112 protein-coding genes, 2 tRNA genes and 1 pseudogene (2 of these 115 only partly in view) are annotated in these 112539 nt (G+C 56.8%); 66 read left to right on the top strand and 49 right to left on the bottom strand.

Annotation, left to right across the window (positions count from 1 at the left end; translation table 11 throughout):
• Positions 1–103, bottom strand: the 5' end (the start) of a protein-coding gene (locus MED193_RS08300) for a homoserine dehydrogenase (protein WP_009809246.1). Its footprint begins 1184 nt before the window's first position; the window shows 103 of its 1287 coding nt (coding positions 1–103); the start codon lies at positions 101–103; its stop codon lies beyond the left edge, outside the window.
• Between the two features lie 267 nt (positions 104–370).
• The gene (locus MED193_RS08295) at positions 371–634 is read right to left on the bottom strand and encodes a hypothetical protein (protein ID WP_157041315.1); all 264 of its coding nucleotides are present in this window, start codon (positions 632–634) and stop codon (positions 371–373) included.
• A 175-nt stretch (positions 635–809) separates the two neighbouring features.
• Here MED193_RS08295 and MED193_RS08290 point away from each other — a divergent pair, with 175 nt between their 5' ends.
• Entirely contained in the window at positions 810–1397 is a 588-nt protein-coding gene (locus MED193_RS08290) for a TetR/AcrR family transcriptional regulator (RefSeq protein ID WP_009809244.1), read from the top strand.
• Positions 1398–1634: 237 nt separating this feature from the next.
• Here the strand turns inward: MED193_RS08290 and MED193_RS08285 are convergent, their stop codons facing one another.
• Together MED193_RS08285 and MED193_RS08280 are read right to left on the bottom strand one after the other, a co-directional pair.
• The gene (locus MED193_RS08285; protein WP_009809243.1) at positions 1635–2561 is read right to left on the bottom strand and encodes a pirin family protein; all 927 of its coding nucleotides are present in this window, start codon (positions 2559–2561) and stop codon (positions 1635–1637) included.
• 146 nt (positions 2562–2707) lie between these two features.
• Positions 2708–3895, bottom strand: coding sequence for a reductive dehalogenase domain-containing protein (locus MED193_RS08280; protein ID WP_009809242.1), 1188 nt, complete (start codon positions 3893–3895; stop codon positions 2708–2710).
• A 165-nt stretch (positions 3896–4060) separates the two neighbouring features.
• Between MED193_RS08280 and MED193_RS08275 the strand changes: the two genes are divergently transcribed.
• Positions 4061–4534: a hypothetical protein gene (locus MED193_RS08275; RefSeq protein WP_009809241.1), complete on the top strand. Its 474-nt coding sequence runs from the start codon at positions 4061–4063 to the stop codon at positions 4532–4534.
• 132 nt (positions 4535–4666) lie between these two features.
• Here MED193_RS08275 and MED193_RS08270 read toward each other — a convergent pair whose 3' ends face one another.
• Genes MED193_RS08270 through MED193_RS08260 form a run of 3 tightly spaced genes read right to left on the bottom strand, consistent with a single transcriptional unit; the run spans position 4667 to position 7467 of the window.
• Positions 4667–5290, bottom strand: a complete 624-nt coding sequence (locus tag MED193_RS08270; RefSeq protein ID WP_009809240.1) for a TadE/TadG family type IV pilus assembly protein — start codon at positions 5288–5290, stop codon at positions 4667–4669.
• A 3-nt stretch (positions 5291–5293) separates the two neighbouring features.
• The gene (locus MED193_RS08265) at positions 5294–5839 is read right to left on the bottom strand and encodes a TadE/TadG family type IV pilus assembly protein (RefSeq protein ID WP_009809239.1); all 546 of its coding nucleotides are present in this window, start codon (positions 5837–5839) and stop codon (positions 5294–5296) included.
• Positions 5836–7467, bottom strand: coding sequence for a TadE/TadG family type IV pilus assembly protein (locus MED193_RS08260; protein ID WP_009809238.1), 1632 nt, complete (start codon positions 7465–7467; stop codon positions 5836–5838). Before MED193_RS08260 ends, MED193_RS08265 begins: the two co-directional genes overlap by 4 nt.
• Before the next feature lie 344 nt (positions 7468–7811).
• On the opposite strand from MED193_RS08260, the gene MED193_RS08255 reads away from it, so the two are divergent.
• From MED193_RS08255 to ribD, 18 genes are all read left to right on the top strand, one after another.
• Positions 7812–9242, top strand: coding sequence for a Glu/Leu/Phe/Val dehydrogenase (locus MED193_RS08255; protein WP_009809237.1), 1431 nt, complete (start codon positions 7812–7814; stop codon positions 9240–9242).
• Positions 9243–9657: 415 nt separating this feature from the next.
• Positions 9658–10911 carry a sarcosine oxidase subunit beta family protein gene (locus MED193_RS08250; protein ID WP_009809235.1) on the top strand — a complete coding sequence of 418 codons (1254 nt, stop codon included), beginning with the start codon at positions 9658–9660 and terminating at the stop codon, positions 10909–10911.
• 90 nt (positions 10912–11001) lie between these two features.
• Positions 11002–11271 carry a sarcosine oxidase subunit delta gene (locus MED193_RS08245; protein WP_009809234.1) on the top strand — a complete coding sequence of 90 codons (270 nt, stop codon included), beginning with the start codon at positions 11002–11004 and terminating at the stop codon, positions 11269–11271.
• Positions 11268–14213 carry a sarcosine oxidase subunit alpha family protein gene (locus MED193_RS08240; protein WP_009809233.1) on the top strand — a complete coding sequence of 982 codons (2946 nt, stop codon included), beginning with the start codon at positions 11268–11270 and terminating at the stop codon, positions 14211–14213. Before MED193_RS08245 ends, MED193_RS08240 begins: the two co-directional genes overlap by 4 nt.
• Positions 14206–14754 (top strand): sarcosine oxidase subunit gamma, encoded by a 549-nt coding sequence (locus MED193_RS08235; RefSeq protein ID WP_009809232.1) that lies wholly within the window; start codon positions 14206–14208, stop codon positions 14752–14754. The genes MED193_RS08240 and MED193_RS08235 overlap by 8 nt, the downstream gene beginning before the upstream one ends.
• Positions 14755–14790: 36 nt before the next feature.
• Positions 14791–15129: a hypothetical protein gene (locus tag MED193_RS08230; protein ID WP_009809231.1), complete on the top strand. Its 339-nt coding sequence runs from the start codon at positions 14791–14793 to the stop codon at positions 15127–15129.
• Position 15130: 1 nt separating this feature from the next.
• Complete coding sequence (gene dnaG, locus MED193_RS08225) at positions 15131–17161, top strand: DNA primase (protein ID WP_009809230.1); 2031 nt, start codon at positions 15131–15133, stop codon at positions 17159–17161.
• A gap of 126 nt (positions 17162–17287) precedes the next feature.
• Positions 17288–19279 carry an RNA polymerase sigma factor RpoD gene (gene rpoD, locus MED193_RS08220; protein WP_009809229.1) on the top strand — a complete coding sequence of 664 codons (1992 nt, stop codon included), beginning with the start codon at positions 17288–17290 and terminating at the stop codon, positions 19277–19279.
• Positions 19280–19329: 50 nt separating this feature from the next.
• Positions 19330–19917 carry a hypothetical protein gene (locus MED193_RS08215; protein ID WP_009809228.1) on the top strand — a complete coding sequence of 196 codons (588 nt, stop codon included), beginning with the start codon at positions 19330–19332 and terminating at the stop codon, positions 19915–19917.
• Positions 19918–19954: 37 nt separating this feature from the next.
• On the top strand, positions 19955–20413 hold the full coding sequence (locus tag MED193_RS08210; protein WP_009809227.1) for a thiol-disulfide oxidoreductase DCC family protein: 459 nt from the start codon (positions 19955–19957) through the stop codon (positions 20411–20413).
• Entirely contained in the window at positions 20410–20946 is a 537-nt protein-coding gene (locus MED193_RS08205; protein ID WP_009809226.1) for a DUF4166 domain-containing protein, read from the top strand. The genes MED193_RS08210 and MED193_RS08205 overlap by 4 nt, the downstream gene beginning before the upstream one ends.
• 103 nt (positions 20947–21049) lie before the next feature.
• Positions 21050–21358, top strand: a complete 309-nt coding sequence (locus MED193_RS08200) for a hypothetical protein (protein WP_009809225.1) — start codon at positions 21050–21052, stop codon at positions 21356–21358.
• Positions 21359–21502: 144 nt separating this feature from the next.
• A complete protein-coding gene (locus MED193_RS08195; protein WP_009809224.1) occupies positions 21503–21913 on the top strand; it encodes a hypothetical protein in 411 nt (136 codons plus the stop codon).
• A gap of 176 nt (positions 21914–22089) precedes the next feature.
• A complete protein-coding gene (locus tag MED193_RS08190) occupies positions 22090–22500 on the top strand; it encodes a hypothetical protein (RefSeq protein WP_039966026.1) in 411 nt (136 codons plus the stop codon).
• Between the two features lie 86 nt (positions 22501–22586).
• The gene (locus tag MED193_RS08185) at positions 22587–23030 is read left to right on the top strand and encodes a hypothetical protein (protein WP_009809222.1); all 444 of its coding nucleotides are present in this window, start codon (positions 22587–22589) and stop codon (positions 23028–23030) included.
• 85 nt (positions 23031–23115) lie between these two features.
• Positions 23116–23535, top strand: a complete 420-nt coding sequence (locus tag MED193_RS08180; protein ID WP_009809221.1) for a secondary thiamine-phosphate synthase enzyme YjbQ — start codon at positions 23116–23118, stop codon at positions 23533–23535.
• Between the two features lie 120 nt (positions 23536–23655).
• Complete coding sequence (gene nrdR / locus MED193_RS08175) at positions 23656–24123, top strand: transcriptional regulator NrdR (RefSeq protein WP_009809220.1); 468 nt, start codon at positions 23656–23658, stop codon at positions 24121–24123.
• Positions 24124–24247: 124 nt separating this feature from the next.
• Positions 24248–25345, top strand: a complete 1098-nt coding sequence (ribD, locus tag MED193_RS08170; protein WP_302621667.1) for a bifunctional diaminohydroxyphosphoribosylaminopyrimidine deaminase/5-amino-6-(5-phosphoribosylamino)uracil reductase RibD — start codon at positions 24248–24250, stop codon at positions 25343–25345.
• Positions 25346–25356: 11 nt separating this feature from the next.
• On the opposite strand, the pseudogene MED193_RS08165 reads toward ribD, so the two are convergent.
• The 3 genes and pseudogenes from MED193_RS08165 to MED193_RS08150 form a co-directional block, all read right to left on the bottom strand.
• Positions 25357–27397, bottom strand: a pseudogene (locus MED193_RS08165) (capsular polysaccharide biosynthesis protein).
• 4 nt (positions 27398–27401) lie between these two features.
• The gene (locus MED193_RS08155) at positions 27402–28535 is read right to left on the bottom strand and encodes a polysaccharide biosynthesis/export family protein (protein WP_009809216.1); all 1134 of its coding nucleotides are present in this window, start codon (positions 28533–28535) and stop codon (positions 27402–27404) included.
• A gap of 95 nt (positions 28536–28630) precedes the next feature.
• Entirely contained in the window at positions 28631–29923 is a 1293-nt protein-coding gene (locus tag MED193_RS08150; RefSeq protein WP_009809215.1) for a capsule biosynthesis protein, read from the bottom strand.
• Between the two features lie 307 nt (positions 29924–30230).
• Between MED193_RS08150 and MED193_RS08145 the strand changes: the two genes are divergently transcribed.
• Positions 30231–30818, top strand: coding sequence for a riboflavin synthase (locus MED193_RS08145; protein ID WP_009809214.1), 588 nt, complete (start codon positions 30231–30233; stop codon positions 30816–30818).
• A gap of 133 nt (positions 30819–30951) precedes the next feature.
• Here MED193_RS08145 and MED193_RS08140 read toward each other — a convergent pair whose 3' ends face one another.
• Complete coding sequence (locus tag MED193_RS08140; protein WP_009809213.1) at positions 30952–32004, bottom strand: proline racemase family protein; 1053 nt, start codon at positions 32002–32004, stop codon at positions 30952–30954.
• A gap of 186 nt (positions 32005–32190) precedes the next feature.
• On the opposite strand from MED193_RS08140, the gene ribB reads away from it, so the two are divergent.
• The 5 genes from ribB (at position 32191) to MED193_RS08115 (ending at position 35763) form a co-directional block, all read left to right on the top strand.
• Positions 32191–33312, top strand: a complete 1122-nt coding sequence (gene ribB / locus MED193_RS08135) for a 3,4-dihydroxy-2-butanone-4-phosphate synthase (RefSeq protein WP_009809212.1) — start codon at positions 32191–32193, stop codon at positions 33310–33312.
• A 1-nt stretch (position 33313) separates the two neighbouring features.
• A complete protein-coding gene (locus tag MED193_RS08130; protein WP_009809211.1) occupies positions 33314–33865 on the top strand; it encodes a 6,7-dimethyl-8-ribityllumazine synthase in 552 nt (183 codons plus the stop codon).
• Positions 33862–34344, top strand: a complete 483-nt coding sequence (gene nusB, locus MED193_RS08125; protein WP_009809210.1) for a transcription antitermination factor NusB — start codon at positions 33862–33864, stop codon at positions 34342–34344. The genes MED193_RS08130 and nusB overlap by 4 nt, the downstream gene beginning before the upstream one ends.
• A gap of 185 nt (positions 34345–34529) precedes the next feature.
• Positions 34530–34859: a hypothetical protein gene (locus tag MED193_RS08120; RefSeq protein ID WP_039966021.1), complete on the top strand. Its 330-nt coding sequence runs from the start codon at positions 34530–34532 to the stop codon at positions 34857–34859.
• 400 nt (positions 34860–35259) lie between these two features.
• A complete protein-coding gene (locus tag MED193_RS08115) occupies positions 35260–35763 on the top strand; it encodes an MmcB family DNA repair protein (RefSeq protein ID WP_009809208.1) in 504 nt (167 codons plus the stop codon).
• A gap of 20 nt (positions 35764–35783) precedes the next feature.
• Here MED193_RS08115 and MED193_RS08110 read toward each other — a convergent pair whose 3' ends face one another.
• Positions 35784–35972 (bottom strand): DUF6324 family protein, encoded by a 189-nt coding sequence (locus MED193_RS08110; protein WP_009809207.1) that lies wholly within the window; start codon positions 35970–35972, stop codon positions 35784–35786.
• 88 nt (positions 35973–36060) lie between these two features.
• On the opposite strand from MED193_RS08110, the gene MED193_RS08105 reads away from it, so the two are divergent.
• The 4 genes from MED193_RS08105 to MED193_RS23395 all read left to right on the top strand — a co-directional run bounded on the left by MED193_RS08105 (position 36061) and on the right by MED193_RS23395 (position 38337).
• Complete coding sequence (locus MED193_RS08105) at positions 36061–36543, top strand: GNAT family N-acetyltransferase (RefSeq protein WP_009809206.1); 483 nt, start codon at positions 36061–36063, stop codon at positions 36541–36543.
• 43 nt (positions 36544–36586) lie between these two features.
• A tRNA-His gene (locus MED193_RS08100) sits at positions 36587–36663 on the top strand.
• A gap of 388 nt (positions 36664–37051) precedes the next feature.
• On the top strand, positions 37052–37705 hold the full coding sequence (locus MED193_RS08090; protein ID WP_009809204.1) for a hypothetical protein: 654 nt from the start codon (positions 37052–37054) through the stop codon (positions 37703–37705).
• A 110-nt stretch (positions 37706–37815) separates the two neighbouring features.
• Positions 37816–38337: a hypothetical protein gene (locus tag MED193_RS23395; RefSeq protein WP_368072269.1), complete on the top strand. Its 522-nt coding sequence runs from the start codon at positions 37816–37818 to the stop codon at positions 38335–38337.
• Between the two features lie 628 nt (positions 38338–38965).
• Here the strand turns inward: MED193_RS23395 and MED193_RS08075 are convergent.
• On the bottom strand, positions 38966–39268 hold the full coding sequence (locus MED193_RS08075) for a DUF6476 family protein (protein WP_009809202.1): 303 nt from the start codon (positions 39266–39268) through the stop codon (positions 38966–38968).
• Here MED193_RS08075 and MED193_RS08070 point away from each other — a divergent pair.
• Complete coding sequence (locus tag MED193_RS08070) at positions 39267–40307, top strand: RluA family pseudouridine synthase (RefSeq protein WP_009809201.1); 1041 nt, start codon at positions 39267–39269, stop codon at positions 40305–40307. The two genes, MED193_RS08075 and MED193_RS08070, sit on opposite strands and share 2 nt — an antisense overlap.
• A gap of 526 nt (positions 40308–40833) precedes the next feature.
• The gene (gene rpoH, locus MED193_RS08065; RefSeq protein WP_009809200.1) at positions 40834–41730 is read left to right on the top strand and encodes an RNA polymerase sigma factor RpoH; all 897 of its coding nucleotides are present in this window, start codon (positions 40834–40836) and stop codon (positions 41728–41730) included.
• A gap of 143 nt (positions 41731–41873) precedes the next feature.
• On the opposite strand, the gene MED193_RS08060 is transcribed toward rpoH, so the two are convergent.
• The 6 genes from MED193_RS08060 to MED193_RS08035 form a co-directional block, all read right to left on the bottom strand.
• A complete protein-coding gene (locus tag MED193_RS08060; RefSeq protein WP_009809199.1) occupies positions 41874–42797 on the bottom strand; it encodes a 2-dehydro-3-deoxygalactonokinase in 924 nt (307 codons plus the stop codon).
• 601 nt (positions 42798–43398) lie between these two features.
• Entirely contained in the window at positions 43399–44247 is an 849-nt protein-coding gene (locus tag MED193_RS22285; protein ID WP_009809198.1) for an aminoglycoside phosphotransferase family protein, read from the bottom strand.
• A 26-nt stretch (positions 44248–44273) separates the two neighbouring features.
• A complete protein-coding gene (locus MED193_RS08050) occupies positions 44274–44780 on the bottom strand; it encodes a GNAT family N-acetyltransferase (RefSeq protein WP_009809197.1) in 507 nt (168 codons plus the stop codon).
• Entirely contained in the window at positions 44777–46600 is a 1824-nt protein-coding gene (locus MED193_RS08045; protein WP_009809196.1) for a M3 family oligoendopeptidase, read from the bottom strand. Before MED193_RS08045 ends, MED193_RS08050 begins: the two co-directional genes overlap by 4 nt.
• Positions 46601–46772: 172 nt before the next feature.
• Positions 46773–47738, bottom strand: coding sequence for an alpha/beta fold hydrolase (locus MED193_RS08040; protein ID WP_009809195.1), 966 nt, complete (start codon positions 47736–47738; stop codon positions 46773–46775).
• Positions 47738–48028 carry an SCP2 sterol-binding domain-containing protein gene (locus MED193_RS08035; RefSeq protein ID WP_009809194.1) on the bottom strand — a complete coding sequence of 97 codons (291 nt, stop codon included), beginning with the start codon at positions 48026–48028 and terminating at the stop codon, positions 47738–47740. Before MED193_RS08035 ends, MED193_RS08040 begins: the two co-directional genes overlap by 1 nt.
• Before the next feature lie 144 nt (positions 48029–48172).
• On the opposite strand from MED193_RS08035, the gene MED193_RS08030 reads away from it, so the two are divergent.
• From MED193_RS08030 to MED193_RS08010, 5 genes are all read left to right on the top strand, one after another.
• Entirely contained in the window at positions 48173–48742 is a 570-nt protein-coding gene (locus MED193_RS08030; protein ID WP_009809193.1) for a tetratricopeptide repeat protein, read from the top strand.
• A 65-nt stretch (positions 48743–48807) separates the two neighbouring features.
• Complete coding sequence (locus MED193_RS08025; protein WP_009809192.1) at positions 48808–51750, top strand: helicase-related protein; 2943 nt, start codon at positions 48808–48810, stop codon at positions 51748–51750.
• Between the two features lie 6 nt (positions 51751–51756).
• Positions 51757–52131 carry an RNA-binding S4 domain-containing protein gene (locus MED193_RS08020; protein WP_009809191.1) on the top strand — a complete coding sequence of 125 codons (375 nt, stop codon included), beginning with the start codon at positions 51757–51759 and terminating at the stop codon, positions 52129–52131.
• Between the two features lie 64 nt (positions 52132–52195).
• Positions 52196–52534: a ferredoxin FdxA gene (gene fdxA, locus MED193_RS08015; RefSeq protein ID WP_009809190.1), complete on the top strand. Its 339-nt coding sequence runs from the start codon at positions 52196–52198 to the stop codon at positions 52532–52534.
• Between the two features lie 345 nt (positions 52535–52879).
• Positions 52880–53392 carry a CarD family transcriptional regulator gene (locus tag MED193_RS08010; RefSeq protein WP_009809189.1) on the top strand — a complete coding sequence of 171 codons (513 nt, stop codon included), beginning with the start codon at positions 52880–52882 and terminating at the stop codon, positions 53390–53392.
• Positions 53393–53475: 83 nt separating this feature from the next.
• On the opposite strand, the gene MED193_RS08005 is transcribed toward MED193_RS08010, so the two are convergent.
• Positions 53476–54234: an adenosylcobinamide-GDP ribazoletransferase gene (locus tag MED193_RS08005; protein ID WP_009809188.1), complete on the bottom strand. Its 759-nt coding sequence runs from the start codon at positions 54232–54234 to the stop codon at positions 53476–53478.
• Between the two features lie 100 nt (positions 54235–54334).
• Between MED193_RS08005 and cobT the strand changes: the two genes are divergently transcribed.
• Positions 54335–55351 (top strand): nicotinate-nucleotide--dimethylbenzimidazole phosphoribosyltransferase, encoded by a 1017-nt coding sequence (cobT, locus tag MED193_RS08000; RefSeq protein ID WP_009809187.1) that lies wholly within the window; start codon positions 54335–54337, stop codon positions 55349–55351.
• 99 nt (positions 55352–55450) lie between these two features.
• Here cobT and MED193_RS07995 read toward each other — a convergent pair whose 3' ends face one another.
• From MED193_RS07995 to MED193_RS07985, 3 genes are all read right to left on the bottom strand, one after another.
• The gene (locus MED193_RS07995; RefSeq protein ID WP_009809186.1) at positions 55451–57328 is read right to left on the bottom strand and encodes a cation:proton antiporter; all 1878 of its coding nucleotides are present in this window, start codon (positions 57326–57328) and stop codon (positions 55451–55453) included.
• 199 nt (positions 57329–57527) lie between these two features.
• Positions 57528–58748: a PAS domain-containing protein gene (locus MED193_RS07990; RefSeq protein WP_009809185.1), complete on the bottom strand. Its 1221-nt coding sequence runs from the start codon at positions 58746–58748 to the stop codon at positions 57528–57530.
• Between the two features lie 62 nt (positions 58749–58810).
• Positions 58811–59266 (bottom strand): Lrp/AsnC family transcriptional regulator, encoded by a 456-nt coding sequence (locus tag MED193_RS07985; RefSeq protein WP_009809184.1) that lies wholly within the window; start codon positions 59264–59266, stop codon positions 58811–58813.
• A 158-nt stretch (positions 59267–59424) separates the two neighbouring features.
• On the opposite strand from MED193_RS07985, the gene hppD reads away from it, so the two are divergent.
• A complete protein-coding gene (gene hppD, locus MED193_RS07980) occupies positions 59425–60525 on the top strand; it encodes a 4-hydroxyphenylpyruvate dioxygenase (protein WP_039966015.1) in 1101 nt (366 codons plus the stop codon).
• A 160-nt stretch (positions 60526–60685) separates the two neighbouring features.
• Here hppD and MED193_RS07975 read toward each other — a convergent pair whose 3' ends face one another.
• A complete protein-coding gene (locus tag MED193_RS07975) occupies positions 60686–63316 on the bottom strand; it encodes a hypothetical protein (protein ID WP_009809182.1) in 2631 nt (876 codons plus the stop codon).
• 173 nt (positions 63317–63489) lie between these two features.
• Between MED193_RS07975 and MED193_RS07970 the strand changes: the two genes are divergently transcribed.
• Positions 63490–64209, top strand: a complete 720-nt coding sequence (locus MED193_RS07970) for an SIMPL domain-containing protein (protein WP_009809181.1) — start codon at positions 63490–63492, stop codon at positions 64207–64209.
• A gap of 62 nt (positions 64210–64271) precedes the next feature.
• On the opposite strand, the gene MED193_RS22280 is transcribed toward MED193_RS07970, so the two are convergent.
• The 3 genes from MED193_RS22280 to MED193_RS07955 all read right to left on the bottom strand — a co-directional run bounded on the left by MED193_RS22280 (position 64272) and on the right by MED193_RS07955 (position 67424).
• Complete coding sequence (locus MED193_RS22280) at positions 64272–64796, bottom strand: DUF922 domain-containing protein (RefSeq protein WP_009809180.1); 525 nt, start codon at positions 64794–64796, stop codon at positions 64272–64274.
• 158 nt (positions 64797–64954) lie between these two features.
• Positions 64955–66247 carry an O-acetylhomoserine aminocarboxypropyltransferase/cysteine synthase family protein gene (locus tag MED193_RS07960; RefSeq protein ID WP_009809179.1) on the bottom strand — a complete coding sequence of 431 codons (1293 nt, stop codon included), beginning with the start codon at positions 66245–66247 and terminating at the stop codon, positions 64955–64957.
• 187 nt (positions 66248–66434) lie between these two features.
• Complete coding sequence (locus MED193_RS07955) at positions 66435–67424, bottom strand: hypothetical protein (RefSeq protein WP_009809178.1); 990 nt, start codon at positions 67422–67424, stop codon at positions 66435–66437.
• A 157-nt stretch (positions 67425–67581) separates the two neighbouring features.
• On the opposite strand from MED193_RS07955, the gene MED193_RS07950 reads away from it, so the two are divergent.
• The 3 genes from MED193_RS07950 (at position 67582) to MED193_RS22560 (ending at position 69897) form a co-directional block, all read left to right on the top strand.
• Positions 67582–68001 (top strand): hypothetical protein, encoded by a 420-nt coding sequence (locus MED193_RS07950; protein WP_254655442.1) that lies wholly within the window; start codon positions 67582–67584, stop codon positions 67999–68001.
• Between the two features lie 370 nt (positions 68002–68371).
• Positions 68372–68447 (top strand) — tRNA-Thr (locus tag MED193_RS07945).
• Between the two features lie 91 nt (positions 68448–68538).
• Positions 68539–69897 carry a tyrosine-type recombinase/integrase gene (locus MED193_RS22560; RefSeq protein ID WP_083790468.1) on the top strand — a complete coding sequence of 453 codons (1359 nt, stop codon included), beginning with the start codon at positions 68539–68541 and terminating at the stop codon, positions 69895–69897.
• On the opposite strand, the gene MED193_RS07935 is transcribed toward MED193_RS22560, so the two are convergent.
• The 8 genes from MED193_RS07935 to MED193_RS23390 all read right to left on the bottom strand — a co-directional run bounded on the left by MED193_RS07935 (position 69858) and on the right by MED193_RS23390 (position 75511).
• Complete coding sequence (locus tag MED193_RS07935) at positions 69858–70310, bottom strand: BRO family protein (protein ID WP_009809175.1); 453 nt, start codon at positions 70308–70310, stop codon at positions 69858–69860. The genes MED193_RS22560 and MED193_RS07935 overlap by 40 nt on opposite strands.
• Positions 70307–70567, bottom strand: a complete 261-nt coding sequence (locus MED193_RS07930) for a hypothetical protein (RefSeq protein ID WP_009809174.1) — start codon at positions 70565–70567, stop codon at positions 70307–70309. The genes MED193_RS07935 and MED193_RS07930 overlap by 4 nt, the downstream gene beginning before the upstream one ends.
• A gap of 87 nt (positions 70568–70654) precedes the next feature.
• Positions 70655–71641: a hypothetical protein gene (locus MED193_RS07925; RefSeq protein ID WP_009809173.1), complete on the bottom strand. Its 987-nt coding sequence runs from the start codon at positions 71639–71641 to the stop codon at positions 70655–70657.
• 34 nt (positions 71642–71675) lie between these two features.
• Positions 71676–72074 carry a hypothetical protein gene (locus tag MED193_RS07920; RefSeq protein ID WP_009809172.1) on the bottom strand — a complete coding sequence of 133 codons (399 nt, stop codon included), beginning with the start codon at positions 72072–72074 and terminating at the stop codon, positions 71676–71678.
• Positions 72075–72589: 515 nt separating this feature from the next.
• Positions 72590–73369, bottom strand: coding sequence for a hypothetical protein (locus MED193_RS07915; RefSeq protein WP_009809170.1), 780 nt, complete (start codon positions 73367–73369; stop codon positions 72590–72592).
• A gap of 358 nt (positions 73370–73727) precedes the next feature.
• The gene (locus MED193_RS07910) at positions 73728–74288 is read right to left on the bottom strand and encodes a recombinase family protein (protein ID WP_009809169.1); all 561 of its coding nucleotides are present in this window, start codon (positions 74286–74288) and stop codon (positions 73728–73730) included.
• Positions 74289–74422: 134 nt separating this feature from the next.
• Entirely contained in the window at positions 74423–74581 is a 159-nt protein-coding gene (locus tag MED193_RS22910; protein WP_009809168.1) for a hypothetical protein, read from the bottom strand.
• 423 nt (positions 74582–75004) lie between these two features.
• The gene (locus tag MED193_RS23390; protein WP_039966013.1) at positions 75005–75511 is read right to left on the bottom strand and encodes a DUF3102 domain-containing protein; all 507 of its coding nucleotides are present in this window, start codon (positions 75509–75511) and stop codon (positions 75005–75007) included.
• 216 nt (positions 75512–75727) lie between these two features.
• Between MED193_RS23390 and MED193_RS07900 the strand changes: the two genes are divergently transcribed.
• Both MED193_RS07900 and MED193_RS07895 read left to right on the top strand, forming a co-directional pair.
• A complete protein-coding gene (locus MED193_RS07900; RefSeq protein WP_039966012.1) occupies positions 75728–75949 on the top strand; it encodes a nucleotide-binding domain containing protein in 222 nt (73 codons plus the stop codon).
• A complete protein-coding gene (locus tag MED193_RS07895) occupies positions 75946–77226 on the top strand; it encodes a ribulose-bisphosphate carboxylase large subunit family protein (RefSeq protein ID WP_009809165.1) in 1281 nt (426 codons plus the stop codon). Before MED193_RS07900 ends, MED193_RS07895 begins: the two co-directional genes overlap by 4 nt.
• Here MED193_RS07895 and MED193_RS07890 read toward each other — a convergent pair.
• Entirely contained in the window at positions 77216–78142 is a 927-nt protein-coding gene (locus MED193_RS07890; RefSeq protein WP_009809164.1) for a LysR substrate-binding domain-containing protein, read from the bottom strand. The two genes, MED193_RS07895 and MED193_RS07890, sit on opposite strands and share 11 nt — an antisense overlap.
• 108 nt (positions 78143–78250) lie before the next feature.
• Here MED193_RS07890 and MED193_RS07885 point away from each other — a divergent pair, with 108 nt between their 5' ends.
• On the top strand, positions 78251–79861 hold the full coding sequence (locus MED193_RS07885; protein ID WP_157041313.1) for a GMC family oxidoreductase: 1611 nt from the start codon (positions 78251–78253) through the stop codon (positions 79859–79861).
• A 1-nt stretch (position 79862) separates the two neighbouring features.
• Positions 79863–80969, top strand: coding sequence for a mandelate racemase/muconate lactonizing enzyme family protein (locus tag MED193_RS07880; protein ID WP_009809162.1), 1107 nt, complete (start codon positions 79863–79865; stop codon positions 80967–80969).
• Between the two features lie 305 nt (positions 80970–81274).
• On the opposite strand, the gene MED193_RS22275 is transcribed toward MED193_RS07880, so the two are convergent.
• From MED193_RS22275 to MED193_RS07835, 9 genes are all read right to left on the bottom strand, one after another.
• Positions 81275–83245 (bottom strand): ATP-binding protein, encoded by a 1971-nt coding sequence (locus MED193_RS22275; protein ID WP_009809160.1) that lies wholly within the window; start codon positions 83243–83245, stop codon positions 81275–81277.
• On the bottom strand, positions 83230–84102 hold the full coding sequence (locus MED193_RS07870; protein ID WP_009809159.1) for a phosphate/phosphite/phosphonate ABC transporter substrate-binding protein: 873 nt from the start codon (positions 84100–84102) through the stop codon (positions 83230–83232). Before MED193_RS07870 ends, MED193_RS22275 begins: the two co-directional genes overlap by 16 nt.
• On the bottom strand, positions 84099–84629 hold the full coding sequence (locus tag MED193_RS07865; protein ID WP_039966011.1) for a response regulator: 531 nt from the start codon (positions 84627–84629) through the stop codon (positions 84099–84101). The genes MED193_RS07870 and MED193_RS07865 overlap by 4 nt, the downstream gene beginning before the upstream one ends.
• Positions 84630–84790: 161 nt before the next feature.
• The gene (locus MED193_RS07860; protein ID WP_009809157.1) at positions 84791–85144 is read right to left on the bottom strand and encodes a response regulator; all 354 of its coding nucleotides are present in this window, start codon (positions 85142–85144) and stop codon (positions 84791–84793) included.
• Positions 85145–85391: 247 nt separating this feature from the next.
• Positions 85392–86120: an SDR family oxidoreductase gene (locus MED193_RS07855; RefSeq protein ID WP_009809156.1), complete on the bottom strand. Its 729-nt coding sequence runs from the start codon at positions 86118–86120 to the stop codon at positions 85392–85394.
• 32 nt (positions 86121–86152) lie between these two features.
• A complete protein-coding gene (locus MED193_RS07850; protein ID WP_009809155.1) occupies positions 86153–86884 on the bottom strand; it encodes an SDR family oxidoreductase in 732 nt (243 codons plus the stop codon).
• Complete coding sequence (locus tag MED193_RS07845; RefSeq protein WP_009809154.1) at positions 86881–88182, bottom strand: D-tagatose-bisphosphate aldolase, class II, non-catalytic subunit; 1302 nt, start codon at positions 88180–88182, stop codon at positions 86881–86883. The genes MED193_RS07850 and MED193_RS07845 overlap by 4 nt, the downstream gene beginning before the upstream one ends.
• Positions 88170–89159 (bottom strand): sugar kinase, encoded by a 990-nt coding sequence (locus tag MED193_RS07840; protein WP_009809153.1) that lies wholly within the window; start codon positions 89157–89159, stop codon positions 88170–88172. Before MED193_RS07840 ends, MED193_RS07845 begins: the two co-directional genes overlap by 13 nt.
• 10 nt (positions 89160–89169) lie before the next feature.
• Positions 89170–90150 (bottom strand): sugar-binding transcriptional regulator, encoded by a 981-nt coding sequence (locus MED193_RS07835; protein WP_039966759.1) that lies wholly within the window; start codon positions 90148–90150, stop codon positions 89170–89172.
• Between the two features lie 215 nt (positions 90151–90365).
• Here MED193_RS07835 and MED193_RS07830 point away from each other — a divergent pair, with 215 nt between their 5' ends.
• From MED193_RS07830 to MED193_RS07775, 12 genes are all read left to right on the top strand, one after another.
• Positions 90366–91805 carry an extracellular solute-binding protein gene (locus tag MED193_RS07830; protein ID WP_009809151.1) on the top strand — a complete coding sequence of 480 codons (1440 nt, stop codon included), beginning with the start codon at positions 90366–90368 and terminating at the stop codon, positions 91803–91805.
• A gap of 130 nt (positions 91806–91935) precedes the next feature.
• Positions 91936–92811, top strand: coding sequence for a carbohydrate ABC transporter permease (locus MED193_RS07825; protein ID WP_009809150.1), 876 nt, complete (start codon positions 91936–91938; stop codon positions 92809–92811).
• Positions 92812–92815: 4 nt separating this feature from the next.
• Positions 92816–93652: a carbohydrate ABC transporter permease gene (locus MED193_RS07820; protein ID WP_009809149.1), complete on the top strand. Its 837-nt coding sequence runs from the start codon at positions 92816–92818 to the stop codon at positions 93650–93652.
• 3 nt (positions 93653–93655) lie between these two features.
• Positions 93656–93907 (top strand): DUF2160 family membrane protein, encoded by a 252-nt coding sequence (locus MED193_RS07815; RefSeq protein ID WP_009809148.1) that lies wholly within the window; start codon positions 93656–93658, stop codon positions 93905–93907.
• A gap of 3 nt (positions 93908–93910) precedes the next feature.
• Positions 93911–94963, top strand: coding sequence for an NAD(P)-dependent alcohol dehydrogenase (locus MED193_RS07810; RefSeq protein WP_009809147.1), 1053 nt, complete (start codon positions 93911–93913; stop codon positions 94961–94963).
• Positions 94964–94975: 12 nt separating this feature from the next.
• Complete coding sequence (locus MED193_RS07805) at positions 94976–96037, top strand: ABC transporter ATP-binding protein (protein ID WP_009809146.1); 1062 nt, start codon at positions 94976–94978, stop codon at positions 96035–96037.
• Positions 96037–96738, top strand: a complete 702-nt coding sequence (locus tag MED193_RS07800) for an HAD family phosphatase (RefSeq protein WP_009809145.1) — start codon at positions 96037–96039, stop codon at positions 96736–96738. Before MED193_RS07805 ends, MED193_RS07800 begins: the two co-directional genes overlap by 1 nt.
• 17 nt (positions 96739–96755) lie before the next feature.
• Positions 96756–98207 (top strand): mannitol dehydrogenase family protein, encoded by a 1452-nt coding sequence (locus tag MED193_RS07795; RefSeq protein ID WP_254655441.1) that lies wholly within the window; start codon positions 96756–96758, stop codon positions 98205–98207.
• On the top strand, positions 98208–99659 hold the full coding sequence (gene xylB, locus MED193_RS07790; RefSeq protein WP_009809143.1) for a xylulokinase: 1452 nt from the start codon (positions 98208–98210) through the stop codon (positions 99657–99659). It begins immediately after the preceding gene.
• A gap of 228 nt (positions 99660–99887) precedes the next feature.
• The gene (locus tag MED193_RS07785) at positions 99888–100517 is read left to right on the top strand and encodes a sigma-70 family RNA polymerase sigma factor (protein WP_039966756.1); all 630 of its coding nucleotides are present in this window, start codon (positions 99888–99890) and stop codon (positions 100515–100517) included.
• On the top strand, positions 100518–101153 hold the full coding sequence (locus tag MED193_RS07780; protein WP_009809141.1) for a ChrR family anti-sigma-E factor: 636 nt from the start codon (positions 100518–100520) through the stop codon (positions 101151–101153).
• Between the two features lie 174 nt (positions 101154–101327).
• Positions 101328–101843, top strand: a complete 516-nt coding sequence (locus tag MED193_RS07775; RefSeq protein WP_009809140.1) for a fasciclin domain-containing protein — start codon at positions 101328–101330, stop codon at positions 101841–101843.
• A 36-nt stretch (positions 101844–101879) separates the two neighbouring features.
• Here the strand turns inward: MED193_RS07775 and MED193_RS07770 are convergent, their stop codons facing one another.
• Together MED193_RS07770 and MED193_RS07765 are read right to left on the bottom strand one after the other, a co-directional pair.
• Positions 101880–102605 (bottom strand): SDR family oxidoreductase, encoded by a 726-nt coding sequence (locus tag MED193_RS07770; protein ID WP_009809139.1) that lies wholly within the window; start codon positions 102603–102605, stop codon positions 101880–101882.
• Positions 102602–103369 (bottom strand): DUF1365 domain-containing protein, encoded by a 768-nt coding sequence (locus MED193_RS07765; protein WP_009809138.1) that lies wholly within the window; start codon positions 103367–103369, stop codon positions 102602–102604. The genes MED193_RS07770 and MED193_RS07765 overlap by 4 nt, the downstream gene beginning before the upstream one ends.
• 122 nt (positions 103370–103491) lie before the next feature.
• Here MED193_RS07765 and MED193_RS07760 point away from each other — a divergent pair, with 122 nt between their 5' ends.
• From MED193_RS07760 to MED193_RS07735, 6 genes are all read left to right on the top strand, one after another.
• On the top strand, positions 103492–104841 hold the full coding sequence (locus MED193_RS07760; protein ID WP_009809137.1) for an NAD(P)/FAD-dependent oxidoreductase: 1350 nt from the start codon (positions 103492–103494) through the stop codon (positions 104839–104841).
• Entirely contained in the window at positions 104780–105937 is a 1158-nt protein-coding gene (locus tag MED193_RS07755; RefSeq protein ID WP_039966007.1) for a cyclopropane-fatty-acyl-phospholipid synthase family protein, read from the top strand. The genes MED193_RS07760 and MED193_RS07755 overlap by 62 nt, the downstream gene beginning before the upstream one ends.
• Positions 105930–106424, top strand: a complete 495-nt coding sequence (locus tag MED193_RS07750) for a hypothetical protein (protein WP_009809135.1) — start codon at positions 105930–105932, stop codon at positions 106422–106424. Before MED193_RS07755 ends, MED193_RS07750 begins: the two co-directional genes overlap by 8 nt.
• The gene (locus tag MED193_RS07745; protein ID WP_009809134.1) at positions 106421–107647 is read left to right on the top strand and encodes an MFS transporter; all 1227 of its coding nucleotides are present in this window, start codon (positions 106421–106423) and stop codon (positions 107645–107647) included. The genes MED193_RS07750 and MED193_RS07745 overlap by 4 nt, the downstream gene beginning before the upstream one ends.
• On the top strand, positions 107647–108192 hold the full coding sequence (locus MED193_RS07740) for a DUF3833 domain-containing protein (RefSeq protein WP_009809133.1): 546 nt from the start codon (positions 107647–107649) through the stop codon (positions 108190–108192). Before MED193_RS07745 ends, MED193_RS07740 begins: the two co-directional genes overlap by 1 nt.
• 136 nt (positions 108193–108328) lie before the next feature.
• Positions 108329–109204: a hypothetical protein gene (locus tag MED193_RS07735; RefSeq protein WP_009809132.1), complete on the top strand. Its 876-nt coding sequence runs from the start codon at positions 108329–108331 to the stop codon at positions 109202–109204.
• Between the two features lie 94 nt (positions 109205–109298).
• Here MED193_RS07735 and MED193_RS07730 read toward each other — a convergent pair whose 3' ends face one another.
• Both MED193_RS07730 and MED193_RS07725 read right to left on the bottom strand, forming a co-directional pair.
• Positions 109299–109901 carry an acyl-homoserine-lactone synthase gene (locus tag MED193_RS07730; RefSeq protein WP_009809131.1) on the bottom strand — a complete coding sequence of 201 codons (603 nt, stop codon included), beginning with the start codon at positions 109899–109901 and terminating at the stop codon, positions 109299–109301.
• A 130-nt stretch (positions 109902–110031) separates the two neighbouring features.
• A complete protein-coding gene (locus MED193_RS07725; protein ID WP_009809130.1) occupies positions 110032–111831 on the bottom strand; it encodes an ATP-binding protein in 1800 nt (599 codons plus the stop codon).
• Between the two features lie 437 nt (positions 111832–112268).
• Here MED193_RS07725 and MED193_RS07720 point away from each other — a divergent pair, with 437 nt between their 5' ends.
• On the top strand, positions 112269–112539 hold the 5' end (the start) of the coding sequence (locus MED193_RS07720) for a TonB-dependent siderophore receptor (RefSeq protein ID WP_009809129.1). 1700 nt of this gene lie beyond the right edge of the window; the window shows 271 of its 1971 coding nt (coding positions 1–271); the start codon lies at positions 112269–112271; the stop codon falls past the right edge of the window.

Here is a 112539-nt window from a genome sequence, read left to right as displayed (position 1 = left end):
CCGTGCGCATCTCCAGCATTTCAGCCTGACGGCGGATGATCTTTACCACCCCGACGCCAACTGTGCCCAAACCTGCGATCCCAAGACGAAGCGGTTTTGTCATGGCTGGAGTTCCTTTTTGTTTCATCTGTGTTGCCTCGCCTTAGCGGGTTCAAGGAAAGGGTGCAACGGCACTGGCAAATGGGAGGCGAGAAACCGGGCTATAATATCCCTGTTTGTATCTGTTTTAATCAACAGGAAGTCGGACCCACTCAGGCAGGTTCAGTAAGGTCAGGTCCGGCGGTGGTGTGATATCTAAGCAGAGACCGTGCTGGTCAGGAGGCTGGCCCAGCGATGGACAAAAAGGCCGGATGCAGGGGAGCCTTTGAGCTTAATGTGCCGCGCGGCGCAGGGCATCAGCCCGGCGCTGTAGGCTGTTGGCGCGCGCATCTAGGACATTTTCCAAACGCGTACTCTCCTCTGCGGGCGCTGGCAGCAAGGGAGCCAAATCCTCTACTGGCAACAATGTCGGATAGTCTGCATTGCGCAGTTCAGGTGTGAGTTGGTTTTTCAACTCCGGATCATTGCTGCATCCTGCAAGAGCCGTAAGGCTGAGACTGGCGCACAGTAGGGTCATAGGCAGGGAGTGGGACATTTGTTTTTCCTTTGGCCTCCCCCTTGATGCACAATCACCGCCCAGGGTACAAGGCAACTCAGCCCATTGCGGGTAGAAATTCGATCTGCTTCATTTTTTGGCCAGCAGGGGTTTTGGGGAATGTATCTTTCAGCTGGGTCTTTTTTCTGAACGAATGTTCAGTTAGCCTGAGCTCATGGCACGTACCCAAGGTTCACATTCTGACATCACCGGCCCGCGCATCCGTAGTGCGGCTCTCAAACTGTTTGCGCAGCAAGGCTATGCAGCGGTTTCAGTGCGCCAGATCGCCAAAGAGGTTGGGGTTCAGGCTGGGGCTTTGTACAATTACATCCCGGATAAGCAAAGCTTGCTGCTGTCCCTGATGGAGGGGCATATGCGAGAGGTGCTGGCAGCCTGGGAGGCCCTGGAAAAGCCTGATGATGCTATGGGTTTGCTGGAAAGTTTTGTGCGGTTTCACATTCGCTTTCACATGCAGAGATCTGACGAGGTTTTCATCGCTTATATGGAACTCCGGAACCTGAGCGATGAGAATTTTGCAACCATCGAGGCCCTGCGGCGGGCCTATGAGGACGCACTGGAAACGGTATTGAAACAGGGTGTAGAGGCCGGACAGTTTACTCTGCCGGATACCAAGATCGCCACGCTGGCTGTGATTGCGATGTTGAATGGGGTGATGACCTGGTATCGTAGCGGCGGACGATTGTCGCTGGATGAAGTGGAAACTGTCTATTGGGACATGGTGCGTAAATCTGTGACCACCTAAACCACTGTTATGGCCTAGCCCAAAGAGGCGCTTGCGCAAGCATCTTGTCAAAATCGTTGAAAGTGACGGTCACTGCCAATCTGGGTAAATGCTGCCAAGGCCAAATGGCGCTGAGATGGCTTTTATTTGGTCGGGTCTATCCCTGCCCAAATAAAAGCTGAGTTTCAGTGTTCTATGGCAGGCGCGCCAAGGAAAGCCGCCCTATGGGCTAGGCCTCCCTGACCCACGATAGGGGCGTCAATGTGCCGGTGCGATGAAGGTGCCATTGCGCAGATCCTTAAAGGCCTGTTGCAGCTCTGCTTTGGTGTTCATGACGATTGGTCCGTGCCAGGCAACAGGTTCCTGGATTGGAGCGCCAGACACCAGCAGGAACCGCAGCCCCTCGGGGCCTGCTTGGACGGTGATCTCATCCCCTGTGCCAAAGCGCACCAAGGTGCGATTGCCAGAGAGATCGCGGATATTGACCTCTTGGCCTGCCACCTCTTTTTCCAACAAGACCCCTTGAGGCGCAGAAGCGTCGACAAAGGCTCCCGCGCCCTCGAAGATATAGGCAAAGGCGCGCCTGTAGGTGTCGATCTTGAAGCGCTTGGTCACTCCGGCAGGGACAGAGATATCCAGATATTGTGGGTCCGCTGCAATGCCATCCACGGGGCCGCGTTTCCCCCAGAACTCGCCGGTGATAACACGGACATGGGTGCCATCATCATCGGTGACTTCCGGGATTTCGCGGGCTGCGACATCCTGATACCGGGGCGCGCACATCTTTTGGTCCGCAGGCAGATTGCCCCAGAGCTGGAAGCCGTGCATCTGACCGGCCGCATTGCCGCGGGGCATCTCTTGATGCAAGATTCCAGAGCCCGCCGTCATCCATTGCACATCCCCAGCGCCAAGGCTGCCTGTGTTGCCAAGGGAATCGCTGTGCTCGACCTCGCCGGAAAGAACATAGGTGATGGTCTCGATTCCGCGGTGGGGGTGCCAGGGAAAGCCCTGAAGGTAATCGGCAGGGATCTCATTGCGAAAATCATCGAACAGCAGGAAGGGGTCTAGCTCGCTGGGATCTTGAAACCCAAAGGCGCGATGCAATTTGACGCCTGCCCCCTCCAACGTGGGGCGGGCCTTGCGGGTTTCCAAGATGGATCGGGGCGTAGAGGGGCTGAGTGACATGCGGCTATTCCTGTGAGCGGTGGCTATACACTACAGCTAGAGGGCAATCCGGTTTGGCAAAACACCTAAGAGATCACCGCTTTTGTGCGCATTTGCACAGTAAGCCCCCTGTCCTTTGGGGCCTTACGCGCCTGTCCCTTGGGGCCTTAGGGTGAGCTTTGATCGTCTTGGTCCCACCAGACACCCGGTTTTATGCGGGCGCCGTGGTCCTTGCTTAGGCCCAGGGCCAGTTTGCGGAAACGAGAAAGCGCTAGGCGCAGCCAGAGGCGGTGTCGAGGTTTGGAATAGTCACGGTTAAAGGGGCACACCCGCATGCAGATGGCGCAATCAGAAGCCATTTTTGCCCAGAACGAAAAACACTTTTCCGCGTCCGAGGTCCATTTGCGTACGCCCTTGATGGCCGAGATATTGCTGCCGCCCTCTTTGGGCGGGCCAAAAGGAAGAGCCTTTACCGGGCAGGCATCGGCGCATTTGGTGCAGATGTCACAAAAGGCACGCACCCCTTTGGGTTTGGGCGCATCATGAGTCAGTGGCAAGTTTGTGAAGATCTTGGAAAACCGCAGGCGCGGGCCAAATTCGGGCGTGATCACCATTTGGTTGCGGGCATATTCACCCAAGCCGGCCTTCACGGCATAGGGGATGACCAGTGCGGTGTCATTCATTGAGGGCACTGCCTCGTAGCCGAGGTTGCGGATATAGGCAGCGAGTTGCATCACCACCGCAGCCTCGTGACTATATTCGCGCCCAGTAGCCGCTCCGGCCAGTGCAGAGGGGTAGGTGGCGACCAGATCCGCCTCCATCTCATGCCCCAGAACTATGACACTGTTCAGCCCATCGGGGAGGTCATGCGGTGCTTCGGAAAAATCGCGGGTATCCACACGCGCGCTGTAGAGCCAGCGCTCATCCAGGTCGGTAATGCCGCAAAGATCCGCGCCAAAGAACTGTGAGATCCGCTTTATCTCTGCGCTCATCCGCGTGGGGTCGTTGATTTCAACGGGGTCGGGCGCCACGGGGGTATCGCAGTCTATGGCCGCCTGAAATCCCTCGCGGATCCCGTCGCTGCCTCGGCGGTTGGAGATCACATCCGAGATCAACCAAGCGGCGTTGCGCAGGGCAAAATCGCGTTGAGTGAAGCCATCCCCACGGCGGGGGGCCGCCTCCATGCGGTAGGAGGCAAAGAACTTATCTGTGTGCTTGGATTTGACCTTTGGGTCCCAGAAGGCGCGGGTGAAAATATCGTTACGCTGGGTGAAACGTTCAAAAGCGTCGCTGATCTCGATCCCAGCTGCGGCATCGTCATCCTGGCGGGGTGGGGTGTTTTGGGGCCAACTCATTGCGTGACGGTACTGGCCCCTAGGCGCTTGGGCAAGGGGCCTGCATGGAGAGCTCTCCTGCGCGCCGGATGTGACAGCTAGGGCTGTTCGTTGCGCCAAAATCAGGCTATGTCCCAGCGCAACACAGGCTTCTAGCAGGGGGCAGGGATGGCAGGAGAGCGACAGATGGCAGACGAAGTCTTGGTAACGGTTGAGGCCTCGGGTCTGCGGCGTGTCATGGGGGTCACCATGTTGGCCGTGATTGGTGTGACCCTGCTCTATGTGGCGATGTCTAACCCGCCATCCTTTGCCTGGCTGGTGTTTTTGCTGATCATCGGGGTCGGGGCGCTGTGGCTTTCTGTCCGCATGTGGCAAGCGACCAGCCACAGGATCGAACTGACAGAAGAGCTGCTGCGCTGCAGCGATGGCACTGTCATTGCTCGGGTTTCAGACATCGAGGCAATTGATCGCGGCTTCTTTGCGTTTAAGCCCTCTAACGGTTTTTTGATCCGAACAGCGACACCGGGCGCGCGGATCTGGATGCCTGGGCTTTGGTGGCGCGCTGGGCGGCGCATTGGTATTGGCGGTGTCACACCAGGATCGCAAAGCAAAACGATGTCAGAGATTCTCGCCGCGATGATTGCGAAACGGAGGCTGTAAAGACAGTCTCCGTCAGACCACCGGAGTTGCTGGGACACAGGGGCATTTTGTCAACGCGGCCTCTGCTGTGCACCGCTTCCTTTTCGAGGGGGCAGTGCTGGACCAACCTAGAAAGCGGGCATGCTTTCGGGCTCAGATGCCGGGATCCAGGTCCTCGATTTCCTGTCCCGATGGATTGTCATTGTGACTGCCATCACTGTTCACGCCCCCCTCAAAAGGGACCAAGGGCGCAAAGCGGGGACGGGTGAAAACAAAGTTATTGATGTCCAGATCAGGAAGGCCGACTCTGAAGGCCGGGACCATTTCATTGCGCGTTTCTACCAGAATGACGCGCTCTTGATCTGGCATGGCGGGGAGGTCGTCGTTGATCGCGGTAATTGTCGCATTGGTCCATTCCGGCAGCGAGGGGCCTCGGACACGGGACCAGTCGATATAGTAGCGATTGTCGTCTTCTTCCCAGCGCACAACGCTGATCCGCAAGGTGATATCTGAATCGCCCCGGATCAGCAGCTTGGCCATTTTATGCATACTGTCGATATAGGTTTCATTCAGCGTTGTCGTCTCGCGGGAGATAAGGTCAGAAATTGTATAGGCCGCCTTAAGGTTGACGGTCTCCTGGCGGAAGGCGTCAAACCAGGTGTAAATGGCCACAAACAGCCACAACAGTAGGGGCGAATAGATCGCAAATTCGACCGTTACCGTGCCCTCGGTACTGCGGGCAAAAGCCTTTAGGCGTTTGATCAGGGGTTTAAACATGACTTACCTCGGTTCCTGCACAAAGGCGGAGGTGGCGACAAGGCTGACCAGCCCTTCAGGGTCGGCAGTGGAAAGACTCTCGCCAAATCCCCAGTCAGAGAAAATGGGCTTAAAGCGCATGCAGGCGCGGATCAGCATCAGGTCGTTGGATTCCCCGTCATTCGAAAAGCCGCGCACCGGCAGGATCTCTTCGGGTTTGCTGATGCAGTCAGGCTGTTCGTTTACCGGCACCCAGGCAAAGGGGTCTAGTTGTATCATCTCAAGCCGCAGCGAAGAGGAGCAATTGTCGATAAAGCCGGAGATCTCGCAGATCTGGTCTCGTACAATATCGTGCTGCGGTGCTGCGCCTGTGGTCAGGCGGATCTCGCGCACCGCAATATCCAGCGCGCGTTCCAGTTGGGATTGGCGCAGGATCAACATGCCCAGCTCGACCGTCGAAAACAGGAACATCAAAAAGAGCGGCATGAGGATGGCAAACTCAACGGTTACAGTCGCATCCGTATCTTTACGAAACCGCCGCAGAGGTCGGAGTGAAGCTGGCAAGATCATTGGGTCAACCTCAGCTGGCGAATTGAGGTCGCGATGGAGGCAAAGGCGTCCTTGATCTCGAGCCCGTCAACGTCGAAGTAATGTGCGTCGCTGCTGGCACAATCACGCAGAACCGCAACCCCGTTGCTGGGGGCTTCAAAACCAATGGTGTAGACTACAATCCCCTTGGCCTTGGCAGCTTCACAAACGCTGCGCGTGCGGGCGTTCTTGGTCGAGTTGCCGTGGCTTGAGTAGATGCCATAGTACCAGTCATCGCGGGCATCGTAAAAGTTCATCCATTCATAAAAGATGTAGCGATAGATGTATTTCAGCGAAGTTCTGGCAAACAGTTCCGCATAGTTCAGTTCTACGGCGGTTCCAGATTGACCGCTGCCGTTGCCATAGGGCTCATTGTACCAGTTGTTATTGTAGTGGAAAAAGTACCTGCCGCCATAGCGCGAGTCGTATGTCGAATATGACTTATAATGAGAGTTGTACCAGACCCCAGAAGGACCATCACGGTGGTCATCATCAACGTAGTACTGTGAGGTGTTTTGTCCGTCGGTCATCAAGACGATGATCTTGATGGTGTCCGAATCTGAGTATTCGGCCGGCCGGTCGCTGAAATCACCGGGCACCGAGGCACCGATGCCGGTCGAGATCGCAGAAATCGCCGGGCGCGCTGAAGGATCCAGCAGTGCCGTGCCCCATTTCATGCCCACATCAATGGATGTGTTGCCGCCGGCTGATAGGTTTTGGATGAAATTCTTGAGCGTGGTTGCATCCTTTTGCAGCGGCAATACTTCACGCGATGCGCGCTCGTCACAGACGGGGCTTCTGACCAGCCGCGGAGAGCTGTAATAGGTTCGCATATCGCGGTTGCTGTAACCCCATGGTGTGAAATGCATCGACCGCTCCAGCGTATCAAGGGTGGAGAGTGATGCGCTGTTATACTCTGCGGCTTCAAAATTGATGCAGTTGGAGTAGGGGTTCTCACCAACGGTGGTATACTGATCAATCAGGTCATCTGGCAGGGAAACCTGGGTGGCATAGGGCACCACCGAAATCGACATCTTGCCGTCGGTGGTATTGGCCACCATCGTGTCGATGAAATCCTTCGCTGCCACCTTGAGGTTGGAGAGGCGGCTGTTGGAATTCATCGAGCCGGATACGTCCAGAACCAAGGATATCTCTAGGCCGTCGATGCTCTCTTCGGCCTTTGAGGTGGCGAAGACCGGCAAGTCGTTGCCGTTAGAAAACCGCAGAAGATGCGCTTCAAATGTGGCGTCAATGGTTGCCTGAACCCGCTTGTAGCCCAGCCCGGACTCGACAATCGGCTCTTGGTAGTACTCTCCCAGGCCAGCCTTGTTGAGGTAGTCCTGTACTACAACGGCGGGGGGCTGGGTTTGGTCCAGATCGGCCGCCGCCAGAACTGCACGGTCCAGGGTATACTGCAAGACCGTCCGGTCCCGCTCCATCCGCATCAGATCGACGCCAATGCCGCCCACCGCCAACATGGCCAAGAAAAAGGCGACTGTTGGATAGGCCATGACGCCGCTGTCGTCGCGGCGAAAGGCGCGCAGACTTTGGGCGCCTCGGCGCAGGGCGTAGAGGGGGAGAGCCGTGGCGGTCTTGGATCTCAGGGTCATGAACAACAGCCTCTTCGGCCCCAACTATTGGGGCATAGGAGTGGAACGGGTTTTCATCTCATTCATATTTGGTTTGGGAAGATGGCGGAAATGGGGCAGCTCCAAGTCCATTTAGTTTCAATTTTCTTAACCTAGTGACCAATCCTCTCCTGAAACGGGGATCGTTTACGAATTCTCAGCAAAGCGTCCCAGGCGTAGATTTTGTCTTGTCGAATCGATCAGGGCGCACGTTTTGAAAAATCTGTGAAAAGGAATGGTCAAAAAGGTCGCACTTTTTAAACTTCCGTGCATAGAGTTGCCGTAACGATAGGAATCAGTCGTTGTAAGAGTACGGAGAACCGCCAATGAGCAGCCCGCAAGAACCAAGCTTCCGCGAGAGCGTTGATCTGATGTTCAATAGGGCTGTTGCCCTGATGGACCTGCCGCCGGGGTTGGAAGAGAAAATCCGCGTTTGCAATGCCACATATACAGTGCGGTTTGGCGTGCGCCTGCGCGGGGAGATGGTGACTTTCACGGGCTATCGTTCGGTGCATTCCGAACATATGGAGCCGGTCAAGGGCGGTATCCGCTATGCCATCAACGTGCACCAGGATGAGGTTGAAGCGCTTGCCGCGCTGATGACTTACAAATGTGCCCTTGTGGAAGCGCCTTTTGGGGGCTCAAAGGGTGGATTGTGCATTGACCCACGCAAATATGAGGAACATGAGCTGGAGCTAATTACGCGCCGGTTTGCCTATGAATTGGCCAAACGCGACCTCATCAATCCCAGCCAGAACGTGCCAGCCCCCGATATGGGCACAGGCGAGCGCGAAATGGCCTGGATCGCGGACCAATACCAGCGCATGAATACCACCGATATCAATGCCAAGGCCTGTGTGACGGGCAAGCCGTTGAATGCCGGTGGTATCGCCGGGCGGGTCGAGGCGACCGGGCGCGGTGTGCAATATGCCCTGCGTGAGTTCTTCCGCCATCCCGAAGACGTGGCCAAGGCTGGTCTGGATGGCAAGCTGAAGGGCAAGCGCGTCATCGTGCAAGGGCTTGGCAATGTGGGCTACCATGCGGCCAAATTCCTCAGCCAAGAAGATGGCTCGCTGATCACCGGTATCATTGAACGCGATGGGGCGCTGTTCCGGGAGGAAGGGCTAGATGTTGAGGCCGTTCGCAATTGGATCGTCAAGCATGGCGGCATTTCGGGCTACCCGGATGCAACCTTGCTGGAGGACGGTGCTGAGCTGCTGGAGAAAGAATGCGATATTCTGATCCCTGCGGCTTTGGAGGGAGTGATCAACCTGACCAATGCCGACCGCGTCAAGGCGCCGCTGATTATTGAGGCCGCCAATGGCCCGGTCACTGCTGGAGCGGATGAGATCCTGCGCGAGAAGGGCACGGTGATCATTCCAGATATGTATGCCAATGCCGGTGGTGTTACGGTTTCTTACTTTGAATGGGTTAAGAATCTGAGCCACATCCGCTTTGGTCGGATGCAGCGCCGTCAGGAAGAGGCGCGTCACCAATTGGTGGTGGATGAGCTGGAAGGCCTGTCGGAAAGCATGGGGAAAACCTGGACCTTGAATGAGGATTTCAAAGAAAAGTACCTGCGCGGCGCCGATGAGCTTGAACTGGTACGGTCGGGCCTCGATGACACCATGCGCATCGCCTACCAGTCCATGCGGGAAGTCTGGCACAGTCGGGATGATGTCACAGATCTGCGTACTGCAGCCTATCTGGTCTCCATCAGCAAGGTGGCCGCAAGCTACCGGGCCAAGGGGCTTTGAGACGCTTCAAAATCTGAGAGGTTTCAAAACATAAGTCAGTTTTCTGATTTCGATGGCGGGTCTTGTGCCCGCCATTTTTCATTCTGTTGTTGCTGCATGGAGGCCTGTTGCGCGACTGGTCTGAGGTATGCGCCAGGGGGCTGCTCAGGGTGCGCATCAATCTCTGCTGGCGTCTGACAAAGACGGCTGAATTGCCTGGGAAAACGCGCCAGTGGCCCTGAAGCGGCAGGGAAGGTCGCTCTTTGATCTAGACATCTCTGTCCAATTCCTGTGCAAAGATCAGCAAGAGCATGCCGGTTGCGGAAAATTCGACCTCTGGGGCTAGGCGATCTGCGGCAAAGCCGCTAGCAATATCAATGGGTTTATCATCTCCCAATTGAGGGTGTTGAGCCAGATGTAAAGCGGGAGGGCTGTGATGCGGTTTTCAGGATGGCGGGTGCTCAAAGAAGGGCTGACCGGCAACAAGGGCTGGGGCCCGCATTGGCGCGATCCAGAGCCCAAGCGCGAATATGATGTGGTGATCATTGGCGGCGGTGGCCATGGGCTGGCAACAGCTTACTATTTGGCCGCTGAACATGGGATGACCAATATTGCGGTTCTGGAAAAGGGTTATCTCGGCGGCGGCAATGTAGGGCGCAATACCACAATCGTGCGGGCCAATTATTATCTGCCAGGCAACTCTGAGTTCTACTCGCATTCGCTGCGCCTCTGGGAAAGCCTGGAGCAGGAGCTGAACTATAATGCAATGATGTCGCAGCGTGGTATCTTGAACCTCTATCACAATGACGGTCAGAGGGATGCGGCGGTGCGCCGGGGCAACTCGATCATCAATCAGGGGGACGATGCGGAGCTGTTGGACCGCGAGGGGGTGCGCAGACTGGCACCCTATCTGAACTTTGACAACAATCGCTTCCCGATCATGGGTGCGCTGCTACAGCGTCGGGCTGGAACGGCACGCCACGATGCGGTGGCCTGGGGCTTTGCCCGTGGCGCAGATATGCGCGGCGTGGATCTGATCCAGAACTGCGAAGTCACCGGAATTGATATTGAAGGCGGTAAGGTCGCGGGGGTGCAAACAGCACGCGGCCCGATCCGTGCCAAAAAGGTGGCGCTTGCCGCCGCTGGACGCAGCGGGCAAGTGGCGGCTATGGCGGGTTTGACCCTTCCGATCGAAAGCCATGTACTGCAGGCCTTTGTCTCTGAAGGGGTAAAGCCTCTGATTGATCAGGTGATCACCTTTGCCGAGGGGCATCTGTATATCAGCCAATCCGACAAGGGCGGCCTCGTCTTTGGCAGTTACTTGGATTTTTACAGCTCTTATGCGGCGCGGGGTAATTTGCCGATGGTGGAACATACCATGGAGACCTGCGTGGCCATGGTGCCCGCGGTCAGCAAGGCGCGGCTGTTGCGCAGTTGGGGCGGGATCATGGATATGACGCCGGATGGATCGCCCATTATCGATCACGCGCCTATCGAAGGCCTCTATCTCAATTGCGGCTGGTGCTATGGAGGTTTCAAGGCGACGCCAGGATCGGGCAATGCCTATGCGCATCTGATCGCAACGGATCGACCGCATGGGGCGGCCACCAGGTTCAAGCTGGATCGGTTCCGCACGGGCTATGGGTTGATGGATGAGGAGGGGACCGGTGCGCAACACAATCTGCATTGATCACGTCATGGGTTTGGCAGGAGGCGCTGCCCCCTCGGCCTTGCGGCCTCACCCCCGGAATATTTTAGGAAAGATGAAGGAGCGCCGGTCATGAGGATCACCTGTCCGCTCTGCGGTGAGAGGGACCGCCGCGAGTTCAATGTCAAAGGCGCGGCATTGGACCGCCCGGGTGAAGGTGCTGACCAGGACGCCTGGCATAGCTATGTGAACCTGCGTCAGAACCCGGCCGGGGTGTTGGCGGAACTATGGTATCACGAGATGGGCTGTGGCAGCTGGCTGACGGTAACGCGCAATACGGTGACCCATGAGGTTTTGAAGGTTGAGCTGGCCTCGGAAACGACGCTGGGAGGTGCGGCATGAGGATCTCAGGTCGCGGGCGCCTCGCGGGGGCAAAAACCGTCAACTTCAGCTTTAATGGGCGGCATCTGATGGGGGTAGAAGGGGATACGCTCGCCTCAGCCCTTTTGGCCAATGATATTCATCTTGTGGGGCGGTCGTTCAAGTATCACCGGCCCCGGGGGATTCTAACCGCTGGCAGCGAAGAGCCCAATGCGCTTGTTACTCTGGGGCAGGGCGGGCAGCAGGATCCCAATATACGCGCCACCACGCAGGAGCTTTATGAGGGGCTTGAGGCGCGCAGTCAGAACTGTTGGCCTTCGGTGGAGCATGACATTCTGGCGGTCAACAATCTGGCGGCACCCTTCTTTGGGGCCGGGTTCTATTATAAGACCTTCATGTGGCCTGCGGCCTTCTGGGAAAAGCTATATGAGCCGATGATCCGCCGAGCGGCGGGACTTGGTGCGCTGTCTGGAAAAGCGGATGCGGATTGCTATGAAAAAGCTTTTGCATTTTGCGACCTTCTGGTCGTGGGCTCTGGTCCGGCAGGATTGATGGCGGCTCTGACAGCGGGGCGCGCCGGGGCAGATGTTTTGCTGCTGGAGGAGGACAGCCAGCTGGGTGGGCGGCTTTTGGTTGAGCAGGAAGAGATTGATGGCAAGCCAGCTGCTCTCTGGCTCCAGACGGCTTTGGCGGAGTTGCAGGCCCTCGATAACGTCCGGCTTATGACGCGAACTGCGGTGACGGGCGCTTATGATCAAGGCACCTATGGGGCTTTGGAGCGGGTGGGTCACCATGAGATGCGGCGGTATTCCTTAAAGGGGAGCCATCGCCCGCGTGAGTGTTTCTGGCGCATCGCGGCCAAGCACTGCATTTTGGCCGCAGGTGCGATAGAGCGCCCAGTGGCCTTTCGCAATAATGACCGGCCAGGGGTGATGATGGCCAGTGCGGTGCGCGCCTACCTAAACCGGTGGGGGGTCGCGCCGGGCGAGCGGGTGACGCTTTTTGCCAATAATGATGATGCCCATCGCACGGCGCGTGATTTGGTCCAGGCCGGGGTGCATCTGGCTGCGGTGGTCGATAGCCGCCATGATGCGCCAGACAGTGATCTCTACACAGTAATGAGAGGTGCACAGGTCTGCGATACCAGCGGTGGTAAGCGGCTTGAGAGCATCACGGTGCGCTCGGTGAGGGGGGAAGAGAAAATCCAGACGGATTGTCTGGCAATGTCGGGGGGGTGGAACCCTTCGGTGCATTTGACTTGCCACTTGAACGCGCGCCCCGTCTGGCGGCGTGAGGTGCTGGCCTTTGTGCCAGCAGCAGGTGCGGTGCCGGGTATGCAGGCTGTTGGGGCCTGCAATGGGACCTTTTCGACCCAAGGCGCGTTGAACGAGGGCGCCATGGCTGCGGATGTGGTGCTTGATGCGTTGGGTCTGCAGCGGGCAGAAGCTGCGGTTCCCGTGGCCCAGGATGCTCCCTATCAAATCGCGCCGCTTTGGGCGGTTCCGGGCAAGGGGCGCGCCTGGCTTGATTTTCAGAATGATGTGACTGTTAAAGATGTCACCCAGGCGGCCACAGAGAATTTCAGCTCAGTCGAGCATATGAAGCGCTATACCACCCAGGGCATGGCGACGGACCAAGGCAAAAATTCTAACGTGGCGGCCTTGGCGGTATTGGCCGATGTTACCGGGCGCTCTATTCCAGAAACCGGGACCACCACTTTCCGGCCACCTTTTGTGCCGGTGTCGATTGGGGCCATGGGGGCGGGCGCTGTTGATCACGGGTTTAAACCGCAGCGCTTTCTTACCTCGCATGGGGCCTCCGAGGAGCGCGGGGCCAGCCAGCTGGAGGTTGGGCTCTGGTACCGCGCCGCCTATTTCCCCAAACCTGGGGAAACCAACTGGCGCCAATCCTGCGACCGCGAGGTCATGTGGGTGCGACGGGCCGTTGGGGTCTGCGATGTCTCTACGCTAGGCAAAATCGACATTCAGGGCCCGGATGCGGCCAAGCTGCTGGACTTTGTCTATACCAATACCTTTAGCACCCTGAAGCAGGGCCGCGTGCGCTATGGGCTGATGTTGCGCGAGGATGGCTTTGTCATGGATGATGGCACCTGCGCGCGGCTCGGCGAGAGCCACTATGTGCTGACGACCACAACAGCGGCGGCAGGAGAGGTGATGGCGCATCTGGAGTTTGTAGCCCAGGTGCTGCGCCCTGAATGGGATGTGCGCTTTACCTCCGTGACAGAACACTGGGCGCAATTTGCGATTGCAGGACCTCAGTCGCGCGCGCTGTTGAATGGCCTGCTGGATGCTCCAATTGACAGTGAAAACTGGCCCTTTATGGCCTGCGGCGAAGTCTCGGTTATGGGGGTCAAAGGTCGACTGTTCCGGATCTCTTTCTCGGGTGAAGAAGCCTATGAGTTGGCTCTACCAGCCGATTATGGCGATAGTTTATTCCGAACCCTGCTGTCTCGTGCCGAAGCTATGGGCGGCGGAGCCTACGGAATGGAAGCGCTGAATGTCTTGCGGATCGAGAAGGGCTTTATCACCCATGCCGAAATCAATGGCACAGTGACGGCGCATGATTTGGGGCTGGCGAGGATGTTGCCGAAGAAAAAAGACTTCATCGGCAAGGCCATGGCTCATCGACCTGGTTTAATGGATGCGGACCGTATGCAAATGATCGGGTTGAAGCCCATTGGGGCAGTCAAAGAACTGAGTGCCGGCGCGCATCTCTTCTCGCCAGAAGATCCGGTCGAGCGGGTGCATGACCAGGGCTATGTGACATCTGTTGGTTTCTCGCCGGAGCTGGGGCATATGATTGCTTTGGGCTTCTTGAAGCGGGGATCGAAACGGATCGGAGATGAGATCCGCCTGGTGGACCATATGCGCGGCATTGATACGCTGTGCGAGGTGGTGGAGCCGGTGTTTTATGATCCAGAGGGGGAGCGGACTCGTGGCTGATTTAGGTGTCAAAACTGCTTGGGACGGCCTTGAGGCACTCAAGATTGGGGCGGTGACTTTGGCGGAGAGTGCGCCTCAGTCACTGACGACGCTGGCGCCCTTTCGTGGACAGGAAGCGGCCTTGAGTAAGGCTATGACGGTGGCCCATGGGCTGGCATTTCCTCCGGTTCAGGGGTCAACAACGGGCAAAAAGAGCGCACGCTCCATCTGGTTTGGTCGTGATATGGCGCTACTGATTGGCCCAGATCCTGATGCCAGCTTGGCGAAATATGCCGCCCTGACCGACCAAAGCGCGGGCTGGGCGGTCGTGGAGTTGGCAGGCCTGGGGGCCGAAGATGTACTGGCCCGGCTTTGTCCTGTGGATCTGCGACTGGCGCAATTTGACATTGGGGCCTCTTTGCGCACTGAGCTCAAACATATGATGGCTTCGATCTGTCGGCTGGATAAAGATCGCTTTCAGATCATGGTGTTCCGATCAATGGCCCGGACATTGTATCATGATCTCAAAACAGCGATGGAAGCTCAGGCGGCGCGGAGGTAATCTGCCCGGATCATCAACTGATTCCGGGAGCGATCCATGATCCGCATCACCCTTGCCACCGTTCTTTTGGCGTCACCTGCCTATGCCGCTGATAACAAAGAAGACAGCTGCAAATACCAGGGCCAGGTTATGGCCGCCGTTCAGGCGGCCCGACTGGATCGCGTCAGTAAGGCAGATGTGGAACAGTCCATTTTGGACAGCGCGCCCGAGTGGCCTGAGCAGTATTCCAAAGCCATTCCACAGCTGGCTGAACACATCTATGCCATGAAGCGTCGAGATCTAAAGGCGACTGAGTTCGGTCCCCTGCTGGAGCAGCAGTGCCTGGAAAACTGGGATCAGATCCAAGAAATGAAACGACAGCTGAAATCAAACTGATATGTCTTTGACGCCTGGGTTCATGGATGAATTGCGTAGCCGGATCAGTATTTCTGATGTTGTCGGGCGCAAAGTCATGTGGGACCAGCGTAAATCCAATGTGGGCAAGGGTGACCTCTGGGCACCTTGCCCCTTCCACCATGAGAAAAGCGCCTCTTTTCACGTGGATGACCGCAAGGGCTACTACTATTGCTTTGGCTGCCAGGCCAAGGGCGACGCCTTGAAGTTTGTCCAGGAGACCGAAAATGTCGGCTTTATGGAGGCGGTGGAGATCCTCGCACGGGAGGCGGGGATGGAGATGCCAGCCCGCGATCCCAAGGCGCAGCAGAAACAGGACCGTCGCACGCAGCTGATCGAAGTGATGGAACAGGCGGTGCAGTTCTTCCGCCTGCAATTGAAGACCAACAACGCGTCCATGGCGCGCAGCTATTTGCAGAAGCGTGGCCTGACCCCACCGGCGTTGGAGCGTTGGGAAATTGGCCTTGCGCCCGATGGCTGGCAGAACCTCTGGGACCATTTGCGTGGCAAGAATGTCCCTGAAGAGTTGATCATGGCGGCGGGGCTGGCCAAGCCTTCAACCAAGGGCGGTCGCGCCTATGATACCTTCCGCAACCGGATCATGTTCCCAATCCGCGACGCCCGTGGTCGCGCCATTGCCTTTGGCGGTCGGGCTATGGATCCCAATGACAATGCCAAATACCTGAACTCACCTGAGACCGAGCTCTTCGACAAAGGCCGCAGCCTTTACAACCACGCGCCTGCGCGCGCGGCAGCAGGGCGTGGAACGCCGCTGATCGTGGCCGAAGGCTATATGGATGTGATCGCTCTGTCTGAAGGGGGCTTTCCCTCTTCGGTGGCGCCCCTGGGTACGGCGGTGACGGAGACCCAGTTGCAACTGATGTGGCGTATGGCAGATGAGCCAATTATCGCGCTGGATGGCGACACCGCCGGGCTGCGGGCTGCCATGCGGGTGATTGATCTGGCCCTGCCGCTGCTGCAGGCAGGAAAATCTCTGCGTTTTGCCATCATGCCGGATGGGCAGGATCCGGATGATCTGATCAAGTCCAAGGGGCCAGAGGCGGTGCAGGCGGTACTGGATCAGGCTATGCCAATGGTTAAACTGCTGTGGCAGCGTGAAACAGAAGGCAAGGTCTTTGACAGCCCCGAACGCAAGGCGGCTTTGGACAAAGCGCTACGGGAAAAGATCAAACTCATCCGCGATCCCTCTATCCGCAAGCACTACGGCGAGGACATCAAGGACCTGCGCTGGGAGTTGTTTCGCGGCAGCCGACCCGAAGGTCGGGATCGCGACTTTGACACTGGCGGCTCTGGCGAAGGGTGGAAAGGTGGCAATTCTTGGAAGCAAGGCCGCAAAAGCGGCTTTGGCGATGGTGGCCGCAAACCCTGGAAGGGGCAAAACATTTCGCCCGCCCCCCTGGCCAGTACCCGCAGTTCGTTGGTCGCCGCTGCGGACGATGCTGAGATCGCCCGGACACGCGAAGCTGTTGTGCTGGCCGTGGCCATTTCCACCCCTGATATGATTGCGGAGTTCGAGGGAAATCTCGAAAGGATGCAGTGCGCTGATGCGGAATTGGGCAGGTTGCGGGATCAAGTGTTGCGATTTGGCATCGATACACCGTCGGATCTGAAAACCCGCCTTCGTGAAAATCTCGGAGCTCAGGCTCTTGAAAACCTCATGGCGCTTCGCCATGTGGCTATCATCCCCTGCCTGCGCAGACCCAGTGATACCGAAGCGGCCCGACAGACCCTGGCCGAAGAATTTGCCAAACTGGAAGCAATGCAGGGCTTGGATGCAGAGTTGGCTGAGGCCGAAGAAGACCTGATAGGGTTGGCCGATGAGGCCCTGACCTGGCGTTTGAAACAGGCGGCAGAAGCCCGAAATCGCGCTGTGCGCAGTGAGAATGAGGATAAAGCCAACTTTGATGTGGGTGAGAATGGAGCGCGGCTCGATCGCGAGGAGCTCGACGCTTTTGGCGCCCTTTTGGACAGGATTGGCTTCTCTCAAAAGTGATTCGTGTGGCACATGAGTCGTTTTGCTAAGGAAGAGCCAAAGAAAATTCGCTAAACCGGGTGACGAATCACAAGATCGCGCTAATGATTCGGCATCCGAATCGCCCAGCCTCTTAGGGAGCATTGAATGGCCGCCAAAGATAACGACGACCGTAAACCTGACGATCAGGACGCTGAAATTTCTCTGGACATGAGCCAGGCCGCGGTCAAGAAAATGATCGCCGAAGCCCGTGAAAAGGGCTACATCACCTATGATCAGCTCAACCAAGTGCTGCCACCTGATCAGGTCAGCTCGGAGCAGATCGAAGATGTGATGTCGATGCTGTCAGAGATGGGCATCAATATTATCGAAGACGAGGAAGTCGAAGAGGAAGAGCAAAAGGGCTCTACCGAACTGGTTTCTGCCGATAGCCCGCGTGAGGTCGCCGTTGCAGGCGCTGCTTCTGAGAAGCTGGATCGGACCGATGATCCGGTACGCATGTACCTGCGCGAGATGGGCACGGTTGAGCTGCTGAGCCGTGAGGGCGAGATCGCCATCGCCAAGCGGATCGAAGCTGGCCGCAACACCATGATTGCCGGGCTTTGCGAAAGCCCCCTGACCTTTCAGGCGATCACCATCTGGCATGACGAACTTTTGTCTGAGGACATTTTGCTGCGCGACGTGATCGACCTGGAGGCCACCTTTGGCAACCAGCTGGACGAAGACGGCGAAGCGGAAGATCCTGTGGTCCCGGTGGTTCCAGGCGCCGCTCCGGCTGCTCCGGCTGCCAAGGAACAGACCCAAGAGCTGGACGCGGACGGCAACCCCATTGCCTCGGATGATGACGACGACGAGGACGAACAGGCCAATATGTCGCTTGCAGCGATGGAAGCGGCCCTGAAGGATCGTGTCCTGACCACGCTGGAGCGGATCTCGACCGACTTCTCCCAGCTCTCTGAGATGCAGGATAGCCGGATTTCCGCTACGCTGAACGAGGATGGTTCTTTCAGCAAAAAGGATGAGGCCACCTATCAGTCTCTGCGGTCTGAAATTGTTGAGCTGGTGAATGGTTTGCACCTGCATAACAACCGTATCGACGCGCTGATTGACCAGCTCTATGGCATCAACCGCCGTGTGATGCAGATCGACAGCTCAATGGTGAAACTGGCTGACCAGGCTCGCATCAACCGTCGTGAATTTGTCGAGGCCTACCGGGGACGTGAGCTTGACCCCAACTGGCTGTCCGACATGGGCGAAAAGCCCGGCCGGGGCTGGCAGATGTTCATTGAGCGCTCAACCGACAAAGTAGAAGAGCTGCGCGCCGATATGGCCCAGGTCGGTCAATATGTGGGTCTGGATATCTCTGAATTCCGCCGCATTGTGCAGCAGGTGCAAAAGGGCGAGAAAGAAGCCCGTCAGGCGAAAAAGGAAATGGTCGAGGCCAACCTGCGTCTGGTGATCTCGATTGCCAAGAAATACACCAATCGCGGTCTGCAGTTCCTGGATCTCATTCAGGAAGGCAATATCGGCCTGATGAAGGCGGTAGACAAGTTCGAATACCGCCGGGGCTATAAATTCTCGACCTATGCGACCTGGTGGATCCGTCAGGCCATCACCCGCTCGATCGCAGATCAGGCGCGCACCATCCGGATTCCTGTCCATATGATCGAGACCATCAACAAGCTGGTCCGCACCGGTCGCCAGATGCTGCATGAGATTGGCCGCGAGCCCACGCCGGAAGAACTGGCTGAAAAGCTGCAGATGCCGCTGGAGAAGGTCCGCAAGGTGATGAAGATCGCCAAGGAGCCGATCTCCCTTGAGACGCCAATTGGCGATGAGGAAGACAGCCAGCTGGGCGATTTCATTGAGGACAAGAATGCCGTGCTGCCGCTGGACAGCGCCATTCAGGAAAACCTCAAGGAAACCACCACACGGGTTCTCGCCTCGCTTACCCCGCGTGAAGAACGGGTTTTGCGGATGCGTTTTGGTATCGGCATGAACACCGACCACACGCTGGAAGAAGTCGGCCAGCAGTTCTCGGTTACACGGGAACGGATCCGCCAGATCGAGGCAAAGGCGCTCAGGAAACTGAAGCACCCCAGCCGCAGCCGCAAGCTGCGCAGCTTCCTGGATCAGTGAGCGGGCGCAACAGGCTTCGCGACAACTTTGAGCGAAACAAGAGGGATGCCATGAAAAGGGCATCCCAAACTCAAAGGATTGTTCAGAATTTTCTTCGGATTCGAAATTGGTTTTTGGGTGCTATAGTTGCGGTTATTGGCTTTGTTCTTCTAATTCCCGACAAAATATCTAACTTTGTGGAGGACGCGCTCCGTCTCAAAGAGGTTTGCATTGAGTTTTACATTTCCAATTGGGTGAAGCCGCAACGATGGGAAGCACTATATTCTTCCTATCCTGAGGGCTATGTGAATTTGAAAGAGATGAACCTTCTGAAAGAACCGAGTGTATTCCTTTCTTTGCACTATGAACCAGAATATATGAAATTTGACGGAGAGCTGATTTCATTGGGTTTCTGCGAAATAGGTTTGCCATACAAAAACATTCTTATTCGTGGTTACCCAAGTTTGTGGTTCAGAAATCAAATGAAACTTGTAGCCTATGACGTCATTGAAGGTGAAACTGTTGAGTTTGGAACAATCTCTGCCGTACTTGAGACGCCAGTAATTGAACTTGAAGGTTGGATTTTTCACCCAAGAGTCCGGCTTGCAATTGATAGCTTCCAAGACCGAGATCAATTGGGGACTCTTTGTGTAAACTGATGGGTTGAACGAGAAGATGCTTGGTAGGAACTCATTTGTGGAAAGCAGGCCGCAAACGCAAGATTCTGAGATCAATAACCTCATCGTCTTTGACGGCGAATGTGTGCTGTGTTCGCATTTCTTCCAGTTCATGCTGCGCCATGACACGGAACAACGCTTTTCCTTTGCCACAGCGCAGTCCGCCCTGGGGCAGCGGCTTTTCAGGGAGCGGGGGCTGCCCACTGATGACTTTAAGACCCTCCTCGTCTTTGTCGAAGGGCGCTGCTTTCAACGGATGGATGCCATCGCCGCCGCCATGCGGGCGCTGCCGGGGCTTTGGCCGGTTCTGGGGTTGTGCCGGTTTTTACCTGGCTTTCTGAAGGACCCGATGTATCACGCGCTTGCCCGCAATCGGTACCGTCTCTTTGGTCGCACAGAGACCTGCCTGGTGCCAGGTTCCGACATCCGAGCACGGTTTTTGGATTGGAAGCCCAAGCAGGATAAGACTGCCCCATGAGCGATGCCTTTGGTCAGATAATTGCCGATAAGGGTCTTAACGTGCCCGCCGTGGTGTCGCGGTTTCACTCTGCCTCATCCGGACGCTACCACGGTCGGGCCAGGGTTGAGGGCGGAAATTTTGCGGCCCGGTTCCTGACCCGGTTGGCCGGGTTTCCGGCCCCTGGTGAGGAGGTCGAGTTTCAGATCACAACCCAACCGCAGGGGAGCGGGCAGCTCTGGTCTCGTCAGTTTGGGCGCAGTTCGACTACCTCGCATCTCAGTTATGACAGGGTAAGGGGCTGCGCGGTTGAACGCTTTGGTCCTCTTCAGATCCAATTGGGCGTGCGGATGCAGGGGGCGGTCTTGGCCGTCGATGTCTTGCGCGTAAGCTTGTTGGGCGTGCCTTTGCCAAAGTGGTTAACGCCGAAATCGGCGTCACGCGAGTTTGAAACCCCTAGTGGCGCCTTTGGCTTTGATATCTCTGCGACGCTGCCCGCGATTGGCCTGCTGATCCGCTACCAGGGTGTATTTGAGGTTCCTCCCGCGCGTTAACCATTGCTTAACACCATGGCTTGCAGCGTGGCGCTGCCCCCCTGTAGACTAGTGCTATCTCTCTCGCTGCCTAATCATAAGCACAATGCTAATTGGGGGACCGATGTCTGCAAATCAAAACCTGACCACGGCCTTGGCCGAGCTGCAAGATCAACTCGAAGCGCTGAAATCCCTATCGGATGCCAATGAATTCATGGTCACTGCTCTGAAAGAGCAGGGCGATGCCCTTAAGGCTATGGAGGCAGAGCCGGCGCGCGAGATGCTGCGGCAACAAGCCCGCGCACAGTTCAGCCCCGATCAAGGGATCACGCCTGATGAGGCTGTTTTGAATATATTAGAGAAAAGCCTCGGCAAAGGTCTTGGCGCAGAGATCATCCCCTTCCCCGGTGCATCTGTGGGCAAGGCGGACTAGGGTGTCGTAGATGGTAGCAGGCCGTCCAGCACCTTGAGCCTGTGCCAAATCTTTACTTGTCATCCTGTCATGGTTTTCAGAGCTTTCCCCTTGGAACCCCGCAGTGCCTCCCCTATCTAGGGCAAAACCCTGGGAGCGCATCTGATGAAAAAAACACTTCTCGCTTTTGGCTTGGCTGCAACGCTTTTGGGGCCTGTGGCGGCCGAGGCCTTCACAACCCCAAACGGCGCAAAGGTCAATTCGATTGACGATTTGATCTTTGAGGTCATCCCCAAAACTTCGGGATCATATGATGAATTCTGGTGTGGCGCTGCGGAGTATGCCCGTCGTGTCAAGGGCGCAGGATGGCGGGACCTCATCTATGTCGTGCGGGGACGCGGGACGAGTGTGACAACCGGACGTCGTTCTGCTGTGCAGTTCACGCTGTCGCCAGAGGAGGTCGGTGTGGCCCCTCCGCCGCAGGGGTGGTTGGCTTTGGGTGTCAAGCCCGGAGACAGAATGTCAGTGCAGCAGGCGCGCAGATATTGTGATCGTTCCCCTGTTCGCTCTAATTGATGTGTATGGCTGGGGCAAAACCATCCGGCTGGCTTCTTCCCAGTACACAGTTGCGTGTCGCACATTGACGTGATTGGCCTTGGAGCTGCGCGTGCACCTATCCTACGGTTAAGCCTACATGCGGCGTGTTCTGTTGTGGGCCTCTGAATATCCGATATGAAATGGGTAGGTCCGATATGAAAAATCTCTCTCTCGCAACAATTGCCGCTTGTTTATTGGGGCTGACTGTCTCCGATGCCAGTGCATTTACCTCTCGCGACGGAAGTCGGGTGAACCCCGTCTCCGATGCGGTGTTTGAAGTGATCCCCAAGACGGGCGGTTCAGGGCGCAACTATTGGTGTGCGGCAGGCGACTATGCCCAACGGGCGTTAAAGGCACGCTGGGAGGCACGGCTCTATATCGCGCGATCTCGTGGTACGAGTGAAACAACAAACCGACGCTCTGCGGTTCAGTTTACCCTGCAATCCATCCCGACGGCTTCATCTGAACAAGCGCGTAACGCAGCTGTGAATACTTTGACGCGCGGGGATACTATGCGGGTGCGCGATGCCTTTAATCTCTGCCAACAGCTGCCTGTTGGCTTCTGATTTTGCGTCATCTTGGCGGTGTTGTTGATGTCTGGTAGAATTTTTGCAACCAGACGTGTAGATCTCAGGTGAGGGGCGGCCCTTTGATGCGATGGATTGTGGAAAATGCCGGGATCAAACACGGACTTGCCTCCGTGCTCCTTAGCTGTCTGATTTGCATGCCAGTAACGGCCTTCGCCTGGCGGGCCTGGAACCATCACGAGGTTCTGCCGGTTTCCGAAGGTGTTTGGGAGGTCGTAAACCGGGTTGGTTCGGGGGCGCAGGACTATTGGTGTGGTATCGGCGATTTCGCTATTCGCGCGCTGCGCACGCAGGCGACACAGCGGATCTACATTTGGAAGGAAATTGGCCCCTCCGTTAATCGCCCAGGGCGTAAGTCGGTGCAGTTTTCTCTGACGCCGCCGCCGGGAAGCGATACCAGCACACGCTACTCCCTGAGCGTCAAAGTGCGGGGCGACAACATCAACGCGGCGACAGCGCGGAATTATTGCTATGATCGGCGAGACGATTTTTTCTTTCCATTCAATTGAACCAGCGGTTTGCCTGTGGTGTCCAGACTGGCCTGGCGCCAAAGAGCCCCTTGCACAAAAGACTGGCCTATAGCAGAGCTATAGCGTGCAGAAACAGTTTTACATCCCAACCCGTGGTCCGGGTCTTTATGAATTCACCCCAGAGCTGCGACACTGGCTGGCTGAGGTCGGCAATGCGCGGGGCATGCTCACGCTGTTTGTGCGCCACACGTCCTGCTCGCTGTTGATACAAGAAAATGCCGACCCAGAGGTGCAGGAGGATCTGCAGGCCTTCTTTTCCCGCTTGGTGCCGCCCTCAAACCATCCCGCCATGAGCTATCTGCGCCACACCTATGAGGGACCGGATGATATGCCAGCCCATATCAAGGCAGCCCTGTTGCCTGTCAGTCTCTCGATCCCTCTGACGGGGGAGGGCCTGGGTTTGGGAACCTGGCAGGGGGTTTACCTGTTTGAACATCGCGATGCGCCACACCGGCGCCAGATCCTGGCCCATATCAGCGGTTAACCTGCTTGATCTAGCGGTTGAATTTCCCCTCTACCCAATTCCTAGCGGCTGGCCTATAGTTGTGGATAACTGTGCAAGGTTTAGCACAAATGGCAGGTATTAGGAAAAGGGGATCCGTAGATGCGCTGTCCGTTTTGCGGGAATATCGATACTCAGGTGAAGGATTCACGCCCTGCCGAGGATCACGTATCCATCCGTCGACGTCGTTTCTGCCCTGCATGTGGGGGACGTTTTACCACCTACGAGCGGGTGCAGCTGCGCGATCTGGTGGTGGTCAAAACCAATGGCAAGCGCGAGGATTTTGACCGTGATAAGCTGGAACGCTCCATCCGCATTTCCATGCAAAAGCGCCCCATCGATCCTGAACGCATTGATCAGATGATCTCTGGCATAGTGAGACGATTGGAAAGCATGGGCGAGACCGATATTTCCTCTAGCAAGATCGGTGAAATCGTCATGGAGGCGCTGGCGCGGATCGATACCGTTGCCTACGTGCGCTTTGCCAGTGTTTACAAGAACTTTCAGGCGGCGGATGATTTTGAGGATTTTGTCCACGAATTGCGCCCTGATGCGCCGACCGAAGAGTGACTTTAGTCTCGCGATATCGGCCCTAATACAGGATCGATACGCGGTTGGAGATAGAGCTTCCCACGCCCGGATTGGCTAAGGCCTGATCCGGGCCTGTGTGTGATAACAGATAGGTGGGCATGACGTGACCCAATCCGATAGTCGATATATGGCACTCGCGCTGTCTCTTGGACGACGTGGCCAGGGCAATTGCTGGCCTAACCCCGCAGTGGGCTGTGTGTTGGTGCGCGAGGGGCGCATCGTTGGGCGTGGCTGGACCCAGCCCGGTGGTCGCCCGCATGCAGAGGTCGCCGCGCTGGCACAGGCCGGTAAGCTGGCGCGGGGCGCAACAGCCTTTGTGACGTTGGAGCCTTGCTCGCATCACGGAAAAACGCCGCCCTGTGCTCAGGCGTTGATTGACGCTGGCATTGCCCGGCTGGTGGCCGCTGTGGGGGACAGTGACCCGCGGGTCTCGGGGCAGGGGTTTGAGATGCTGCGCCAGGCCGGCATCGAGGTCGAGGTCGGGGTGCTGTCAGAGGAGGCCGCGCGGGATCACGCCGGGTTCTTTTACAAGACCGAACAGGGGCGTCCGTTTGTGACGCTTAAGATGGCGAGTAGTTTTGACGGTCGTATCGCCACTGGAACGGGTCAAAGCAAATGGATCACCGGACCAGAGGCGCGCCGGGCCGTTCATGCGATGCGTGCACGCCATGATGCGGTTGTGGTGGGCGCGGGCACGGCGCGGGCGGATGATCCTTCATTGACGGTGCGCGATCTCGGTGTGGCCCATCAGCCGGTGCGGGTGGTGATTTCACGGCATCTGGATCTGCCCTTGATCAGCCAGCTTGCCACCTCAGCCTCTAAGGTGCCGCTTTGGCTGTGCCACGGGCAAGGGGCGGATGTTGAGCGCAAACAGGCCTGGGAGGGCTTAGGCGCCCGTCTGCTGCCCTGCGCCAGTCGCGGCGTGCAGCTGGACCCGCATGATGTCCTGCAACAGCTTGGGGCTGCTGGGCTGACACGGGTGTTTTGCGAAGGTGGCTCTGCGCTTGCAGCCTCGCTACTGGCTTTTGATTTAGTGGACGAGCTGATTGGCTTTACCGCCGGTCTCGGCATCGGAGCTGAGGGATTGCCCTCAATCGGGGCACTGGGGCTACATCGGCTTGAGGCGGCGAATAGGTTTGACCTTATCGAAACCTGTCCGGTGGGCGCAGATGTGATGCACCGCTGGCGACGGGCGAGCTAAAGCGCAGACCTCTATCGTTTTCCGCGTCGCCACAGATGGGCATAGGTGGCAAAGGCTCCCTGAAGTTTTGCCAGGCTGCGGTTTCCAAGGCTGGGCTGGGGCAGCTCCCCAGAAATGAGCCGTTCGACCACCACTTCCGGAGGGCAAGGGAGATTGGTGAGGGGGTCAAAATAGCGTGGATAGTCAATTAGGACAGCATGGGCCAGCCCCAGAAGGTCGGGACGTGCAGCGCGCCAGGGCGGGGCTGTCCGCTTATCCGTAGTGAGCCCCCAGCCTGCATAAAAGGGCAGACCCAGCGTGGTGACCTTGGCCCCGCGTAACAAGGCTTCAAACCCCAAGAGAGAGGTCATGGTCCAGACCTCCTGGACCTCATCCAGCAGCGCCATTGGATCGCAGTTGCTGGCGACGACATCCGCCAGGTTCTCTGGAATTCCGCTCTCTGGCAGGCTGCCAGGTCGTAGCCCGGCTTCGACGTCAGGGTGCGGTTTGTAGATGATCACCGCTTTGGGGTTGGCTTTGCGGGTGGTGCGCAGCAGGTCAAGATTGGTATTGATCCGTCCACATCCGGCTTTGATCGAGGCATCATCCTCCACCTGCCCAGGCACCAGAATGCGATGGCCTGCGGGGAGGGCGGGGGGCTCGCCCGAAAGGTTGTATTTCGACAGGCTGTTGCGGATCAGCTGTTGGATCAATGCCTCAGCGCGCAGGGCCTCGGCTGGGCCAAGATCCGCACGCTGGGTGATCAGGTCATCCAGATCCGACGGCTGCCGGGGGTCATAGTAGATCCCCTGACGGTCCAGCACCAGAGACATGGGGGGCACAAGATCGGCCCCTAACCCGCGTGAGCGTAGAAAGCCGTCCTCGACATGTGTGGCGCCGGCATGGGTCTTGGCCTGTGCTTTGCTGGCCCAAACCATCCAGTTGCGGCCACTCTTGCGGGCCTCTTCTGGATTCTCGGTGAATTTCAGTTTCCGGGTCTGACCAAAGAACCCCTGGAGGGGGGAGCGCTTCCACAAACGCATGCCTGAAGCCACCCAGCCGGCCCGATCCTGCCGCCAGGCGCGGGTGCTGGCTTCCAATGTGTCGATCACGCGCTCAAGTTCGCAGAGCCTGTCAGTAAAGGGATCATACCAGGTCGGGTACAGGAACATGGCTGCGGAAAACAGCTGTGGCCGGGTGAGTTTACGTTGTCGCCGCGACACCGGGTCCTCGTCCTCGGTCAAGCCCCATCCTGCATAGAAGGGCTGGCCAAAAACCCGCGGTTTATGGCCCGCCAAAATTGCCTCGAACCCGAGCTGCGAGGATACGGTATAGACCGCAATCGCTCCCTCCAGAAGGCCCCAGGGAGAGACAGGATCGCTGAACATTTCAACCCGACCCTGCGCATCCGTGTCGAGGTAATGCCCAGAACGATGTCCATCGCGGGTTTCGGGGTGAGTCTTGATTAAAATGCGCGCGCCGGGGTGTTCTTCCTGGGCAAAGACAAGCATCTCCAGAAAACGGGCGCGATCCGCTTTGGAAGCGGTGACCGAGGCGTCGCCGCGCAACTGATCCACCACCAGAACATAGCCAGGGTCCGGCAGGGGGGGCGCTGGGCATAAAGCCGTTGTATTTGCTGAGATGTGCGTCCTGCAGGCGGCCAATAGCATTGCGGGCGCGGCGCATCATATGGCTGTCTTCCAGCGGGTGGGTGGCCAGCAGATCTTCCAGATCGGAGGGCTGGGCGGGATCAAAGTGCAGCCCCTTGCGGTCCAACAGCAGCCCCAGGGGCGGCTCTCCGGCGCGGCCAGGATGGATGGAGCGCAGAAAGGCGTCTTCTACGCGCAAAAGATCCGCGCCGTATTTGGCTGCAACGCTGCGCCCACGATGGGCGGTGGGGGAATTGCCCCAGACCCCAACCAGGTCACCCTCTTTTGGCAAGCCAAGACGGAGCTGATACCCCGCAAGGTCGAGAATGCGGCGCAGCCTTGGCTGGGTAACAAACCCGCCATTGTATACAAAAAGCCGGGAGCCTTGGCCCTCGGCTTTTGATGTGGCTGTTGCGCCGATCATCCCATTAGCCGCCAAACAGCGTTTCGACACTGGCGAGCGGTGTCAGCGGGCTGGCCAACAGTGAGATCGTCTTGGTCCACTGTGCATAGGGCGCTTCGGTGACATAAAGCGTGTCTTCGTCACGCACCACAAAGTCACGGGCGATGAACAATCCGTTGGGTTGCGTTAAGTTCAACACATAGACCATGCGCTGGGCGCCAACCAGATCGTCACGTCCCAGAACCTGATTGGCAATCTCTGCTGGTTCGTTGCGGAAGATAAACACCCCGGTGGGATCAGAAGTGGTGGAGATTAAGCCGCCAACCTGGGCGATGGCCTCAAGCGCCGACAGATCCTGGCTCTCAAAAGGCACACGCGCCTGGGCGCTGGTGGCGCCAAGGGCGGTAAAGGAGCGGCTGTCGGATTCTACCAAGATGCGGTCACCGCCGCGCAGGGCGATGTCCAACTCAGGGTGGTTGAACAGATCCTGGAACCAGATTTTGCCCTGTTCCTTGCCTCGGATCACAGTGATCTGAGCAATTTCGGGCTCAATTGCGACGCCGCCAGCCCGCGCCAACATGGTGGACAGTGTTCGGGTCGGGCGTTCGATGGCATAGACGCCCTGGCCCCCGACGGCGCCCGTCAGACTGACGGTGGAGCCATCCCCAGCAACGCGGCGCACCTGCACCTGTGGATCTGGCGTTTGGTCTTCCAGCTTTTTGGTGATCTCTTCGCGCAGCTGCTCAGGCGTATTGCCTGAGGCGCGCAGACGACCGGCATAGGGCACAAAAATATAACCAGCGCTGTCTACCTGTACCTCTTCAAGGGCGGTCGCGTTGGTGGCCTCACTGGCCAGTAGCCCGTCATCGGCGTTTTCCCAGATCGTCAGCCCCAATACATCTCCAGGGCGGATGGTATCCGAGGTCAGCCGTCCGGCATTGATAAAGCTCTGCGAAAAGCCAAGGGCCGGAACCACGGCGGTGGCGCGGGTAACACGGTCGTTGACGGAAACGATAAAGGCATCGCCTTCTTTCTGTACCGATCCGGCAAAGATTTGACGTTTGTTGGGGCCAACTTTTGGCAGGCCGCAAGACGCCGCAAGCGTCAATGCAGCGAGAATCGCCACGGGCCGCACCCATGAAAAGGGGACGTTTTTCACTGCTCGGTCTCCTCGACCTATTATTATTCTGCCTCAGTTTTTTGGACAGACTAACGCGGTTTGAGGATAAAATCCAGTCTTGCGAAAGGTTTCAGTCAGCGGACCACGGATAACTGTTGCCGCGGAGCCGCTGTGCCGTGGCGCAGGGCATCATAGGGATCATGCGGGGAGAGCATCATATCAACCACATGGCGCAGCAATTGGCGACGCCCGGATCGAGAATAAAAGCCCCCTGGCACCTGCGAGGTCTCTAGCAGGTAGCGCCGGTAGTCTTTATAGGCGCGGTTGTCCGGCCGGGCCGGTGCGGCAAAGAACTGTGCCAAGGGCTGGGACGAGGTGAAGGCCTCTTTGTCATAGACCGCATCGCCAAAGACCTTGAGTGGGATGCCGCGCCAGAGCACCTGCTGCCCAGCAGTGGAGTTCACGGTTACGGCGGTGCGCGCTTCGTTCAGAAGCTCTGCCAGTTTGCCACCGCGCACGTAATGCACGCGGTCCAGTATATTATGCTCCCGCGCCAGGCGGCGCAATTCGCGGCGGATTGGGCTACGCCCGTCTTCCAGCGGATGGGCCTTGATCACCAAATGATGGTGACGCGGCGCGCCTGTGGCAAAGCCTGCAATTACTTCCGCCAGGAAACCGCTCATGCTGTCAAAGGGAGAATGCATCTGAAACGAACTATCATGTTCTAGCTGCAACAGCGCTAGATGATAGGGGAAGCCCCCATTGCGAATGCGCCATGTGGCGACCCGACGCTCTAGCGCCTGCAGGGGCATCAACACCAACCGTTTCAAATAGAGCTGAAACTCGCGGGTAACAGGGATCGCGCGATGGGGTTCAAAGTTGCGATACCTGCGGTTCCAGAACATAACAAACCAATGATACAGGGCACCGTAAAACACATGTTGGCGCATGTCGCCCCAATGCGAGGGCGGTAACGGCGCCTCCATATCTGACAACTCCAATGCAGATTGCATCTCGCTCACGCTTGTTTGCATCAGGCGAGAATGCCCATTGGCACCGCCGCGTTCATAGGTGACCCAGTAGGGGCGCAGGTAGCCTTCTTCAAACACATGCACCTCTAGCCCCAGGTCCTGGGCGGCGGCAATCGCCTCAGCGTGGATTGGCCGGGTGTCACCGTAAAGGACAATATCGGTGATTGCCTTTTCTTGGCAGGTCTTTTCGAAAAACGCTTTCCACTCTGTCAGGGTGCCCTGATAGGGCAGGTACTGCGCTTTGTTTCGCCAAAAGGCCTGATCGCCAGCGTTAAAGCCAATTCGCCAAACCTGGCATCCCGCCCTGCACAGCATCCTGCCCAGGGCGTTGAAGAACGGCCCATGTGGTCCCTGAAGGAACAAGAAGGTCGGTTGCTTGGAATGGTGGGGGTGCATCAGAGGGAGGCATCTTTGGTTAAGGGTTAATACTCTAACGTAGGAGTGTAGCGCTGGACTGGGGCATAACTATGACCCCGCAAACCGGCAAGGCCTTGCGACAGGTTACGCCCCTCGGGATCGACGCGGCAAGCTCTCCTTTAGTGCCGCCCCAGGCCCATCCAGCCCGTTGCACGGGCTGACTGTCCCTCCCGGTTTTTGGGTAAGCTAAAGCAATGCTCAGAGCAGGGCTTGTGAAGCAGGGGCAGCTTGGGCTACCTCTGCGACAGGCATAATTCGCCGCAGCCAAAGCCTAGGAGTGCTCACGATGTTCACCGGTATCGTTACAGACATTGGAACCATTGCCCAGCTGGATCAGCAGGGGGATCTGCGGGCGCGGATTGCCACCAATTATGAAACCTCAGGCATCGACCTTGGGGCCTCGATTGCCTCGGATGGGGTCTGCCTTACTGTCATCGAGCTGGGCAAAGACTGGTACGATGTGCAGATCTCTGCAGAAACCGTGTCAAAAACCAATGTCGGTGCTTGGAAGATCGGCAAGCGCGTTAACCTGGAACGTGCCTTGAAAGTCGGTGATGAGCTGGGCGGGCATATCGTGTCGGGCCATGTGGATGGGGTGGCAGAGGTGGTCGAGCTGCAGGACGAAGGCGATAGCACCCGTGTGACTCTGCGCGCACCAAAGGAACTGGCGCGTTTCATTGCCCCCAAGGGATCCGTCGCTTTGAACGGCACCTCCCTGACGGTAAACGATGTGCAGGGCTGCGATTTTGGCATCAACTTCATCCCGCATACCAAAGAGGTGACCACCTGGGGGGATGTAAAGCTGGGCGACCAGGTGAACCTGGAGATCGATACCCTGGCGCGCTATGTGGCGCGGCTGCATGAGGCTGGCTGATTTTCCAGATCTGCCAGTTTGTCGTGCCGCCGGGGGGGACGCCTCCCCTGATATCATCTTTCCCAAAATATTCCGGGGTGAGGCCGCAAGGCCGAGGGGCAGCGCCCCATAGCCGTTTTGCGCCCCTTGTTTGCTACCATATGTCTCCGACGGTATATCCCATTGGAAAGGGATCGCTGGGATCCAAGCAGTAGGAGGCCAGGCCGTAAATCCAGCCCTGGCCGGACAGGCTAGGGACAATGGCTGGATAGTCTCCAACCCTGGTCGTTTTCAGAATCCGCCCGGTAAACGTCGTGCCCAGCGGGCCGGCATTCACATAGTCTTCCCCGATGCCAAGCTGACCTCGGGCATGCAGGACTGCCATCTTGGCGCAGGTGCCGGTGCCACAAGGAGAGCGATCTAGAATGCCGCTGGCATCCTGAGGACTGTCAGGATCAAAAACTCCAGTAGAAATTGTGATGGCACCGCGTCCATGCAGGCCGGGCTCTTGCGATGGTGCCCAGAGATTGGTGATGGTGGGGCCGGTAATATCAGGGTTTTCGGGATGTACGACAGGCAATTGTTCGACCGTGGCATGGCGAATGGCCTCGCTGATGCGCAGGATTTCTGCGCCATTCTCGGCGCGAGGGTCCAGTCCGATTGTTTCACCGTTCACCAGCACAAAGAACATGCCGCCCCAGGCCACATCCACCTTGATGGTGCCCAGACCTGCCACTTCGACCGGGGCATCGAGGTGCATGGCAAATGCCGGGACGTTTTGAAACGTCACCCGCGTTACCTTGCCATCGCAGCAGTCCGCGCGCACCTTTATGAGCCCCGCCGGCGCCTCTAAGGTCAGTTCTGTGACCGGTTCTACCATGCGCACAATACCTGTTTCCAAGAGCACAGTGACCACGCAGATGGTATTGGATCCCGACATTGGCGGGTATTCTGTCTGCTCAAAGATGATGAAACCGGCATCAGCCTCCGGATGGCAGGGGGGCACGATGGCATTGCCACACAGACCGGGATACCCGCGCGGCTCGCGCAGCATTAGCAACCGGATATCATCATGATTTTGTGCCATATCTTGCATCTTCTCAAAAACGGTATTGCCGCGCAAAAGCGGCATGCCGCCCGTGACGACACGGCCCGGTTCGCCCTCGGCATGGGCGTCGACGGCTTGCAGAATGCGGGATGCGCGCATGGCGGTGACTCTCCATCTATGTGAATATTGTATCCAATCTTGCCTTTGTGCCCGAAGTAAAACGCCGCGTCTAGCCTTTGCAGTGCCGCCTGTGGGGCTGGCATTTGGTGCCCGGCTGGGCTATTTCGCCCTATATACCCGCCGGGCGATGGGCCCTTGGGGCATCTGTACCGAAAGGCGATCAGCATGAGCTTTGAAACACCGGGGCCGGTCGAGGCCCGTTTGCGCGCGGCGATCAGCCCGATTGAAGAGATCATCAATGAGGCCCGTGCTGGGCGGATGTTCATCCTGGTCGACCATGAGGACCGCGAGAACGAAGGCGATCTGGTGATCCCGGCTCAGAGCGCAGATGCGGCAGCGATCAATTTCATGGCCACCCATGGGCGCGGTCTGATTTGCCTGACCCTGCCTGCTGAGCGGATCGACGAGCTGGGCCTGCCAATGATGGCAATGCATAATTCCTCGCGTCATGAAACCGCCTTTACTGTCTCGATTGAGGCCCGCGAGGGCGTCTCCACCGGCATTTCCGCAGCCGACCGTGCCCTGACCGTCGCCACGGCAATCGACCCTGAAAAAAGCGCAGCAGATATCGCCACCCCTGGCCATGTCTTCCCGCTGCGCGCGCGGCGCGGTGGTGTCTTGGTGCGGGCTGGTCATACCGAAGCGGGCTGCGACGTGGCGCGCCTGGCCGGGCACTATCCGTCTTCGGTAATTTGCGAGATCATGAACGAGGACGGCACCATGGCCCGCCTGCCGGATCTAGTGGACTACGCCGAGAAGCACGGGCTGAAGATCGGTACGATCTCTGACCTCATTACCTACCGCGCCAGAAACGATAACCTGGTGGTTGAGACCAGCCGCAGCGCCGTTACGTCGGAGTTTGGTGGGGAATGGGATATGCGGATTTTTACCGACCAAACCCATGGCGTGGAACATGTTGCTCTGATCAAGGGCGATATCGCCTCTGGTGGTCCGGTGCTGACACGGACCCATGCGCTGCACGAGGCCTCGGATATTCTGGGCCTTGGCCCAAAGCCGGTAAAAGAGCTACCGCGCGCGATGGAGCTGATCGCAGAAGAGGGGCGTGGTGTCGTTTGCCTGTTCCGCGAGCCGCGGCATTCGCTCTATGCCCCTGAGGAGGAAGGCCCGCGCACCATCAAGAACACTGGCCTTGGGGCCCAGATTCTGTCCAGCTTGGGCGTCGAGGAGCTGGTGCTGTTGACGGATTCTCCTTCGACCACCTACCTCGGTATTGATGCCTATGGGCTGTCCATTGTCGGCACCCGCCCTATTCTCAAGGAGTCCTGATATGGCTGGACACGAACAGCACTACATCATGCCGCGCGCTGAATTCGACAAGCCGGTGAAACTCGCCATTGTGATGTCGCCCTATTACAAAGATATCGCTGACAATATGCTGGCAGGAGCCAAGGCCGAGATTGAAGCTGCAGGTGGGTCTTATGAGATCGTCGAAGTGCCCGGTGCTCTGGAGATCCCTACGGCGATTGCCATTGCGGATCGGAGCGCCAACTTTGATGGCTTTGTGGCCCTGGGCTGCGTCATTCGCGGGGAAACCACCCATTATGATACCGTCTGCAATGACAGTAGTCGCGCCATTCAATTGCTGGGCCTGCAGGGGCTTTGCATTGGCAATGGCATATTGACGGTTGAGAACCGCAAACAGGCCGAAGTGCGCGCCGACCCGGAAGATCAAAACAAGGGCGGTGGCGCTGCGGCTGCGGCCTTGCATCTTATCGCGCTGACGCGTAAGTGGGGCGCCCAGACCAAGGGAGTCGGCTTTAAGGCGCCTTCCGAAGCCATTCAGCTGGCTGGCACAGAAAACGGACCCCGCACAGCATGACCCATTCGGACAGCGCCCCCAAGGGCAATGGTAAGACCCAGATGAAATCTGCCGCACGGCTTTATGCCGTGCAGGCATTGTTTCAGATGGAGCACAGCGATTTGACCTTTGATAAGGTGATTGCTGAATTTGAAAACCATCGCTTTGGCGCTGTTTATGAAGATGGCGAAATGGCCGAAGGCGACACCGGCCTCTTTCGTAAGTTGTTGAAAGATGCAGTGAACTTTCAAGCACCTATCGATCAGATGACGGATCGCGCCCTGGTGGCAAAATGGCCAATTGCCCGCATCGATCCCACCTTGCGGGCGCTCTTCCGCGCAGCTGGTGCTGAGTTCACCCAGTCCAATACGCCGCCCAAAGTGGTGATAAACGAATTCGTCGATATCGCCCGGGCCTTCTTTCCCGAAGGCAAAGAGGCCAAGTTCGTGAATGCTGTGCTGGACCACATGGCGCGGGAGGCAAAGCCGGACTCTTTCTGAGTGGGATCTGATTCGACCTGTTGAAAAGCGCGTCCCCTGAGGCGCGCTTTTTTTGTAGGGCTGTTCAGTTTGGTTGCTGGGTGCGACACTATATTCAGGCAAAACTGCCGCAACATGCCCGGGTATCACTGGACCTTCCCGCGCAGGGTGCTACTCTCTTTGTGCACAATAAAGATGAGGTCGTCATGCCCAAGCTGGTAAAACTCTACATCAAAAATGTGATCATCGGATTTGGTATCGCTGCTGGTTTTGTCGCGATGCTGCTGTGGTTCAATGTGATGAACCTCTGGGCGCTGGTCAGTCAATCCAGCGATGGGCTATTGGCGGTTTTCCTGCTGTGGTTCATGAATGGCATCGTTTTTGCCGGTGTACAGTTTGCCTGGGTCATTATGGCAATGGCGGGTAAAGATGAGGGGCCGCGCGGCGGCACACCGGTTGCGCACCGTTTTGAACCGGCTCGGGTCAAGGCTGAGGCACCCGCTGGACAAATGCGCCCATTGAACAAACGACGTTAACGCTGCTGCACAGCTTCCGTTTTATGAAACAGTAATGCGATTTTAAAAACCGCGCTCTCAGATTTGAGGAGCGCGCTTTTTTTGCTGACAACGCTGACCGGGAATTAAAGTGTGACGGGACCACCGCAGACGTGCGGTTTTGATTCCCGGGGACCTGTATGTACAGGTGGGCGCCAGGTAAACGGACCAGGGTCCGAACAGAGCCAGCTCCCGTGGAATTGCTTAAGGCCACTGGAATGCTTCCGGTCACTGAAAGGGCAGAACCCGCCACTCTGTCTAGGTAGTGCCCCGGCGCCGGCAAAGCAAGAGGCGCGGAACGCGATCAGGGTTTAGTCACGGACACAGTGAAGATGTGACACAGGGACTTGTGTTTTGTTCTCTTATTGTTCACGTTGAGTTTATGGAGACATTTCGCCAATCCAATCCCACGCCCAAGGGGCATTTGCAGCCAGGTCAGATGCTGGCTCGCGGTGTCTCACGCCATTTGCACGCGCTTGGTTTTGCCTCGTTGCAGGAATTTGTACCCACGCGCGGGCTGCGGGTGGACGTGTTGGGGTTGGGGCCCAAGGGCGAGCTATGGGTGGTCGAATGCAAATCCAGCCGGGCGGATTTCCAGTCAGATCGAAAATGGCAGGGCTATTTGGAATGGTGTGATCGCTACTTTTGGGCGGTCAATACTGAGTTCCCGGTTGATCTGCTGCCCAAGGGCACGGGGCTGATCATTGCGGATGGCTATGATGCCGAGGTGATCCGTATGGCGCCTGAAGACAAGCTGGCTGCCCCCCGGCGTAAGAAACTGACCCAGAAATTTGCCAGGGACGCAGCGCGGCGTCTGCAGTCCCTGTGCGACCCGCGCCTTGGTCGGGGTGGTCCGCTTTTCACTGATCCCACCAATCGGGGCTGACGCCCCGAGGCTGTGACTGTTTAGCCTGTAACCATACGGGCAGCCTGGGCGGCGGCGCGCAGTTCGTCTGCGATTTCTTCGGCTTCTTCCGGATCAAAATCCATCGGGATTTCGACGCCGTCGGCCTCGATGAACAGCCGTACCATGCCTTGGTCGGTGGGGCCGATTTGCATGTTTGCTTCGATGTCGCGTTCGCTATTGATACCCATTTTGCACTCCTGCCGCAGATCTATTGCCGGTGTCCGGTGCTATCCCGCGGAGGCTTGAAAGGCAAGCTGCTCTGAGCTTTGATAGGGCATGGCAGAGATAACACTGCGTCGATTCGAACCGTCAGATTGTCAATGGCTGGTGGCCCGCCACCAGGATCTTTATGCGCGCGATGAGGGGTTTGATGATAGCTTTGGTCCTCTGGTGGCTGAGATTTTGCAGGATTTTTGTGAAAGTCACGATCCGGCCTGTGAACAAGGATGGATTGCGCATCGTGGGACACAGCGGTTAGGGTCGATCTTTTGTGTGCGCCAGAGTGAAACCACTGCAAAACTGAGGCTGTTTCTCCTGACACCCGAGGCACGCGGGCAGGGCTTGGGCAAAGAGCTGCTGAACCATTGCATGTCCTTTGCCCGCAGCGCGGGATATCACGATATGCAGCTTTGGACCCATGAAAGCCATCACGCCGCCTGTGCACTTTATGCAGCCTTTGGTTGGCAATTGGTCTCTAGCAAGCCGGTTCACTCCTTTGGACAGGATTTGATCGAACAAAGCTGGGAAGTTGTGTTATAAAGCTCTTGCGCTTCGGTTTTCCCTAGGCTAAATCGCCCGCAGTGCCGCCTTAGCTCAGTAGGTTAGAGCGCCTGATTGTGGATCAGGAGGTCCCCCGTTCGAGCCGGGGAGGTGGTACCATCAAAACAATGACTTACCGGTTTTCAAGATTGGTGTTTGATCATTGTTGGAACGTGTTTTCTAAAATAATAATCCGACTACCCTGAGTTTCTGAGTCGATCCACCCTGTTTGCGGATTCTGATCGACCCCGTGAATAGCGATTGGGCGCCATTAACGTAGGCCTGCAATCCAATGGCGCCGATCCATGCGCAAAACCCGTACAGATCCCCGCGGGCTGGCTGAGTGATCAGCAGATTGAGGTTTTTTGGGGGCGGGATCGGCAGGAGCTGCTGAAATGCGGTGACAAGGTGGACCCGCTTTCCGGCCGCGCTGTCGAGTAGCTGTGGCAGCAGGTGGCGCGTAATTTTCTCACTTTGTGTTCCAAAAAAATCGTGTTACCGATCCGCCATGGCTTGGTTTTTTATCGTTTTAACTCTGGCTCTCGGGCCGCTTCAATGGATTACACTTGCGAACGTCGGGCTTCAGTTGAAGCCTGTGCATATCCCCTTTTTTATGCTTGCGGTAACTGGGTGGTGGCGACTTTACTCTGGGTGTGTTCCGGGTTCCGCCGTAAGACGTGGCATCCCATTTGCTACCTTCTACGCTTGCTACCTAGTGCTTCTGCTTTTGTCGGCAACGATCAATGGGACAGGCTTCATTACAGTTGCCAAATACATCATCTATTTTTTGAGTTCACTTGGCTGGTTTTTCGTTCTGGCGACTATGGATAGACCCAAGGCGGTGTCCGCTGTCGTGTGGGGCGGCATTTCTGCTGCTGTGTTATTCTTTATCGTGGCCCTGATCACGCTTCAGTTGCGCGGAATCAATATGTTCCAGGTGATCGGAAGTGCCATTACGACGGGCAACGCTGCCTTGATGCAATTCATGATTTTCAGAAACGTTTTCAACGCTGAGGGTGTTTCGTCGGAGGATGTCGTTGGGGTCGCACTGCGCCACACTTCCCTTGGTTTCATTTTTATTGGGGCCTTGGTTTCACTCGCTAATGCCCGCCGTGCACCAGTTGCTTTTGGGGTGCCGTTTTTGCAGTCCTCATCATCCTAGTCAGCGTTAGCAGATCTCAAATTTTGGCCTGTTTACTGGCCTTGGCACCTCTTGCCGTGGGGTTGCCAAAGTCATCGCCGCGGTTATTCTTTTAGGGTTTCTTGACGGCAATGTCAGCTGCATTTTTCCTTGCCGTCAAAGTAGACCTTAGCGGCCTAACGAACATCATTGATCAGCGATTTGGAAACTTTTCAGAGGATGGACGCGTTGGAATGTTCAGCTCTGCGTTAGGGGTCATAAACGAACGACCTGTATTGGGATATGGACCAGGTTATGTATTTGATCACAGCGGTTCGGGTCTTCACCAGGTGCATAATCTCTTCTTTGGAGCCTGGATGCAGGGAGGCGTGTTGTGCATGCTTGCTGCGATTTGCTTCACACTTTGCCTTATACGGGAGTACCTCCATGGAATCCTGCGTTCCTCTGGGGCACCTGAGAAGATCATAATGTTCGGATTATTGATGCTTCCGCTGTTCCGGTCACAGATCAGCGGCGGCGGCGGAAACTATACTCTTCCAGAATGGATCTGCATCGCTGTGGTATTTGCTCTTGCGGTCCCTAGAACAGGGAGTAAACGAGCTGGTGAACCACGAACCCAGTGGGAAGGGCGGCTAGGGCTTGCAACGCAGTAATCCGCTTAACTGCAGCCTCAAGTCGAGGCATTTCGAAAATGAGTAGTGTGGCGAAGATTATTGCGGCCAATAGCAACGATAGGTCGGTGTAGCCGCCTAGGGCCAGCCCTAACAGAAGGGTGCCGAACAGGCCGCTGCCAGCTGAAAACACTGCGCAACCCAAAAGGCTTGCTTGGAAGTGTTTTTGTTCTGCATTTCAGGGTTTTCACCCATTCTGTTAGGGCACTGTGATTGCAGTCAACACCACTGGCTAATAGCTGTAAAGACCACCTCCAATATCGTACAATTTTCTTGTGGAGGGCGATCCAAAGTTGGGAATTTGGCGATTCTGAAACCGCCAAATTTGTCTGCTTTCGTTCCGAAGGTAGGTGGTACGCTCTCCAACTCGCTTTGAAAACAATGATAAATCATTTGATTGCGGATCAGGAGGTCCCCCGTTCGAGCCGGGGAGGTGGTACCACTCCCTCCTATTTGTTGACCCGAACATCTGACTTGAACCTGATGACTGGCGCATCATGGTTGCAAGCAAAATGCGTTGATGACTGGCTTGTCGGGATTGGGTGGCGGCAGGGCTGATTTATAGTGAGGATCGGCCTGTCGACGCGTAAATCCAATGCGAAATCGTATGTTACTTGATATCGATAGTCTGACGTATGGTTTGGGAGTCTGGGTCCAGAATCAGGATCTGGTTATCTGTGGTGACAACGGCAATCCAGCCGTTGCCAAAGGTCACGGCCTCGGCTGTGGTGCCTGTGGGCAGGATGATTTCTGCTGGCAGGCTTGGGCCATCGGCAGACAAGCGGATGACAAGCAGGCTGATAACCACTACAAGCCCGCCAATCATCACCACGGTTAATGTGGTCACCAGTCGGCGCAGGAATTTTAGCTGCGGTGGCTCGTCTAGAATTTCAGGCTCGGAAGGATCAGTCATGGGCAGCCGCCAGATTGAGTTTATCATCGCGGAAGACCCGCCTAAAAGGCTTGATAAAGCGGTTTCTCGCGATGTGCCAGCGGAAGCGACATTGTCACGCACGCGGCTTGCCAGATTGATTGAGGCGGGCAGTTTGACGGTAGATGGCGTGGTGGTGCAGGACGCCAAAGCACGGGTTGCTGAGGGGGCAGTGATCACGATCACCGTGGAAGAAGCCGAAGACAGTCATATCGGCCCCGAAGATATCGCTTTGGATGTGATATTTGAGGATGACGATCTGATCGTGATCAACAAACCCTCAGGCATGGTGGTGCATCCGGCTCCGGGGACGCCGTCGGGCACTTTGGTCAATGCCCTGCTACATCATTGCGGTGAGAACCTTTCCGGTGTCGGGGGGGTGAAACGTCCCGGTATCGTGCACCGGATCGACAAGGAGACTTCGGGTCTCTTGGTGGTGGCAAAATCGGATGCAGCGCATCAGGGTTTGGCAGCGCAGTTTGAGAAGCACACGGTTGAACGCTACTATCGAGCCATTTGCTACGGGGTGCCTGATGCCAATGACCCACGCCTGCGCGGGGTAAAGGGGACCAGTTTTGAACCGGGCAATATTCTGAAGCTCACAACGCAGTTGGCGCGACACAAGCACGATCGCCAACGTCAGGCGGTGTTGTTTCAAGGCGGTCGCCATGCGGTGACGCGCGCGCGTATTGTTGAGCCCTTTGGTGCCCCGCCAGTAGTGGCTTTGATTGAATGCTGGCTTGAAACCGGGCGGACTCATCAGATCCGGGTTCATATGACCCACGCTGGCCATGGCCTTGTTGGCGATCCCACCTATGGCGGAAAACGTAAGCTTGCTGCCAAATCCCTGGCCACAACTGCGATAGCCGCCGTGCAGAGTTTTCCCCGGCAGGCCCTGCATGCGGCGGTCCTGGGCTTTGTGCACCCGGTCAGCGGCGCGGAGATGCGGTTTGAAGCTCCGCTCCCGCAGGATATGAGTGATCTGATCGAGACACTGCGTTTGCCCCTAGTTTCGGGTTGATCCGGTTTCCATTTTTGGGCTGAGCATGGTCTAGGTCGCCGCTATGCCCGGGCAATCAACCAAGTCTCTCACGGTTTTACGGAAGAAAACGACCTCTCTGCGGGCCACATACGGCAGGATCCGCCTCACTCTGACTGCCCTCTGCTTGGGCTTTGCATAATCCGCGGGTTCTGGATCTTATTGCTGGTCAGGGTGGGGATGGTCTTTGTGCCGATGTCCCGCAACAGGATCCAGGGGGGCACTGCGCAGCGCTCGGGAGGTCGTTCATACCCTAGAGGTTTTACAGTCGACAAACGGGCTTTACCCAGCGGCTTGCACGATTTTTGGTCGGCGTAAGGCCGGAGAGAGGGAAAAGAGAACATTAATGAGAAAGATGATTTTCTTTGGGGTAGTGTGTCAAAGGTTACAGATGTTTCTTGGCCTGAAATGTAAAAGGATACTTGCAAGCGCCCCCTTGAAAGGTGTTTAGCGCCAACCCATATGACTTAATGTTAAGCCCGTAAACATCTTGGGAGGGACCGTTTGAATGGCTAATTATGCAAATCTGCCCGCACCGACCCCCGAAGGCGGTTTGAACCGCTACATGCAGGAAATCCGCAAATTCCCGCTCTTGGAGCCGGAAGAAGAATACATGTTGGCCAAGGCTTGGGTGGAGAAAGAGGATTCCGGTGCGGCGCATCGGATGGTCACCTCACACCTGCGTCTCGCAGCCAAGATTGCTATGGGCTACCGGGGCTACGGCCTGCCGCAGGCTGAGGTGATCTCGGAGGCCAATGTCGGTCTGATGCAGGCGGTGAAACGTTTTGATCCTGAAAAGGGTTTCCGCTTGGCAACCTATGCCATGTGGTGGATCCGCGCTTCGATCCAGGAATATGTCCTGCGGTCCTGGTCGATGGTCAAGCTGGGGACCACCTCTGCGCAGAAGAAACTGTTCTTTAATCTGCGTAAGGCAAAGGCCCGTATCGGCGCCCTGGAAGAAGGCGACCTGCGTCCCGAAAACGTTGCCAAGATTGCCCATGACCTTGGGGTGACCGAGGACGAGGTGATTTCGATGAACCGCCGGATGTCCGGTGGGGATGCCTCTCTCAATGCCACAGTTGGCAGTGAGGGCGAGGGCACTATGCAGTGGCAGGACTGGCTCGAGGATGAAGATGCGGATCAGGCTGGCGACTATGAGGCTCGTGATGAGCTGGAAGCCCGCCGTGAGCTGCTGGGCCAGGCCCTTGAGGTGCTGAATGACCGTGAAAAGGACATTCTGACCAAGCGCCGTTTGGCGGAAAATGTGCAGACTCTGGAAGAGCTGAGCGCGCAATACAGTGTGAGCAGAGAGCGCATTCGCCAGATCGAAGTGCGTGCCTTTGAAAAGCTGCAAAAGAAGATGCGCGAATTGGCTTCTGCCAAGGGCATGTTGACCGCGCAGTGATCTGCGCGCATTAACCATCCGATCCCCACTGAATGTGGAGGATCACATAAGGCGGAACCTGAGGGCTCCGCCTTTTTTGCGTATTGATTTTTGCCCGTGGCTATGGCTGCCACTGACGGGCTGACTTAAGGTGGCCCTGTGGGTCACTGTTTGTCGCGGCCTAATGCAATATAGGCCGCGCTGAGACCGGCCAAGGTCATGGTTTCAGCTGATGCCGTTTTAACGGGCATTCCCAGCGGCTCCAAAGCGGTTTGGTACGCGGTCAAGAGGTCGTTTTCGCCAATGATCACAACCTCCTGACCCAACCAGTAGGGGCGGGCAGCTGCAAGTTCCGCCCCGATCAAAAGGCCAGAAAGCTTGGCCCGGCCAATTGCGTTACTTTGATCAAACAGCGAAGCCTCTGCATGGATCGAAAACAGCTTGGACGCCAAGATCGCCGGATTCGACATGGCATCCTCCACAGCGGTTGCAAAGGCATCTGCATCCCAGGCGCTGGAGACGGTCGTGTGGCGCAACAGTGATTGGTTGGCCAGCAGCGCTAACAGTTCCCCGGTCATGAAGGTGCGGAAACTTACCACCTCACCGGCGCTTATATGCGCCCATCTGGTGTGGGGGCCAGACAAGCAGAGTACCCCGTCGAACTTTGGGTTTGCCGCGAGGAAACCCGCAATCTGGGTTTCTTGGCCCCGCATCAGATCTGCTGGGCTATTCTGTTTCATCCCAGGCAGAATGTATACGTCAAGGCGTTGGTCTTTGGTGTCTACTCTGATCGCGGATTCTGCGCTGGGCGGCTCACTAGGGGTTGCGGCGCAGGGGGCCTCTGCCCAGCCCTGCTTGGACCCGGCCATACCACAGGCGATAACCGGAATGACGCGGCCCTGGGGGAGAAACCCAGCAACCAAGTCTATTAAGGTTGGTTCAAATTGGTCGGGCGCCAGGTCGTCCAAATTGCAATCGGCACTCAGCCTATGAAGCACATCCCCATTTCCTGTCATCATCCAAAGGCGAAGATGAGAGGAGCCCCAATCCGCCGCGATCCAAACCAGCTTTTCTGCTAACTGTGTCATTACCCAGTCCCTCCGGCGCCACTATCGAGGAGCCTTGTCTGTTGGCTCCCTGCCATTGGGGTCTGTGATGCCACAAACATCAGGGCGTCAACAACATCTTGCGGCACCAAATTGGGCATTCAGGCAATGTGATTGGGACAGTCCCAGAGGCTGGTATGGATTTTGAAGTAGGGTGCTCCTTCAACGCAGCAGCCAATGACTGGTATAGGCGCAAAGCAAGGCTGGCAAAAGCTGGCGAGCTAAGCGTCGGTTCTGGATCTGAAAGGCTCTTACGTTTTGCTGCCTGCTGCTGTCAGCCGGTTGCTAATATGGGCCCGAGACTCCGAACGAAAAGGAACGGCTGGCTTAGATCGTTAAGTTGCTGGCTTGGCTGGCTGTCTGGCTTGTCCCGGCGTGGCCGAGACTGGCTGGAGTAGCTTGCTGCTTGCTGCCTAGTGATCTGGCTAGCTGCAGTTCCTGTACTTTGGATAGAACTTTGTAGAGGAGCCGTCAATAGGATTTTGAAAAATATCGTGCGATTTCAAATAGTTGATAGTAATTGTCAGGTATTGTCCGTGCGAGCGCAGAATACAGAGAAAGGCCAGGGCGAAACTGGAACGGCTTAAAGCCGGGATTGCAACACAAGCATTTGTTCCAGCAGATCCATCTCTGGATCCTGTCGCAAATCCAGGTGATGGCGCCAAACCATGGAGAGCGCGGATTTTGCACAGCCCCATTGCAATAGGCGCTTGGGCGAGACGTCAAAGATCCGTCCCCAAAGCTGAGCACGCTGCGCAAGCAGGTCAACTTTTCCATGGCTGGGCTTCAGGCCATGGGGGTGACGAAGTGCATTGGCCAATTCATAGCTGCGTTCACCAAGGAGACCCTTGGCGTCAAAAGCGCAGTATCCGCGCGCGCCCTTGCGAATGTTCTCATGGTGCAGATCCCCATGAAGAGGGCGTATGTCCTCCTGGCTGGACAAGAGCATTTTTGCAAGTTGTTGACCCCGTAACAAATTCTGCCTTTGGAGGGGGGTCACCCTGAGGGGGTCAGACAGGGATAGTAGGGCATCAAACCATGTGGCGAGGGGCGTTGGATCGAGAGGCTTTATCAGCCGGGTTTGCTGGTGAATAGTGGTGGCAACCTCAGCCAATATCCGATCTGCTTCCTCCTGGTTGCCCATACGAGAGATGTCGCCCAGTGACGGACCTGGCAGCCATTCCATCAAAGCGGCGTTTTGCGTGACTTGGTAGATATCGACGACTGGGCCTTGCAACTGGTCCAAGACCCGAAATCCTGCTGCCTCGTTGCCCATATGTCCGGCTGTGTAGTGTTTCAGGACAGCGCGACCGTGGGCCTGCGTTTCGACCTGCCAGATCTGTGCTTTGGGAAGCTCTTGTAGAGACAGGGCGCTTGTCACCTGAAAGGCCGAGATCAGCTCTGCTGGAATGGTGGGCGCAGGGGGGGACATGGAAGCTCCTGTTCTACACTTTGGGTTCAAGCAGAGACCCGCAGCGGCATGCGCATCACCCGTTGCATGCCAAACAAGCCACCAAAGTGCAGCTCCTGCGTCTCCGTAAAGCCGTTCTTTTGATAGAGCCGGATCGCATGGAAGTTTTGCAAATCTACGGTGAGAGCGAGATTACACGTGCCCGGGTAGTGACGAAGCAGGTAGCCTGGTAAAGCGCGCAACGCATTTGTGGCGTGGCGTTGGTTCTGATAATTGCGGTCAATCATAAAGCCCCGAAGCCCCAGGTCGCGTGCTGGGACCCGGCCAGAGGCCAGGCTAGGGGTAAGATCAGGTGTTAGACCATAGGCTTGGTCGATCTTGAAAAAGCCGATGGCCATCTCCCGTAAGAAAATGGCGTGGAAATCCACGCCATCCTCCGCTTGTTCAAACGCCTGCGCCACCGTGCCACAAAACAGTACCTGCTCTGGCTCGACTTGAATGTGGTGCACCAAATCAAATTCGCAGGTCTCTATGGGGCGCAGGCGAAGGCTCACGCCTCTTCCATGGCTTCCAGCTCATCGATCATCTCTGAAATCATCGAAAGACCCTTGTCCCAGAATTTGGGATCCGAGGCATCCAGACCAAAGGGCGCCAGCAGTTCCTTGTGATGCTTTGATCCTCCAGCCTTGAGCATGTCGAAGTATTTATCCTCAAAACCCTCACCGCCTTCGGCGTAGACGGAATAAAGCGCATTCACTAGGCCATCGCCAAAGGCATAGGCGTAGACATAGAAGGGTGAGTGCACAAAATGCGGCACGTAGCACCAGAAGGTCTCGTAGCCTTCCATGAAGTCGAAGGCCTCGCCCAAGGATTCGGCCTGGACCGACATCCACAAGGCGTTGATGTCATCGGGCGTCAGTTCGCCCTCGGCGCGGGCGGCGTGGAGTTTGCATTCAAAGTCATAGAAGGCAATCTGGCGCACCACGGTATTGATCATGTCTTCGACCTTACCGGCCAGCAAGATCTTGCGCTGTTCCTTGGTCTCCGCCCCCTCAAGCATTTTGCGGAAGGTGAGCATCTCACCAAAGACACTGGCCGTTTCGGCCAGTGTCAGCGGGGTGGAGGAGAGCATCTCGCCCTGTTCCGCCGCCAGCACCTGGTGCACGCCGTGGCCCAACTCATGGGCCAGGGTCATCACATCACGCGGCTTGCCAAGATAGTTCAGCATCACATAGGGGTGCACATCCGTCACAGTGGGATGGGCAAAGGCACCGGGGGCTTTGCCGGGTTTCACGCCCGCATCAATCCAGCCCTTGGAGAAAAACGGCGCGGCGAGCTCTCCCATGCGCGGGTCAAAGGCTTCATAGGCCTCCATTACGGTCTTTTCAGCCTGCGCCCAATCCACCACACGGGTGTCTTCCATCGGCAGTGGCGCGTTGCGGTCCCAGACCTGCATGCGGTCCAGCCCCAGCCATTTGCGTTTCAGCTCGTAATAACGGTGGCTTAGTTTGGGATAGGCGGCGACCACAGCTTCACGCAGAGCCTCGACCACTTCGGGTTCCACGTCGTTTGACAGATGGCGGCCGGTTTGTGGAGTGGGCATACCGCGCCAGCGGTCCAGGATCTCTTTTTCCTTGGCCTGGGTATTATGCACGCGGGCAAAGGTTTTGACGTTGTCCTGAAACACCCGCGCCAATTCGCGCGATGCGGCTTCGCGTTTGTTGCGGTCCTGTTCGGTGAGCAGGTTCAGGGTGCCTTCGATGTTCAGCTCCAGGCCATCAACCGTAAAGGTAAGTCCCGCGATTGTTTCGTCAAACAGCCGCTCCCAAGCGTCGCCCACAACGCCCAGATCATGCAAAAACCGTTCAAGCTCATCCGAGAGCTGATAGGGCTTCATCGCGCGGATACGATCAAACACCGGCTTGTAGCGGGCGAGATCCGAGTTGGTGGCAAAATGTGCTGCCAGTGTCTCGTCTTCGATGCGGTTGATTTCCAAGGTGAAAAACACCAGTGGAGTGGTGAAGATGGTGATCTTTTCCTGGCAGTCCGACATGAATTTTGCGCGCTCAGCATCCGTAGTTAGCTGATAATAGCGCAGGCCCGCATAGGACATGACACGCCCTGCGATGGCGTTGATTTTCTCGTTACGCAGAACGCAGTTCAGCAGGCCCTCTGCATCCAGATCCGCTAGCTTTCCTTCGTAGTCCGAGGCGAAAGCGCTGCATTCCTGCGCCAGCCAGTCCAGATCGCGGGTCAACTCTGGCGCGTCATCCGCAGCGTAGAGGTCGGTCAGATCCCATTCCGGCAGATTGCCCAGCTCATCAGAGCCAGAGCTGGCATTGGCATCACGGACGGGAAAGGGGAGTTGCAACATGGGGGCTCCTTGGCGGGCATCTCTGTTATGACGTTGCACAACATCTAAGCGCCGCATGGCCAGATCACAAGCAAAGCCCCGCGCCGAAATTCGGGGCAGGGCTGAATTTTTTGTGCGAATTTATTGCAAGCCCAATCAGGGTGTTCTGTGAAAGGGCAATGCGGGCACGGGGCTAGCGGTATTGGCTAAAGAGCTGCGTCATCTTATCAAAGGCTCTGTGGCGAATGTCGCTGCCTTCCATGACGATTTCATGTTGCGCGGGATCAATCAGATCCAGTTCGCCGCCTGGCCAGCGCGCCATACGATCCTCTACCGCCTCACTGTTGACGATTTGCTCTTGGGAACCAAGGAATGTGATGCAGGGCAGGGCCGGTGAGGGGCGTTGAGCCAGCGCCTCGCATTCTTTCAGTCCCTGGCTCAGCCAGTTGATCGTTGGTCCACCCAGCACCAGGTCAGGTTTTGCTTTTAGCTGGTCAATCATCAACTGATACATAGCCGGATCATTGGTGAGTGTATTGCCTTTGAACGGGGCGGTTTCCACATAATGGCCCTGGGTCGTCGTCGGAACGCGTTTGTTGCTCAGCCCCAATGTTGGCGCCAAACTGCCGAGGATACGGGCAACTGGTTTCATCGTGTTGGGGATGAGAATACCCCACATTGGCGCGGAAAAGGCACAGGCCTTTACGGGCAGGTCCTCCATTAGGGCGCGCAGACCGATGGCTCCACCCATGGAATGGCCTAAGAGATACCAGGGTTCAGGCAGTTTCAGCTGCTTGGCGAGCTTTACAACCGCAGTCACGTCCTTCTGAAAATCGCCGAATTCTTCCACATGACCAAGGCGGCGATCGCTCAGCATACGATCCCCCAACCCCTGTCCACGCCAATCCACGGCCAGAGCAGCATAGCCGCGCTGATTGAAATCAATAGCGGCTGGCCCATATTTTTCGATGTATTCGGTACGGCCGGGGAAGATCAGCACAGTGCCCTTTACAGGATCATCTCCGGTTGGCAGCCAATGACCGACGCGAATGCGCAACCCGTCTTCGGTGGTTGCCCAATGGGCCTGTCCAGTTTCGGGTCCTTCTGCGATTTCGGCAAAATAGGGCGCGGGGGTCAGGTCCATCAGGCTTTTGTCCATTAGGCTAGGGCCGATGCCAGTTGCATGGCGGTGCCCATGTCACCGTCAATGGTCAGCTTGCCGGACATAAAGGCGCTGGTGGGGTTTACTTCGCCGGTCAGGATGCCCTGGAAAGTCTCTACATCGGCGGACATGGTCACATCGGCCTCTTCATCGCTGACGCGGGCACCGTTGCCGTCCAGGATGATCGCGCCCAGGCCTTCGATGGCAAACTTGGCGGAGGCAGAGAAATCGCTTCCAGCCATTTTTTCGTTCATGGCTGCTGCGGCCTGTTCAAGTGTATCGCTCATATGATTCGTCCTTTGATCATGGGTGCAGACTAGTGCACATATTTGTCACTGTGCGCTGCCCGCGCACGGGGAAACTGCAATTTTGCGTGAAGCACCTGCTTCCAGCACTGGAAAAATCGCCGTGCAGGGGTACACTGGGTCATCATGATCGCAAATCACTTGAACCTCAAAGCTATCGTGGCGGCAACGCTGTTTACAGTCACGATTTCCATGCCTTTGGCAATCTCCGCTGCGGAGAATTCTAAAGAATCCGAGCTGCTGGGCCAGCTGGTTTCCGCGGATGCGGACAGGGCCCGGGGATTGGACCGTGAACTCCAAGCGTTGTGGCGTAAAAGCGGCTCAGCGGCGATGGATCTTTTGCTGTCGCGGGCCACAAAGGCCATGATGGCAGGTGATCTACCTGTGGCTTTAGAACATCTCACTGCGCTGACAGATCACGCGCCCGATTTTGCGCGCGGTTGGTATGAACGGGCCCGCGTCTTTCATGCTCTGGGGGCCTATGGACCATCGGTAGCGGATCTTGAGCGCGCTTTGGCACTGAACCCAAATGATTATGATGCCATCTATGCGCTGGGCACTGTGTTTGAACAATTTCGCGATCCCAAACGCGCCTATGAGGTCTATTTGCGTGCCAAGGCTATACATCCCCACCACGAGGAAGTACTCAGCGCGCTGGAACGCTTGCGGCCCGAGGTTGCAGGCAAGGATCTTTGAGCAGACCTTGATTCTTTAGTGTCACATTCGACCTATAGGAAAGAGGCAGAACAAGGGCTGATCAGATGGCAGGCGCTGCGCGGGTCTTGGCGGTATTGGGACCGACAAACACCGGTAAAACTCACTATGCGATCGAAAGGATGCTGGGCTATCGCACTGGCATCATGGGATTTCCTTTGCGACTTCTGGCGCGCGAAGTCTATGACAAGATCGTCGCCATTCGCGGCCCTTCGGTGGTGGCACTGGTCACTGGCGAGGAACGTATTGTGCCGCCGCGCGCCAAATACTGGATCTGCACGGTTGAGGCGATGCCGCCGGGAATGGGCTGTGATTTCCTGGCGATTGACGAAATTCAGCTCTGCGCCGATCCAGAACGTGGCCATGTCTTTACGGAACGGCTGCTGAACTCCCGCGGCACCAATGAGACGTTGTTTCTTGGCGCCGATACCATGCGCGGACCAATTAAGGCCCTGGTGCCCGAGGTCGAGTTTCTACGCCGTGAGCGGATGTCTGAACTTGTTTATGGTGGCTCCAAGAAAATCAGCAGGATGCCGCCGCGCACGGCCATCGTCGGTTTCTCGGTGGATAATGTTTACGCCATTGCTGAACTGCTCAAGCGGCAAAAGGGCGGGGCAGCGGTGGTCATGGGGGCGCTCAGTCCGCGCACCCGCAACGCCCAGGTGGCGCTTTATCAGAACGGCGAGGTGGATTACCTGGTGGCCACAGATGCCATTGGTATGGGGTTGAACCTCGACATCGACCATGTGGCCTTTTCCGCAACGTCCAAATTTGATGGTCGGCGTATGCGGCCCTTGGCCCCGAATGAGCTGGCGCAGATTGCCGGGCGGGCTGGACGCGGTATGAGCCATGGCAGTTTTGGTGTCACCGGGGATGCGCGCCCCTTAGAGGATGAGGTGGCTGAGGCCATTATGGAGCACCGCTTCTCCCCGCTGAAAAAGCTCAACTGGCGCTCTACCGATTTGCAGTTTGGCTCAGTAGAGGCGCTGATCCGGTCTCTCGAATCACTGCCGCAGGATGAGGTTTTGGTGCGTGCCCGCGAAGCGGATGATCTTGGGGCATTGAAGTTCTTGTCGCGCGACAGCGGCATAATCTCGCGCACAACCAACGCGCACTCGGTGCGGCTGCTGTGGGATGTCTGCCGGATCCCGGATTTTCGCGGCATCTCCCATGGAGAGCATGCTTCCTTGATTGGCGGGATATTTGAGTATTTGCACGGCGGTGGCGTGGTTCCGGACGACTGGCTGGCCCGTCAGATCAAGCGAATTGACCGGGTGGATGGCGATATTGACACACTTTCCAAGCGTCTGGCCTTTATTCGCACCTGGACTTATGTCTCACAGCGTAAAAACTGGCTGCACGATGAAAGCCATTGGCGTGGCGTGACTCGCGCTGTAGAAGACAGGTTGTCAGACGCGCTGCACGAGCGCTTGACTCAAAGATTTGTGGACCGGCGCACATCCGTGCTTATGCGCCGGCTCAAACAGAAGGAGGCCCTTTTGGCCGAAGTGAATGACAAGGGTGAAGTAACCGTCGAAGGCGAATTCGTTGGACGGTTGGACGGTTTCCGGTTTACCCCGGACAAAAGCGCTCAGGGTGCCGAGGCAAAGACATTGAAGTCTGCCTCGTTGCAAGCTCTGGCGCCGCAATTCCATTTGCGCGCAGATCGTTTTTACAACGCACCCGATACAGAGATCGACTTCACCGAACAGGGTGGTCTGATGTGGGGCGAGGCTGCCGTTGGTAAGCTGGTGGCGGGCGCTGATCCGCTCAACCCAATGGTCGAGGTCTTTGTAGACGATGCCGCTGGTCCGGATGTTGCTCAAAAGGTGGAACGTCGCCTGCAGCATTTCATCTCGCGCAAGGTTCAGGCCCTATTTGAGCCGCTGATCAACCTGCAAAAAGACGAAGAACTCGCTGGCTTGGCGCGTGGGTTTGCTTTCCGCCTTGTCGAAGGTTTTGGTTTGCTGCCGCGTCACACTGTGATGCAAGAGGTCAAAGATCTGGACCAGGACGCCCGTGGCGCGTTGCGCAAGCATGGTATCCGCTTTGGTCAGTTCACCATCTTTATGCCCCTGCTGCTGAAACCTGCCCCGACGCGCCTGCGTTTGGTCCTCTGGTCGCTCGCCAATGGCGTGCAGGAGTTCCCAGAAGCGCCGCCCCCCGGCCTGGTTACCGTGCCAGCCGCTAAGGACGCGCCGCAGGGCTATGACACCATGTCTGGCTACCGCGAAGCCGGTGAGCGGATGATCCGCATCGACATGCTGGAGCGCCTCGCGGATATGCTGCGCGCTGAGGACAGCCGGGGTGGTTTTGAAGCCAAGGCAGATATGCTGTCGATTACCGGCATGACGCTGGAACAATTTGCCGACCTGATGCAGGGGCTGGGTTATCGCGCCGAAAAGGGCGAGCGGGTTAAGGTTAAAGCTGCTCCAGAAGCGCCAAAAGAGGCTTCCAAAGCGGACGCACCTGAAGCTGCGACAGAGATCTCTGTGGCCAAGCCAGAGGATTCTGCTGCAATTGTGGAACCTGCAGAGGCGCCAGCCGCGACCGAGGTTGCTGCGGAGGAAAAGGCCGAGGCTCCAGTAGAAGAAACCCCTGAAGCTGCGACCGATACCCCTGCTGAAACTCCAGCAGAGATGGAGGTCTTTTATACCTTCGCTTGGGGTGGTCGGGCACGCCAGGGTGGCGGCAACCGCGGTCAGCGTCGCGGCCAGGGTGGTCAGCAGGGCCAGGGTGCCGAAGGCGCCACTGGTCAGGATGGTCAGGACCGTCGTGGCGGCAAGCCACGTGGTCAGGGACGCTCGGGGGAACGCGCTGGCGGCAAGCCCGGCGGACGTCCCGGTGGCAAGCCTGGCGGCAAAAAGGGAGGTCGCCCACAGCAGCAGGGCAGTAAGACCTATTCTGCCCGGCCTCCGAAGAAGGAAAAGCAGATCGATCCCGACAACCCCTTTGCGGCAGCTCTGATGGGGCTGAAGCAGGGCGACTGACCCGGGATGGAGCCAAAGGCGGCGAAAATCCGGGTCGACAAGTGGCTTTGGCACGCGCGGTTTTTCAAAACGCGCAGTCTGGCCGCCAAGCAGGTCGGTGCTGGGCATATTCGCCTCAATGGCTCCAAGATCACAAAAACGGCTCAGAACGTCACTGCGGGTGATGTTCTGACCTTTCCACAGGGACGACAGATTCGCGTGGTCGAGGTTGTCGCCATCGGCGAACGACGTGGCCCGGCCCCAGAGGCGCAAACGCTCTATCTTGATAAGACGCCAAAACAGGACATCTTGCCTGCAAATCCGCGTTTTGAAGGAAAAGGGCGCCCTGACAAGAAATCTCGCAGAGTGCTTGACCTTTCCCGGCAACAGGACTTCACGTGACATCTTGAAGAAGTGGCGAGTCTGAATTAGCTAGTGGCCAAACAGCAAATGGGACGAAGCCCGCATGACCTATGTCGTTACGGATAACTGCATTGCCTGCAAATACACCGATTGTGTTGAGGTGTGCCCGGTAGATTGTTTCTATGAGGGCGAAAACACCCTGGTGATCCATCCGGATGAATGTATCGACTGTGGCGTTTGTGAGCCAGAATGTCCCGCGGATGCCATTCGTCCTGACACAGAGCCAGACATGGATAAATGGGTAGAGTTCAACCGGAAATACTCGGAAATGTGGCCGGTCATTGTCTCCAAGAAAGATCCGATGCCTGAGGCCGAAGAACGCGACGGCGAAGAGGGTAAGCTTGAGAAATACTTCTCTGAGGCCCCCGGCGAAGGCGGCTGATCCTTAGTTCAATTTTTGCCTCTTGCCCTGTTCTTGGCAAAAATCGCATGCCATTTTACCGGAAAACCTCCTGAAACCGGTAGTTTTTGGCCGCGATTTGCTGGATCTGCAGGTCCCCCGCCTTTCGGAGGGGGGCTTTTTGTGATATGATCCCCTTTAGATGAATATGAAAATGAAACCCATCTCGCGTTGCATCTGTGATGTGGAACGCGGCCTGGGGAGTTGACCCACGGTGACGATTGAACTCTCGACCTGCTGTGCAGATCGGGTGCGATAGCGTTGCCGTTGTTGTGTCGGGAAGGGTTCCTTTGGACCTCTCGACCTCTAGAGCAAGGAAAGACCTGTATGACAAAATCGAAAAAGCTCGCGTTCCGTCCCGACGAATATGTGGTGTACCCCGCCCATGGCGTGGGACAGATCATCTCGGTTGAGGAGCAGGAAGTGGCCGGCTTTGCGCTGGAGCTTTTCGTGATCACCTTTGAAAAGGACAAGATGACGTTACGGGTGCCAACCAATAAGGCGATCGAAGTGGGCATGCGTTCGCTCAGCTCGCCGGATGTGATCGCTCAGGCGATGAAGACCCTCAAAGGCAAGGCCAAGGTCAAACGCGCTATGTGGTCCCGTCGGGCACAGGAATATGAGCAAAAGATCAACTCTGGTGATCTGATTGCCATTGCTGAAGTGGTGCGGGATCTGCACCGCACCGATGACCAGCGTGAGCAAAGCTACTCTGAGCGTCAGCTCTATGAAGCAGCGCTAGAGCGCCTGACCCGCGAAGTCGCCGCCGTTGCAGGTGGTGATGAAATCCTCGCGGCCAAACAGGTTGGCGATGTTTTGACCTCTCGGGTCGCTGCCTGATCCGTCCAGAGCAGCCCGAAAGCTCAGACTTTTCAAAAGCCCGTGACCTTTGATCACGGGCTTTTCGCTTTCTTGGCTTCCTGTTAGCTGGACAGGGCTACAAGGATGAACAGCCCGGAAATTTCGCTGACTTGCTGGCAAGCGCCCAGAACATCGCCAGTCTGCCCACCGATTTTTACACGCGCCAATAGACCAACCCCTAGAGAAGCGAGGGCAAGCGCCGCAACCAGGGCAAAGGTGACAAACCCTAGCAAGAGCAGTGAAAGTACAACAGCGAGGCCAAGGCCAAGAATGACTGCCCGCCGGGACGGGCGGCCGACGCTTTGCGATAGGCCGGACTGGCGGGCATTGGGCAGCCCATTCATTAGAACTGGCATCATCGCTCGGCTGAGCAGGGACAGGGCCAATGGCGCCCAGAGATCTCCGCTCTCCAGAAGAAGCAGGAGCGCCTGCCAGCGAAACCCGATGCCAATAATCAGTGCCAGAACCCCATAACTGCCGATCTGGCTGTCTTTCATTATTTCCAAACGCCGCGCAGGGTCAAATCCGCCCCAAAACCCATCGGCACAATCGGCCAGACCGTCTTCGTGCATCGCGCCAGTCAGCAGAACCTGCACCAAGATAAACAGCCCAGCTGCCAGACCTTCGGGGAGCCCCAACGTCATGGCGCAGCCCGCTGCCAGGCAGGCTGGTAGTGTTACGGCAAGCCCTGCCAGCGGAAAGGCCCAAACAGCCTGTGATTGCCGCTGAAAGCTGCCCTTTGATAGCCGGGGCAGGGGCAGCCGGGTCAGCAAAACCAGGGCCAGGGGGATATCCACCAGAGATATGTCGTTTTTACGCATGCGTGGGCCTCTTGCGGGACTTGCGAAGCAGCGGTGAGCCGCTAAACAGTTTGAAACCTGATTTACGCGCGTCCGCCGCCCAGATGCAACGAGGCTTTCCATGCTGCCATCCCTAACTTCCCTTGATGATTTTCGCTCCCAACTGGCGCAGGCCACTGGTGCGGATCAAACTTCTGTCGCAGCGGCTGCTGCTCGCAATGGCCAGCTCACCAAACCCCCCGGAGCTTTGGGGCGCTTGGAAGATCTGGCCATCTGGTATGGCGGCTGGCGGCGCACGGACCGGCCAGAAATCACCGCACCACAGGTTATCGTATTTGCCGGCAATCACGGTGTCACAGCCCAGGGTGTCTCCGCCTTCCCCTCGGAAGTGACCGCGCAGATGGTCATCAATTTCGAACATGGCGGAGCTGCGATCAATCAATTGGCCAGGCTGGCCGGGGCGCGTATGGACGTGCATGCCTTGGACCTGGATAAGCCGGTTCAGGACTTTACCATGGGTCCGGCGATGAACGAGGAAGAGTTGCTGGCAGCGCTTCAAGCGGGCTGGCAGGCGGTGGATCCTGCCGCAGATCTATTGGTGGTTGGCGAAATGGGGATTGGCAATACGACCCCGGCTGCGGCTCTGGCCTTTGCCCTGTTCGGCGGGGAGCCAGAGGACTGGACAGGGCGGGGCACCGGAGTTGATGACGCTGGGCTCGCCAATAAGACGCGCGTGGTGCGCGAAGCTGGCGCGCTGCATGGCGCAGGCATCAAGGATGGTCTGGACGCATTGGCCTGTCTGGGAGGGCGTGAAATCGCCGCTATGGCCGGAGCCATTGCCGCAGCGCGCCTGCTGCATATCCCGGTGATTCTGGATGGGTTTATCTGCTGCGCTGCTGCTGCCTGTCTCCAGCACACTTGCAACAGTGCTTTGGATCACGCCATTGCAGGCCATCAAAGTGCCGAAAATGCCCATCCTGCCTTGCTGGCGAAACTAGGTAAGGAGCCGCTCTTGTCTCTGGGATTGCGCCTTGGCGAAGGTTCGGGTGCGGCGCTGGCTATTCAGGTGCTAAAGGGGGCCATTGCCTGCCACAGTGGTATGGCGACTTTTGCGGAAGCCGGAGTCTCCGACGGCTAATTTCGGTGGCATGTGTAGATGTAAGAAAGCCCCGAAGCGACTTTCGGGGCTTTTGTTTTAGCGAGGACTGGCCTTGCAAGGAAAGGCGTCGCTTGGTCGTCAGGCGCTGTCTTTCTTCTCTGCCAGCTCCAAAAGGGCAGTTTCCAAATCTTTCTCCAATTCGCGGGCGCGTGCGATATAGGCGGCGTTCTCGCTGGCTGGCACGCCGGGCTGCCAAAGTGAGGCGAGTTCACGGACAGTCAGCCGATCATGGGCATAGAAGGTCTGTTCAGCCTGGGCAGCTTCATATTCGCTCAGGCCAATTTTTTCGAGCACATAGCGCCCGGCCCGCAGCGAGCTGTCGAACATTTCACGGACGATATCATCGGCGCCTGCCTTATACAGTTCAAACACGTGGTTGCGATCATAGGCCCGCGCGATGATGTGAAGATCCGGATAGGTGCGGCGGACATAGGCGACCATTGAAACGGTTTTTTCCGGGTCATCAAGCGCCACCACCAGCACATGGGCCTTTGCAATCCCCGCTGCTTTGAGCAACTCCGGCCGTGTGGGGTCGCCCAGAAAGCTTTTGACGCCAAAGCGCCGCATCAATTGTACAGCCCGGATGTCATTGTCCAATAAGATGGTCTTAAAGCCGCTGGCGCGGACCAGCCGGTTTACAATTTGCCCAAAACGGCCAATGCCGGCGATGATCACGGGTCCCTGTTCGTCGATCTCATCGGGCTCATGCTCCACGCGTGTCTCGCCCATAAAGTGAGACAGCAGATCATATAGAATGAACAAGAGAGGCGTGATGAGCATCGACAGGGCAATCACCAGCAAGAGCTTTTCAGCCAGAGCCTCGGGGATCACACCCTGTTGTCGGGAAAACGCCAGCAACACAAAACCAAATTCGCCGGCCTGGGCCAAGCTGAGGGTAAAGAGCCAATGATTTCGCCGTCTGAGGCCAAACGCGCGGCCCACAAAGAACAGGATCAGCCCCTTGGCGACAATGACAAGTAGAGCCAAGCCAAGCAGGTCGCCCGGATTGGCTAAAAAGAGTCTGTAGTTGATACCCGCTCCAACGGTGATGAAAAAGAGCCCCAGCAGCAGGCCCTTGAAAGGTGTCAGATCGCTTTCCAATTCGTGCCGGAATTCTGAGTTGGCAAGAACCACACCGGCGAGAAAGGCGCCAAGCGCTGGGGACAGCCCGACCAGTGTCATGAGAAAGGAAATACCGACGACGATCAGCAAAGCCAGTGCGGTATACATCTCGCGCAGATTGCTGGCATGGATGAAACGGAACAAGGGCTGGGTCAGATAGATGCCAGCCAGGACAACGACTCCAATCATGCCCAATGTGGTTAGGGTTACAGCCCATCCGGGCAGGCCGGCTACCAACGAGAGCCCATCATGGGCTGATGCCAGATGGGCGGCTGCATCACCTCGATCAATTGACCCATCCGCGCCGATTTGGGGGCCGGGAGCAATTGCGAGAAGAGGCAACAGGGCAAGAATGGGAATTACCGCGATATCCTGGGTCAATAGCACAGAAAAGGCGGAGCGCCCCCCGCCAGTCTGCATCAGACCCTTTTCTGAAAGGGTCTGCAGTACAATAGCTGTCGATGAAAGCGACAGGGTCAGGCCCACCGCCAGGCTGACCTGCCAGGTTTCCCCGGCAAACAGGGCTGCAACCATCAGCGCCAAGGTGCTCAGCAAGATTTGTAAGCCACCAAGCCCTATGAGTTTGTGCCGCATAGCCCAAAGGGCGCGCGGGTCGAGTTCCAAACCGATCAGGAACAGCATCATAACGACGCCAAATTCTGCGACATGCTGCAGGTTTTCGGTTTCAGCACCAACCAGGCCCAGTACCGGACCTATGATAATGCCTGCTGCCAGATAGCCCAGAACGGAGCCAAGCCCCAGTCGCGCTGCCAAGGGAACAGCGATCACTGCTGCAGCGAGGTAGATTGTTGCTTGATATAAAAACGCATCCATAGAACCGGTATCGCAAGCGCTTCGCCACTTGGCAACGGTTTTAGGCAGAACAGGGAGGCGCCAAATTGGCGCTGCCGCGATAGCCGTCTGGTTGGATTGGTCACGCGCCCAGCCAATGGGAAACGGCGGCCAGGTTTCCCCATGCCGCCGCGCTTTTCATTGTCTTTTTCCCTCCTTGGGAGGCGGGAAACTAGAAGCCTTAGTGTTCCATCATCCGAATCTCGTTGCTGAGTTTGGTGATATCGTCCAGGCGGCGTGAAATACGCTCCTGAAAAACGCCGAGCTGATCAATAATGTCAGAAAGGGTTTCACCCGATTCTGGCAAACGGGCGCTTTCAATCTTACACAGGACACGCGTCGAGCTGAGGCCCAGGAATTGACGATGCATGACCTGGCAGGCGCGCATGATGCGCTCGGCTTCCTGGTCCACTTCTTCGACACCTTTGCGGGCGCGATCGGTTTCGGCTTCGACCAGGGCGCTGAGAATGCTGCGCTCTGCTTCCATATCAATATCGCCCAATCCGCGTCGCTCGGTCTTGAGCTGTGCGTGACACTCATTGAGCATCCGCGCCATCCCTTCAACGAAGAGGCTATTGGTGACGGCCAATTTGATTGTGTTGAAGTTGCTGTTTTCCCCCATGACATGGGCGGCAAACCAATCAGACATCTCGCGGGACATGGCACCATAGTTCTGCGATAGAACGGTGACCGGTCCACCCGAGGGTTCAATACGTGAGGCGATAACGCGCAGGTTATGTGGGATGGTATGCATCGCATCAAAGTCTTTTACCAAGCCCTGCGTTTCGCCCACCAGTACTTCGGCATTGGACATCATTTGGCGCAGATCCGAGATCTTTTGATCCTTTGGTCGCTCCAGACCAATATCACGCGTCATCAACTCTTCGCTCAGTGCATGGGTGGCAAATTGATGATAGTTTTCGAACCCCTTGTCGCGGATCCAGGTGAGCATCATCTCAGCGCTTTCTTCAGGGGTGATACCATCATTGGTTTCCGCCTGGCGCATTTCTGCATAGATCGTTTTTATCTCTTCAAACAGGTCACTGCTGGGTGAAATTCGCGCCGAAAGAAAGCCACCTTCGCATGGGACAATGACAGCAAAAACCCAGTAGTAGAGGCCATCTTTGGCCTTGTTCTTCACATAGGCGCCCATGCTGTCGCCAGCACCGATCGTGTCCCAAAACAGTTGGAAGACACCTTTTGGCATATCGGGGTGGCGGATCACCTTGTGGGGTGCGCCGATGAGTTCGTCCCATTCATAATTGGCAACGCGCTTGAAAACATAGTTCCCAGCTTGAATGACGCCCCGCTCATCGGTGCGTGAAAAGAAAACCTCATTTAGGGCGAAGGGGGCTTCACCAGTCGAGGGTCGGGCTTCTATGCGACGGTCTACAAAAGACAAGGGAGCGCTCCACTTCAAAACGATTCAGTGACAAGCTCTAAACTGGAAACCTTCTTTTATTGTTAAGTCGGCAAAGGTGCGTCACGTTTTAGCTGCGCCATGACGATCTGACTTTGCACCCGCGCGACGGCAGGGTGGGGCAATAGGATTTCATGAATAAGCTGATTGAGCGCCTGCAGGTCACGGCAATAGACACGCAAAAGATAGTCGGCTTCTCCGGTCATGGTCCAGGCGGAGGTGATTTCTGGGCGGGTACTGACCAGACGGCTAAAGCTTTGCGATTGTTCTGGTCCGTGACTGCCAAGATTCACATGGACAAAACCCTGAACGGTCAATCCCAGTTTTGCCGGATCGAGCTGGGCGCAATAGGCCTGGATAAACCCCTCTGCCTCAAGCCGCTGGCGCCGCCGCCCGGCCTGACTGGGCGACAGATTGAGCAACTCTCCCAGTTCCTGTGCAGTGAGATGGGCATTCTTTTGCAAAGCAGCCAGAAGTTTTGTGTCGGTGGTGTCGAGCATGTGCGGAATATTCCTGTATTTTGGGAATAGTGCGCGGGATATGCGCACAAATAAAGTCAATACATGTGAATTATGCGCAAAATATGCATTTGATCTGCGCTATTGTGGTTGCGAACAGAAATCTAGCCCGCATCCCGCGACTATTGGAGGAAACCACCATGGGTCCATTTCCGCACAACGCCCCAAAATCAGTGATCAGCGATGAGAACCCAGCTGGTACCGATGGTTTTGAATTTGTAGAGTTCGCCAGTCCAGAGCCACAGGAACTGCGGGATCTTTTTACCAAAATGGGCTACGAGAAGGTTGGGCATCACAAGACCAAGCCTGGTATCGAGCTGTGGCAGCAGGGGGATATCACTTATATCCTCAACGCCGAGAAGGGCAGCTTTGCAGAGAAGTTTGTCGCTGAACATGGCCCCTGTGCCCCCTCCATGGGCTGGCGCGTTGTCGATGCGCAAAAGGCCTTTGATCATGCGATCTCCAAAGGTGCTGAGGCCTATGAAGGGGACGACAAAACCATGGATGTGCCTGCAATCAAGGGCATTGGTGGTTCACTCATCTATTTCATCGACCAGTATTATGAGACCTCGCCGTATAATGCGGAATTTGAGTGGACCAAACAGTCCAAACCGCGCGGCGTGGGTTTCTATTACCTCGATCATCTCACCCACAACGTCTACAAGGGCAATATGGATAAGTGGTTCAAGTTCTACGGCGAACTGTTCAACTTTAAAGAAATCCGTTTCTTTGACATCGAGGGCAAGTTTACTGGCCTGCTGAGCCGGGCGCTGACTTCTCCCTGTGGTCGCATCCGCATTCCGATCAACGAAGACCGCGGTGAAACCGGCCAGATCGTTGCCTATCTTAAGAAATACAAAGGCGAAGGTATCCAGCATATCGCGGTCGGAAGCGAGGACATCTATAGCGCCACCGATGAGATCGCCGACCGTGGCATCACGTATATGCCAGCGCCACCTGCTGCCTATTATGAGCTGAGCCATGACCGTGTAAAGGGCCATGATGAGCCGCTGGATCGGATGCAGCAACATGGCATTCTGATTGATGGAGAGGGCGTCGTTGACGGCGGTGAGACCAAGATTTTGCTGCAGATTTTCTCTAAAACCGTGATTGGCCCGATCTTCTTTGAATTCATTCAGCGCAAAGGCGATGATGGGTTTGGTGAAGGTAACTTTAAGGCGCTGTTTGAATCTATCGAGCGGGAACAGATCGCCAACGGAGAGTTGGACGCCGCTGAATAATCCAGCCTTCTAACTCTCTAATAAATGAACCCGGACCTCATTGAGGTCCGGGTTTTTTCTTGTCTTGCACTGGGCACGGTATACGCGCCAACCGTTCAATCTGGAAAAGGCGCAGCAGGATTGGGCGCTGTGTGGCGCCTCTGCTGCCTGCTCTGTCTTATCAGTCTTTTGGAAGCCTCAACGTGGTATTGGTGCCGCGTTTTTGGTACTGTAGCTGGGTGTCGCTAATCGCAACGACGGTTCCGCCATCCAGACGGTCCCCAACCTGGACTTGGCGGGTGCGACCTGTGGGCATCAGGACCAGGGCCTGCCTGTTTGAGGGTTTGCCTGACACTCCAATGAGGTTGATGCGACGCAGGTTGAGCGCGTTTTTAACTGTGGCCTGACGCGCGACCGAAGCGGAGCTGGGAATGCTGGGCGTGACGGAGCGTGGCGCTACAACTGCAGCCGCTGTTGCAGAGTTCTCGGTCGCTGCCTCACGTTGGCGAGTGGCGCGATCCACCAGATTGGCAAAGTTCGCAGGCCGTGCCCGTGGTGTGGTTGAAGTGGCAATAGCCAAGTCGCTGACTGGCTGGCTTTCCTGTTCTTCGGTCTTCAGGCTGGCAGGGCGGGCACGGGGGCGCACGCGCGACAGCTCTTCGCGGCTCAAACCACCCAGCAGCGCGCGTTCGGCCCGTTCCATCAGATCAGAAGGCCGCGGGCGCGGGCGTTTGAGCGACAGGCTGGCCAGTCGGGCGTTTTCGGCGGCCTCATTGGCGGCTTCTGGGGCGGTACGCACAGGGGTAGGCGGCGGTACTACGCTGGGACGTCCGAGATAGACCATAACCCCATCAGGGTTAAGGGTGCCCTCTGGTGTTGCAGCGACCAGGCCACGATTGTCGAGCGCAAAATCACTGCCCGCTGCCGCTGGCGAGCTGAGCGCGTCTGGCGCCGGGTCGCTGTCATGCTCTGGGGCTCCAGGCAGAGCGACGGCATCCTGAGACAGGTTACTATTGTCGATCGAAGCAATGTAAATGTCATCCAATGACACCAGGGCGGGGACCTCTGCGATCTCGGGAACCTGTTGCCAGATGCCGGTTGCCGCATAAAGCGCTGCTTGGCTTAGCGCTTCAGTGGCCGCCTGTTGTGATGCGTTATCTTCTAACGCATCAAGCACGGGCTGACCCGTGCTTGCATCCAATTGACTGTCTGTTTCGGGTGAGGCGGCGTCGCTAGGCAGGGCCAGATCGCTCAGCTCTACAACGCCTGGATCAGGCTGCGAGGGAATCGCGCTCACCTGTGGCGCGATGCTGTCAGGCTCGGTTTCAACCTCGGCAACCGGCACATCCGCAGCGGCGGATGGATCGGGCGGAGAGGCCGTAGGCTGTTCCACAGTTGTGGGTGTCTCTTCGGTAGCTCCAGTTTCCCCTTCAACGGGTTCATCGAGCGGAGGTACTGTGGTTTGTTCCACGGGTGGGCGCTCGGACGAGAAGAACAAACCGCCCTCAGAAAAGAGTGCAAAAGCTGCGATAGCCGCCATGGCCAGTAGGAGCACAGCCGTTAGGATCAGCCCCAGGAAACGCGGCTTACCCTTGCTGCCCTGACTGTTCTCAGCAGCTTGGGTGAGACTGTTGGCGGCTTTTGCCGCTGTACCGCTGACCGCTGGTCCTTTGGGATGGACTGCAGCCGGAGGCGGAGCTTTGACCACAGTTGGTTTTCTAGAGAGCTCCGCAGATGCGCCAGGCGCAGGTGCTTGGGGAATAGCCTTGGCAGCTCCAGGATTTTCGAGGTTTGTACTGGCTGGTTTCGCACTGGCTGAGGGTTTCGCCTCAGGCGCCAAAGCCGGGGTCGGGCCAGCGGGCATCGCTGCGTCGACCTTTGGCGCAGCTGCGGCCCCAGAAGGTTTTGCAGCGCCATCGCCTTTCGCCGGGGGAGCCTGAACAGGCTTGGTCGTCACGGGGGCTGCGGCCTCAGGGCTGACAGCGGGGGGCGCGCTCTTCTGCGGCGCGGGCGTGGCCTGCGCAGGCGACTTAGACGAAGCGGGTGCAGCTCCAGATGATTTACGGCGGCGGCTGCTAAAGCCAGCGATTGGGCCGCTGTCCTCAATTGTTGCGTCTACAGCAGTGACTTGGTCTTCGACCTGGACCGGAAACGAAGCGGCAGGCGCTTTAGGCAGAGCTTCTACAGGCGAAGAGGTCGAGCCCGGTAATGAGGCCTTGCCTCCCGTGTTTGCTGAACCAGCAGCTGAGGGGCTAGCGTTGGGTTTTGGGTTTGGAACCTCTGCGGGGCCGATGTCTACCACCGCGATTCCATCTGGCGTGATCTCCACATCGCCCAGAGAGGGGGCCGCGCCAAAAAAGGGTTCTCCCAGAAAGCCTGTTTCGCCAGGGGTTGCCACAAAGGAAGCAGGGGTAAATCCGTTTTCCACCGCAAAGCTCTCTGCTTCGGCCAGGGTCTCATAGGCGACGGCGGCGATATGGGTTTGGCTGCCGTCCTCGGAGAGGTCAAAAGCAAGGTCAGAAACCGCATAGGGGGTAGCGCCTTCTAGCGCAGCGCGCGCCAGGCGCCGACGGCTTTCCTGATCTGAAATGCCAGTTTCAATTGTCAGATAGCGGATCTGATCATTGGGGATGATCAGTTTGCACTGCCCGTTTGGTTCCAGCGTATCTCCCTTGGCCTTTAGGGCAGCCAGTTGGCCTGACAAATCATCACTGTCCAGCGCCACAGAACCGACATTGCGCCAGCCGCCGGCTGCGCGGTGCAGCAAAACAATACCCTCTGCGGAGAGAGAAAGAGCAAACCCCGGTTTCATAATGCGGTCAAACCATCCAAATCTTAAGTGCCCGGACCGCGAGGAGTCCTATCAGGCCGTCAGAGCGGACCATAAAGCAGGACTTCGCCGAGTGAAAGGAAAAGAGCGCGTATTCCCCTTGTCAGCGGCGATCTGCCATCCCCATCTAGAGGCAAGGCAAAGGAGACTTAACGATGAAAACAAAGACAGTTTTGGTAACAGCCCTGGCGATGGCGCTGACCTTTGGCACAGCTTTGCGTGCGGAGACCAGCGCAGAGCGTCAGATCCAGGTCAGCGGCGAGGGCCGGGTCGAGGTGTCACCGGATCTGGCTGTGATCACTTTGGGGGTGACCAAAGAGGCTAAAGAAGCCAGCGAAGCCATGGCACTTGTCTCCGAAGATATGTCCGCTGTCGTACAAGAGCTTCGCGCGGTTGGGATCGCGGCAAAAGATCTGCAGACCCAGCAGATCTCCTTGCATCCGGTCTGGTCTAATAGCGGAATAAGCAGCGGTTCGGATCAGCGTAGAATCACGGGATTTTCTGCCTCCAACACGGTGAATCTGCGGGTGCGCGACCTTGATCAGTTGGGCGAGGTGCTTGACCGGGTGCTGCGGGCAGGGGCCAATCAGTTCCAGGGGCTGCGCTTTGATGTGACGGATCAGGCGGAGCTGCAGGACCAGATGCGCGCAAATGCCGTGGCGGATGCCCGCCATAAGGCGCAAATCCTGGCAGAGGCCGCGGGGGTTACGCTGGGACCCGTGCGCTCCATCACTGATTTGCATCAGGGCGGAGGGCGGCCAGTGATGGCGATGGAGATGGCGCGCAGCAGCGCGATGCCCATTGAGTCAGGCGAGCTGAGCTTTTCGCACAGTGTGCAGGTGGTGTTTGACCTGGTGGTGCCCGCCCAGAAGTAAATGGTATCACGCCAGATCGGGGTGCTAGGTTGCCTTAGTGGCATCGGACCTGTTCAGCAGGGCTACTGTGTCCAAAGGTCCAGTCTCACCCCGTCTTTGGCACCGTGACGGGTTTTGTGGTCAAATATTTCGGTCTGGGCCATCCAGTAGCCAAGGATGTAATGCCCGCCAATACAAAAATTTGCGGCCACTTCTTTGGCTGCTCTCTCACCATGATATTGGTGGGTGTACTCGTGGCGGCGCAGGGCGGCGAGATAGCGTTTCCAGCTTTTCTGCTGCAATTCGCCTAGGTCCTGTAGGCGCGTATGTCGGGGCAGGGTGATGGTAGAGTGGAGTTCCACCTGACAAAGCGCGTTCCAGGTGAGGGTCATATAGGTTAGCGCCGAATAACCAGAAAGCTCAACCGGATGAATCTGCTCTTTCAGTACGTTTGTGGTCAGCCCATCAACATCATAGAATTCAACCTCTTTGATCAGGGTGGGACCCCGGCTGGCAAAATATCCAATAGCCAGTCCCCAGATCAGCGCAGAAGACAGGCAGGCTATTGCGACAAAACGGAAGACCCTTTTGATCAGGCGCACTCGCATACAGGATCCTCACAGAAAAACTGTTGGGACTGTGATTCATGTTGGGCGAACAATCAGTGATTGAATTTTGTTAAGTGCTGCAATCTTGGATATTTGTGGGCAATAAGGCCGGGCAATTGCCCGGCCTTATTCTTGTTCTCAAGCATGGGTTCTCAGATTCAGCTGCAGGCTTTGGTCAGGGCCTGGTCCAGATCTCGGATCAAGTCGGCAGGATCTTCCAGACCAATGGAAACCCGTACCACATTGGCGCCTGCGCCGGCGGCCTCTTGCTGTTCCGGTGATAGCTGGCGGTGGGTGGTGGAGGCTGAGTGGATGATCAGCGAACGGGTGTCGCCCAGATTGGCCACATGGCTGAAGATTTCCAGAGAATCCACCAGTTGGATGCAGGCGTCATAACCGCCCTTCACCGCAAAGGTGAATAGGCCGCTGGTACCCTTGGGGTAGCAGGCCTGCGCGCGCTCAAAATAGGGGGAGCTTTCCAGACCAGCGTAGGTCACGTAGTCGATGCGCGCGTCCTGCTCGAGCCATTTGGCGACGGTCATGGCATTTTCACAATGGCGCTGCATCCGTAGGGACAGGGTTTCGACTCCCAGCAAGGTGTAATGCGCCGCCTGCGGGTTCATGGTCATGCCCAGGTCACGCAGGCCAATGGCAATCCCATGAAAGGTAAAGGCGAGGCCGCCAAAGGTTTCGTGGAATTTGAGACCGTGGTAGGCGGGCTCTGGGGCCGAAAGCGATGGGAATTTGTCGCTGGCAGACCAGTCAAACTTGCCGCTGTCGACCACTACGCCGCCAGTGACGGTGCCATTTCCGGTGAGGTATTTGGTGGTGGAATGCACAACCAAAGTGGCCCCCTGCGAAATCGGATTGCACAGATAGGGCGTAGCGGTGGTGTTATCGACGATCAGCGGCACCCCTGCGGCATCCGCCACATCGGCCAGCGCGCGCACATCGGTCACGTAGCCGCCTGGGTTGGCGACGGATTCGCAGAAAACCGCGCGGGTGTTTTCATCAATGGCGGCAGCAACAGCGTCGAGATCATCGGTATCGACAAATTTCGCCGACCAGCCAAAGCGCTTAATGGTCTGGCTGAACTGCGTGACGGTGCCGCCATAGAGCCGGGTCGAGGCAACCACATTGCAACCAGGAGTCATCAGAGGGAACAGCGCCATGATCTGCGCTGCATGACCGGAGGAGCAGCACACCGCGCCAACACCACCTTCCAGCGTGGCTAGGCGTTCTTGCAACACGGCGACGGTGGGGTTGGTCAGGCGGGAATAGATAAAGCCAACTTCCTGCAGATTGAACAGGGCGGCGGCATGGTCTGCATCGCGGAACACATAGCCGGTTGTTTGATAGATCGGCGTTTGGCGCGCGCCAGTGGCTGGATCAGGCTTGGCGCCAGCATGGATTTGCAACGTGTCAAAGCCGTAGGCAGGTGCATCAGTCATTTGGTTTTCTCCCTTAATCAATTCTCTTGGCAAATGTTTAGGACAGCTTGCCCGTGGGTACAACGCGGGGCTGGAAAATCGGAAAAATCAAGCCCGTTAAGAGCTGCAGATGGGAAGGTTTCCCCAACCCGAGCCCTGCCTGTGTCTGTTCAGGGGGCAGGGATGCGGTCGGCAAGGGGAGCGGTCCCTAGCGGATCCATAGCCCTTCGGACTTGATCTTGTTGCGAATGGCCTGCTCGCGGCGGGGGAGGTGGTCTTGATCAAACAGTGCCCGCACCCGTGCACCGCGATTTTGATAGACCAGACGTTTGATCGGCTCATAGGTCTTCAGGACTTTTTTCAGCCAATTTGGCGCCGCAACTTCTTCCAGCAGCTCAATCACCTTGTCGCTTTCGCGGGCATAGAGCAGCGGAAACAGCCGGTAATGACAGCTGGTCTCTCCGTCTAGGAAGCCAGACGGTAGTGCATCCCGGCCCCCGCCAAAGGAGTGGATCACCAAGGGCAATGCGACTTGGTCCAGCCAGGGGTCCAGCGATTGGCCGACCAGCTCGACCGGGGGATCTTTCTGAATGGACTGGGCATAGACCGCAAAGCGTTTGCCAAAAGCGCGCGGGCAGGCGCCATAGAAAAAGCCGGCATTGAAATAGAGGTAGCGTTTCCAAAATTCGTCGGGCTGCTCCAGATCCAAGGTTGGATCCATGTCCAGGCCAAACCGTTCGTAAAGGGAGCGCCAGATCTCGCCATAACCCGGACCATAGAGCGTTGGCTTGGGCCATGTACCTTCGCGACGCAGCGAGGCCGAAGGGCGATTGAAATCAAACGGCACCTCACTGAGGTCGCCGGTGATCAGGGTGTCGCTGTCAAAGAAAACAAAAGGCTCCCCTTCGGGCAGGGCGTGAAGGGCCTCGATCTTATTGCCATAGGGGTAGGCCTGGCCAAAGAGCTTGCTTTCAAATGGCAGGATTTCGACATTCAGACGCGCTAGGGCTTCTAACACGCCTGCATTGTGAATGCTGGGATCTTTTTGCCAAAGCGGGCCCGGTTGCGGCACGGCAACAAACAGGCGTCCAGAAAACCCCGGTGAGCTGTGGCGCAGGGAAGCGGCAAACAGCAGTGCCTCATATTGCAGGCGACCTGCCTGACCGATGATCATGACGTTAAAAGACTGCTGCGCCATTAGGTTTCCTGTCTTCCGCCTCTTGCGAGCGGATGGGGCTTGGGTATCCTAGGGTCTATATTCGAAACCTGTCTGGGTCAAAAGGCAAACCGTTTGTTGTATGCGCTGACCTCGCAGGGCGCGACTTGTATGTATCAGTATTGGTGAGGACTTGGCTATGTCGAGAAGACTATCTGTTCTAATGTTTGGGTTGGCGCTATTGCCGAGCTGGGGGCAGGCCGCGCCCTTTACCACCGCTGCCGAGGTAAAGCCCATTTTGGCGGCAACGCGGGCGAATTGGGTGTCGGTGCGGGAATATGAGGGACAGGATCTCCTCTATGTGACCCATTTGTGGTCCTGGCGTTGCGGGTTGGACGGTATGCGCATTGGCATCAACGGGGCTGTGCCGGTGATTTGGCCGATGCCCCCCTGCCACGAAGATCAGGCGGCCCCCAACGCGATCCTTCCAGAGGATGGGTTGCCATACGGGGTCTTCCCGTTGGGCTCTATCCAGCAGATCACCATTGACGTTTTTTACGACGACCGCACCATGGAAACTCTCCGGGTCGACCGGTCAGGGCAGCCGATATCACCATAGCTCACATAGGTTTCTGGACGGTCGATCTCGTACGATATGGGGCCAAAGTTGCTTCCGAACGCGCGGTGACAGGCCGGGCTTGGAGCTGTCCTCATGTGGCCCTGAGGTTTCATGGTCTTCCTGGACAAAGGATGCACCAAGCGTCAGTTTTGCCGATCAAGAACCAGCGGTTAACTCGTCACGTCGCTCACGAGGTCATTGGCTCTGTGCGATCAAAATCACATAAAAAGTGGGGGCGAGGCACTAGATTTCATTTGGAGCAAATTTCTTCTTACTGAGGTCTTGCAAACGGATCTGTTTGGTGTAGAAGGTCGCAGAAATACGGAAGCGACAACATAGTGATCTGTCGTTGTCAGTGTTCGGTAACAGTGCCCCTATAGCTCAGCTGGTAGAGCAACTGATTTGTAATCAGTAGGTCCGCGGTTCGAGTCCGTGTGGGGGCACCATTACCGCTTGCTTAGCGGCCTGTTTTTCAAGTATATCAAGGCGATAGCGTCCTCCCCGAGACACTTTTCTGGTCACTTTGAGGACACAACAATGGTCGTGATGATGAAGCTCAAGTATGTTGATGAACTGTCCGGGGGGCGAAAGCGATTCCGTCGCCGCTATCCCAAGGCCGTGGCGCTAGCCCTCGGGGATACCTTTTATCAGGTTCCCATGAAGGCCCGCGAGGGTGCCGCCTTAATGCAAGAGCAAGAGAAACACGTCAGGGCCTTTGACATGGCCGTTGCGAAAGCAACCGGGGGTAGCGGGGGGTTGTCCCCTCTGGAACACTGGAAGGACGCCCTACGGCAAGCTGAGGAGGCCCTAGAGGCCATGACGGCCACGGGCATGAATGAAGACGACAAGCGGGGGGTCTTGGCCGATGATCTACACCATCGGAAAGCCGACCCTGTGTTGGTCAAGGCGGTGTCTGCCCCTCAGTCCGAAGAACCCCCGGTCACGTTGCTGGACGCTAAGCGTATGTATGAGGAAGAAAAGCACGGGGCCAATCCGGGGCGCAATAAGCGGGCCTTCCTTGACCGGGTCTGTCGCCAGATAGAGGGGGCGCTGGGGTCACTCGATAAGTTGGCCTTGGTGGACCTAAAGCGGGAACACGGGCGCAAGTTGAGAGACCACATGGTTAACAAACCCGCCGCCGGGAAAAAGGGAAAGCTGGTCTCCGTGGCTACTGTGGACCGGCAAATGAATGTGGTCCGGTCGATGGTGTCACTTGCTATTGTGGAGTTTGACCTTGAGGGCAAAGCTAAGAACCCCTTCAACGGCTTGCGAATGTCTGACGACATGCGGGCAGCACCCGAGACAGAATGGGAGCGCCGTGACCCGCTACCAGAGGCCATTTTAGGTGCCATGAGTGACCGCCTGAGGGTCAAGCTCAAGTCGCCCGAACTTGGCCTCATATGGCGCATTCTGGCGGGCACTGGTTGCCGTGGCGCTGAGGTGGTTGGTCTGCGTGTCGAAGACGTGATTGTCGACCACACATATCCACACATATGGGTTCGCTGGCATGAAGACCGCCGCGTCAAAACCAAGGTGTCTATCCGTCAGGTTCCCCTTGTCGGCGATGCTCTGGTTGCCACCAAGGAAGCCCTAGAGCTTGCCAAAGGCCAGACCATGCTATTCCCCAAGTATGCCCGTGAGGCTGGCCCCGACGCGGTTTCTCAGGCCCTGATGAAACACCTACGCACCGTGACCAAGAACCCGCGTCACGTGGTCTATTCCCTCCGTCACAACATGAAGGACTGCTTGGTTGCCGCTGGCGTCGATCAACGCGACGAAAACCGCATACTCGGGCATGCCCTCGGGGGCCTTGGGGACCGTGTTTATGGGGGCAGTGAGGTGCGCTTGAAGGCTGCCTATGAGGCCATGGAAAGGGCACTGTCCGTCAAACTGTAGCTCCCTGTCTTCCTGATCGTCGTCAGACGGACTGAGGGCAGCACGTCGCGGGTCACCCACTCTTGGAAGGGCTTGGCTTCCGGCTTGTCGCTGCGGGTGATCAGCTTGTAGAGGCCACTCTCACTGATGAGGTTGATGGGGCGTCCGTGACCCAGACCAAGTGAGGTTCGACCTCTCATGGTCTTCTCGTCCTCGTTCAGCGGGTTAAGGACGCCACCGTGTCTACTGATGCCGAGGGTCTTGAGGGCGTCAATCGCCACGAACCACGGCTCACCGTCGATCTGGACAACCCGCAGGGACAGCCCGTTGAAGTCGTAGGTGCTGACCTCAGGCTCCCCTTCCGGTTCCACCCTCGCAGGCGCTGTCGCTGGTGCTGGCTCGGGCGGTATGAAGGGCACCCCGTAGCGGGTCATGCGATCTGGTCTGGCCTCAGCATCCGGCCCTTGGGTTGTGGCTGCTGTTTCTCAATCTCACGCCGTTCGGTTGCCTTTCGCCATGCCTCTTGCTGGGCATGATGGGCAGTGTATGTATCCTGACCCTTCGCGGCAATCTGAGCGGCGCTGGGCATATTGACTGAGAAGTTACCCGAGGGCTGCGTGATGTTGCATCCTGCGGGTTTCTGCTTTGGGTCACCCTCAGTGACAACGGGGCGGTATGGGACGTTGGACATGGTCTGGTTCCTATCGGTGATTGTTAGGGGTGCCCCCTTCCGTCGCCTAGAAGGCTGGTGGTGGAAAGGGGCTTGTTCTGTGCGGGGTCAGCCGCGTGAAAAGGTGACGATCTTCTGTTTCACGGCAACCTCCCAAGAAACGGGCGTTCCGTTGACCATGACGAACAGGCCGCCGCCGGGTTTGTCAGCAAACTGGTAACCCGCATCGGTCAGCATATCGCGGACCCTTGAGGTTTCGTAACGGTCCATCTGTGGGAGGTAAGCGTCTGCCATCGTCTGTAGGCCCTCTGTCTTATGGTGGACGAAGTAATTCCGCGCCGCCTCCATCATGTCGGACCGAAGCTGCGGGTTGGAGGTGACGAAGGCTTGGAATGCGTCCCCATTCTCGATGCCCGCATCAACCATGAAGTCTGTGGCAGCATCATGGGCACCCTGCCATACCTCCATGACTTGCGCTTCCATCGCTTCGGGTTCAATGCCCGCCTTCGACGCCATGCGCCCGATGGTGGCCTTATCCACGTCACCATAGTGCAGGACGCTATCCACGGTCTTGAACAGTTCACCGGGGTTCTGCCCCGCCAGTAGGTCAGCCATAGCGGCGTCCCCAGCATCCCCGAAAGAGACCCCCTCGGGTTCACCTTCGGTCTTTCCTTTGGCCTCTGCCGTTGCCGGTGCCTTTGATATCGCTTCGGCTGCCGGGTCTTTCATTGTTGCGGGTGCAACCTTTTCGGAAAAGCTGCCATCGGGATTGCGGTTCACAAGACCCATATTCGCTGCCACGTTTAGCGAGACCCCCATTCCCTGCACTTTGATTATATCGCTGCCACGGGGGCTACGGCCCATGATGGGGCTGCCTGCATGTGACCGGACGGTCGCCATAAGGCCCCCGCTTTCATCATCGTTAGGGCGGGCTTGATAGCTGATAGAGGGGTTGCTGGCCGTCTGCCCATTGCCTGCGCTTTCCCAGCCACCCCCGTTGCCGACTTCTGAGCGGATTGCTGAAGGCAGGTCGTTATTGTGGAGGTTCGATGCAGGCGTTTCTTCTGCGCCTGTCGCGGTAATCCAGTTTGTCATGATGATGTTCCTTCTATTGAGATTTAGTTTGGCGTCAGTTGGATAAGGGGGCGTTGGTGCCGCCAAAGTCTTCGTGGTTGATGATGGTTTCGAGGCCAGATGCCATGAGGGCAGCCAGAACTTCAGCCTTGGAGATTTCCTTTCCAGTGGTCTGGAGGTGTCGCCTCTGGAGCATGTCCAAGGCTGCCATCTGGTCTGTGCGAATGCGGGTCGTGACCCACGTCGGGCGGTCCTGCCAAGGGTATCTGTTTGAGGCTCTCCGTTGATGGTGGACAGCATCAGTGATGGCGGTTTCTTCAGCGGCCATGAACTCCATTGGTCGGACCAGATCGAACAGCCGATTGCGCATGACGCGAGACCAGCGGGTCCGGTTGCGTTCGCCAAGAGCCGTGGCCTTGGAGCCTATGGGGCGGGTGTAGAGATTGGTGGTCATGTGGATTCCTTTCGGCGCAGGTGTTACTTACGCGTATGTGAGATTGTTGGGGGAGTGGTTGCGGTAGTTGCCATCGACGTAGAAGACGCGGCCACGGGGCCAGTGACCTCGTGACAGGAACCAAGCGACATGAGATAGCAGGACGCGGCGACGATAGACGGAGACTGCGCATCGACCGTCGTGAGCGAAGGTGCCGACGATCTCGTCTTTCTTCACCTTGCGACGGGAGCCGTAGTCGTAGTTGGCACGGACGTGTTCTCCCTCGATGCGAAAGCGTCTTTCGATCTCTTCGAGGACGTAGTCATCAGGGCAAACTGGGATGTTTCTCTTGTGATTTTTTGGTCGTTCTGACCGTGGTGGTTTTGTGTAGACTGTGGCGTCTGCATCAGCCCAAGTATCGAAACCGGGGGGAGTATACACATATTCTGGCATGGCGATGTTCTTTCGTAGAAACAGAAAAAACCCCCGTCAGGTGAACTGAGGGAGCGCGTTAGGGTGGGCTTTGAAGGAGTGTATTAAGCGGTGGTGAGTGTCATCGGGACAGACACAGTCTTAATTCGCGTGGTGGTCACGATTTGAGTGGTCAACTCGAAGACATCATCTTCATCAATCACGCTGTCATGGTGATCACAGAGTTCGACCTGCTGTTGCGTGTATGTTTTGATTCCGCCCTTTCCACGGCACCAGCATTTGCCGAGACCAGTTCTTTCATCACAACAAAGGCAGAACTCTACCTCGTCAACTTGAAGAGGGGGCACATTGGTCAGCGGTAAGTAACGGCCCACAGGCCGCAAGGGGTCCAACTCTGGGTGGTCATGAGGTTTTTCGTGAGTGACCTTTCGGAAGACTGGTTCTGTGCGCTCGATCTTTCGCTTCGCGGGAGACCAATGGTCCATATCCTGTCCAGCAAGCAGATGTTCATTCAGCCAATCAACAAAGTTGGTAGCCATGATCGGATTGAAGTCACCCGTCTTCCCGTCGGCCAAGACCTTGACTGCCCTTGGGCTGACCAAAGAACCGCGATTACGTCGGCCATCGGTGAACCTGAACGGGGTATCTTTGATCTTGATGATGTCAGGATGGTCAAGTCGCGCTAGCAGTCTTCCAGTGTGCTTGGTGTCCTTAGCATTCAAGCCGACCATTTCGATCACAGCAGACGCAGACAGCCATAGGTTTCCATTGGTCTTGATGAAATCGACATTCCTGTTGCCACTCAAGTCGGTATACACAGTAACAGCGTGTTCATAATCGTCAGTGAACAAAGCGTCACCAACATCATCGACGCATTCGTCCATGCTTGGTCCTTTCTTAAACTATAAGGGTAATGGCGGCTATTTATTGGCGGGTATCTCGGTAACCGTCACCGGGTCTGGGTGTCTGACGGGCGGATAAGCAGCCTGATGTGACAAACTATGAAAACCATTGTCTGCACCCCTCCGAAGGCATGCGCCAAAAGAGAACCACCCCGGCAACCTGAGAGGTCACCGAGGCGGGCACCAAGGAGGCAACAGTGAAGTGAACATCACCTGTCGTGAGAGAAGACGCCCATCATCGCATAGCCAATGTCGGCAGCGCCCGATAAAGCTCCGCCGGGTGTGACCGCTCAGGGTGTCTTATCTCTAGTATGTGTTAAAATGCATGAGGTGCCCTTGCTCAAGTCCCCGCCTCATCAAGGATACGGTAGACACTGGATCGACCAATGCCGACCTCGCGGGCAATAGCGGTCCCCCCAAGGCCCTTCCGGTGCAACCTCAAGACTTCCTCTGTCTTGGCCTTGGCCGTGGGCTTCCTGCCGGTATACTTCCCCGCCGCCTTTGCCTTGGCGATGCCCTCCCTCTGGCGTTCCAACATGATGGACCGTTCGAACTCTGCCACGCTGCCCATGATGGAAAGCATCAGCTTGCCCGTAGCGGTCCCCGTGTCGATATTCATGGAGAGGATGCGAAGGTGGGCACCCTTGGCCTCTATGGCCCCCAAGACCTCCATCAGGTGCGCCACAGAGCGGGCCAGACGGTCCAACTTGGTGACCAACAGCGTGTCCCCTTCGCGTAGGAATTCTAGGGCCTCTGAGAGCTTCTGACGGTTGTCCTTGTCCACAGATGAGACTTGTTCCTGAAAGACCTTCTCAACGCCTTCCTTGGCGAGGTCTCGAAGCTGGGCCTCAAGGCCTGCCTTCTGGTCAAGCGTCGAAGTGCGGGCATATCCGATCAACATGTGTGGGTGTCCTTCTGTTCCAATAGGGTCTAAGGATTTTTGGCCGAACTGCCCCAAATTGTCAAGGAGGCCCTTATGGGACACCTTTCTGCCTCAAACTGAGGTGCCCCAAATAAGCTTGCTCTGTGGGACATTCAGGCCCCGGCAGTGCGGCGGTCGGTGAAGGTGATCGAACACCACGGTAGATCAATGGTGAACTCCCCCGGTCCCTCAGAGGTGACCCCGAGGCGCACGTCAGGTTCGCGCTGGGCAAGGACAGAGAGGTGACGGAAGGTGATGTCGAAGATGATCATGGCGGGTTCCTTATGGTGAATTGAGAGGCCGTCTTGGTCCCCCGGTCATCACACTTGGCTGCGCCACGAAGAAACGTCAAGTTATTGTTTTTGCTGCATTTAAGGAGCATTCCCGCATGTGGAGTTAAAGGGGTGTTAGGGTGCCCCCACGGGGGGAAATCGCGTGCCTCTCTATATATCTCGGGCTGTCAGATTTTTGTGATGAAATAAAACGGGTCCGCGTTAGGGTGTGGTTTCGTCGTTGACTTGCCAAGTGACCAAAGCCAAACTTTAGATATGGGGCTAGGTATCGGAGAGTAAGGTGAATAAAGAGCAGATAATCGACAAGATAAAGCTAGTATTTTTCTTGTTACTGTTACTCGGCATTCCAATATTGCTGGTCATCTTTTCGGAAGGCGGTGGCTCCTACGGTGATCAATATGATTACCTGAGGTGTTGTTGATCTAATCTCTCCCGCTCCCCCTGAGACGCCGCTGGGTTGTCCCTCAGTGCCCGCAGACGTTCCACCCTACGGAGGTCGTCGAGGGTGGCCGCTCGGTGGACCGGGGTGGGTTCCGGTTTGGGCTTCCCGAGGGCCAGCACGTCAGCGATGCTCTCGCAGTAGTTGAAATCGGACATGCGTGTCCGTTTTGCTTCCGCGACCGCCATGTATCTGCGGGCGTGGCGATCAGTGAACGAGCAGTTCGCCTCACACCACGGTCCAAACTCCCCGTGGGCCAGCTTCCGTTTCACCTCGACCAGCATCTCCCCGATCTCCGCAGCGATTTCCTTGGCGGTGCGCCCGAGGCGCTGGACTTTGCTTTGCTTCTGTGGGACACATTCCGCACACCCTCGGGGACACTGGCGCAACTTCGTCGTCTTGAAACCCCTTGAAAAACAACGCCCTAGCGGGTTCGGTCGATGCCGAGTTAAGCTGTGTGGGGGCACCATTTAAATCTCATAAAAACAATGAGTTGAGGGGTTTTTGTCGGCGCCAATTTTGGGGAAGTTTTGCTCGTGTCACTGATTTGTCACGACGTGAATCGGGTTTTTTATCAAGCACAAAGACCGCCCACCGTTGCTGGCAAGCTCACATGACGACTCCAGCCCGTCATGCTGTGAAAGGCGGAAACTCTAGACCCCAGTGGCAGAAGGTTGGGTAGCGGCGTGCGCCGAGCCGTGGTCTCGGGGGGCGACACCTCGGGCCATGCGACGCGCCAGTTGGGAATCTACGCCCTGACCGCGCTGGCGCCCACCATTCCTGGCGCTGCCTTGTTTCAGGCCCATGCTGAGGGGCCGATGGACGGCCTGCAGCTTGCACTCAAAGGTGGTCAGATGGGCAGCCATGACTATTTCGGCTGGATCCGAAGCGGAGGAGGACCCCGATGAACCGTATTACCGCAACCTATGATATTGAATCTCCTGTGGGCGTTGCGCGTGCAGCGGAAGTCTTGGCAGGAGAGCAATCCACCGGCACCTTCACCAGACTGGCCGCTGAAACAGACGCCCTGCGCGAACGCTCTGCGGCACGTATCGAGAGCATCAAGATCACAGGCAGCAGTGCGACACCGTCGCTTCCCTGCCGCAAGACCGGTGAAAGCTATGAGCGTGGCACAGTCACCATCAGTTGGTCGTTGGACAGTTTTGGCACGTCCTTGCCGACGCTAATGTCCACTTTGGCGGGCAATCTGTTTGAGCTCGCAGAGCTTTCGGCCATTCGCCTCATCGACATGCAACTGCCAAGCGCATTCGCCACAGATCACCCCGGTCCACAATTCGGTGCCCAAGGAACACGGGAGTTCATGGGCGGCCATCAAGGACCGGTCATTGGGACCATTATCAAGCCCAGCGTTGGCTTGACCCCGTCGGAGACCGCCGCCCTTGTGCAAACGCTTGTGGATGCAGGCGTCGACTTTATCAAGGACGATGAATTGCAGGCCAACGGTCCTCATTGCCCGTTTGATGAGCGCGTAAAGGAGGTTTCCCGCGTTCTCAATGCCCACGCAGATAAGATGGGCAAGCGGGTTATGTATGCATTCAACCTGACCGATGAAATCGATCAGATGTGGCGGAATCTTGAGCTTCTCGAAACCTATGGCGGCACCTGCGCCATGGTCTGCATGAGTTCCGTGGGTTTGACGGGCCTGCGCGCGCTGCGCAATCGCAGTTCAATGACAATCCACGGACATCGCGCTGGTTGGGGTATCTATTCACGTTCCCCTGACATTGGGATAAGTTTTCCGGTGATGCAAAAGCTTTGGCGCCTTTCCGGGGCTGATCATCTGCACGTGAACGGTTTGGCCAATAAGTTCACCGAAACCGACGATGTGATCGCGCAATCGGCGATCTCGGTCCAAACTGCGGTGGCCGATTGCGGCCCCGCACATCTGGCGATGCCTGTCTATTCGTCTGGCCAAACGATCTGGCAGATCGATCCGGCACGGAGCCTGTTGGGTAACGATGATTTTATCTTCTGTGCAGGCGGCGGTATTCTGAGCCACCCGAGCGGCGCGGCTGCTGGGGTCATTGCCCTACGCCAAGCCGCAGAGGCAGCCCGCAGTGGGACCGATATTAAGCAATACGCGAAAGAACACCCCGAATTGCAGGGAGCTGTTGAGACGTTTCAGAGGTCACGGATCACTCTGGCAGGCGGGTCTAGGCGCTGATGTCAGACAAGGCGGCGCCTGAACCAAATCCTTGCTGACGCATGAAAGAAGATTGCGCAACAAGCCAGTCCAGAAACACCTGACACCCGTAGCTGACCGGACCCTCGGGGCAGGTGGCATAGATCGCGTGATCTGTATGCAGTTCCAGCGCTAATGAGGGCACGAGGCGGCCATCGTCGAGATAGGGAGCGGCGAACAGCCCTGAAACCAAGGCATGCCCAAGCCCGCTTGCGGCCATCTCCAGGGCCGCGATACTCTGGTCGACATTGAGAGCAGCGCCCTGGGTTGGGGGCGACAGGTTCTCTTGCAGGAAAAACTGATGCCAGGTGTCGGCGACACCGATGATCTCTATCAAGGGAGAGTCTTTCAACGCCAATAACGTTTCGCCCCGTGCGAGCTGGAGGTTCGGGTGACAGACCGGAACAACTGGGTCACGGCTTATGAGGATCGAACGCAGTCCGGGCCAGTCACCATCTCCAAACCGGATTTCAACATCCAGTTGGTCCGATTGGACCGCGCTGGCCCATGTGCCCATATGCAATTGTAACTTAATCTGCGGGAAGCGGGCGCGAAAATCGGGGAGCTCTTTCAGAAGCCAAAGCTGCGCAAAGGTCGGAAGGCAGCGGATCCGTACCGGGCGGGTATCTCTGGCACCGAAAACATCCCGTGTGCCCAGCCGAAGGGTTTCGAAAGATTTGATCACCCAAGGCAGGTAGAGCTGCCCCATTGTCGTCAACTCCATCGGGCGTTTTCTGCGCGAAAACAACTGATAGCCCAGATGTTCTTCCAGCGACCTTACCTGATGGCTGATGGCGGCAGGAGTAAGGCAGAGTTCATTCGCGGCGCTTGCGAAGTTGCCATTTCGAGAGGCCGCTTCAAAGGCACGCAACCATTGTAAGGGGGGGATATCACTCATGCTGTTTACTCATAGCGCAAATATTTCTTTGGTTATATCAAAATATTATTTGTTTAACGAAAGCCAGTTCTCCATGCCAGAAACTTTGACAAACGGATGGAGAATGGCTTGGAGCATTTTGATTACATTATCGTTGGCGCGGGATCAGCAGGCTGCGTTCTGGCAGAACGGTTGAGCGCAAATCACAAAGCTCGGGTGCTTGTGCTGGAAAATGGTCCCTCTGACCTTTCGCCCTGGATTCATATGCCTGCCGGCTATGGCAAGCTGTTCTATGACGCAAAGCTGAACTACGGCTTTCACACCGAAGCTCAGCCGGCTCTTGCCAATCGTCAAGACTACGTCCCGCGCGGGCGTGTGGTGGGGGGATCTGGCGCGATCAACGCTATGGTCTATTGTCGTGGACTGCCGCATGATTTCGACGATTGGGAACGTTCTGGGGCAACCGGATGGGGCTGGGAGACGGTACAGGATACCTTTGACAAAATTGAAACCCAGGTCGCCCCCGACGGCACGACAACGGGCACAGGGCCCTTGCACGTGAGTGATGTGCGTGACCAAATTCATCCGTTGAACAAGAACTTCTTCACCGCCCTTGAGGAGTGCCAACTACCGCAGACCGACAACATAAATGATCCAGAAGGCGAGGGGGGGACGGTTTATCGCATCAACACGCGAAACGGGCGCCGCTGGTCCGCATCCCAGGCCTTTCTTACCCCTGCACTTGGGCGCAGGAATCTTGAACTGCGCACGCGCGCCAGGGTGCAAAAAGTGGTGATCGAAGAAGGGCGCGCCACAGGTGTGGAGGTTCTTTGGAAAGGAAAGCAACACCAAATTTCCGCTGGACAGGTCATCCTTGCCAGCGGCACCGTCCATAGCCCTGCGATCTTGCAGCGATCCGGTGTTGGGCCCGGTGCGCTGCTGGCGCAGCATGGTATTGAGATTGTGAAGGCGAACTCTAACGTCGGTGGGAACCTGCAGGACCACCTCGGTGTGAATTATTACTTCAAATCCAGCGAGCCCTCTCTCAACAACGTTTTGGCCCCCTGGTATGGTAAAGTACTGGTGGGGATACAGTATTTGCTAACCCGCAAGGGGCCGCTATCGCTGTCGGTGAACCAATGTGGTGGGTTTTTCCGCTCGGCCCCAGACCTGCCTTTTCCGGATCAGCAGCTCTACTTTAATCCGATTACCTACACGACGTCTAAAGTTGGTAAGCGCAGTGTGATTAACCCTGATCCGTTCCCCGGATTCATATTGGGTATGCAGCCCTGCCGACCCACGAGCCGCGGGCGGATCGACATCTCTGGCGCGGGCGTGGACGCCTTGCCGCGTATCCAAACCAATGCGCTGACAACCGGGGAGGATGAAGCGCGTGTCGTCGCTGGTGGTCGTCTTTGCGCCCAGATCATGAAGGCACCAATTATGCAGAAACTGGTGACTGAACCGATGTATGCCGACCTGCGAACACTGACGGACGAAGGGATCCTCGAGGATTTCCGGGCCCGCTGCGGGAGTGTCTTCCATCCGGTGTCGACCTGCCGGATGGGAAAGGATGCTGCCAGTTCAGTGACGGATCCACAGCTCCAGGTCCACGGGGTGAGGAACTTACGTGTGGTGGATGCCTCAGTCTTTCCGAGCGTTACATCTGGCAATACCAACGCCCCGACCATGATGCTGGCCTACCGAGCCGCCGAGATGATCCTACGAACAGGAAACTGATATGAAAATTACTAAGCTTGAGACCTTTGCCAATGAATTTGTTGGCTTTGTCCGCCTGACAACGGAAGATGGTCGTCAGGGCTGGGGGCAGGTTTCGACCTATAACTCAGATATCACCGCGCAGATTTTGCACCGGCAGATTTCGCCATGGGCCTTGGGGCGGGATACCGATGATCTGGAACGCTTGATGTGTGAGATCCCAGAACGGGAGCATAAGTTTCCTGGCTCGTATCTGCGCCGCGCTATGGCGGGGTTGGACACTGCCCTTTGGGACTGGCGTGGAAAGCAAGCAGGCAAGCCGGTGACTGAACTGCTTGGCGGTTCGGCAGGCAAGATCCGCGCATATGGCAGCTCTATGGTGCGCGATATTTCACCAGAGGACGAAGCGACCCGTTTGGCACGGCTGCGCGACGAGAAGGGTTTTGACGCCTTCAAATTTCGGATTGGCCGGGAAAACGGTCATGACCAGGACGAATGGCCTGGCCGCACTGAGGCCATCGTGCCGGCCGTGCGTGCGGCTGTAGGAGATGATGTTGCCCTGTTGGTCGACGCCAATTCGGGCTACTCGGCCGCAAAGGCCATTGAAGTGGGCAAGATGCTAGAACAAAATGGCGTCGGGCACTTTGAAGAGCCTTGCCCCTATTGGCTGATGGAAGAAACCAAGAAGGTCACGGACACCCTGGCGCTGGACGTGACGGGGGGGGAACAGGACTGCGATTTGCAACACTGGAAACGTATGATCGACATGCGGGCCGTGGACATCATTCAGCCGGATATACTCTATCTGGGGGGAATGCTCCGCACCCAAACGGTGGCTGAAATGGGGGCAAAGGCAGGCCTGGCATGCACGCCCCATTGTGCCAATCTGTCGATGGTGACTTTGTTTACCATGCACCTGCTTCGTGCGATCCCCAACGCGGGCAAGTATCTCGAATTCTCGATCGAAGGTGACAATGTTTATCCATGGCAGCGCAATCTTTTTGTGGAATGCCCTTATGGTATTGATGCTGGCCACGCCACTGTCACCGACGCGCCTGGCTGGGGGGTTGAAATCAATCCAGAATGGCTGGCGAAATCTACCTATCAGGCTAGCGAGGTTTCCGCATGAACGAAGATGCTTCTGCAAAGGGCTATTCGAAATGGCGCAGCTTTGGGCCTTTTGGGCAGGCCTGCGATCTGTGTGGCGTTTGAAACCAGACCTGGGTACAGCGATCTAGCTGGAGTGGGTCTTGGCAGAGGTGATGGCCGTCAACTTGCCAGATCCCAAATTGTTGCTCGCGGAGCGCAGCTCTGGCGCCGAGCGCTCCCGCAGGTTTGCAACCAGCCTTTCATGCCCTCCGTGGCATTGCCCATTCCAACATCGCCTGGCAGATTTCGGCAATGGCCCTGCGCATCTTGATACGGGCTTGGTGCTTACGCGCTCAAAGCATGCAGGCCATGTCCGGCGTCGGGCAGGACAATGCGGAAACAGGCTCCACCGTCTTGATTGGTAGCAGAAATCGAGCCCGCCATATCGCGGATAGTGCCAAAGCTGATCGAAAGCCCAAGGCCGGTCCCTTTTCCGGGGCCTTTGGTGGTAAAGAAGGGCTCAAACAGCTTGTCCAGAACCTCCTCTGGAATGCCGCCGCCGGTATCGCGGACTTCGATCACATGGCCCTGCTCGGTGGCAAAGTCAGCACTGATCGAGATCTCGCCCTCTCCGGCTCCGCTGGCCTCAATGGCATCGCGGGCATTGCTGATCAGATTAAGAAGAACCTGCTCGAAGATGACCTTTTCGCCGATCACGGTCGCCTCTGTTTCGGGGATTGCCAGTTTCAATGCGATATCCAGGGTGTGCAGCTGTGTGCGGGCTAGGGCTGACATCTCTTGCAGACTGTCGCGTAGATCAAAGGGATGGTTCACGCCTTCAGCTTTGCGGCCAAAGATCCGCATGTGATTGATGATCTGCGAGGCCCGTTCGGTCTGCTCGCCGATGCGGATCAATTTGCCACGCAGATAGTCCAGCTCCGCTTTATCCCTGTCGATCCGTTTGACACAGGTCGTGGAGGCCATGCGGATTACGCCAAGCGGCTGGTTCAGCTCATGGGCGACGCCGGTGGCCATTTCACCCAGTGTGGCGAGTTTGGAGGCATGGATCAACTGCTGCTCGGACTGGCGCAGATCGGTAATATCCTTGGCTGACAATACTGTCCCTATCCCGTCAACATAGGACTGCACGGTCAGAAGAATTCGGTCAGGATTCCGCCGCACTTCTCGTGGGATGCCGTGGCCACGCTGGATCTGGTCATCCACCCAGGTGGCAGGGTCCGCGACGCCGGGGAAGGCCGACTGATCAAGGCCCGTTTCGAGGAAACGGCGCAAGGTGAAGTCAACGGGCAAGACGGCAAGGATCTCTTTGTTGAAGGAGCGGAAGGCTGCATTCAGGAACAGGACATGCCCATCTTCTGCGAAAATGGCGACCTGTTCTTCGACCTGATCAAAGGCAGAGATTAGCTGCTGTTGTTCCCGCCCGGCCTGCTCGATCGCTTGCATCGCGTGCTGGAACACCACCGTCGCGCGTGCCATGTCCCCGATTTCATCGGTGCGGTCGGTGTCGGGGACGTCGATGGTGGCGCTGCGCTGCGAGATGTCGCGCAGACAGCCAACAAGAACTTCGACGCGTGCGCGTTTCGCCAAAAGCTCATCCTGCTGATCCTGGAGGATGCGACGGTCGCGGGCCAGGGTTTTTGACATATGATTGAAACACTTTGCGGTGTCGGCCAACTCGTCGCGTCCCTTGACCTCGATCTGGCTTTCCAGATTGCCGTGGGCAACATCCAGAGCGCCCTGACGCAGCCATTGGAGTTGCTGGGTGAGGAGGGTGCCGAGGCCAAAGCCAAAGACCGCCACCAAGGACATGCCGATGACGGCAATCAGGATGTTCCAAAACAGGGCCTGCGCCAACTCCTTCTCTACGGCCAGGGTCGAAAGACCGAGCTCTAGGGTGCCAAAGGTGCTCCCCTCGACTTCGATTGGCAGGTCGATGTCGATCAGGTGATCACTGCGCGCGTCGTCAAAGCTGGCATCGCGAACAAAGGGCGCCGCAAGAGCGGTTTCGGCGCCCCCTTGAGAGAGCACGACGCCTGACGGGTTTTTGACGCGTAGATAGGTCAGCTCTTCGCTGGAGACCGCGGTTTCGATCGTAGCATCCAGGGTCGCCAGGTCGGTTGCAATCACAGCATCAGCCACGGTGTTGGCAAAAACACGCGCGGTGGCCTCCGCCCGCTGGTAAAGCTGCGTGGTGGCAGAACCGCCCAGAGCGAACTGGTTGATCGCAATCAGGACGGCCATGACCGTCAATTCGATCAGGGCAATTCCAAGAACCGTTTTCAGCCGGAAGGACATGCGATCTCTCCATCATGTTTGATCCCTGTTTCATCACGGGCCATGCCGAGGGCGCGCACATCGTCCCAATCAGCGTCGTTCGCCGCGACAAATCCCGCCATGCCAATGCCTTGAACCAGCTCCGGATGGGTTGTGGCCATGTTCAAAAGCGCGGCCTGGATCTGTTGGGTCTGGTCTGGAGCGATCCCTTCATGGACCGCGATAGCATGGGGGGTGAAGCCTTCGGTTTCATATATGACGCGCAGCTGGGCCCGTACATCTGGATCCAGTGCATTCCAGGTGCGGGTCACCCCACCGCCTGCGGCCATCAGCCCCGCAGCCACAGCCCTATACACGCTGTCGTGGGATTTGACGTAGGAGGGCGAAACGCTCACGTTGACCCGCTGCAGTGAGGCTCGGTTCAGGATGCTGGCGCCAAAGGCGCCGGGCGACGGGAAGGCGATGTTTTGGCCATCCAGACTAGCGATTTCACTGAATTCGGAATCTACCCGCGCCACCATCACCCCTTTTAGGCGTTTGCCTTTCTGATGGGCGATTGCTCGATAGGAGGCTTCGGTGGAGAAGATCGCGTAGTGCATCGGGTTCATGTAAGCGAGGTCAAAGGCGCCCACGGCCAGGCAGGCCTCGAAGGTTGGAATGTCCTTTGTCGTGCGAAAGCGGAAGGTGGTTCCGGTCTGTTGGCCCAGCTCGGCCAGAAAGGGGCCCCACATACGGGCGAGGCGGCTGGCGGATTGTTGGGGCACAATACCAAAGGTCACTTCTTCCCCGTCAGAGGTTTCCCCGGCGATTTCCCCGGCCTCGGCCGGGGCAGTGAAGGCCACGCAGAGCGCTGCAATCGAAGCTTTGAGCGTTTTCATGCGACACCTCCGCTGGACTGAAGGTTGGCAGCATGCACGTCTTGGGTGATGCGCTGCACCTTCTTCAGCAAATTCTCGCCGGTTTCGGCCAAGGCTGAGGGGGCCACTTGGGGGCCTGCCTTTTGCGCTCCGACACGCACGGCTTCAATCAGCTTCTCAGGATCAAGTGGCTTTGACAGGAAATCAACCGCGCCTGTCTGCTGGGTGGATTGTAGTGCCGAAGGATCCCCGCTCAGGACAACGAAACTCAATGCGCGTTCCGGGAAACGGGCCTTGGCCCGCGACATTAGCTGAAATCCGTTGGAGGTGTCTCCCGAGGGGTCCACAAAATGCACGTCTGTCACCACAGCGGCGATATGAGGGTACCATTCCAACACTTCCAGGGCCATGTCGACGCTGTCGGCAATAATGGCGCTCCATCCTTCGAGATCGACGATGTCCTGAAGCTCTTCCAGGGCGTCCCTGTCATCATCCACAACAAGAACGGTCAGGGTCGGGGTGGCGTCGTTTTGTGTACTCAAAGTCATCTTTAACTCCATCCATGTAAACGTCTCCGTCTCACTATGAGTGAAGTATGCAATTGCACACAATGCCTATATGTGGATTATATCCCTATGAAATTATTGGATATACCCGAAAGGGTAGAGGGCCTGCTCCAATGGGTAACCCGCCATACCAACGGCAAGACCTAAACCGCGTCGTTGATTGCTTCGACCAGTTCGTCTGTATCGATGGGTTTGGCAAAGCAGGCCACCGCTCCCAGGGCCATGGCGTCTTCGCGAGACGATTCCGCGCCATGTCCGCTGACCACAAACATTGCCCCCTGATAGCCGTCTTGGTTGAGCTGGCGAAGCAAATCAAGCCCGCCGATGTTTGGCATTTTGAGGTCAGTGACCACTGCATCAAAAGACATCTTGGCGCATTGCGCAAGCGCGTCGGGCACGGATTCTGCGACAGATACATCCAGATCTTCAAGCTCCAGGGCCTCCTGGAGTTCCTCCCGCAGAAGCGGCTCATCGTCAACAATCAGAACATGGGTCATAGATATCTCCAATATTACCAGCACAACTCCTAGCATGCAGCAGAGCAGGGCAGGTAGGTCTTTGGCACAGACCCAGCGCAAAATCGGTTAGCGCCCCCTGTTTGAAGCCGGAAGCAAACCCTTAGGGTTCGTGCTGGTCCATCACGGTCTCTATCGGTTTTGTGTCCCACCTATGTGCCGCAAGAGCGAAACGAGGCTGTCCATTTTGTTGCTGATGAGCGCCTCCAGGGGCGAAATATCTGTGGCGTCAGATGTCAAAGTTGGTGGGAAGCACCACCATATCGCGGATCGTGACGTTACGCCTGCGGCTGAGGGCAAAGATCAGGGCGTCGGCGACTTCGCCGGGGTCGATCAATGATCCGTTCTCCTTGGCTTTTCGCAGGTTTTCCTCTGGCCAGTCGGCAAGAAGCGCTGACACCACTGGCCCCGGTGAGACCTGGCCAACACGGATCCCATGTTCGCGCAATTGGCGACGCATGGTCTGAACGAAGCAGGTCATCGCCCATTTGGAGCCTGAGTAAACAGGCTCCCATGGGATAGCCGAATGGCCTGCGACCGAGCAGGTCACCCATATGTCGCCTGTCTTACGGGATTTCATATGGGGGATAACCCCGTGGACGTTTTTCATCACTGCATTGACGTTCAGGTTCAGCATCCGGTCGATGGTGTCAGGATCGGTTTCATCCAGATCGCCGCCAATGTAGGTGCCGGCGTTGCAGTGCAGAATGTCGATGTGATCCACCTTTTCCAGGATCTCGGGAACCATCGACTTGCAACTCTCGGGGTCCAGAAGGTCGGTTACCTGAGCGATCGCCCTGTCACCCAATCGTGAAACCTGTTCTGCCAGGGCGGTTTCGTCACGATCCACCATGACGACGCGCGCCCCTTCGGCCAAGAGCGCTTGGGTGGCGGCAAGGCCGATGCCAGACGCGGCCCCGGTGACGGCTGCAATTTTTTCATTGAGAGCTTCGGCCATACTGGGCCTCCTTGTCGTTCAGGTTGGATGGATTAGACGGCCAGAAATCCGCCATCGATAGGAAGGGTCGCACCGGTGACCATGGGGGCGTCGTCGCTCAGAAGCATGACAATAGATCGGGCAACATCCTCGACCTCGGCGAACCGGCCAATAGGGTGGCGCACCATCATCGGATCTTTCTTAGCTGGATCCGACCAGGCAGCGGCGGCCAATTCGGTCATGGTGACGGTCGGCGCGACAGCGTTGACCCGGATCCCATGTGGGCCGAGCTCTTTAGCCATGACGCGTGTGGCGCCTTCTAACCCGGCCTTGGAGGCCGCATAGCAGAGATGTTCCTGAAAACCCCGGTGCCCAGCGATGGAGGTGACATTCAGGATCGCCCCATCTCCACCCGCTGCAACGCGGGCGCGGGCAAACTCCTGTGCGCAGATCAGGGCGGCTCGAAGGTTGATACCCATGACAGCTTCATAGCCCTCTTCGGTCATTCCCAGTACCGTCTCCAGCACGTTGGTTCCGGCGCAGTTGATCAGGAAATTACAGGTCCCGGCGTCTTTCATGGCGGCACGGGCGGCGCTGTTGTCCATCAGGTCGACGGTGATCGAGCTGCAGCCGGTTTCCTGCGCCAGGCTGTCCAAATCCGCCTGGGTGCGCGCCATGGCAATGACCTTTGCGCCACGCTTTGCCATTTCGATCGCGCAGGCGCGGCCAATGCCCTTTCCTGCCCCGGTGATGATGACGCTTTGTCCTTTGAATTGGGATGTCATGGCGTTAGCTCCTTGATCTGTGTGGTCATCGCTCCCGGGGTGCAGGCAGCGTGATAGGTGCTGAGGTTTTCCCTAATGCGATCGATCAGGATCTTCTCGGGTTTCAGAGCTTTGCCCGCGGCATGGGCGGCGCGAGGCATGTGTTGCCACATCAGCGGCAATGGGACGATCTGGCCCTGCAGGGCCTCCAGCAGACGGGCGACGGCCGCCTGTGCTTTGGGTCTGGCCCAATAATAGCGGATACGATCTGACAGGGAGTAGTGGCGCATAAGCCGCTGTTGTGCCGGGCGCCCGGTGTAGTGTCGCTCCCAGTTTTCAGGGGCATCCTGCATGACGCGTTCCATAGTGCGCGCCAGTTGGCGATCACTGTATTCTGGTAAAAGATCACTTGCGATCAGGTCGAGCGCATAGAGGGCCTCGCGCAGAACAAATGTCAATTCTGGTCCAACTTTGAGAATCGGAAAACCGTCACGAACCAGTTCGGACAGGGGCCTTTCGCCCTGGTAGTCGGTCGAATGTGCTTCAAATACCAGGCCCTCGAAGCAGCCCAGAGAATTTGTCAGCGGGTTTGCCTTTGCAGCGTCATAAACAACAATGTTGTGGTTGCCGAATTCCACTCCTGGCTGCACCACAAGACCGACGATCCGGTCAAGCATCTGGGACAGGCCCTCTTCCTTGAACACCTTTTGGTGGGTTTGAAAGGTGGCCTGCGCCGCACTGGCGCTGGTGGGGGTGATCCGGTCCAGAGCATGGTCTGCGCCACCCGGCGGCGGCACCTCGGTTCCGATGACATAGAGCGGCGCAGCCCCCCCGATGGCGCGCGCGGCGGCCTCCGCGCTGAGTGCCAGTTGGGCCGCGCGTCTTGCAGTAGCTTCATCGTTGAGCGCTGCAGGCTCTCCGGCACAGCCCATGGAGGCATCCAGATGCAGCTTGGTAAAACCCGCTCGCACATAGGCAGAGACCATCTCGCAGGCTTGCCCCATTGCCTCTGTGGCGGGCAGATTCCGCCATGGGTTGGGGCCCAGGTGGTCACCGCCAAGCATGATCTGCTCACTGGGGCAACGCTCTTGCTGCGCCAGCTCGAAAACCAGATCTGCAAAATCGGCTGGCCTCATACCGGTGTAGCCCCCGAGGTGATTGACCTGATTGCAGGTCGCTTCGATCAAGACGGAACTTGCTGTATCGCGTCCATGTTGCAAAGCTGCGCGCAGGACCAACGGGTGGGCCGAACAGACGGATGTCATGCCACGGGGCGTTCCCGCATGGTGCAGTTTGGCGAGGTCGGTTAGCTGGAGCATGTGATGCGCTCGGTCCCAGCGATGAAAGCATCCAGCTCAGAGCGCGAGCCCGCGCCTTCCATCGGGCCACGCCTGGTCACGTTTCGGGCCCCCGCTGCATTGGCGTAGATCAGCGCCTGGTCAACACTAAGACCAAGTCGACGGGTCGCCACATATGCACCGCCGAAACAATCGCCTGCGCCTGTTGGATCAATCTCTTCCACAGCAAAGGCCGGCGCATGTGAGACCCCGCCAGCCATTTGATAAGCGGTCGACCCATGGGCACCACGTTTGATCACAATTTCGGATATCCCAAGCGAGAACAAATACTTGATTGCCTGCTCCTCACTGTTTTGCGGCGGCATAACAGCTGCAAGCAGAAGCTCGTCGCCAGACGGCAACAGCAGATCGGTCATGGCCAACATGGCGTAAACCCGAGCTGCAGTTTTGCGGTCCGACTGCAACTCCTTGCGCATGTTGGGATCAAAGGAGACGGTTCCACCACGTGTCCGGACCTTTTGTGCGGCGCGCTCAACCATGGACCAGAGCGCCGGCACCCCAAGCACTGTACCCACGACATGGAGATGTCCGGCACGGGACACCACAGCATCTACCGCATCTGTCCAGGCCAGGCGCCCGGCGGCAGAGGTCCACAGATTGAACACGAAGTCGCGGGTCCCATCAGGGCGATAGCGGACAAAGGCCGTGCCTGTTGGCAGATCCGGATCGACGGTAATGCCTGACACATCGACCCCCTCGCGTTTCATGCGTTCAAGGTTGAGCTGGCCAAAGGCGTCGTCGCCAACCGCTCCGATCATGGCGGCAGATCCTCCGATACGACTGCACTGGACAAGGAAGCTGGTGGGCGCACCACTGGGGAAGGGGCCGATCATTGGGATCGGCTCGGAAAACCCTGACCCAATGGTTGTGGCGACAACCTCCGCAAGAATTTCTCCGATAGAAATCGTCGGTTCCAGACTGTCCGGCGCAAGGGGCATGGCCTGTCCTTTATCCTGTCGCAGTGCTTTGCTTGGCGACCGATTTGAGGAGCAGTCGCGCGGTCGTATCGTCTGTGACCAAGGTATCGACGAGGCCACGCTGGCAGGCCGCCTTGAGAATCTCAACCTTGTGAGGGCCCGCTGCTGCCATGATCTTTTCAGGGACTTCGATGACGTCCTCCAGAGACATCCCGACGGTTCTATTGTCGACCTGTGCCGAAACTGAACGGCCATCTCGGTCCAGGAATTTTCCCAAAACATCACCAATCGCGCCTGCGTCGATCAAAGCTTCGGGAGACAGCCCCTGCGGTAGCCCGTGTTCTACGAGGAAGGATTTCTCTGAGACGTTAGAGCAGGTGAGCAGAACCGCATCCAGCGAGGCGAATTTTTCAAAGTGCTCTTTGAGGGCGTATTGCGAAAGGAAAACCTCGCGGTCGATCCCTTCAGACAGGTAAATCGGAGCTGTCAGTACAGAATAACGCGCGCCAAGCACATTGGCAAAGCCCGAGGCGATCCCAAAGGAATTGAGTGTCGAGCCCTTTGCCGTACCGCCAAGGATCGAAACCACCTCTAGGTCCGGGTGGGATTGCCGGGGCAGCTTTCGAATTGCGGAGTCCAGGGTCAAGCCCCATGAAACGCCCAGAGATTTCCAGTCCCCTGTCGCCAGCCGTTCTGTCAAAAGAGCAGCAAGAGCTGCGCCGACGGATTTGTGATAATCATAGTCCGCTTCATTTGAAGGGCTGATGACTGCACGCTTCAAACCAAGACAGCTCTTCAGCTCTTCTTGCAATTCTATGCGCGGCAGAAAGGGGGACTCGATCTGTATCTTAACAAAGCCGAGAGTCTTTGCCCGTTGAATCGCCTGATTTACCCGCAAACGCGTGACATCCAGCAGGCGGGCAATTTCAGCCTGAGTCATTTCGTTCACATAATAATGCCAACAGATTTCTGTTACGAAAGCATCGCTTTCTTCAATTGGTTCGCGGGCCAAGCCGATGTCCTTCCTTGCATTTTGGCGCATTCGCGCAGGACTGCTAGGGTGAATGTTGGCAAAATTACAGATGTTAGGCAAGCCATACAAATGATAAATTACACTTGCATACAGAAAATACATTTGTAAAGTTTGCTTGGGAGGTGGCGCGAATCGCACTGCATATTGCTGTCGAAAGCCTGCGCTGTACTTCGATCTGAAATGGGAGGAATACCGTGAGCTTTGCAATAAAACTGGGCGCTTCCGCGCTTGCACTAACAGTGGCCGCCACCGCGTCCTTCGCTGAGAGCCATGCAGAATTCTGGAAAAACGCCGCAGCGCCCTATCAGGGCGTGACCATTCGGGGGGTGACGGAATCGTCGCCGCCGTCTCTTTATATCCGCGAGGTTCTTGCGCCCGAATTCGAAGCTCTGACAGGCATTCGAGTTGATGTTGAAACCACATCCTGGGATCAAATGTTCGATAAGGCTATCAAGGATATGGAAGCCGGAACTGGCATCTACGACATGGCCTATATCGAACAGGACATTATCTATTCTTATCTTGCGCGGGGATTCTTGACGGATCTCACCGGTTATCTGGCTGACCATCCGGCCCTGAAAGCACCAAGCTACGACGAAGCCAACTTCACGACATTCGCTGACTATTTCAAGGATGCTGATGGTAATCTCTACGGCGTTCCGATGGAGGCCTTTCTGAAGGTCTATCTCTACCGTACCGACCTGTTTGGGGACCCGGATATTCAATCTGCGTTCAAGGCGCAGACCGGCCGCGATCTGGTCCCTGCCAAAACCCATGCCGAATATGCAGAAATTGCCCAGTTCTTTACCGAGTATGGCAAAGCAAATGACATGGATCTGTGGGGGACAACCGCGCAGGCGCATACTGGCCACGTGGCGTCCTGGTATGAATATTACGAGTCCGTTGCGCCAACTTTTGGTGTCTATAACTGGGGTATTGATCCGGACAACAACTATGCAGCTTCCACCGCAAATGGCGGGGCGATGAATGGGCCAGAGGCCGTCGAAGCGATGACCTGGTGGCTCAGCATGCGCGATATTGCGCCACCAGAAAGCCCCGCCTCCACATGGACTGAAGTGGGCACAACCTTTGGCGCGGGCCGCGCTGCGCAGGGGCTGGTCTACGGCGAAAACGCTGGGTGGATCGCAGCAGACGCGGAAAAGTCCCTCGTTGTGGGCAAGGTCGGCGTGGCCTTGCCGCCACTTGCTGATGGTGTCCTAGCGGAAGCTGAATCTGGTGATGGCTATATTGGCTACTACGACGGCGGTGCCTTTGGCATGCCGCATTCGTCAAATAACAAGGAAGCGACTGCGTTGTTCCTGCAGTATATTGGCCAGAACGAAGTTCAGCCAGACTGGGCGGTCGCTGCGCCGCGGGTGACGAATACTGCAACCTATGACGATCCCAAAGTTGTTGCCTTCAATGACGAGCTTGGCGGCTACTACGATCTGATCAAGGACAAAGGCTATCTGTTTGCCGGGGCTCCAGCCTATCCGTTTCATGCGCAGGTGCGGGAAGCGACGGCGCCAATTTTCTACCAGATCCTGCTGGGTGATCTTGCTCCACAGGAAGGACTTGACCAAATGGCAGCGGCTGCGGAAGCAACGCTTTCTGAACTCTGGTACCGCAAGTAACCTCTCTCCCGGTTACGATTGGGGTCGCCGCAGGCATTGCGGCGGCCCACATTGAGAGAACGATAAAAACTGAGGACGCGGCGGTTTGGTGCGCGCATCATTGCATCAAAACAACGGGGGAACATATTTCATGCAATCCAAGAGACTTGGCTGGATATTGCTGGCACCGACTTTGGTCATCCTGTTCTTCTTCGGAGTGCTGCCTTTTATCTATGTGGTCTATGTGTCGTTCCATTCCTGGAACCCTTTCGCGGTCAACCCCGATATGGTTTTCAATGGCGCCGACAACTTCCGAAAGATCGTCTTTGACTCCGCCTTCCTGAATTCGGTCGGTGTGACGGTGATGTTTGTTTTCTTTGCTGTCTTATCCGAACTGATCATTGGGTATTTCCTGGCTCAGGCCTTCATGCGGGATTTCCCTGGCAAGGCTATCTTCCGGACCATCCATACGCTTCCCCTAATCATGGCCCCGATTATCGTGGGATCCGTCTGGAAACTTATGACCACGCCTTCAATCGGGATCATCCCGCATTACCTGGACGAATGGTTTGGTATCTCGATGAACATCGGCACATCTGCACCTGCCGCCTTTGCCACAATTGTCATCATGGACATCTGGCACTGGACACCTTTGGTGACCTTGACGCTGATTGCCGCTCTTGTGTCCTTGCCGCAGGATCCCTTTGAGCAGGCGCAGATCGATGGTGCCGGGAAACGGCAAATCTTTTGGCACATTACCCTACCGATGATCGCGCCAGCTGTGGTGGCTACCGTCTTTATCCGTCTGATGGATGCGCTGCGCACCGTCGATGAAGTTTGGATGCTGACGGGCGGCGGCCCTGGTTCCGCGACACGCTTTGTTGGGGTGCATATCTTCAAAGAGGTCTTCCCGAAGACGAATTATGGCTATGGGTCAACGATTTCCGTGATTGTTCTATATCTCACAATCGTGTCGTGCTGGTTGCTCTATGTGACCATGCTGGCGCCGCGCAACAAGAAGGACTGACGCCATGAGAAAGCCAAGCCCGATCATTGGCCTGATCTTCTGGAGCCTTGTCAGCGTTTTGACCCTGTTCCCGATCTATTGGCTGTTTGTCATCTCGGTGAAACCGGCTGTGCAGCTTTTTTCCACACCTGAACTGATCCTGTCTGATCCCTATTGGGGCAATTACGCCAAAGTTTGGGGGGATCGGTTGCTACGCAGCTATATGCTAAATTCGGTCATCATCTCGACCGGGAATGCCGTAATCTGCACTGTGCTTGGCTTCTTTGCTTGCTACGCCCTGTCGCGCTTCAACATGAGCGGTAAGGAATCGATCTTTTTCTGGACCATTACAAACCGGATGGCACCGCCTGCGGTGTTCCTGTTGCCGCTCTTTTTGCTGATGACTCAGGTTTACACGGTGGGCGAATGGAAGCTCTTGGACACCAGGATCGGCATGATCCTTGTCTATTGCACCTTTAATTTGCCCTTTGCGATCTGGACCCTGCGTCCAACCGTGGATGGCATCCCCAAGGAGCTGGATGAGGCCGCCTATGTGGATGGAGCAAGTTCTTGGCAGGTGATCACTCAGATCGTGTTTCCGCTCTGTCGCCCCGGGCTTGCGGTGACATTGATCCTGACATGGGTCTTTGCCTGGAACGAATATTTGCTGGCGGCGACGCTGACGAACTTTAACGCCCGCACTTTGACAACGGGCCTGTCGGAATATGTCACCACCACGGGCACGGCCTGGGGGGTCATGGCGACTATTTCAGTCTTTACGCTGATTCCTGCGCTGATTGTCTTTGGCCTTGTGCAAAAACACATCGTTGCCGGTCTGACCTTTGGTGCGGTGAAAGGATAAGCCATGAGCGATCACCCCGAAGAACCGCTGATCTCGGCCCTTTTGGAAGAGAAAGACGCCCCCAAGACAAACGACACGCCCAATGGTTTTTTGCCAATCGAGACCAATTGGTTCGACCGGCTGTTCCTATCGGTCGTGATCTGGATTGCGCTGTCATTGTTTTGGTTTCGCTTCATCGAGCCCCTGGGGCTGTCGATCTGGATCGCAAATGCCAGTGCCGCTGCTCTGGCCTTCATTATCATCAAGAAAGGCTGAGATATGAAAGCGCTTGTATTAGAGCAGAAAGACGACCTCAGCCTACGAGATTTTCCGGAGATCGACCGGGTCGAAGAGCATCTTGGCCCGCGCGATCTGCGCATCAAGCTGCACACGGTGGGGATCTGCGGCTCTGACGTGCATTATTACACGCACGGGCGTATTGGGCCTTTCGTTGTCGATGCACCGATGATCCTAGGGCACGAGGCCTCTGGCACCGTGATAGAAACTGGTCCAGATGTCACTACGCTGAAGGTCGGCGATCGGGTCTGCATGGAGCCGGGCATTCCTGATCCCAACAGCCGGGCGACCCAGTTGGGCCTTTACAACATTGACCCGGCTGTGCGGTTTTGGGCGACGCCGCCGGTGCATGGCATCCTGCGCCCAACCTGTGTGCATCCCGAAGCCTTTACCTTTAAGCTGCCCGACAATGTGAGCTTCGCTGAGGCGGCCATGGTGGAACCCTTGGCCGTTGGGGTGCATGCCGCCACTAAGGCGCGGGTGAAGCCCGGGGACAATGCCGTTGTCATGGGGGCGGGCCCTATCGGGCTTGTGACCGCGCTTTCCGCGCTCGCTGCTGGCTGTGCCCGTGTCTATGTGACAGACTTGGCTGCAAAGAAGCTGGAAATTGCAGGGGGGCTCAACCCTGCGATCATTCCTGTTGATGTCAGCTCTCAAAGCCTCACGGATGTGGTTCAGCGCGACACCGCTGGCTGGGGTGTTGATATCGTTTTCGAAGCCACCGGCAGCCCGCAGGCCGCCCAAACGGTGTTCGAACCTTTGTGTCCGGGCGGCTGTGTTGTGATGATCGGCGGCCAATCGGAGCCGATCCAATACGATGCGGGGGCAGCCATGATCCGCGAAGCGCGGGTCGAAAACATCTTTCGCTACGCGCATGTGTTTCCGCGCTGTCTCGGCATGCTCAGCTCCGGCGCAATCGACGTTAAGCCGCTGATTACGCGGACATTCAGCTTTTTAGACAGTGTGCAGGCTTTTGAAATTGCCGCTTCTGCCCCACCGGCAGAAGTGAAAATGCAGATTGAATTGCCGCAATAGGGGATCACAAAGATGGCCAATGTAACAATCGACAATGTGATCAAACGCTATGGCGCGGCGCAGGTCATGCACGGTGTCAGCGTCGATATCAAAGATGGAGAGTTTGTGGTGCTGGTCGGTCCATCTGGCTGCGGCAAGTCCACTTTGCTGCGAATGCTGGCCGGTCTGGAAGAGGTCAGCGAAGGCACGATCTCCATCGGGGGGCGTGTGGTGAATGACGTGCTGCCAAAGGAGCGCGATATTGCGATGGTTTTCCAAAGCTACGCGCTTTACCCCCACAAAACTGTATCTCAGAACATCGGTTTCCCCTTGTTGATGGCGAAACGCTCCAAGGCCGAGATCGCGGAAAAAGTTAAAAGTGCCGCTGAAATTTTGGATCTCACCAAATATCTGGATCGCTATCCCAAAGAACTGTCTGGCGGCCAGCGACAGAGGGTCGCCATGGGGCGTGCGATTGTGCGTGATCCGCAGGTGTTCTTGTTTGATGAGCCGTTGTCGAACCTTGACGCAAAGCTGCGCGTGACCATGCGCATTGAAATTAAAGAGCTCCATCAACGCCTAGGGACTACCATTGTCTATGTTACGCACGATCAGGTCGAGGCAATGACAATGGCCGACAAGATCGTTGTGATGCGTGATGGGCGGGTCGAACAGATCGGCAGCCCGCTGGATCTGTATGACAACCCGGTCAACACCTTTGTAGCGGGGTTTATCGGGTCGCCGTCGATGAATTTTGTCCACGGAAAAATCGCATCTATTGGCGGCAGTCGCGTTTTTCAGTCCGATAGTGGTTTGAATTTGCCGCTGCCACAGACGCGGGCGGTGGAGGGGCAAACGGTCACTTTTGGTGTGCGGCCTGAGTGCGTCCGGGTTGGGGAAGGGGGCGTTGAAATGGAAATCGTTGCCGTTGAACCCACCGGGTCGGAGACGCAGATTTTTGCGCGCTCTGGTAGCGATTTGATTGATGCGCTTGTTAAAGAACGGATCAGCGCCCGGCCCGGTTCCAAACTGGGTTTCGTGTTTGACCCTGAGGACGTTCATCTTTTTGACAGCAAGACAGGGCAACACATCTGATGTCGGCTGTCAGCGGCGTGATTTTTGATCTGGATGGCTGTCTGGTAGATAGCGAGCCGTTGTCTTTGGAGGCGATCGCCTCTGAGATGCGCGCCCTCGGGATCCCGGATGCCACAGCGCAAGAGATCGGGGACAGGTTTCTTGGCGTTGCGATGCCGGTGATCGCTGACTATGCCTCTGCTCGCCTTGGCGCGCCAGTTCCCGATAGCTTTGCCCTGCGCGTAGAGACACAATTGCTGACAACCTACCAGACCAAATTGCGCCAAATTCCGGGAGCAACCGAGCTGCTGCACAGTCTGAAGGCGCGGGGATGTGCCCTGGGGATTGCCACGGGGGGATCGCTCAAACGTATGGCTGCAACATTGGAACTTTCGGGGTTGGCAGGCTGGTTTGAGGGCACAGCTGCGAGCGCTGCAGAAGTGAAACAAGGAAAGCCTGCGCCAGACCTGTTTTTGCTGGCGTTGGAACGGCTCAAGATGCGGCCGGGAGATTGCATCGTGCTGGAAGATTCCCCCCATGGGGTGCAAGGCGCGAGGGCTGCGGGCATTCCCGCCATTGGATTTGTCGGTGGCAGCCACCTGGAGGGAAAGCGAGACAGCCATGCCAAAATCCTGCGGGAGGCAGGTGCCTCCCATGTCTTTGAACGGCTGGGAGATGTGGCGCGCCATTTGCTGATACAGACCGAAAGTCCCGCAGAATGAGCGGCCTGGCGACACAGATGCAGGGAAGTCTGCCTGCGCAGGTCCAACGCCCGCTGTATGACCGCAAGCGCCTAACGCACGGGATCGTTCATATCGGCGTAGGCAATTTCCACCGGGCGCATCAATCGTGGTATCTGCACCGCCTGATGCTACAGGGGCTGGCGCAGGACTGGGCGATTGTCGGGGCTGGTGTACGTTCCTACGACAGGGATATGCGGGCCAAACTGGCAAAGCAGTACTACCTGAGCACGTTGTTCCAGCTAGATCCCGGTGGCAGCTCGGCTGAAATTGTGGGATCGATGATCGGCTATGCCGAGGTCGAGGATGGCAATGGGCCATTGATCGCACAGATGGCAGAACAAGAAATTCGTATCGTGTCCCTTACAGTTACCGAAGGGGGATATTACACGGATCCGGTGTCAAAGCTATTTAACGCGAAACACCCCGATATTGTGCAGGATGCGGAAACCCCGCAAAGGCCGTCTACCGCTTTTGGCGCTATTGTTGCGGCGCTAAAATTAAGGCGGGAGCGCGGCCTTGGCCCATTCACCCTGCAAAGCTGCGACAACCTGCAAGGCAATGGCACGGTCCTGCGTCAAGCCGTTGTCTCTTTGGCTCGGCTCTCGGATCCCGGGCTTGCAGATTGGATCGACACAAATTGCAGTTTTCCAAACTCAATGGTTGATTGCATTGTTCCAGCTACAGGCCCCAAAGAGTTTGGTTTGGCCAACGAACTGGGGCTGGAGGATACTGCACCCGTCTGCCACGAAAATTTTCGCCAATGGGTGATCGAGGATGACTTTTGCGCGGGTCGCCCGGATTGGGACAAGGTTGGGGCCACATTCTCGCAGGATGTTCATGGTTTCGAGGCCCAGAAAATTCGCGTTCTGAATGGTGGGCATCAGATCATTGGCTCCGCCGCCGAGCTCCTGGGTATCGAAACAGTGGCGCAGGCAATGGCCGATGAAACAGTCCGTGAGTTCTTTTTCAAGGTTGAACGGGACGAAATCTTGCCCTGTGTGCGCGCAGTGCCTGGGATGTCGCCGCAGGATTATCTGAAACTGACGGCGCGCCGATTTGCCAACCCAGCCATGGCCGACACCATTAGACGGATAACCTTTGACGGGTCCTCGCGGCATCCGGGCTTTATCCTGCCAACTGTGCGCGATGCACTGGCCTCTGGGACACCAGTTGATGGGCTGGCCCTTGTTGAGGCGACATGGGCACGGATGTGTCTGGGCCTGCGTGAAGACGGCAGTAGGGTTGCCGCCAATGATCCTGTGTGGCCCAAACTCTGTGCCCGTGCCAAAGCGGCCCGCGACAGGCCAAAACGGTGGCTTGAGATGCGGGAGGTCTACGGTGATCTTGGTGACGTTGCGCAATTTGCCAACACCTTTGAAAGGTGGCTGCATAGGCTCTACAAGGATGGCGTAGAGGCCACTGTTGGCCAATATCTGAAAGGCACCTAAATGACGTTTCTCGGAATCGACCTAGGAACATCAGGTCTGCGCGCGTTGCTTGTCAATGAAGAGGGCCAGCCAATCGGGTCGACCGAGCAGCACTATAGTGCAACCCACCCCCAGCATGGTTGGTCTGAGCAGAATCCAGCAGATTGGATTGCAGCCCTGGACGCAGCAATCTGCGAGATGCGCGCGACCTATTCGGAATTCTCCGATTTGCGCGGCATTGGCGTTGCTGGCCATATGCATGGGGCAACCCTGCTGGGCAAGGCAGGTGAGGTCCTTCGGCCCTGCATTCTTTGGAATGACTCACGCTCCCACGCCGAAGCAGGCCAGCTGGATGCAACAGATGGTGTACGCGATCTGTCTGGGAATATTGTCTTTCCGGGCTTCACCGCCCCAAAACTCAAATGGGTCTGCAAGAATGAGCCTGAGGTCTTCAAGGCCATAGCTAAGGTCTTGTTGCCCGCAGCCTATCTCAACTTTTACCTCACTGGTGACTTTGTCGCGGATATGTCCGACAGCGCGGGAACATCCTGGTTGGATGTGGGTAAGCGAGAATGGTCGGACTTTCTGTTGGATGCCAGCCACATGCGGCGCGAGCAGATGCCACGCCTTGTCGAAGGGTCGGAAACGGCAGGCACCCTGCGTAAGGAACTGGCGCAAGAATGGGGGCTGAATGGTGCAGTTGTCGTAGCGGGCGGCGCCGGGGACAATGCGGCGGCAGCCTGTGGGATCGGCGCATTGAATGAAGGCCAGGGATTTGTTTCTCTGGGGACCTCAGGCGTTTTGTTGGCTGCGCGCCACGGCTACCATCCAGCGCCTGAAACCGCCGTCCATACCTTTTGCCACGCTATACCAGGGCGTTGGTATCAGATGGGGGTGATGCTGTCGGCGGCGGACAGTCTGAGCTGGTTCGCGCGTATCTCTGGCCAAACACCTTCTGAACTGACTGCTGCAGTCGGCGACTGCCTGAATGCGCCGGGGGAGGTCCGTTTTCTGCCCTACCTGTCAGGAGAGCGCACCCCCCACAATGACGCCGAAATCCGCGGAGGGTTTACCGGGCTGTCCACTGGTACTACCCGGGAGGATATGACCCGCGCCGTGCTGCAGGGCGTGGCTTTCGGGCTGCGCGACAGCTATGATGCCCTCGCCAGAACGGATGCCAAATTGGACAAGATCATTGCCATAGGGGGCGGTAGCGCATCGCATTACTGGCTAAAACTCATTTCGACATTGTTTGACGTACCGCTGCAATTACCGGTCTCAGGTGAGTTCGGCGCGGCTCTTGGCGGCGCGCGTCTGGGTATGATCGCAGCCACTGGCGTTTCACCCGAGAGCGTCATTACATCCCCTCAGATTAACAAGGAAGTGCGCCCAGACGAGAGGGTGCGCGACTCTTTTGAAGAGGCCTATCAGGGCTTTCGCGCAGCCTATCAGGGCTTAAAGTCCATCCAATGACCAAAACCTGTCCCTTTGCAGAAGGGGCAGCAACAGTTGGGGGCAATCAGGGAAGCCAAGGTCGGGTTTCATTCGGCACGTCCCTAACGGTCACAAGAAAGTCGGTTCAGGCAATATCTCGTGTCGTGATGCGTGCAGATCTTGGCGCCTTGTCTGTGGTGGGCTGGGGGGCTGAAGATTTTTTTCTCCGCAGGTGATCCAAAAATTGCGCCGACCCGTAGATTGGGTATGATGGAAACAGTTTTAGAACATCCCCTTGCAGGCCCGGCGCAAACAGGCCCGCCCCAAACAGGACGTGCCGTGCCGGTTCAAGCTCCGCAAATGTCGCAGGCAACTGTCTGGCTGGTCGCCGTTCGTGACCAGCGCGATAAGGATGCTTTTGGCGCTCTGTTCGATTATTTTGCGCCGCGCCTAAAAGGGTTCATCATGAGGTCGGGCACGGGGGCGGCGCAGGCTGAAGAGATCGTTCAGGACGTGATGTTGACCGTTTGGCGCAAGGCCGAGATGTTTGATCCTCACCGGGCTCAGGCCTCTGCCTGGATCTATCAAATCGCGCGAAATCGGCAGATCGACATCATCCGCAAAGAAAGTCGCCCGATACCTGATGAGTTGGCGCAGGATCCGGAAGCCGAACCGGACGCAAGCCAAATCTTGGCGTTTGATCAGGAAGCGGAGCAGCTGAAAACTGCCTTGGATTTGCTTCAGCCTGACCAGAAAGAGATGATCGAGAAAGCCTATTTGGGGGATCTTACGCATCAGGAAATTAGTGTTCAAACCGGACTGCCACTTGGCACTGTGAAGTCACGGATTCGCCTTGGCCTTAACCGTTTGCGAAGAGAATTGAAGGGGTTGCGATAGATGTCTGCAATCACACACCACATCCCAGAAGACATGATGGCAGCCTATGCTGCTGGCACTCTGCCGCACCCATATGCCATGGTTGTTGCAGCTCATATCTCGCTTTGTTCAGAGTGCCGGGCAGCTTTGGGTGCTTATCATGCTGTTGGCGGTGCCTTGCTGGAAAAGACCGCCAATATTGCTGTGACCAACAGTTTGAAATCCAATGTGATGGCCATGCTGGATGCGCCGGTACAACCTAAACCAGTCTATGACTCACAGGGGATCTATCCAGGGCCAGTGATGGAGGCCCTGCATGGCAGATCTCCGCGTTGGAAGACACTCGGTATGGGCGTGAAACAAAGCATCCTGTCTGAAACAGACAGTGGATCTGTGCGTCTGCTTTACATCCCTGCGGGGCAAGCGGTGCCAGATCACAGCCATAATGGGCTGGAACTCACGCTGGTTCTTCAGGGGAGTTTCAGTGATGAAACCGGCCGCTTTGGAGTGGGGGATGTAGAGATCGGTGACGAGGATCTGGAACATACCCCAATTGCGGATGCGGGCGATGCCTGCATTTGCTTGGCGGCAACGGACGCACCGTTGCGGTTTAACGCCTTCGTGCCGCGACTGTTGCAACCTTTTTTCCGCATCTAGTCACGATGGCAATAGCCCAGTTCAAAGGCCCGCTTTGTGCGGGCTTTTTCTGTTTAACATCCTGTATTTAATAACATATTCGTGAGGTTGAGATCTGCCGGGCTTGGTGGCTCGTACCCTTAGTACGATCCGAAAGAAACGAAAACAAACCTTGTACCTGCTTGGAGAGAGATCATGAAAACCACATTCAAAACCAGCCTTGCTGCCCTGGCCCTGGTCGCATCAGCTGGCGTAACACAGGCCAACACAATCGTAGATATCGCAGCCGGGGACGAGCGTTTCTCGACTTTGGTCGCCGCCGTTGGTGCGGCTGGACTGGCCGATGCTCTGACTGGACCGGGCCCCTTTACGGTCTACGCGCCCACCAATCAGGCTTTTGCTGCCTTGCCGGAGGGAACCGTCGAGACGCTGCTTAAACCAGAAAACAAAGACCAGTTGACCAATGTGCTGTTGTATCATGTGGATGATCGCAAGCTGTCTGCGGATATGATCCCTGCCGGTTCCAACTACTTTAAGCCCCTGCTGACAAGTGAGCGCCTTTGCATAACGGCAGGCGGAGAAGGGGTGAAGATTGCGGATGGATCAGGCCAATTTGCCAATGTCGTTATCGCTGATATTCAGGCTGACAACGGCGTGATCCATGTGATTGACAAGGTCTTGCTGCCTGGAAAACGGCCAGCCTGCCACTAGGCGCACAGGCAGGCCCCGTTTTGTGGCGGGGCCTGTCTATTTGAAACGGTAGACTAACCAATCAGGCAAAAGCGCCAAGGCCTTTATGGCCCAGGAAAAGGGGCGCGGGAAATCGGTCCGAAAGCGGCGATACTCCATGGCTTTGAGCACATGATCGGCGGCCGTTTCAGGTGACATCAGCTGTGGCATCGCAAAATCGTTCTTGTCCGTCAGGCGTGTCTTGATGAAGCCTGGATTGACGATGCGCACAGTAATGCCTGTTCCTCTCAGGTCGTGTCGCATGGTTTCAGCCAGGCTGATCAGCGCGGCCTTGCTGGCGGCGTATCCAACTGCAGCCGGCAAACCGTGGTATCCTGCCAGTGAGCCAACCAGGGTAATGCTGCCTGTGCCTTTGGCGATGAACTGAGGCAAGACATGCCCCAGAACCCGCAGAGCGCCGGCATAATTCACATCCATCATCGCCTGGGCCTGGGCGCTGTCAAAATCCTGGCTTCGCATCGGAACATAGGCTCCGGCATTGTAGATAACCCCGTCGATCTGACCCAGGTCTTTTGCTGCAGCAGCGACAGAGCTGTCATCTGTGACATCCATGGCCAGCGGCGTCGCCGCGCCAAGCGCCCAGCTCAGCTGTTGCAATCGTTCCTGTGATCTGGCGGACAAAATGACATGGGCCTCGGCCCCCACCAAACCTCTGGCAATCTCCCGCCCCAGACCCTCACTGGCACCGATTACCCAAAAGGTCTGACCTTTCAGCGCACTCATGACCCGACCCGTGAGGCTGTGGAGTCCGTGACCAGCGGCTTTGGGGGCTTTGGTTTGCGCATGAATGGTGCCCCTTTGATCCAGAGCTTCAACGCCTGCCAATAGATCAGTGCCACAACCCGAATGGCGCCCAAGGGTCGGCGCAAAGCCACCTTGGCCAAATTCGCTGTAGTGGCAGGGCGGCGCAACCCATTTAGCGTCGCCAAGACGCCCTGGTCGCCATTCTCATAAGAGATGCGGATGTTAAAGGCGCGCTCGGTCATTTCAAAGTTGAAGCGATAGAGGCCTTCTACCTGCTGAAACGGAGAGACATGCATCATCTTCTCAGCTTCAATTTGGTCAGTACGCTGGATGGGAAGAAAACCCTCATGCGCACAGAAATAGCAGTGCCGGTGACCAAAGGTGTTATTCACCTCGGCAATAAAGGCACATGGTGATCCGTCAATCACAGCAATCCAAAAGCTCACAGGATTGAAATGGAACCACAAAAAGCTAGGTTGCGTCAGAAGTAGAAGCTGGGCCCGATCAGCTGGAAACCCGCGCTTAACCAGCTCTTTTCGAAACCAGGCAACGCCCGAGCCTTGGCCCCGCTGCCCACCGTGGTGGCGATCATTCAGCGAGAACAGGTTAAAGCGGTTACGCGACAGGAGCGGCGCCAGGCCTTCCGTTAAATCGGTCAATACGTAATCGACACCATAACGAAAGGCGTTTTTCAGACTGCCACGGCGGGCGTGGTAGGTTTGGGCTGAGACAAGTTCAATCATACCTCAGTTACGCAAAGAGTTGGCGGCTGGATCACTGCGCGACCATTTTTTGTAAGTCAAAAGTGATCCGTGTCTTCAGCCCAGGCGTAATGCCTTCATTATCTGGTATAAACGAGGACAGCATGCTTGATCAAACCCAAGGCCCGCGCCGCAAGGTCGCGATCATCGGAGGCGGCATTTCTGGACTATCCGCAGCCTATTACCTTTCGGCCACTTCCGACGTGACCCTCTATGAGGCCGCGCCAAGGTTGGGGGGGCATGCACGGACCGTTCTTGCAGGGAAAGATGGCAATCAACCGGTGGATACGGGTTTTATCGTCTTTAATTATGCGACTTACCCCTATCTGACGCGACTGTTCCGGGAACTGGACGTTCCGGTGATCAAAAGCGAAATGAGTTTCTGTGCCAGCATTGAAAGCGGTGAAATCGAATATGGGCTGAACAGCTTTGCTGCATTGAGCGCACAGAAGCGAAATCTGATCAGGCCGCAATTTTACAAGATGATCGCCGATATCCTGCGCTTTGGCAAAGAGGCCGAGGCCGCAGCAACAGATGACAGCAAGACCATTGGCGAATTGGTGGAAGAGCTGAAGCTTGGGTCGTGGTTTCGCGACAATTACCTTCTGCCTATGTGCGGAGCGATCTGGTCCACTCCAGTGACCGACGTGGACAGCTTCCCGGCAAAATCGCTGATTTCGTTTTTCCGCAACCATGCTTTGTTGGCTGGAACTGGCAAACATCAGTGGTGGACCGTCAAAGGCGGCAGCATCGAATATGTGAGCCGTCTGGAAACCGCCCTCATTGCACGGGGCTGCACTCTTCGTACCGGTGCTCCGATTGAACAGGTGACCAGAGACAATCGCGGCGTTTCTCTGTTGGTTCAGGGCCAGGGGAGGCAAGACTTTGACGAGGTGGTTTTTGCCTGCCATTCTGATCAGGCACTTAAAATCCTGGGACAGAGCGCGACCGGTGCGGAAATTGCGGCATTGGGGGGCATCCGCTACCAATCCAATACAGCCGTACTACATTGTGACGAAGGGCAGATGCCGAAGCGCCGCAGCTGTTGGTCGAGCTGGGCCTATCGCAGCCAGGATGGTGGCGTCGGTGTCACCTATTGGATGAACCGGCTGCAGAATATTCCTGAAAGCGACCCGCTGTTTGTGACGCTCAATCCAACCCGAGAGATCCCCGCGACCAAGATCTATGATAAGGTCGAGTTTGCCCATCCTGTCTTTGACCAGGGGGCGTTGCAGGCTCAACGTGAACTCCGGGCCATGCAGGGACAAAACCACACATGGTTTGCGGGCGCTTACAATCGCCATGGCTTCCATGAAGACGGAATTGCCAGCGCGATGCGGATTGTCCGCATGATGAACGCCTCTACCTCTATGACCGCAAAAGGATCCCAATATGACATTGACGAACCAAGCGATGAAAACGCAATTCCTGGAGACCTGCGCGCAACTGCGTGAGGGACGCCTTACCCTGCGCACCCCGGACGGAGCGCGGTATCAGTTTGGCGATCACGGCCCAGAAGCAGAAATGGAAATTCGTGACTGGGCAGCGGTCTCGGCCATGGCAGCCCACGGGCAAGTCGGATTGGGCGAGGCCTATGTTCAGGGGCTTTGGGACACGCCTTCGATAGAGGGGCTGATGTCACTTGCCATGGTGAATCGTGAACATCTGGGTAACTATGATCACGCCAGCCGTTTCAACCGCGCAAAATTTCGCATTGTTGACCGCATCCTGCGGGCCAATTCCAAACGCGGATCACGCAAGAATATCCGCGCGCATTATGATGTTGGGAATGAATTCTACCAGCTCTGGCTGGATGAGGGCATGACCTATTCCTCTGGTATTTTTGGCGATTCGGGCGATGACCTCGCCCAGGCGCAGACCCGAAAAAATGAGCGCGTCCTTTCCCGGCTCAATCAGGGGGAGCGGGTGCTGGAAATTGGCTGCGGCTGGGGCGGCTTTGCTGAACAGGCGAGCGCCGAGGGGCGCGATGTCACAGGCGTGACGATTTCGCGCAATCAACATGCCTATGCGGATTGCCGCCTGGATGGGCGCGCAGATATCCAGTTGCGGGACTACCGTGATGTCCAGGGACAATTCGACAATATCGTCTCTATCGAGATGATCGAAGCCGTTGGAGAAAAGTACTGGCCGAGCTATTTTTCTGCGCTCAAGCAAAACCTGTCGGCGGGTGGTCGCATCATGCTGCAGGCCATTACGGTGCCCGACAGTTTCTTTGAGACCTACCGAACCTCTTCGGACTATATCCGGCAATATGTGTTTCCAGGTGGCATGCTCTTGTCCGATCAAGTGATCGCAGACCAGGCCAAGCAGGCCGGATTACAGGTGAAAAACAACTTTGCCTTCGGTGAGGACTACGGCAAGACCTGCCGAATTTGGGCCCAGCGTCTGGTGGCGCAGAAACGTAAAATCAAAGAGCAGGGCTATGATGAAGGATTTTTCCGCAACTGGCAGTACTACCTAGAAATCTGTGCAGCCTCCTTTGCGATTGGACATACCAATGTCGTCCAGGTCGAGCTGGCACATGCGTAGCCTGTTGCTTTGGACCTGCCTGTGCCTGGCACCCATTGTTGCGGGGGCTTCGCAGCCAAGTAACCTGCCACGCGGGGCAGAGCAGCGCGGCGAAGCGGCGTTCAGTTTCTTGGGGTTTCAGATCTATAAGGCCCGCCTGTTTACGCAGGGCGGTCAGCCGCTGGATTGGTCTCAGGATTTTGGGCTTGAGCTCACCTATCAGCGCCGATTGAGCCAATCTGATCTGGTGGAGGCAACGCTGCGAGAAATGGCCCGCATGGGCAATGCTTTGCCCATTCGGGGCCAGTTGGAGCAATGCTACCAGCCTGTTGCGCCCGGAGACAGCTATCTCGCGGTCAGTGACGGACCAGACCGGTTGACCTTTTGGCGCAATGGGATTGCGGTCTGCACCTTGACCCAAACCGACATAAGAACCCGCTTTATGGAGATTTTTCTGGGCGAAGACAGCCGGTCAGCACGGTTTACGCGGGCACTCTTAGGCCAATGACGCATTATCCGAGGGTCAGCCTCTATGCCCTGGTTTTGGCCAGTGCAGGGATCCCATTGTACATTCATCTCCCGCAGTTTGCGGCAACCGATCTGGGTCTCGGGCTTGGCACTTTAGGGACCGTTCTGCTGGCGATACGAGCCTTTGATCTTGTGCAGGATCCTTTGATCGGATGGGCGGTGGATCGATGGCCAGAATACCAATCCAGATTTGGCTGGGCAGCAGCTCTCGGCTTGGCGGTGGGTTTCCCGCTGTTGTTTGGCTTGCAGCAGGGGCCCTATTTGCTGGCCAAAATGATCTTGGTCCTGGTGCTGCTGTTTTCGGCCTATAGTCTTGGCATGATCTTGCTCTATGGGCGCAGTGCAACATTGAGCGTTTCAACGAAACCGCGAGATTTGATGACACTTGCCGCCTTTCGCGAAAGTGGCATGCTGGTCGGCGTCATCCTGGCGGCCATTGCCCCTGCGTTTCTGGTTGGGCTGGGTGCTCAGGGGCAGGGGTATGCGGCCTTTGGTCTTTTCTTAGGAGGCCTCGCTGTTATTGCCGCCTTATTGACCAGGCCGATCTGGAGACGTCAGGCCATGGTGGGGCAGCCTCTTCGGTTCGCCAATCTGTGGCAGTCCGGTGCGACAAACCTACTGGTCCTGGCTGTGCTAAATAGTCTGCCGGTGGCGCTGACCTCCACCTTGTTTTTGTTTTTTGTGCAAGACTATCTGGCACTGCCGCAGCTGGCGGGCCCCCTCCTGGTGCTGTTCTTTCTGTCTGCGGGGCTTAGCGTGCCGCTGTGGACCCTGCTCAGCCGCAGGATTGGTGCAAAGCCGACGCTGCTAATTGCCATGCCTTTGGCGCTTACCAGCTTTGTAGGGGCTGCGTTTCTGGAACCAGGGGATGCGGTGGGTTTCACTCTGATCTGCCTGGCCTCCGGCGCGGCGCTTGGCGCGGACATGCTGCTGTTGCCGGCGCTGTTCAGCATCGCCTTAACCAAAGCTGGTCTCAGCGCGGGGGCTGCCTTTGGGATCTGGTCCTTTGCCGGCAAACTTGCCCTCGCCCTTGCGGCTGCAATCGCTTTGCCCCTGCTGGAGTCCCGGGGGTTCACCCCTGGAAGAGCTAATACAGAGACCGCGCTGGCGGCGCTGGTCACCGCCTATGCCATCCTTCCCTGTATCCTGAAAACTGTGGCCTTCTGCTATGCGCTGAGGCTGCCTACCGAAAGTTCGTCGTGATGAAATTGCTTGCTGCCTGTCTCGTGATCTTGCTTATCGCTGTGATTGCCAAAACCTATCTGTTCAGTTTCCGCTTTCAGTCCCCGCGGGACTATGCGCAAACCGGGCCCGCGTTCGATCTTAAGACACATCTGTCAGGGGAGATCCTGTCCGAAGGATTGATCTTTGGCCCAAATGGCAAAATGACCAATAGTTTCACTGCCAAAATGGTCGGGTCCTGGCAGGGGGATACCGGCACGCTGAGCGAAGAGTTCACCTATTCAAATGGCAAAACACAAAGCCGGAAATGGTATCTTACCCTCGGCCCCGACAACACCTTTACGGCCAAGGCTGATGACCTGGTGGGGGAGGCGCAGGGCGTTGTCTCCGGGTCAACTGTACGTTTGAGCTATGAGATCATTCTCCCTGCAGAGTCTGGAGGGCACACCCTGCAGGCCACAGACTGGATGTACCTAACAGCAGATGGTGCGATTATTAACAAATCCGAGATGCGCAAATTCGGCCTGAAGGTCGCCGAACTCATCGCAACAATGCGGCCGATGTGAATTTATCTCACATGGCAGACGCCCCAATGTGGGATTTGCACCCTCTGTACGGCCCTTTGGGCGCAGAGCATTTGACCTGCTGAGCCCATGAGAGTAAGCCTGAGGCAATTCAGGATGACAGGAGCTACGCGACCCGATGCAGGTCATTTTTCATTGCGGCGCACATGGAACCGAAGAAGATCGCCTCCTCAAGACATTGCTCCGTAACAAAGACCGCTTTCGCCTTCATGGAACCGTCGTGCCGGGCCCAGGCAAATATCGCTACCTTCTCAAGGACTGCATCGCTGCTTTGCAAGAGGGGCAGGCCACCGCTGAAGCCCGTGATGTGCTATGGGATGCGATCCTGGAAGAGGAGCAGGCAGACAGAGTTTTGTTGTCCAACGCCAATTTCTTTGGCTCCCAACGTCAATCGCTCAACGGGAGCCAGTTTTATCCAGAAGCTGAAGAGCGGCTTTTGGCCCTGCAGCAACTGTTCGCACAGGACCAACTGGAGCTGTTCATTGGTTTGCGAAACCCGGCGACTCTTTTGCCTGGGCTTTTGGAAAACGCGCATCCAGACCGCAAAACCCGTGTGCTGAGTGAACTTGATCCCTATAGGTTGCGTTGGTCGGATCTGCTGGCGCGCCTGCGGCAAGCGGTTCCTGAGGTGGCTCTCAATGTTTGGTGTTTTGAAGATATGCCGTTGATCTGGGCGCAGATCATCCGCGACATGTCCGGCTTGGAGATGAATGAGCGTCTGGACGGGGGCATGGATCTACTCGCGGCCATCATGAGCCGCGAAGGAATGCGCAGGCTGCGCCAGTATCTGGCCCAACACCCTGAGATGTCAGAAATGCACCGGCGCCGTGTTTTTGCGGCCTTCCTGGACAAATATGTCCGCGAAGACCAGTTGGAAGAGGAAATTGACCTCCCCGGTTGGAACGAAGAAACCGTCGAGGCGGTGACGCGGCTCTATGAAGAGGATATGGAGACTGTGCAGCGCATCCCGGGTGTCACAATGATCGCTCCGTAATCCTGCATCTCTCCCGGAACTGGCTGTGATGCTTGATCCAGGGAAGACAGGGAATAGCCCCTTCGCGAGACCCATATTGGGGGCATGAGCGAAATCAGGCCGCGTGGCTGCGAACGTTTTCGGCATCCACGGTCAGATGATAGGCTTGGCATGTTTCACCACCCACTTCGAGGCGGGGCCCTGCCGGAGAGATCGTCAGACCAGTGCGGCGCATAAGCAATCCGGCGGTAACTGAGGTCAGGCAGATATAGGCCTTGATGTTCCAGGTTTCTGCCAGGCGCGCCAGGGTCAAGCCGATTTCAGCTCTAATGCGCAGCCGGTCGCGGCTGCTCAGCGTATCCGTCACAAAAACCCTGCTGACTTCCCATATACCGGAATCTTGCGGCGCTGTTTCGTCTAAAATGTTCTCAGGCATGTCTGGCAATAGCCCTAGCTGGGCATCGCGCAGCATGTAGCTAGCGTTGAAATTATGGGCAGTTGTCGGGGTCACACGCAGGCCACCATAGACCGTTAGCCCGTCGTGTATGACGCTATATATGCTTTCTGGGGTGTCATATTGGTCAAACTCCAACCCACGCGTGTTGGGCAGTTTCCAGCCACGGGTCTCAATGAAGTGGTGATACCTGGCGCGTAGCAACGCGGTGAACAACGTTCCGGTTTGTCCCAAGTTGTCAAAGGTGATTTCTGTCGATTGCATTGGGGTGCCTACCCACTTGTTGTTTGAATCGATCAAGACAGTGCCGTGAGGGATTCGATTGAGTTTAAATCAACTTTTACAGGCAATCGTAAATTTTACATTAACTTAACAGCGTTTGTACCAGGGTCGTCTACTGGGCTGAACGCGCTGGAGGTATGTCTGGCTGAGAGATCAAAGCGGTCTCTTGGCTCATTGCGGCAACGCTACGGATCTCAGACAAGAGCACCGCTTTCTTCACGGGCTTGGCGATATAGCTCTGTGCGCCAAGTGCCATAAAGCGATCTCGGTCTTCAGGTGCGGCGTTGGCCGTCAGCATGACCACGGGTGTTGCAGCAATCTGTCCCCCCCGGCGGGCCATCTCTACCAGGGTTTCCTCACCATCCATGACTGGCATCTTCATGTCCAGCAAAACCATATCTACAGGGCGCTGTTCCAGACACTCCAGTGCCTCTGCACCATTCTCGGCTTCGATGATCTCGACATTGCTTTTCTTCAGAAAGGAGCGGACCACCATCCGATTGGACTGGGTGTCATCGACCAGAAGGATGGATTTGACCCCAAGATCCTGGTCTTGGTCCAGAGGGAGGGCATGAACAGTGCTCTGAATTGGTGCCGTGGCAGGCTGGGCGGTTTCGGGCTGGCTGAGGACCTTGATCTTACAATTGAATGTGAAACAGCTGCCCAACATGGGAATAGTGCTGACAGTGATATCACCGCCCATCATCTTTGCGAACCGCCGCGCAATGGCGAGCCCCAGGCCCGTCCCCGGAACCGTCGGCGCATTCTTATCCTCAACCCGGTAGAACTCGGTGAAAAGATGCGGCACCTGCTCGGCGGCAATGCCGCGTCCAGTATCCGAAACTTGGATGGTCAAGGTTGTGAGGTCTTCGTCGGGTTGAGCGGACACATGGATCTTGACCTGCCCTGATTCAGTAAATTTGACGGCATTGGAGACAAGGTTGCCAATCACCTGCCTGAGCCGCTGAGCGTCAAACTGGGCATAGGAAGGCACAGAGTCGTCGAAACTGAGATCAAACAGCAGCCCCTTTTGTTCAGCTGGGGCCCGAAACATCTCTACTGCGCTGGTGATTTCAGCCCGCGGTGTCGCCGGGGCTAGGTTGACCTCTATATGCCCGGATTCCACTTTGGCGTGGTCCAGGATATCGTTCAAAATACCGGTGAGAGCCTGGGCGGATTGTTGCAATAGCTGGCTGCGCTCCCTCCGGGTTTCGGGGTCGGCATCTTCTTCGTCCATGAGTTCAGCCATGCCGCAAATGGCATTGAGAGGGGTCCTGATCTCATGGCTCATAGAGGCGAGAAAACGGCTCTTGGCGCGGCTCCCGGCCTCCGCGGCGCTTAGGGCATCACGCAGCCGGTCGGTCATTTGATTGAGCGACCACATGCTATGGGCCAGGTATCCCGCTCCGAGCACCAGTATGACCACGGCGATGCCGATCTCTACCGGGGTGGCAAAGGAGTGCAGAAAACTGACGATCATAAACGCGACAGCGCAAATGATAGGTAACGCGGTCACCAGGCCAAAAAGCATCCATTCTGCACGGGCAACTACACTGTGGTTAAGCGCAATCACCAAGAGCATGGTGCCAGCCAGCTTTGGAAAGGCCTCAGGCTGCAAGAAGAGCAGAAGGGGGATGCTGTTGAATAGCAAGATGCCAAAGAACGCAGATGTAATGAACAGTGTCACCCCCGCCATTGTGACTTTGCGTTCCAACGAGCGATATACAACGAGGCCGACGAGCTCGATAAAGGCGATCCCGAGGTAGAGTAGGCAAATGATCTGAAGCGGAAGATAGTAAAGCGACAGCAATGCAACGACTGTGATTGAGGCAAAGCGAGAGGGCAGGTCTTCGCGGACCAGCCTGTTCTGAGCCGACACCGAAGCCTTAAGGTCTGGTGATAAAATCAACATTCGCATTATCCTTGCGGCGTCCTTCACATCGTTCCTTCTTGGCCAACCAAACGCCGATAACAACCATTCACCAATTTTTGCATAGCTTACCGCATAAAAGTGTGTGGTCCCTTAACCAAGGTGATCCTGCCCAGGGATGCAGAGCGAGTTCTCCCCAATTTCACCTAGAGTAAGTGTTGCCTGTTGGGTGCCTGGTGATCAAGCCCGTCAATCGTTCAGCGGTGCTCCCTTTGGGGGCTAAGCACACATTTTAGCTTTAAAATTGTTTTAACTCGCCGGGAAATGACGCTGTGTCATGGCTCAGTTAAATAAAATCTCATGGAAACCTTGACATGCACTTGCATGTTTTGGGCGTGCGATTTAGACACGCTATCCAAACGCCTCGCCAGCCCCGATTCAGGGCAAGCCCAGCACGAACCTGAATCTTGGGGAATATTATGGCTGCTAAAACCGCTGTGCTTCGCGCTCGTCTTTTGTGTGGGACCGCTCTGTCTGTCTGGATCGCACTACCTGTTGCCGGGCAGGATCTGGAAGACGAAGTTTTCTCGTTGGATCCGATTTATGTGCGTCAGCAAGACGACAGGGGCAACGCCGCTGATCGTGCTTCTTCGGTCTACGTCGCGGACGCTGAACTGGAACGCTCTCGTATGGGGGACGTGAAGGATCTCTTTGCCGGGATCGCCAGCGTTTCTGTCGGCGGAGCTATTC

The sequence above is a fragment of the Roseobacter sp. MED193 genome, assembly GCF_000152965.1.
In the GTDB taxonomy this organism is placed as follows: domain Bacteria; phylum Pseudomonadota; class Alphaproteobacteria; order Rhodobacterales; family Rhodobacteraceae; genus Pseudophaeobacter.
This window is presented reverse-complemented; position numbering and strand designations above follow the sequence as displayed.

What these genes read in the sequence shown, in the direction of transcription:
- MED193_RS08295 (WP_157041315.1), bottom strand. Translation starts at nt 634, where the DNA reads ATGTCCCACTCCCTGCCTATGACCCTACTGTGCGCCAGTCTCAGCCTT.
- MED193_RS08290 (WP_009809244.1), top strand. Translation starts at nt 810, where the DNA reads ATGGCACGTACCCAAGGTTCACATTCTGACATCACCGGCCCGCGCATC.
- MED193_RS08285 (WP_009809243.1), bottom strand. Translation starts at nt 2,561, where the DNA reads ATGTCACTCAGCCCCTCTACGCCCCGATCCATCTTGGAAACCCGCAAG.
- MED193_RS08280 (WP_009809242.1), bottom strand. Translation starts at nt 3,895, where the DNA reads ATGAGTTGGCCCCAAAACACCCCACCCCGCCAGGATGACGATGCCGCA.
- MED193_RS08275 (WP_009809241.1), top strand. Translation starts at nt 4,061, where the DNA reads ATGGCAGACGAAGTCTTGGTAACGGTTGAGGCCTCGGGTCTGCGGCGT.
- MED193_RS08270 (WP_009809240.1), bottom strand. Translation starts at nt 5,290, where the DNA reads ATGTTTAAACCCCTGATCAAACGCCTAAAGGCTTTTGCCCGCAGTACC.
- MED193_RS08265 (WP_009809239.1), bottom strand. Translation starts at nt 5,839, where the DNA reads ATGATCTTGCCAGCTTCACTCCGACCTCTGCGGCGGTTTCGTAAAGAT.
- MED193_RS08260 (WP_009809238.1), bottom strand. Translation starts at nt 7,467, where the DNA reads ATGACCCTGAGATCCAAGACCGCCACGGCTCTCCCCCTCTACGCCCTG.
- MED193_RS08255 (WP_009809237.1), top strand. Translation starts at nt 7,812, where the DNA reads ATGAGCAGCCCGCAAGAACCAAGCTTCCGCGAGAGCGTTGATCTGATG.
- MED193_RS08250 (WP_009809235.1), top strand. Translation starts at nt 9,658, where the DNA reads ATGCGGTTTTCAGGATGGCGGGTGCTCAAAGAAGGGCTGACCGGCAAC.
- MED193_RS08245 (WP_009809234.1), top strand. Translation starts at nt 11,002, where the DNA reads ATGAGGATCACCTGTCCGCTCTGCGGTGAGAGGGACCGCCGCGAGTTC.
- MED193_RS08240 (WP_009809233.1), top strand. Translation starts at nt 11,268, where the DNA reads ATGAGGATCTCAGGTCGCGGGCGCCTCGCGGGGGCAAAAACCGTCAAC.
- MED193_RS08230 (WP_009809231.1), top strand. Translation starts at nt 14,791, where the DNA reads ATGATCCGCATCACCCTTGCCACCGTTCTTTTGGCGTCACCTGCCTAT.
- dnaG (WP_009809230.1), top strand. Translation starts at nt 15,131, where the DNA reads ATGTCTTTGACGCCTGGGTTCATGGATGAATTGCGTAGCCGGATCAGT.
- rpoD (WP_009809229.1), top strand. Translation starts at nt 17,288, where the DNA reads ATGGCCGCCAAAGATAACGACGACCGTAAACCTGACGATCAGGACGCT.
- MED193_RS08215 (WP_009809228.1), top strand. Translation starts at nt 19,330, where the DNA reads ATGAAAAGGGCATCCCAAACTCAAAGGATTGTTCAGAATTTTCTTCGG.
- MED193_RS08205 (WP_009809226.1), top strand. Translation starts at nt 20,410, where the DNA reads ATGAGCGATGCCTTTGGTCAGATAATTGCCGATAAGGGTCTTAACGTG.
- MED193_RS08200 (WP_009809225.1), top strand. Translation starts at nt 21,050, where the DNA reads ATGTCTGCAAATCAAAACCTGACCACGGCCTTGGCCGAGCTGCAAGAT.
- MED193_RS08195 (WP_009809224.1), top strand. Translation starts at nt 21,503, where the DNA reads ATGAAAAAAACACTTCTCGCTTTTGGCTTGGCTGCAACGCTTTTGGGG.
- MED193_RS08190 (WP_039966026.1), top strand. Translation starts at nt 22,090, where the DNA reads ATGAAAAATCTCTCTCTCGCAACAATTGCCGCTTGTTTATTGGGGCTG.
- MED193_RS08185 (WP_009809222.1), top strand. Translation starts at nt 22,587, where the DNA reads ATGCGATGGATTGTGGAAAATGCCGGGATCAAACACGGACTTGCCTCC.
- nrdR (WP_009809220.1), top strand. Translation starts at nt 23,656, where the DNA reads ATGCGCTGTCCGTTTTGCGGGAATATCGATACTCAGGTGAAGGATTCA.
- MED193_RS08150 (WP_009809215.1), bottom strand. Translation starts at nt 29,923, where the DNA reads ATGCACCCCCACCATTCCAAGCAACCGACCTTCTTGTTCCTTCAGGGA.
- MED193_RS08145 (WP_009809214.1), top strand. Translation starts at nt 30,231, where the DNA reads ATGTTCACCGGTATCGTTACAGACATTGGAACCATTGCCCAGCTGGAT.
- MED193_RS08140 (WP_009809213.1), bottom strand. Translation starts at nt 32,004, where the DNA reads ATGCGCGCATCCCGCATTCTGCAAGCCGTCGACGCCCATGCCGAGGGC.
- ribB (WP_009809212.1), top strand. Translation starts at nt 32,191, where the DNA reads ATGAGCTTTGAAACACCGGGGCCGGTCGAGGCCCGTTTGCGCGCGGCG.
- MED193_RS08130 (WP_009809211.1), top strand. Translation starts at nt 33,314, where the DNA reads ATGGCTGGACACGAACAGCACTACATCATGCCGCGCGCTGAATTCGAC.
- nusB (WP_009809210.1), top strand. Translation starts at nt 33,862, where the DNA reads ATGACCCATTCGGACAGCGCCCCCAAGGGCAATGGTAAGACCCAGATG.
- MED193_RS08120 (WP_039966021.1), top strand. Translation starts at nt 34,530, where the DNA reads ATGCCCAAGCTGGTAAAACTCTACATCAAAAATGTGATCATCGGATTT.
- MED193_RS08115 (WP_009809208.1), top strand. Translation starts at nt 35,260, where the DNA reads ATGGAGACATTTCGCCAATCCAATCCCACGCCCAAGGGGCATTTGCAG.
- MED193_RS08110 (WP_009809207.1), bottom strand. Translation starts at nt 35,972, where the DNA reads ATGGGTATCAATAGCGAACGCGACATCGAAGCAAACATGCAAATCGGC.
- MED193_RS08105 (WP_009809206.1), top strand. Translation starts at nt 36,061, where the DNA reads ATGGCAGAGATAACACTGCGTCGATTCGAACCGTCAGATTGTCAATGG.
- MED193_RS08090 (WP_009809204.1), top strand. Translation starts at nt 37,052, where the DNA reads ATGGCTTGGTTTTTTATCGTTTTAACTCTGGCTCTCGGGCCGCTTCAA.
- MED193_RS23395 (WP_368072269.1), top strand. Translation starts at nt 37,816, where the DNA reads ATGTCAGCTGCATTTTTCCTTGCCGTCAAAGTAGACCTTAGCGGCCTA.
- MED193_RS08070 (WP_009809201.1), top strand. Translation starts at nt 39,267, where the DNA reads ATGGGCAGCCGCCAGATTGAGTTTATCATCGCGGAAGACCCGCCTAAA.
- MED193_RS08075 (WP_009809202.1), bottom strand. Translation starts at nt 39,268, where the DNA reads ATGACTGATCCTTCCGAGCCTGAAATTCTAGACGAGCCACCGCAGCTA.
- rpoH (WP_009809200.1), top strand. Translation starts at nt 40,834, where the DNA reads ATGGCTAATTATGCAAATCTGCCCGCACCGACCCCCGAAGGCGGTTTG.
- MED193_RS08060 (WP_009809199.1), bottom strand. Translation starts at nt 42,797, where the DNA reads ATGACACAGTTAGCAGAAAAGCTGGTTTGGATCGCGGCGGATTGGGGC.
- MED193_RS22285 (WP_009809198.1), bottom strand. Translation starts at nt 44,247, where the DNA reads ATGTCCCCCCCTGCGCCCACCATTCCAGCAGAGCTGATCTCGGCCTTT.
- MED193_RS08045 (WP_009809196.1), bottom strand. Translation starts at nt 46,600, where the DNA reads ATGTTGCAACTCCCCTTTCCCGTCCGTGATGCCAATGCCAGCTCTGGC.
- MED193_RS08040 (WP_009809195.1), bottom strand. Translation starts at nt 47,738, where the DNA reads ATGGACAAAAGCCTGATGGACCTGACCCCCGCGCCCTATTTTGCCGAA.
- MED193_RS08035 (WP_009809194.1), bottom strand. Translation starts at nt 48,028, where the DNA reads ATGAGCGATACACTTGAACAGGCCGCAGCAGCCATGAACGAAAAAATG.
- MED193_RS08030 (WP_009809193.1), top strand. Translation starts at nt 48,173, where the DNA reads ATGATCGCAAATCACTTGAACCTCAAAGCTATCGTGGCGGCAACGCTG.
- MED193_RS08025 (WP_009809192.1), top strand. Translation starts at nt 48,808, where the DNA reads ATGGCAGGCGCTGCGCGGGTCTTGGCGGTATTGGGACCGACAAACACC.
- MED193_RS08020 (WP_009809191.1), top strand. Translation starts at nt 51,757, where the DNA reads ATGGAGCCAAAGGCGGCGAAAATCCGGGTCGACAAGTGGCTTTGGCAC.
- fdxA (WP_009809190.1), top strand. Translation starts at nt 52,196, where the DNA reads ATGACCTATGTCGTTACGGATAACTGCATTGCCTGCAAATACACCGAT.
- MED193_RS08010 (WP_009809189.1), top strand. Translation starts at nt 52,880, where the DNA reads ATGACAAAATCGAAAAAGCTCGCGTTCCGTCCCGACGAATATGTGGTG.
- MED193_RS08005 (WP_009809188.1), bottom strand. Translation starts at nt 54,234, where the DNA reads ATGCGTAAAAACGACATATCTCTGGTGGATATCCCCCTGGCCCTGGTT.
- cobT (WP_009809187.1), top strand. Translation starts at nt 54,335, where the DNA reads ATGCTGCCATCCCTAACTTCCCTTGATGATTTTCGCTCCCAACTGGCG.
- MED193_RS07995 (WP_009809186.1), bottom strand. Translation starts at nt 57,328, where the DNA reads ATGGATGCGTTTTTATATCAAGCAACAATCTACCTCGCTGCAGCAGTG.
- MED193_RS07985 (WP_009809184.1), bottom strand. Translation starts at nt 59,266, where the DNA reads ATGCTCGACACCACCGACACAAAACTTCTGGCTGCTTTGCAAAAGAAT.
- hppD (WP_039966015.1), top strand. Translation starts at nt 59,425, where the DNA reads ATGGGTCCATTTCCGCACAACGCCCCAAAATCAGTGATCAGCGATGAG.
- MED193_RS07975 (WP_009809182.1), bottom strand. Translation starts at nt 63,316, where the DNA reads ATGAAACCGGGGTTTGCTCTTTCTCTCTCCGCAGAGGGTATTGTTTTG.
- MED193_RS07970 (WP_009809181.1), top strand. Translation starts at nt 63,490, where the DNA reads ATGAAAACAAAGACAGTTTTGGTAACAGCCCTGGCGATGGCGCTGACC.
- MED193_RS22280 (WP_009809180.1), bottom strand. Translation starts at nt 64,796, where the DNA reads ATGCGAGTGCGCCTGATCAAAAGGGTCTTCCGTTTTGTCGCAATAGCC.
- MED193_RS07960 (WP_009809179.1), bottom strand. Translation starts at nt 66,247, where the DNA reads ATGACTGATGCACCTGCCTACGGCTTTGACACGTTGCAAATCCATGCT.
- MED193_RS07955 (WP_009809178.1), bottom strand. Translation starts at nt 67,424, where the DNA reads ATGGCGCAGCAGTCTTTTAACGTCATGATCATCGGTCAGGCAGGTCGC.
- MED193_RS07950 (WP_254655442.1), top strand. Translation starts at nt 67,582, where the DNA reads ATGTCGAGAAGACTATCTGTTCTAATGTTTGGGTTGGCGCTATTGCCG.
- MED193_RS22560 (WP_083790468.1), top strand. Translation starts at nt 68,539, where the DNA reads ATGGTCGTGATGATGAAGCTCAAGTATGTTGATGAACTGTCCGGGGGG.
- MED193_RS07935 (WP_009809175.1), bottom strand. Translation starts at nt 70,310, where the DNA reads ATGACCCGCTACGGGGTGCCCTTCATACCGCCCGAGCCAGCACCAGCG.
- MED193_RS07930 (WP_009809174.1), bottom strand. Translation starts at nt 70,567, where the DNA reads ATGTCCAACGTCCCATACCGCCCCGTTGTCACTGAGGGTGACCCAAAG.
- MED193_RS07925 (WP_009809173.1), bottom strand. Translation starts at nt 71,641, where the DNA reads ATGACAAACTGGATTACCGCGACAGGCGCAGAAGAAACGCCTGCATCG.
- MED193_RS07920 (WP_009809172.1), bottom strand. Translation starts at nt 72,074, where the DNA reads ATGACCACCAATCTCTACACCCGCCCCATAGGCTCCAAGGCCACGGCT.
- MED193_RS07915 (WP_009809170.1), bottom strand. Translation starts at nt 73,369, where the DNA reads ATGGACGAATGCGTCGATGATGTTGGTGACGCTTTGTTCACTGACGAT.
- MED193_RS07910 (WP_009809169.1), bottom strand. Translation starts at nt 74,288, where the DNA reads ATGTTGATCGGATATGCCCGCACTTCGACGCTTGACCAGAAGGCAGGC.
- MED193_RS22910 (WP_009809168.1), bottom strand. Translation starts at nt 74,581, where the DNA reads ATGATCATCTTCGACATCACCTTCCGTCACCTCTCTGTCCTTGCCCAG.
- MED193_RS23390 (WP_039966013.1), bottom strand. Translation starts at nt 75,511, where the DNA reads ATGGTGCCCCCACACAGCTTAACTCGGCATCGACCGAACCCGCTAGGG.
- MED193_RS07895 (WP_009809165.1), top strand. Translation starts at nt 75,946, where the DNA reads ATGAACCGTATTACCGCAACCTATGATATTGAATCTCCTGTGGGCGTT.
- MED193_RS07890 (WP_009809164.1), bottom strand. Translation starts at nt 78,142, where the DNA reads ATGAGTGATATCCCCCCCTTACAATGGTTGCGTGCCTTTGAAGCGGCC.
- MED193_RS07880 (WP_009809162.1), top strand. Translation starts at nt 79,863, where the DNA reads ATGAAAATTACTAAGCTTGAGACCTTTGCCAATGAATTTGTTGGCTTT.
- MED193_RS22275 (WP_009809160.1), bottom strand. Translation starts at nt 83,245, where the DNA reads ATGTCCTTCCGGCTGAAAACGGTTCTTGGAATTGCCCTGATCGAATTG.
- MED193_RS07870 (WP_009809159.1), bottom strand. Translation starts at nt 84,102, where the DNA reads ATGAAAACGCTCAAAGCTTCGATTGCAGCGCTCTGCGTGGCCTTCACT.
- MED193_RS07865 (WP_039966011.1), bottom strand. Translation starts at nt 84,629, where the DNA reads ATGACTTTGAGTACACAAAACGACGCCACCCCGACCCTGACCGTTCTT.
- MED193_RS07860 (WP_009809157.1), bottom strand. Translation starts at nt 85,144, where the DNA reads ATGACCCATGTTCTGATTGTTGACGATGAGCCGCTTCTGCGGGAGGAA.
- MED193_RS07855 (WP_009809156.1), bottom strand. Translation starts at nt 86,120, where the DNA reads ATGGCCGAAGCTCTCAATGAAAAAATTGCAGCCGTCACCGGGGCCGCG.
- MED193_RS07850 (WP_009809155.1), bottom strand. Translation starts at nt 86,884, where the DNA reads ATGACATCCCAATTCAAAGGACAAAGCGTCATCATCACCGGGGCAGGA.
- MED193_RS07845 (WP_009809154.1), bottom strand. Translation starts at nt 88,182, where the DNA reads ATGCTCCAGCTAACCGACCTCGCCAAACTGCACCATGCGGGAACGCCC.
- MED193_RS07840 (WP_009809153.1), bottom strand. Translation starts at nt 89,159, where the DNA reads ATGCCCCTTGCGCCGGACAGTCTGGAACCGACGATTTCTATCGGAGAA.
- MED193_RS07825 (WP_009809150.1), top strand. Translation starts at nt 91,936, where the DNA reads ATGCAATCCAAGAGACTTGGCTGGATATTGCTGGCACCGACTTTGGTC.
- MED193_RS07820 (WP_009809149.1), top strand. Translation starts at nt 92,816, where the DNA reads ATGAGAAAGCCAAGCCCGATCATTGGCCTGATCTTCTGGAGCCTTGTC.
- MED193_RS07815 (WP_009809148.1), top strand. Translation starts at nt 93,656, where the DNA reads ATGAGCGATCACCCCGAAGAACCGCTGATCTCGGCCCTTTTGGAAGAG.
- MED193_RS07810 (WP_009809147.1), top strand. Translation starts at nt 93,911, where the DNA reads ATGAAAGCGCTTGTATTAGAGCAGAAAGACGACCTCAGCCTACGAGAT.
- MED193_RS07805 (WP_009809146.1), top strand. Translation starts at nt 94,976, where the DNA reads ATGGCCAATGTAACAATCGACAATGTGATCAAACGCTATGGCGCGGCG.
- MED193_RS07800 (WP_009809145.1), top strand. Translation starts at nt 96,037, where the DNA reads ATGTCGGCTGTCAGCGGCGTGATTTTTGATCTGGATGGCTGTCTGGTA.
- MED193_RS07795 (WP_254655441.1), top strand. Translation starts at nt 96,756, where the DNA reads ATGCAGGGAAGTCTGCCTGCGCAGGTCCAACGCCCGCTGTATGACCGC.
- xylB (WP_009809143.1), top strand. Translation starts at nt 98,208, where the DNA reads ATGACGTTTCTCGGAATCGACCTAGGAACATCAGGTCTGCGCGCGTTG.
- MED193_RS07785 (WP_039966756.1), top strand. Translation starts at nt 99,888, where the DNA reads ATGATGGAAACAGTTTTAGAACATCCCCTTGCAGGCCCGGCGCAAACA.
- MED193_RS07780 (WP_009809141.1), top strand. Translation starts at nt 100,518, where the DNA reads ATGTCTGCAATCACACACCACATCCCAGAAGACATGATGGCAGCCTAT.
- MED193_RS07775 (WP_009809140.1), top strand. Translation starts at nt 101,328, where the DNA reads ATGAAAACCACATTCAAAACCAGCCTTGCTGCCCTGGCCCTGGTCGCA.
- MED193_RS07770 (WP_009809139.1), bottom strand. Translation starts at nt 102,605, where the DNA reads ATGAGTGCGCTGAAAGGTCAGACCTTTTGGGTAATCGGTGCCAGTGAG.
- MED193_RS07765 (WP_009809138.1), bottom strand. Translation starts at nt 103,369, where the DNA reads ATGATTGAACTTGTCTCAGCCCAAACCTACCACGCCCGCCGTGGCAGT.
- MED193_RS07760 (WP_009809137.1), top strand. Translation starts at nt 103,492, where the DNA reads ATGCTTGATCAAACCCAAGGCCCGCGCCGCAAGGTCGCGATCATCGGA.
- MED193_RS07755 (WP_039966007.1), top strand. Translation starts at nt 104,780, where the DNA reads ATGACATTGACGAACCAAGCGATGAAAACGCAATTCCTGGAGACCTGC.
- MED193_RS07750 (WP_009809135.1), top strand. Translation starts at nt 105,930, where the DNA reads ATGCGTAGCCTGTTGCTTTGGACCTGCCTGTGCCTGGCACCCATTGTT.
- MED193_RS07745 (WP_009809134.1), top strand. Translation starts at nt 106,421, where the DNA reads ATGACGCATTATCCGAGGGTCAGCCTCTATGCCCTGGTTTTGGCCAGT.
- MED193_RS07740 (WP_009809133.1), top strand. Translation starts at nt 107,647, where the DNA reads ATGAAATTGCTTGCTGCCTGTCTCGTGATCTTGCTTATCGCTGTGATT.
- MED193_RS07735 (WP_009809132.1), top strand. Translation starts at nt 108,329, where the DNA reads ATGCAGGTCATTTTTCATTGCGGCGCACATGGAACCGAAGAAGATCGC.
- MED193_RS07730 (WP_009809131.1), bottom strand. Translation starts at nt 109,901, where the DNA reads ATGCAATCGACAGAAATCACCTTTGACAACTTGGGACAAACCGGAACG.
- MED193_RS07725 (WP_009809130.1), bottom strand. Translation starts at nt 111,831, where the DNA reads ATGTTGATTTTATCACCAGACCTTAAGGCTTCGGTGTCGGCTCAGAAC.